Origin of the sequence: Actinomyces oris (assembly GCF_001553935.1) — a bacterium.
Lineage (GTDB): Bacteria > Actinomycetota > Actinomycetes > Actinomycetales > Actinomycetaceae > Actinomyces > Actinomyces oris_A.
Genome location: NZ_CP014232.1, coordinates 801117 through 916459 on the forward strand (window position 1 = coordinate 801117; position 115343 = coordinate 916459).

Genomic DNA, 115343 nt, shown 5'->3' on the forward strand with positions numbered 1-115343 from the left:
TGCCCGCCTTTCGCTCCTGTCATGGCGGCTGTCCCGCCGTCGATCCCGGTGTCGGACCGGCAGCCCGCCGCTACCGGGCACCTTAGCCCACGGCGCAGCGCGGGGCGGACACCGACCGCCGCGGACCGCGCGTTGCGGCGACACGAAACCTCGGGTGGTCAGGGCGCTGAGGCCCGCGCCATGATCGGGTCGTGTCCTCCCGCTACTCACCCCCCAAGGACCTGAGCCGCTACGCGTGGCTGTCCATCGGTGCCGCACTGGCCACGATCGCGCTCAAGGGGGCCTCAGCCTGGCTGACCGGCTCCGTGGGTCTGCTCTCCGACGCCGCCGAGTCCGTGGTCAACCTCATCGCCGCCGTCGTCGCCCTCATCGTGCTGAAGATCTCGGCCAAGCCGGCCGACGCCGACCACCAGTTCGGGCACTCCAAGGCCGAGTACTTCTCGGCCGTCGTCGAGGGCGTCATGATCTTCGTGGCCGCCGCCGTCATCATCATCTCCGCCGTCGGACGCCTCATCGACCCACAGATGCCCGAGCAGCTGGGAGTGGGCCTGGCGGTCTCGGTCATCGCCTCGCTCCTCAACGGCGCGGTGGCGTGGGTGCTCTACCGGGCCGGGCGCCGCGAGCGCTCCATGACCCTGGTGGCCGACGCCAAGCACCTGGCCACCGACGTCGTCACCTCCGCCGCAGTCCTGGTCGGGGTGGCGCTGGTGGCCGTCTTCGGCTCGGCCGTGCTCGACGCCGTCGTCGCCCTGGGGGCCGGGCTCAACATCATGTGGACCGGCTTCACGCTCATTCGCGACTCGGTGGGCGGTCTCATGGACATCGCCCCGTCCGCTGAGGTGCTCCAGCGCGTGGAGGAGGTTCTGGCGCACCACCGCCAGACGGGCATGATCGACTTCCACGCGGTGCGGGTGCGCGAGGCCGGCAACCGGCGCTTCATGGAGCTGCACGTGCTGGTTCCGGCGGCCTGGAGCGTCAAGAAGGGGCACGACTTCACCGAGCAGGTCATCGACGAACTCATCGAGGCCGACACCAGCCTGCGCATCTCGGCGCACCTGGAGCCCATTGAGGACCCCAAGTCCTACGAGGATGTGGAGGACATTTGAAGAACTCCCAGGTCAAGTCGGTTTCCATCATCGTGCGGACATGTCAGACTCAGCCCCATGAATGCAATGAGGCTCACCGGCTCAGCACCGTCGCTGCGCCAGCACACGATCACCGCTCCCGTCCCCTCCTGGCGTCACCCCGACCACGTCGTCCTGGAGACCTGCGTCGAGGATGTCGAGGGCGTGAGGATCTCCGCCCGAGCCGGGGCCGACCGGGCCGAGCTGGGCGCGAACCTCACCGCCACCGGCACCACCCCCTCGATCGGCACCATTGAGGCCGCCATCTTCGCCGCCGCCGAGCAGGTCGAGCAGCGCCGCGCCCAGGCCGGCGCCCACTGGGCCGACAAGCCCGAGGCCGCCGCCCCCTTCGGCCTGCGGATCCTCATCCGCCCCCGGGGCGGGTCCTTCGTCTACGACGCCGATGAGGGCCGGGCCATGATCGCCGACGTGCGGCGCATCGCCACCCTGGCCCTGGAGATGGCCGAGTTCACCCGCCCCCAGGCCACGGGCGGGGGGCGCACCACGCTGCCGCCGGCCGTGGACCTGGGCTTCGTCGTCGGTGCCCTGACCGAGGACGGCACCATTGATCGCGGCCTCGTGCGCCTGCTGGTCGATATGGCCAATGGCGCCCCGGTCACCTTCCACCGGGCCTTCGACCAGTGCCGCGACACCGTGGAGGCCTACGGGGACCTGGAGGGGCTCGGTGTGCGCTACGTCCTGACCAGCGGGGCCGCCCAGACCGCGGCCGACGGCGCCTCGGTGATCGCCGGGCTGGTGGCCAGCGGCGGGCCGACCGTGGTCGCGGCCGGGGCCGTGCGCCCCGACGGCCTGGTCGACCTGGTGGAGTCCACCGGCGTGCGTGAGGTCCACATGCGCTGCCCCCGCGAGGGCCTGACCCCCGACGAACCCCAGCGCACCGATGAGGCCCTGGTGCGCCGCGCTGTGGAGACGGTCCGGGCCGTGCCGCGTCCCGAATAGCTCCCCCCCCCGCCCCCGCCCCGCAACCGCCCGACGGCGTCTGGGGCCTGGTGGGCGCCCTGTGCGACTCGGGGCGCCCACCCCGCCTGGCGTCCCTGTCACCCTCCTTGGCCCTTGGTCCCCGGTCCGGGTTCCAACGTTGCCGGAGAATCCTCACGGTTCGTCGTTATCTACAGTCCTGGCGGCCACCAGCGGTTCCGATGCCTCCGTCACGCTCGAAGCGCAATCGGAAGAACTACCGATGCTTCCCCCATGCTCACCCCTATTTTCTGTCTTAGGTTGACCCCATGAACGACGTCCGTATCGATACCCCACGCGGGATCACCCTGGCCGGCACCCTCCAGCTGCCCGCCGGAGCCGCCCCCATCGATCTGGAGGTTTCCACGACGTCGGAGGACACCCAGCCCCCGCAGGCGCGACCCGAGGGCGTGGTCCTGCTGGCCCACGACTTCCTCACCGACCGGCACGGCCAGGGCGGGCGCCTGGACTGGATCGGCGCCCGCTACCGTGAGGCGGGTCTGGCCACGCTCAACCTGGACTTCTCGGGTCTGGGCGAGTCCGACGACGACGTCATCACGCTGGCGAGCGAGGCCGAGGACCTGCGGGCGGCCTCCAGCTGGCTGGCCGGCCTGGGCTTCACCCGGCAGATGATCCACGCCAACGGTTTCGGGGCGACGGCGGCGCTCCTGGCCAGGCCCGAGCATGTGCGCACGGCGGTGCTCGTGGGGGCCATCGTGGGGCCGCAGTCGATCCTGTGGGAGGAGATCTTCTCCCCCGAGCAGCTCGATGAGCTCGCCCAGCACGGCCTGACGCGGCTGGTGGATGACAACCCCAACTCCCGTGAGTGGAACGTGCTGTCCAAGGAGACGCTGGCGGACTTCTCCATGCAGGATCCGCAGCGCACCCTGGCGGAGCTGCCCTGGCCGGTGCTCATGGTGCACGGGGTGCTGTCCAACGAGCTGCCCGACACCGCCGAGGCCACCGCCGAGGGCTTCCCGCTGCTGCCCGACTCCAGCCAAATGGTCCATGTCCATGCCGAGACCCTGGACCAGGCCCAGGAGGAGGTCGCCCGCCTGAGCCTGGAGTGGGCCCAGCGCCGCCTGCGCTGAGCGGCTGTCCAGCTGCTGACGCCGGGTGGCGGCAGCACCGCCGTCGGCGAGCGCGAGGCGGGCCGGAGCGGATCAGGACGGGCGGAAGGCCTTGACCGCCCCGTTGTCCTCGTAGGTGATGAGGAAGTCGCCTTCAGGGATGTAGCCGTGCCAGTCCCCCAGGGGCAGCGGCTCGGGGCCCTTGCCGGTGGACATGTCGATAAGGTGCAGAACTTCCTCGTCGTCGCTCTTGTGCTCGAAGAAGACACCGATCTCCCCGTCTCCGGACTGGTGGATCACGTGCGTGGTGATGCCATAGCAACCACCGGGGAGCTTCGAGGCCTGCGAGTTGTACTCGCCGAGGTCGATTCTCTGGCCCGCCACCGTGATGGACCGGCACTCCGTGTCATCCTTGTTGATCGAGTAGGTCGACGGCGCCCAGGAGGTGTCGCCGTTCTTGAACCAGGCACGCGCCTGATCGAGGGTGAGGGTCTGAGGCGACCAGGGGTAGTCGGTGAAGTCATCGGGCACCCCCACCTCGAAGGTCTCCTTGACCGAACCATCGGGGTCGAAGAGGGTCACCGTGTCGGGCTGCTCGGAGGAGGTGGACTGAGAGTCGTAAAACAACCAACCGTCCTGCAATTCGAAGGGCAGGGAGGTCCCCGACTCCTGTTTGAGGGCCTTCGTCTTACCGGTGTTGAGGTCGATGAACAGACTCTGTCGGTCCTCCTTCCCATGATAGGTCCAGGCCATGGCGTAGTGACCGACACGGGAGGTGATGGTGACGTCCTTGGGGTCGTCAAGAGGGAGTTTCTCCTGCCATACGCGTTGGCTCGGGGAGGACCACATGGTGCAGGTCGCCCCTTCGCAGGAGATCGCGTTCTCCCCTTTGAGGGAAACTTTGGCGCCGGACTTCCATGGCGCTTTCTCATGCTTCTGGGAGCTCAGGTCGACGAGCTCGTTGTCCTCAATGAGCTTTCCCTGCCACACATCGATGTAGTAGTACTCGGTCCTGAACTCGAAGTCCTCCTCCCACAGGAGCGCAGGAGTGCCGTTCGCCAACGAGAACACCTCAGCATGAACACTGTTGCCACGGGAGACCGCCCGAACGAGTTTGTCACCAGCGTGCTCGACCGAGACACTCCCCTCACTGCCAGGTTCTTTCTTGGGGGCATCGAGAGCCCAGACCTCCTCATAGCCATTGAGCCAGGACTTGGTCCACGCCGGTCCCGACGACGTCCCCAGACTCGCGGGCTTTCCATCCCGGCCGCGCAGCCACCAGTAGGCCGCTCCCCTCCGGCGACCGCGAGGACCAGCACGACGACGACCGCCACGATGACGGCGGTGCGCCGCCCGCGCGTGGGGGCCCCGCCGTCGGGAGCGGCCGGGTAGGCCGGACCTGCCTGGTACGACGCCGGCGCCCCTGCCGGGCGGTAGGGGGCCTGGGCCGGCTGCTGCATGACCGGCTGAGTGGGGAATCCACCCGCCCCGGGGGGATTCTGCCACCCCGCCCCTGCCTGGAAGCCGCCGGGAGCCGGGAAGGCCTGAGAGGACTGCGGACCGTAGGGAGGCTGAGGACCGGCAGCACCGTGCGGGAAGGGCCCGGAGGAGTGGCCCGGCCACTGGGGAGTATCCGTCATATCGGCGAGTATTCCACGGAGCTCACCTGCGCGGCCGGCAGTTCGTCAGCCTGGCTTCTGCCACCTGCCGGAAACCAGGGGCCTGTGATCAGGATGCTCGGTAGACCGTCAGCTCACCGTCGCCTTGGTAGGAGATGAGCAGGTCACCCACTGCGATGCGATAGTTCTCATCGATCCCCTCCGGGACGGGATCGGGACTGTTCCCGTTCGACATATCAACAAGACGCAGAGAGTAGTCATCACCTGTCCGGTCCGTGAAGACTCCAATATCCCCCGACCCGAGTGCTCCAGCCCCTCAATCGGATCCCCCACGCAGCCGAAGCGCGAGTCCCCATCGATGAGCGGACTGTGTGTAGACACATGGATTTTCTTCCCACCGACGATGATATGACTGCATTCCGTATCGCTGACATCGATGGAGAAGGTATAGGGGGCCCACGAGGTGTCGCCGCTCTTGAACCAGGCCCGGGCCTGGTCCAAGGTCCAGTAGCCCGGAGACCAGGGGTAGTTCTTGAAGCCTTGAGGTATTCCTTCTTCGAAGGTCTCCTGGACAGACCCATCGGCCTTCAGCAGAGTCACTGTCGCAGGGCCCTCGAGACTCTTGTACGGGTCATAGAGCAGCCACCCATCGGCAAGGGGGCGCGGGTAGACACCCGCCGCCTCCTGCTTGATCGACTTACTCGACCCGTCCCTGAGGTCGACAATGAGGGATTGCACGGCCTGGGCCCGAAATCCGGTATGAGCACTCACATAAGGCCCGATGGGATGATCGAAGATCACGTCATCGACTTCATCGGGACGCAGGAAGGACAGGGTCTTCTTCCACACACGCTCCTTCGAGGACGACCACATCGAGCACTGCGCCTTCTCGCAGGCTATGGCGTAGCCGCCGACTACCGACACCTTCGCATCGTCATCCCACGGGGCATCCCGGCGTTTCTGGGACTCCAGGTTGACGAGCTCACCTTTCTCTATGAGCCACCCCTGCCATACATTCGCCTCATAAGAGCCGTCACCGCCCTCAAATCTGTCCTTGAAAAGCAGTGTGGGAGTCGTATTCGTCAGCGAGTAAACCTCGACGTCGACGAAGTCCTCATCGGGCGTCGCCCGGATGAGCTTGCCCTCGGCATACTTCACTGAGGCGAACCGACCTTGCATGAAACCATTCGTCGCCTTGAGAGACCAGATCTCCCGGTAGCCGTTGACCCACCTCTTGTTCCAGCTGGCATCCGCCGGCACTGCCCGGTAGACAAGACCATCGACCTTCGTGCCGCGCAGCCACCAGTAGGCCGCGCCCCCTGCGGCGACAGCGAGGACCAGCACCGTCACGACCGCCACGACAATCGCGGCACGTCGACGTCGGGGCCTTCTTCCAGCAGTACCGCCCTGATCACCGCCACCGCCCAGGACGGATGGGAACTGCCCCTGGTCGAGTGCGGTCCGCTGGGTGGAGAAGTCGGGCGGAGCATACGAGCCTGGTGTATCCGCGAGGCTCTGCGGATCGTAGGGAGGCTGAGGCTCGGCCGCACCGTGCGCCACAGGCTCTGAAGGGTGGCCCGGACGCTGGGGAGTTTCCGTCATGTCGGTGAGTATTTCACGCAGGTCCCCCCACCGGCTTGGCCTGTCGCCGGCGGTCCTGTCGCGGGGTGATCGGGCGCCGGCGCGCCCATGGGGGACAATGGGTCACCTATGGAACAGGGCGAGCACCTCACGCACAACCAGGGCGACGATCACGCCGATGGACATCACGGCCAGCAGGACGGCGATCTCGGCGCGCGCAGCACCGAGAACACTCAGGCGTCCCCTGGCGGGCCGGACGGGCACGCCGCCGATCGTGCGCGGGGCGGCGCCCCGGACCGCCAGAAGTCACGATCCCCGCGCGGTGGCGGCAGGCGTCGGGGCCGGCGCCCGGGCCGCACCGAGGGCAGGCGCCGCAACGCCTGGAAGGGCTACTCCCCCGAGCAGCTCGCCGCCCGCACCGCCGCCGTCCCGGCGATCGTCTACCCCGAGGAGCTGCCGGTCTCCGCCCGCCGTGAAGAGATCGCCGCCGCCATCGGTGAGCACCAGGTCGTCATCGTCGCCGGTGAGACCGGCAGCGGTAAGACCACCCAGCTGCCCAAGATCTGCCTGGAGCTGGGGCGGGGCGTGACCGGGATGATCGGCCACACCCAGCCGCGGCGCATTGCCGCGCGCAGCGTGGCCGAGCGCATCGCCTCCGAGCTGGGCACCCCGATCGGACGTGACGGCGTCGTCGGCTACCAGGTGCGTTTCACCGAGGAGGTAGGCGAGAACACCCTGGTCAAGCTCATGACCGACGGCATCCTGCTGGCGGAGATCCAGTCCGACCCCCAATTGCGCCGCTATGACACGATCATCGTGGACGAGGCCCACGAGCGCAGCCTCAACATCGACTTCATCCTGGGCTACCTGGCGCGCCTGTTGCCCGAGCGCCCCGACCTCAAAGTCATCATCACTTCGGCCACCATCGACTCCGAGCGCTTCGCCGAGCACTTCGGCCGCGAGCAGATCGGCGACCGCGGGCAGCCCTTCACCGTTCCCGCCCCGGTCATCGAGGTCTCCGGGCGCACCTACCCCGTTGAGGTGCGCTACCGCCCGCTGGCTCCCGACGACGCCCCTCCTGCCTCCGACGACGCCGGCAGCGAGCCGGCCAAGCCCGCCGCCGCGCCCCAGCCCGGCCCGGCGGGACCCGGAGAGCTGAGCGAGGCCGAGCTGGAGGCCCTGACCTCGCCTGACCCGGCGGTGCGCGCCGCGGCCCGGGCCCGCCGCGAGGCCATCCGCTCCGGCGCCGGCCCCGCCGCGCTCGCGCCCCGCAACCAGGGGGCTCGTGGCAAGGGCCGGGGCCGGGCCGCCTCAACGGCCGCCGAGTCCGGGGAGCCCAAGGATCAGGTGACCGGGATCCTCGACGCCGTCGACGAGCTCCTGGGCGAGCCCAGCGGCGACATCCTCATCTTCCTGGCCGGTGAGCGCGACATCCGCGACACCGAGGCGGCCCTCATCGACCATTTGGGGGCGCGCTACACGCCCGACGGCCGTTCGCGCACGCCGGGTGCCATTGAGGTGGTTCCCCTGTACTCGCGTCTGAGCGCCGCCGAGCAGCACCGGGTCTTCGAGGCCCATCAGGTGCGCCGCATCGTCCTGGCCACGAACGTGGCCGAGACCTCCCTGACGGTTCCCGGGATCCGGTACGTCATCGACCCGGGCCTGGCGCGCATCTCCCGCTACTCCAACCGCACCAAGGTTCAGCGCCTGCCGATCGAGCCGGTCAGCCGGGCCAGCGCCAACCAGCGGGCGGGCCGTTGCGGGCGCGTGGCCGACGGCATCGCCATCCGCCTGTACTCGCAGGCCGACTTCGAGGCGCGCCCGGAGTACACCGAGCCGGAGATCCTGCGCACCTCGCTGGCCAGCGTCATTCTGCAGATGGCGGCCCTGGGGCTGGGGGCGGTGGAGGACTTCCCCTTCCTGGACGCCCCCGACTCCCGCCAGGTCCGCTCCGGCCTGCAGCTGCTCACGGAGATCGGCGCCATCGAGCCGGCCGCGGCCGCCCCGACCCGATCCGACGACGCCCCCGACCGGGGCCGTCGGGGGCCGCGCCTGACGGAGATCGGGCGGCGCCTGGCGCGCCTGCCCATCGACCCGCGCCTGGGGCGCATGCTCCTGGAGGCCGGTGAGCTGGGCTGCGTCGGGGAGGTCATGGTCATTGTGGCGGCCCTGTCCATCCAGGACGTGCGCGAGCGCCCTGCGGACAAGCAGGAGGCCTCCGACGCCCTGCACCGGCGCTTCGCGGACCCGACGAGTGACTTCCTGACCTACCTGAACCTGTGGCGCTACCTGCGCACACAGAGCCGCGAGCTGTCCGGTTCGGCCTTCCGGCGCATGTGCCGGGCCGAGTTCCTGCACTACCTGCGGGTGCGCGAGTGGCAGGACGTCCACGCCCAGCTGCGTCAGCTGGCCCGACCGCTGGGCCTGGACGCGGCCCCGGTGGAGCTGCCGACGGCCCGTTCGATCCGGGCGGCCACCGAGGCCCTGGAGCCGGGCAGCCATGCCGCCCAGATCGCCAACGGGGGTGTGGCGGCCGCCGTCGTGGCCCTGGGGCGCAGTGCGGACACGCCCGACGCCGATGCGATCCACCGCTCGCTGCTGGTGGGGCTGCTGTCCAATGTGGGGAACTGGGATGAGCGTCGTCGGGAGTACGCCGGCGCGCGCGGGACCCGCTTCACGATCTGGCCGGGCTCGGGCCTGCGCCGCAAGACCTACGACTGGGTGATGACCGCCGAGCTGGTGGAGACCTCCCGGCTCTTCGCCCGCACGGTGGGCAAGGTGGACTCGCGGTGGATCGAGCAGGTGGCGGACCGGGCGGGCCTGACCCGCCACGTCTTCGGTGAGCCCTACTGGTCGACCCGCCAGGGGGCGGCCATGGTTCACGAGAAGGTGCTGCTCTACGGGATGACGCTGGTGGCGGACCGGCCGGCGACGCTGGCGAGCGTGGGGACGGACTCTGCCCGCCAGGTGGCCCGGGAGATGTTCATCCGCTCGGGTCTGGTGGAGGGCGGCTGGCACGCCCGGCACGGCTTCGTGGAGCGCAACCGGGAGCTCATCGAGGAGCTTCAGGACGTGGAGCGGCGTCGGCGCGAGCACGGGCTGCTGGCCGACGACACCGCCCTGTTCGACTTCTATGACGACCGGATCCCCGAGGAGGTGACCTCCGCAGCGGCCTTCGACGCCTGGTGGAAGGAGCAGCGGCGCACCACCCCGGACCTGCTGGACTTCACCCGGGAGCTGCTGCTGCCCGGCGGGGGCGACGCGAGCGGCTTCCCGGACACGTGGGTGCAGGGGGACCTGACCCTGGGACTGGACTACGTGTTCGAGCCGGGCCACCCCGAGGACGGGGTCAGCGTCCAGGTGCCGGTGGAGGTACTGGGGCGCCTGGCCCCGGAGGGCTTCGACTGGCTGGTGCCGGGGATGCGCCCCGAGCTGTGCGTGGCCACGATCCGGGCGCTGCCTAAGCGGGTGCGCCGCCAGCTGGTGCCGGCCCCGGACGTGGGCGCCCAGGTGTGGGCGCAGATCGCCCAGGAGTTCCCGACGCCGCCGGGTGCGAGCTGCCCCGAGGTGCCCTTCGAGGAGGCCTTCAGCCGGGTGGTGCTCCGCCTCAAGGGCGTGGAGATCACGGAGGAGGACTGGGCCGAGGCGGCCGAGCGGCTGCCGGATCACCTGGCGATGGGCTTCGCGGCCCTGGATGCGCAGGGCCGGGTCATTGGTCGTGGCCGGGACCTGGTTGCGCTCCAGCAGCGGCTGTCGGGCAAGACGGAGGCCGCCGTGCGCTCAGTGGTGCGCGGCGCGCTGGCCCAGGCGATGGCCGAGGCCCAGGAGCGCCAGGGCGCGCAGGGCGGGAAGCCCGGCCGCAAGGGCCGTAAGAAGAAGGGCGGGCGGCCGGCGGCCGCCCAGCGCCCGGGTGGCGCCGCTGGGACCGCAGGAGGCTCAGGGGCCGGAACTGGGGCCGCTGCTGGAGGCGGCGCCGGCCTGGAGGAGCGCCAGGGACTGACCGACTGGCCTCGGGGTGTGTCGGGCCTGGGCGACCCGGGTGCCTCGACGATCCCGGCCTCGGTGGAGTCCGCGGGCCGGGCCGGCCTGGTGGTGCGCGGCTACCCCGCCCTGGTGGCGAACGGGACCAGGAGCGTGGACCTGAGGATCCTGCCCGACGCCGCTGCGCAGCTGAGCGCTCATGGCGCCGGGGTGACGGCGCTGGCCCTGGCGCGCACGGCCTTGCCGACGGCCCGGGTGACGAGCCGGTGGAGTGCCCAGGAGTCGCTCATCCTGGCGGCCAGTCCCTACCGGACGACAGAGGCTCTCGTGGAGGACGTGCAGGCGGCTGCCGCACGGATCGTGGCCGGGCGCTGGGCAGCGTCGGCCTCCGGCTGCGCGCTGGCGGAGGTGCGCAGGCGGGAGGTCTTCGAGGCGCTGGTCGGTGTCATGCGCAGTGAGCTCGAGGAGGAGGTCTACCGGGTGGCCCGGTATGCGGCGGCGGCGCTCAAGGCGGCCCGGGAGGTGGAGCGCGTGGTGGGTGAGCACACCTCTCTGACGCTGCTGAACACGCTGCAGGAGGTACGCGAGCACGCGGCCTCCCTGGTTCCGGAGGGTTTCATCACCGCCACCCCGCCGGAGCACCTGGCGCATCTGGAGCGCTACCTGCGGGCCCTGGAGATGCGGGTGGAGAAGGCGGCCTCCTCGCCGTCGGCCGCCTCTCAGGACGCGGCCCTGGCCTTCCAGGTCTCCCAGGCCCGGGAGGTGGTGGACAAGGCCCGCGCCAAGGCGGCCTCGCTGCCGGCCGACCCGCAGCGTGAGGCCCTCCTGGAGGAGGCCCGCTGGATGGTGGAGGAGCTGCGGGTGAGCCTGTTCGCCCAGACGCTGGGGACGAGCCGCAAGGTGAGCCTCCAGCGCATCACCAAGCTCTGCGCCCAGATCGCCTGATTCTACGGACGGCTCGCCTCGCGCACCTCGTGAGTGCACCATGAGGCGTCATCCCTACGATGACATCTCCTCCCTTAGGAGGAGATGAGTCAGCGGCCCGTTCGCCCACCTGGACGATTACACCGATATCCGGCGCGGCTATCCTGGAGCCATAGAGAAAACGATCACTGCGGCGCCTGCTTTCTCCGTCTCTCCATCTCAGGCATCTCACGAACGCTTTCTCCGGTTCCACACAGTCGGCCCCCGCACCGCTTAAGGTGCGGGGGCCGACGACGTCCAAGCGGACAGCCCGGATCGTTCAGCGCCGAGGCCGGTCCCCCGGTTCCTCCACTACAGCACGGCGGACATGAGGCGGCAGACGTTGTCCACGTAGCGGTTGTACCAGGGCTCGGTGGCCCACAGCTCGGGGGTCAGCTCGGTGCAGGCGGCCCGGTAGGCGGCGTCGTTGTTGCGCAGCAGGTCGTCGAGGTCCCCGCCGAAGGCCAACAGCATGACCTCGTAGTTGAGGGCGAAGGAACGGAAGTCCATGTTGGACGAGCCGATGACCCCGACCTCGTCGTCGACCGTCATGTACTTCGAGTGCAGGACGATCGGCGAGGGGTAGAGGTAGATCCGCACCCCTGCCGCCAGGAGCGCCGAGTAGTAGGAGCGCTGGGCGTGACTGACGATGAACTGGTCGGACTCCTTGCCCACGAACAGCTCGACCTCCACCCCCCGGTAGGCGGCCGACGTCATCGCCGCCAGCAGCGCCTCGTCGGGAATGAAGTAGGGGCTGGTGATGGACACGTGCCGCTTGGCCCCGTGGATGAGGGCCAGGAACATCCGCAGGTTCGGCTCGGTGGGGTACCCCGGCCCGGAGGGAACGAGCTGCATGGCGTTGACGACGGCGCCTGGGCGCCCGGGTCTGGGGGCCGGCGTGCCCACCGGGATTCCCGGCAGTCCCGCCATCTCCGGCAGGGTCTCGGCCGGAGTCCCCAGCGCCAGGTCGAAGGCCTCGAGCTGCTCGCCGGCCTCGAAGAACCAGTCCATGGCGAAGATGGCCTGGGCCTCCAGAACGATCTCGCCGGTGACCTCCACGGACAGGTCCTCCCAGCGGCGCCCGGCCCGCACGTTGCGCCGGGTCCGGTAGGAGGGGTCGATGACGTTGTGGCTGCCGATGAAGCCCTTCTCGCCGTCGATGACCAGGATCTTGCGGTGGTTGCGCAGGTCCGGGCGGCGCCAGCGGCGCTTGAGCGGCAGCAGCGGCATCATGAGGCGCCAGCGGATGCCGGCGTCGGTCATGCGCTGGCAGAACTGCTTCCAGCCGGGGTACTTGCGGCTGCCCAGGTGGTCCAGGAGGAGGCGCACCGTGACTCCGCGGGCCACCGCGCGCTCCAGGGCGGCGAAGAAGACGTCGGTGACCTCGTCCCAGCTCATGATGTAGAACTCGACGTGGACGTGGTCGGTGGCGGAGTCAATGGCTCGGGCCATGGCTTCGTAGGTGCTGCGGGGGTCGGCGTGGACGGCCACCACTTCGCCGCTGACGCAGGGCAGGCCAGTGAGTTGGCGGTTCATGCGCAGCGCTCCGGCCAGGTAGGTCGAGGGCCGGGCCCCCTTGGGCAGGTCTGGCATGGCGCGGGTGTAGTCGAGGGTGATCTCGTTGACGGTGTGCTGCTGGCGGCGGCGCGTGCCGTGGACCCACGGGCTGCCGATGAGCAGGTAGAGCGGGAGTCCCACGAGGGGCAGCAGGAAGATGAGCAGCAGCCAGGCGGTCGACGACGACGGGCGGCGGTTCTCCGGAACCGTGCCCAGCGCGGCGATCTTGATGAGGTACTCGATGACGACCCAGGTGGTCGCCAGTACCGGCGGCAGCGTCATGCTCGCATCATGTCATGCTCACTGAACGGGTCCCCGCAAAAAAGCCTGGGCGCGGACCGGATGGTCCTGCGCCCAGGCACTGCGAAGGCCCGCCCCGGTTGAACCACCGGGTCGGGCCCTTCGCAACGAGGTCGCATACCGGTTCCCATTCGGCAGCGGGTCCTCCTTCACCGAAACGCCCGAGCACATTCCCTTGGCTGTGGCCCGGACTCAGTGGAGGCCGGTCAGTGGTACTCCCCAGTACCTCACGGTCGCCACCGTTCAGCGGTGACTATGACTCTGCCGATGCTGTCTGAGAGAAGGCTGGAAATCACGCATCTAAATGGTGACGCTTGATGACGATATGGTCACGACCTTCCGAGCATGTCGACTCCCTCCCTCAGATCCCTTGAAATACTGCGGAATCCACACCTCCGCCGACCACACTTAATCTGACGTCGGACTTCCGAAGAGCGTCTTGAAGTAGCCGTAGAAGTTCCAGTTGCCCCACGAGGTGCACTGGTCCCCACCATGTGCGGCGGCCTCATTGGGCTGGAAGGGCGTGTAGTTGTACAGGCCGGCGGTCGCCTGATTGGCCACCGTCACCTCACCGCTGCCGCACAGCACATCGGGCGAGTAGGCGATGCGCCTGGGCTGCTGCGCCACGACGTCGTAGCCACCCGGATCAAGACGGTAGCGATGGAACTGGGAGGCCGCCCCGTAGAGCTGGGAGGGGAAGCCTGCCCACTGGGGGTCGCAGGCCCCGTAGTCAGGGCAGGCGTACCCGGCTGCGGCCTCGTAGTCGCGAGCACTCAGGTTCTCGCCGGAGGCGGTGAGCAGTCCCTGCTCCTTGTGAATGAGCACGAGGAGCACCTGGGGATTGATGTCGCAGGCCTGGGAGACCTCCCAGATGACGTCGGCCGCACTGACGCCGGAGGCGGCCTTGATGTCACCGGGGCAGAAGGTGCTGGCCTGGCGGGCCTGCACGGAGAAGGTGGCGGCGGCCAGGCACTGGGTGCCATCACTGCCCGACTGGCAGCCGGCATTGACCTTGGTGACGAAAGCGGCGATCTCCTCGCGCGTCATGGCCTGGGAGTCGTAGAAGACCTCGTCATCGATGATGCGGGCGGCGTTGAAGCCGCTGGCGTCGGGCACCAGGGGTGCCGGAGCGGAACGCGTCCCGGCATCAGTGTCCCGCCCCCACCCCAGTGCGAGGCCGCCGAGGGAGGAACCGGTGCTACGCAGCACGAGGAGTCCCACCAGGAGCGTGACCAGGAAGGCGGCCAGGACAACGCCGATCGGGCTTCTCAGGAAGGACCGAACGGAACCGCCCCTGCGCCCCCGCCGCCGTCTGACACCGGCACGCAGGAGCCCGAGGCGCCCACGGCCTCCTCGACTCCCCTTCCCCCGCCCGGGACGGTGACTCGTATCCTCCCGCCGGGCACGGTCAGTACCGCGCTGCGCGGTCGGACGGCCGCTGCGCGGCGCACGTGCGGGCTGGGGCGATCCGGATCCTGCAGTGCTTCGTTGGGGCCGCGGACGCCGGCCGGAGGGATGGTGGGACATCGGCGCCATCGTGTCACATCACAGGGCCCATGCACGGCCCGAAGACCCCAGCGTCCCGCAGCCACTGCCCGATCAGGAGCCGACGGGAGGCGATACGCCCCACAGCACCGCCGTCGTCCGGGAAGACCGCCGTCGCATACCGTGGGCCCGTGAATCTTCCCGACGTCCTGAGCCTGGCGCATTCCCTCATGGAGGAGGCCGACGTCGGCGACTGGGACCTGGCCTTCGACCGGGCGCGTCGGCGGGCCGGCCAGACGGATCATGCTCGACGTCGGATCACGCTCAGCCGCCACCTCATGAGCCTGTACGACGAGACCCAGGTCCGCGAGACGATCCTGCACGAGATCGCCCACGCCCGCGTCGGCCCCAGCCACGGGCACGACGCCGTCTGGGCCGCCGAGGCGACCCGGTTGGGGGCGACGGGCCGGCGGCTCATTGACGCCCAGGCCCCGCGACTGCGGGGACGCTGGGTGGGCAGGTGCCCGGCGGGCCACGAGGTGGACCGCATGCGCCGCCCGGCCTCACCCGTCTCCTGCTCGCGCTGCGCCCCTCGATTCAGCCTGGAGCACCTCCTGACGTGGAGCCTCGACGGAGAACCCGTCCCCCATGCGCGGATTAGCGAGCGCTACAGCCGCCTGCTGCATCTGGCCAGGCAGGCCGCCACCAGGTCACAAGAAGATTTCACCACCCTGTAGGGTGCTTGCACCAACCATCACCCCACAAGAACGGAGTCGCCATCATGCTCGTGACCACCACCCCCACCGTCGAGGGATACCCCGTGACCCAGTACCTGCGAGTCGTCTGCGGTGAGACCATCGCCGGAGTCAACGCCCTCAAGGACATGGCGGCCGGGTTCCGCAACCTTGTGGGCGGTCGTTCCCAGACCTATGAGGCCGAGCTCGTCCAGGCCCGTGAGAGCGCCCTGGCGGAAATGGTGCAGCGCGCCCAGGAGCTCGGCGCTGAAGGCATCGTCGGCGTCGACATCGACTACGAGACGCTGGGCTCGGACAACGGCATGCTCATGGTGACCGCCTCGGGCACCGCAGTGCGGTTCTCCCCGGTCTCCTGAGCGAAACTGAGCCCCATTCCCCTTCCGGGGAAGGCTTGAGTCACCGAAACAACCCACCCGCGAATTTCCCAGATTTTTCCCAGGGATCTGCCCCTCGTCCTCACAGGGTCAGGGCGTTACATAGTAGTCACCGCCGGACAGGGACGGTCTCGAGGGTTGGGGAGCCCGATGACAGATCGATCCTCTGAGATGGAGCCGGGTCATAGGGAGCCTGACTTCATCGTTTCGGCGAAGGAGGAACCGCCTCCTCGGGTGCATGGGACCCCGGGTTGCAGGTGGGGCCTCGCGAGGCTTGGGCCCGCGGTTCGGATTTCCGGACCGCGGGCCGAGTCCTTTCTCGGGCCCGCCGGTATGCCTCTTGTGGCTTCCCGGCCCACCCTCGCGCTCTGAGAGAACTCGTGGGGACCGCGGCCGGCCAAGCGCGTCAGGATAGGGGCATGACTGACTCCGCCGACTCAGCACAGCCCGTCTTCTCCTGTCGCTCCACCGCTCGCGTGAGCACGGACCGCCCCTCCCGATACGGCAAGCAGCTGGCCTCTCACATGGGCCGCAAGATCACCGCCGCTTGGGATGAGGCCGCCCAAACCGGCTCCCTGTCCTTTGACCGCGAGGGGGCAGTCGCCGGCGTCGTCGAGCTCTCCTGCCACGATGGCATCCTCCAGCTCGACCTGGCCGCCGACGACGCGCACCTCGAACGCCTCGAGCAGGTCACCGGAATCCACCTGGCCCGCTTCGGAGCCAAGGAGGGTCTCGTCGTGAGCTGGATCCGTCAGAATGGGGCCCCCGGCACCACCCAGGGGCCTCTGACTCCAGAGGATCTTGAACGCATGCGCGCCGAGCGCGAGGCCCGCCAGGCCTCCTCATGATGAAGCACCGCGCGTTCGTAGGGTAGCTCGCGCGGTCGCACCCTGTACCCCTCAGTGTTGTCTCATGACTTCTGAGAGTCTCGGATGTCATGACATCTCAAGACACCGGTTGGGTGCGTCTGCCAGACGGGAGAGAGATGTGAGAGCTGCTGCTTCAGCCTGTCGGAGCGGACTGACCCGGTCACTGTGGCGGCGTACGGCGTCGTCTGGATGCACTGCACGAAGGTGGGGCGCTACTGGACGAGGGTTGGGAGCACTGGGGGTAGGTGGGACCTTCGTGCAGTACGCACACCCCTTGGCCAGTAGGTCCCGACCCTCGTGGAGCAGGCCGACTCGGGCCAACTCGGGACGGGGCCAGAGTCGAGTCATAGCCTCCGTACCCCAGCGCAGGCGGCGAGCAGGGGACGGTGGGGGCGGACCTGAGACGTAGGCGCCGGGCTCTGCCGCAAGAACCCCGGACTCACTCCTGCGCGGCCCAGTGTCCACAGCGCTGACATCAACGAGCCCGGCGTCAGCGCGACCAGCGGGGATCGTTGGAATCCTGCGGTTTCTCTCAGGCGTGCAGTCCCGATTCGAGGTTAATGTCAGCGCCGTGGACACCGACACCCCGTCATGCCTCACCCCTAAGCCTCCCTCGCCTCCTGGACCACCAGCCCGCCCAAAGTTCCCACCCGAACGAGTGCCTCAGAACTCATGACACCCAAACGTCTCAGAAGTGAGGAGACAGCACATGAGACGCACCGCGCGTTCGTAGGGTAGATCGCGAGGTCGTGCCCTTAGCCCTCGACCGCGAGGCATAGGGCACGACCGCGACGGCGGTCTACGCGGCCGGCGTGGTCTACGCGGCCGACTCCTCCTCGGCGACGGGGTTGCCCACGCGCAGCATGAGGAGCAGTCCCGTGGCCAGCACCGCGACGATCCCGAGGATCCCCCAGTAGTTCGCCCCCGGCCCGACGATGCGCGTGCCCAGGTAGATGAAGATGCCGTACATCGCGGGAGCCATGAAGGACACCGCCCGCCCGGTGGTCGCGTAGAGCCCGAAGATCTCGCCCTCCTGCCCCTCGGGGATGAGGCGGGCCAGGAAGGACCGGGCGGCTGACTGGGCCGGCCCCACGCAGGCCGACAGGAGCAGACCCAGCACCCAGAAGGCCACGGTCCCGGCGGAGTGCAGGAAGAACACCAGCAGTCCAGCCACCACCAGAATGCTGAGGCTGGCCATGATGACGTTGCGCGGCCCGAAGCGGTCATCGAGCCGCCCGGCCCAGATGGTGGCGATGCCGGCCACGATGTTGGCCACGATGGCGAAGATGATGACGTCGCCCGATGAGAAGCCGAAGGTGTTCTGGGCGATGATGCCGCCGTAGGTGAAGACCCCGGCCAGCCCGTCCCTGAAGACGGCGGCGGCCAGCAGGAACCACAGCAGACGCGGCTGGAAGTGGTGCAGCTGGAGCAGGGTGCGCCACAGCAGCTTGTAGGAGGTCAGGATCGACTCCTTGCGCCTGCCCTGGTGGGAGACGGCCTCCACCGGCTCGGCCTCCATGGCGGCCCGGTCCCGTCCCGGTTCGGCAGTCGCCATCCCCTCACCGACCTCCGCGACGTGCTCGGCGCGGGAGCGCCCGAGCCTGCGGGAGCGGTTGATGAGGACGGGAAGGGCGGACAGGCCGAACCAGGCCGCCGACACGAGCATGGCGACGCGTACCCCCATCCCGCTTCCAGCCGCGAAGGAGACCAGGGGACTCGGCCCCACGAGAGCGACGTAGAGGATGAGCAGCAGGACGATGCCACCGAGGTAGCCCATCCCCCACCCCAGCCCGCTGACGGCACCGATGCGGTCCTTAGGGGCCAGGTGGTTGAGGATGGCGTTGTAGTTGACCGAGGCCAGCTCGAAGAAGATGTTGCCGACCCCCAGCAGGACGATGCCGAACCACAGGTAGCCGGGCTCGGGCCGCACCAGGAACAGGGCCGCCGAGACCGCCACCACGACCGCGGTGTAGCCCCCGAGCCAGAAGACGGTTCGCCCGCCCCGGTCCGAGCGCTGCCCGGTCACCGGCGCCAGCAGGGCGATGAACAGGCCGGCGATGGCCAGCCCGAGGGACAGCGCCGACTCGTTGTCCGCCTTGGCCCCGAAGGAGTCGCTGACCAGGTAGACGGTGAAGACGAAGGTGGTGATGACCGCGTTGAAGGCCGCCGACCCCCAGTCCCACAGGCCCCAGGCGATGACGGGCCAGGACAGGAGCCGGGTGCGGGAGCCGGCCTGCGTCGGAGCAGTCACTGTCGTGCTCATGGGAGAGACGATAGGGCCATCCGGGCCGCTGGCGGTACCGAAAAGGGAACCGACCTGATCGTCAGTTCTCCCCACCGGTCTCGGCAGGGCGCTTCCCCTGAGCGGACTGCCGCTCCAGGAGCAGCTCGGCCAGGGCCAGATCCATGGGCGTAGTCACCTTCATGGCGCGCTCGTCACCGGCGACGACGACGACGCTGCCGCCGCAGGCCTCGACCAGACCGGCGTCGTCGGAGGCGGCGAGCGTCTCATCTCCGGCCCGCTCGGCCCCAGCCCGGTGGGCGGCGACGAGCACGGGGGTCGAGAATCCCTGGGGGGTCTGGACCGCCCGGAGCCGGTCGCGTCGGGGGGTGCCGACGACGGGCTCGGGCTCCCCCGCCCGGCGGGCCTCGACCTCCTTGACGGTATCGGTCACGGGCAGCGCCGGGACCACGGCCTCGTTCCCGGCCCGCACGGCCGCGACCACCCGCTGCGTCACCTCCGGCGGCGTCAGCGCCCGCGCGGCGTCGTGAACGATGACGACGTCGGCCCGCGGTACGGCAGCCAGGGCCGCTGCGAGCCCAAGGGCCACAGAGGCCTGCCGGGAGCGGGGCGAGCCGGCAACAACCTCGATCTCACCACGTCGGCCCGCCGAGGCCCCGACCGATCCGTCCGGCAGGCCCTCGAGCTCGGCGCGGAACCGGTCGACCTCCTCAGCGGGGGCGGTGACGACGACGTGGCTGACGGCGCCCGAGGCGATGAGCCCGGCCGCCGCCCGCCGCAGGAGGCTGACACCACCCACCGGGACGAGGGCCTTGGGGACCCCGGCACCCAGGCGAGACCCGGAGCCCGCCGCGGTGAGAACAGCGACCGCCCCACCCGGAGCGGACTCGGGCGGGGCGGATGCTTGGGATGAAGGGCTGATGCTCACGGGCAGGACGCTACCGCGTCCCCGACGCCCCGAGCACAGGCACTGCGCGAACTAGGAGGCGAGGACCTCGTCCAGGCGGGACTCGGCCTCCTCCTCAGGGGTCTTCTGGGCCAGAGCCAGCTCGGAGACGAGAATCTGGCGGGCCTTGGCGAGCATGCGCTTCTCGCCGGCGGACAGGCCGCGGTCCGTGTCCCGGCGGGAGAGGTCCCGCACGACCTCGGCGACCTTGATGACGTCCCCGGAGGCGATCTTCTCCTGGTTGGCCTTGAAACGGCGAGACCAGTTCGTGGGCTCCTCGGTCAGCGGTGCCCGCAGCACCTCGAAGACCTTTTCCAAGCCGGTCTCATCAACCACGTCACGGACACCGATGAGCTCAACGCTTTCGGCGGGAACCAAGATGGTCAGGTCACCCTGGGCCACCTCGAGCTGCAGATACGTCTTCTCCTCACCGCGTACCTTGCGCTGCCGGATGTCAATGATCCGGGCGGCCCCGTGGTGCGGGTAGACGACAGTCTCACCGACTTCATAGGTCATAAGGATGACTCTCCAGACTGGATAGCGGACCTCTAGTTTATCAGGTCATTCCGCGCAAAGATCGGGGACGTATCTCACAGAGGTCACGGCGGGCCCGCCCCGGGGCCGGGGCGAGAACTGCGGCGCCATCCGCAATGGAGAATCAGTGCTACGAATCCCCGTCCAGGCGATAGCCGAGACCCCTGACCGTGGTGATGAGAACCGGTTTGGAGGCGTCGACCTCAATCCGGCCCCGGAGCCGTTTGATATGGACGTCCAGAGTTTTCGTGTCGCCCTCGTAATCGGGCCCCCACAGGCGCTCCAGGATCTGGCTGCGGGTGAGCACGCGGCCGGGGTGACGCAGAAACAGCTCGAGGAGCTCGAACTCCCGCAGCGGCATGGCGACCACCTCGCCGTCGACCCTGACCTCGTGGCGCTCGACGTCCATCCGCACCCCGCCGGCGACCAGCACCGGCTCGGGCTCCGGGGCGGCCGCGCGGCTACGACGCAGAACCGCCTTGAGGCGCGCCAGGAGCTCCCGGTAGGAGTAGGGCTTGGTGACGTAGTCGTCGGCCCCGATCTCCAGGCCGACGATCTTGTCCAGCTCGGTGTCCTTGGCGGTGAGCATGATGACCGGCACGGAGGAGGAGCGCCGGATCCGGGTGCACACCTCGGTCCCGTCCAGGCGGGGCAGCATGAGGTCCAGCAGGACCAGGTCAATGGGGCCGACGCCGCCGGGGCGCCGGGAGGCCTCGAAGATCTCGACGGCGCGCTGGCCGTCCTCGGCCTCGACCACCTCGAAGCCGTCGCGCCGCAGCCCGTAGGCGAGTGGGTCGCGGAAGTTCTCCTCGTCCTCGACCAGGAGGATCCGCGTCGGGCCGCCCACCGGCGTCATCGACGCCGCGGCCGGTGCGCTGGAGGGCGCAGACGTCCCGGCTGACCCTGCACTCGACGCTGCGGAGCGCTCTGCCGGGCTCATGACCCGCTCCCGGGGGTGTGCTCCGCCGCGGCGTCGGCGGGCTCGTCCTGGGCCGAACCGACCCCGACCGAACCAGACCCGACCGACTCACCCTCCACCGGTTCGCCCTCGCCCAGGCGCGGCAGCACGAGGGTGAAGGTAGAGCCGCGTCCCGGGGCGGACCACAGCTCGACGGTGCCGCCGTGGTCGGCGGCCACGTGCTTGACGATGCTCAGGCCCAGGCCAGTGCCCCCGGTGGCGCGCGAGCGGGCCTTGTCCACGCGGTAGAAGCGCTCGAAGACGCGCTCCTGCTCCTCCTTGGGGATGCCGATGCCCTGGTCGACCACGGCGATGCGCACGATATCGGGGTCCTCCGCATCCAGCGAGACGCCCACCGAGACCCGGGTGCGCGGCTCGGAGTAGCGGACGGCGTTGTCCAGCAGGTTGCGCACGGCGGTGGTGATGAGGGCGGCGTCGCCACGCACCCGCAGCCCCTTGGTCCCGCCGGCCACGAGGGTGATCTGGCGGCCGTCGGCCTCGACGCGCACCCGGTCCACGGCCTCGGCGACGACGTCGTCGATCTCAACGACCTCGGGCTCGGCCAGGGCGTCGCCCTCCTGGAGGCGGGTGAGCTCGATGATCTCCTGGACCAGGACGCCCAGGCGGCGGGCCTCCTTGCGCATGCGCCCGGAGTAGTCGCGCACGAAGTCGGGGTCGTCGGCGCCGGCCTCGACGGTCTCGGCCAGCAGCTGGATCGCACCGACCGGGGTCTTGAGCTCGTGGGAGACATTGGCGACGAAGTCACGGCGCATGGCCTCCACCCGGCGGGCGGCGGTGTGGTCCTCAATGAGGATGAGGACGCGCCCCTGGCCGATACCGGCCACCCGCACCTGCAGGTGGAACTGGCCCGCGCCGGGCACCCTCCCCCGGGCGACGGTGACGGCCGCGTCCTGCGCCTGGCCCGAGGCCCGCACGCGCCCCACCATCGCCACCACGGTCGGCTCGATGACGGCGTCGTCGCGCACGATGTTGAAGGTGTAGGCCGACGCCGAGGCTCGCAGGACCTCGTCGTCGTCATCGAGGACGACGACGGTCGAGCGCAGTGCCGCCAACACCGGGACGGCCGTGTCGGTCCCGGCCAGGCCGGCCAGGTCGGCGGCGCTCGTGGCCGCTCTGCGCTCGCGCCGGGACAGCGCGACACCGATCCCCACCCCCAGGCACAGGAGCCCGGCGGCGGCAAGGAGGAGAACAGTGACGGTCAGACCCACTCCTCTAGGGTAGATGAGCCCCGAGAGCCCTCACCGGCCGGCGCCGCCTGTGGGCGTGCCGCTTGCGGCGGAGTCGCGGGGCTGCTGTGCTTGGGGACAACATCCTTGGCGGCAGCCTCGGCGGGATCGTCGAGCAGCGCCGCCACGCCACCTCACCGACCGGCCCGAACCATCGGTCCTCGCCCCGAACAGGAGCAGCCTCATGCGCGCCATCTTCAACCAGGAGCTCAAGCAGCTGGGCTCCGACCTCGAGTCCATGGCCAACCAGGTCGCCACCGCGATCGAGCGGGCCGCGGAGTCCCTGCGCCAGGGGGACATCGTCATCGCCGAGCAGGTGATCGACGCCGACGAGCGCATCAACGACCTCCAGCGCGACATCGACGACCTGTGCGTCATGCTGTTGGCCCGTCAGCAGCCGGTGGCCGGGGACCTGCGCAACGTCCTGTCCGCGCTGCGCATGGCCCAGACCCTCGAGCGCCAGGGCGACCTGGCCCGCCACGTGGCGGCCATCGCCCGCGGCCGCTACCCCGAGCCGCCACTGCCCGAGCCGGTCCTGGGGCTCATCCTGGAGATGGCGGACCTGGCGGTGCGCGCCGGTAAGGACGTCGCCCGCCTCATCTCGACGCGGGACCTGGAGCTGGCCTCCGTCATTCAGACCGACGACGCCGAGCTCGATGCCCTGCACCGCCGCTCCTTCCAGATGATCCTGGACCCGGCTCACGACCTGAGCCGCCAGCAGGTCATCGACGCCGTCCTCATGGGCCGCTTCCTGGAGCGCTTCGGCGACCACTCCACGTCGGTGGCCAGCCGCGTGGCCTACCTCGTCTCGGGCGCCTCCATGCCCGAGACGCATGACGCCGAGGACGCCGACGCGCTCCACTGAGCACCTGGAAGCAATGACGCGGGCGGCGTCGGACCTCAAGGAAGGTCCGGCGCCGCCCGTGTCATGGAGGGTGCGGTAGGCCGCCGGGGCTCACTTGCCCTGGTTGGCCACCGCCGCGATCTTGGCCTCGGCCTCGGGGTCGAGGTAGCGGCCGCCCTTCTTGAGGGGCTTGAGGGTCTCCTCGTCGAGCTCATAGACCAGCGGGATCCCGGTGGGGATGTTGACGCCGGCGATGTCGTCGTCGGAGATGTCGTCGAGGTGCTTGACGATGGCGCGCAGCGAGTTGCCGTGGGCGGCGATCATGACGGTCTTGCCGGTCTTGATCTCGGGGACGATGGTGCCCTCCCAGTAGGGCAGGAGGCGCTCGAGGACGTCCTTGAGGCACTCGGTGGCGGGGATGGGCTCACCGGCGTAGCGGGGGTCGGTGTCCTGGGAGAACTCCGAACCGGCCTCAATGGCCGGCGGCGGCACGTCGTAGGAGCGGCGCCACTGCATGAACTGCTCCTCCCCGTACTCGTCACGGATCTCCTTCTTGTTCTTGCCCTGCAGGGCGCCGTAGTGGCGCTCGTTGAGGCGCCAGTCGCGCTCCACCGGGATCCAGTGACGGTCCGCGGCGTCCAGGGAGAGGTTGGCGGTCATGATGGCGCGACGCAGCATCGAGGTGAAGAGCTTCTCGGGGAGGACACCGGCCTCCTTGAGGAGCTCGCCACCGTGGACGGCCTCGGCGCGGCCCTTGTCTGACAGCGGGACATCGACCCAGCCGGTGAAGAGGTTCTTCGCGTTCCATTCGCTCTCGCCGTGGCGGAGCAGTACGAGGGTGTAAGCCATGGCCCTATCCTGCCAGGATCGCGGGCATGGCGCGAGGCCCAGGAGGCCTAGAAGGGCTGCTGCAGTGGGCGGGGTACCGGCGCATCGGAGCAAAGGAACTGCTCGCAGCGATACCGCCCACTCACGGAGCGAATTCACGTATTGAATACACAACGACTCTGGTAATGCGCCTGAGCGCACAACCAGAGTCGTGGTGCGAGGTGGCAATCAGCTCGAGAATGACTCGATGCGGGGCGCCGGCTGCCTGTGAGCCGGACACCCACGTTCCCTCAGTTGCCGGGGTTGACGTCGTAGTAGGCCTTGCGCACCTCTGCGGAGACGCGACCGCGGTCAGAAACCTCAAGGCCCTGCTCGCGGGCCCACTCGCGAATCTTCTGAGTGTCAGAAGGGCCGCTGGAACGACGACGACCGGAGCTACGGCGGCCGCCGGTGCGACGAGCCTTTCCGACCCATTCCTCAAGGGACTCACGAAGAGCAGCTGCATGCTCGTCGTTCAGGTCGATCTCGTAGGAGACGCCATCAAGGGCGAAGGTGACGGTCTGATTGGCCTCGGACCCGTCGACATCGTCGACGAGGATGACCTGAGTCTTCTGTGCCATGATTCCTCATTCTGAGCGGAGGGAGCGGGCCTGAAGGATGTATCCCGCTGCGGACAACGTTAGATTAAACAATAGTTGCCCTCAATGCAACACGGCTTTTCGTCGCCCCATTACCGGCCACTTCACCCCCAATCACACGGTGAAGCGCGACGCCATACCACCCCGGACGCCGTGATGACTGAGACGGAAACTGTGAAAGCACTGAGGCCCCCTTTGGAGATCCCCACGAGACCTGACGGAACAATCCAGGCACGACACTCCCTACCCTCCGACCGCCTCGAGGTATCCAACGATCAGTCAATCCAAGACACCCAATCTCCCAGATGACTCCCAGATAGCAGTGGGGGATTCTCTCAGCCGGAAGAGAAGACCTGCAGCACCACGACTCTCACCCTGAGGAACATCGCATCAAGTCGGGAGAATCCGCCCCGCGCGAGCCATGGCCCACCCCTGACCACAGGATGACAAAGGATTTCGGCCACGCGGTCATCCCAGAAATCCCACACCCAGACCATCCGTCACAGCCAACAAATGTGCCGAAAGGCACACCGAAGAGTCGCGGGCGAGGCGCCCGGAACCCAGAAAGCCCCGGGAGGCATCACCTCCCGGGGCTGATCGAGCCGCCTGTGGGAATCGAACCCACGACCTATTCATTACGAGTGAATCGCTCTGCCGACTGAGCTAAGGCGGCGCTGGCACAAGCAGCAGAGCCGAACATACCGGCCCTGCGGCCACCACCGCAATCCAGCGCCGCCAGGAGGACCGTGTTCCTCAACACAGTCACCCTCCCTCCTCGCCGCCCCGCATCACCCGAACCGACCGGGCCCGGTATTCTCCGCACGTCATTCAACAGGTCTCCCTCTCCGTAAGGATCCCCATGAGCGAGTCTCCGTCCAGCCACTCCCCCACCTCTCCCTCACCGCACTCGGGTGCTTCGCCTTCACCCTCCCCCGCTTCCCAGCCCGACCAGATCCGGGACCGCGGCGACGCCGGTTACAACAAGTCGCTGAAGAACCGCCACCTGCAGATGATCGCCATTGGCGGCTCCATCGGCACGGGTCTTTTCATGGGGGCCGGCGGGCGGCTCAAGGACGGCGGAGCGGGCCTGATGTTCGCCTATGCCGTCTGCGGAATCTTCGCCTTCCTCATGGTGCGCGCTCTGGGCGAGCTCGCCATCCGCCGCCCCTCCTCGGGAGCATTCGTCTCCTACGCCCGTGAGTTCCTCGGAGAGAAGGGCGCCTACATCACCGGCTGGTTCTTCTTCCTGGACTGGTCGGTCACCGTGATGGCGGACATCACGGCCGTGGCCCTCTACCTCCACTACTGGACGGCTCTGAAGGTTGTTCCACAGTGGGTCTTCGCGCTCGTGGCACTCGTCCTGGTCTTCATCCTCAACATGCTCAACGTCAAGATGTTCGGCGAGGCGGAGTTCTGGTTCGCGCTCATCAAGGTCGCCGCCATCGTGTCCTTCATGGTGGTGGCCATCGTCGCCATTGTTCTCGGGCTTCACACCGGAACGGATCCCGACGGTGGCGCGATCACCGCAGGGGCTCACAACATCCTCGAAAACGGCGGCTTCTTCCCCGAGGGATTGCCGATCGTCTTCGCCCTGACCCTCGGCGTCGTCTTCGCCTTCGGTGGCACGGAGATGGTGGGCGTGGCGGCCGGAGAGGCGAAGGACGCGGAGAAAATCCTGCCCAAGGCGATCAACTCGATGATTCTGCGCATCTTCGTCTTCTACGTCGGCTCGGTCATGCTGCTGGCTCTGGTCCTGCCCTATACCTCCTACTCGAAGGACCAGTCGCCCTTCGTCACCTTCTTCTCCGGGATCGGTGTGCCCTACGCCGGCGACATCATCCAGGTCGTGGTCCTCACCGCCGCGCTGTCCTCCCTCAACGCCGGCCTGTACGCCACCGGACGCACCCTGCGCTCCATGGCCGTGGCCGGTGAGGCCCCTCGGGTGGCGGCCGGGCTCAACAAGCACCAGGTTCCTGCCGGGGGCATCATCATCACCTCCGCCCTGGGGCTGCTCGGCGTCGTCCTCAACGCCTACCTGCCCGGCGATGCCTTCGACATCGTCATGAACCTGGCCGGCATCGGCATCGCCGGGACCTGGGGAGCCATCCTCGTCACCCACCTCGCCTTCCTGCGCCGGGTGCACGAGGGCAAGGAGGTGCGCCCGGCCTACCGGATGCCCTGGGCCCCCTGGTCCAACTACGCGGCCCTGGCCTTCTTCACCATCGTCGTCGTCTCCAACGTGACCAACCCGGCCGGACGTTGGACCCTGGTCCTGTTCGCCATCGTCGCCGTCATGATGGTGGCAGGCTGGTACACGGTGCGGGGACGCATTCGGGGCGACCTGCTCGACGAGGTCCTCGCCGACGAGGTGGACGAAGCCGCATCCGCCCCGTCGCACGAGGCCTAAGCGGCAGGAGGCTGAGCCCATGCACGTTCACATCACCTACACCGGGGGCACCATCGGGATGGTGGACTCCCCCCACGGCCTCGTTCCCGGTGCGGATCTGGAGGGGTGGCTCGACTCGGTGCTGAAGGGCACGCCCCTGGCTCGCTCGGTATCCGTGACCTCGCTGGAGCCGCTCATCGACTCCTCGAACGCCACCCCGCTGTCCTGGCAGGCGATCGTGGACGACCTGCGCGCCTACGCCGCGGCCGACCCGCAGACCGCCTTCGTCATCCTGCACGGGACCGACACGATGGCCTACACCAGTGCCGCCCTGTCCTATGCGCTGACGGATCTGAGCGTTCCGGTCGTCGTCACCGGTTCCCAGCTCCCCCTCGGAGAACTGGGAACCGACGCCGCAACGAACGTCACCGGGGCGCTCAAGGCCGCCACCTCCGGGCGCCTGAGCGGGGTGGCGCTGTTCTTCGGTCATCGGCTCCTGGCCGGGAACCGGGTGACGAAGTCCTCCTCGTGGGCCTTCACCGGTTTCGAGTCCCCCAACGCGGCCCCTCTGGCCACCACTGGCGCCCCGTGGCAGTGGGCTCCATGCACCCGGGGCGGGGCCGGTTGGAAGGATGCCGCCCCCTACGCCCGTCACGACGTCGTCGTGGTCGACCTGGTCCCGGGCATCACCGCGGCCCGCCTGGAGGCGCTGCTGACACCGCTGCCCGAGGCCGTGATCCTGCGGGCCTTCGGAGTCGGCAACGTGCCGTCCCAGGAGCCGGGGCTGACCGACGTCGTCGAGCGGGTGATCGATGCCGGGACGGCCGTCATCGTCACCTCCCAGTGCCACGAGTCCGAGGTCCTCCTGGGGCACTACGAGGCCGGTGACGCACTGGCCCGCAGTGGCGCCGTCGGCAGCCGCGACATGACCCTGGAGGCCGCCTACGCCAAGGTCCAGTTCCTGCTCTCGCAGGGACTGGAGGGAGACGACCTGGCCGGCTGGATGGGACGCTCCATCGCCGGCGAGCTGAGCCAGTGAACTGAGCCAGTGAGGCGGGCAGCGCCGACACCGGTGCGGCCCGGCTGAGGAATCGGCCCCGGACGACGCGATGTCGTCCGGGGCCGATCTCATGGCCTGCGGGAACCGGTCGGGCCGGCCTGCCCGGCGGTGGTCAGCAGGTGAGTCCCTTGTCCGGCATCGTCCCGTTGAGCAGGTAGGTGTCCACGGCCTTCTTGACGCAGTCGTTGGAGCGCCCGTAGGCGGTGTGTCCGTCGCCCTTCCAGGTCATGAGCTGACCGGACTCGAGCTGATCGGCCAGCGACTCGGACCAGGCGTAGGGCGTGGCCGGGTCACCGGTGGTGCCCACCACGAGGATCGGTGCGGCGCCGGAGGCCGTGATCTTCTCGCGCTTGCGGCTCGACGTGTGGCCCCAGCCCTGGCAGTAGGCGTCGGGGTAGAGCAGCTGGGAGCCGAAGGTGGGCGAGGCCTCGTTGACGGCCTTGGCGTTCTCCTCCCAGGAGGTGTTGTCCCCCTGGACCGGGTAGTCCAGGCAGTTGACCGCCATGAGGGCCTCGGCGCCGTTACCGGAGTAGCTGCCGTCGCTCTGGCGGGAGGAGACGGCGTCGGCGATGGCCAGCAGCGCGCTTCCGTCCGGGTTGCCCATCTTGCCCATCGCCTGAGACAGCGCCAGGGTGAGGGAGGGCCACAGCTGGGTCTGGTACATCGATCCCAGCACCCCGTAGACGGCCAGGTCGTAGGTCAGCGGCCGCTTGTCGTCGGAGGTCGGCAGCGGCGCCGCCTTCGTGGACTCCAGGAGCTCGCGGATCTGGGAGACACCTGAGTCGACGTCGCCGCTCAGGGGGCATCCCAGCTTGGAGCTCTGGCAGCTCTGCACGTAGGCCCGAAGCGACGCCTCGAAGCCCTTGGCCTGCCCCAGGGTCAGCTCCTCAGCGCTCAAGGAGGGATCGACGGCGCCGTCGAGGACCAGCCGCCCGGTGTTGGCCGGGAACAGCTCGGCGTAGGTGGCCCCCAGGTAGGTGCCGTAGGAGAAACCCAGGTAGGTCAGCGTCTGCTGGCCGTCGACCGCCCGCAGGATGTCGAGGTCCTTGGCCGCGCTGATGGTGTCGATGTGGTCCAGGAGCCCCGCGGGGCTGGTCTTCGTCGCACAGGCCTCCCCCATCTTCTGGGCCCGCTCCTGGGTGGCCGCGGCCGAGGGGGTCGCCGGGTCGTTCGCCCCGGCTCGCTCGGCGTCGAGCTCGGCGTCGGTCAGGCAGTCGACTGCCGTGGAGGCGCCCACGCCTCGCGGGTCGAAACCGACGACGTCGTAGGAGCTGGTGAGGTTCTTGGAGAAGTAGGAGCCGACGCTTTCGACCAGCTCGATGCCCGACCCTCCGGGCCCGCCCGGGTTGACGAACAGTGAGCCGACCGAGTCCCCGCTGGCGGTCCGCTTCTTCACCGCGATCTCGATCGTCTCACCGCCGGGGTTGTCGTAGTCCAGCGGCACCTTGACCTTGGCGCAGGTGAAGCCGGTGTCCTTCCCCGACTTCGCCTCCCCCATCCCCTTCTTGTCGCAGGCGTACCAGGAGACCTTCTGGGTGTAGAAGCTCTCCAGCCCGGCCGGGACCGCCGCCGAGGCCGACGCCGTTGCTGGGGTTGCCTTGATCTCGGCTTCGTCCTGGCAGGCGGTCAGACCCCCGCACGCCAGAAGCGCAGCGAGCGCCACGAACAGGGGCTTGATACGAGGCCGAGGAGAGGTCGCAGTAGTCACAAGGTGAACCCTATGCCGCTGGGCCGCCCAGGGGCCTCCTCCTGGAGATGGAGTGGGGAGAAGTTCCCATCGAGGCCCCTGGGGCGGGGACGGTCCGGCCTTACTGACCGCTTGTGCAGGTCAGGCCCTCCTTGGGCAGGGTCCCGCTGGTGAGGTAGGTGTCGACGGCCTTCTGGACGCAGGCCCCCGCGCGCCCGTAGGCGGTGTGGCCGTTGCCCTCCCAGGTCAGGAGCCGGCCGGACTCGAGCTGATCGGCCATGGCCTGGGACCAGGCGTAGGGCGTGGCCGGGTCACCGGTGGTGCCCACCACCAGGATGGGGGCCGCCCCCTTGGCGTGGATGGGAGCGGGCTTGCGGGTCCCGTTGTGCCCCCAGGCCTGGCAACGCGCATCCTGGTTGCCCAAGGAGGCGCCGAAGGTGGGCGAGCTCTGGAGGATCTGCTGGTACTCCTTCTCCCAGCTGGTCATGTCGCCCTGGACGGGGATGTCCTGGCAGTTGACGGCGTAGAAGGTCGGGGCGCTGCCTCCGGCGGTCACCTTGCCGTAGAGCACCTGGATGTAGGAGCCGTCCTTCTGGGTGATGGCCTGGTCGAGGGCATAGGTGAGGAGGGGCCAATATTCGGAGGAGTACAGGAGTCGGCGGATGGCGCTGCGGATCGTGCTGCCGTCCACGGTGACGTTCGGATCCGCGGTCTTGAGCGGTGTCTGGTCCGCCGAGGCGATGAGGGCGCGAACCTGCTGGACTCCGGCGTCGGCGTCACCGGTCAGGGGGCAGCTCTGGCCTTCCTGGACGGCCTGGCCGGACTGGCACTGCTGGACGTAGGTGCGCAGCGCGGCCTCGAAGCCCTGGGCCTGCCCGGCGGCCCGGTCCCCCAGTGACAGGGAGGGGTCGACGGCGCCGTCGAGAACCATGCGGCCGGTGTTGGCGGGGAAGAGCTCGGCGTAGTGAGCCCCCAGGTAAGTGCCGTAGGAGAAGCCCAGGTAGTTGAGCTTCTGGTCCCCGGACAGTGCCCGCAGCACGTCAAGATCCCGGGCCACCGAGACGGTGTCCACATGGTCGAGCAGCCCGGCCGGCTTGGTGTGGGCGGCGCAGCTGGCCTCCTCCTGCGTGAAGTCCTTGGTGATCTCGTCGATCAGGGTCGGGAAGCCGACGTTGGCCTCCGCTCCGCCGTCGGCAGCAGGATTCTCAGCGTCCCGGAAGGGGGTGGGGTCGTCCCCGGCGACGTCGGCGACGAGGGAGCCGGGCTGGGGGTCACTGACGCCCATGCCCCCCTGGGCGGCCTTGGCGGGCTGCTGGCCCGCTCCGTCATCGCAGGTGATGGCGGTGGAGGAGCCGACGCCGCGGGGGTCGAAGCCGATGATGTCGTAGGCCTGGTTGAGGGCGGGCGAGAACTGGATCTCGTTGTTCTCCACCATCTCCACCCCGGAGTAGCCGGGTCCGCCGGGGTTGACGAAGAGGGTGCCCTGGCGCACCGAGCCGGTGGCCTGGTGCTTCTTCATCGCGATCTCAATGGTCTGCCCATCGGGCTTGGAGTAGTCCAGCGGAACCTTGACCTTGGCGCACTGAAAACCGGTCTTGTCAGCAGACTTCTCCACCCCGGCAGTGGCCACGCAGTCGTACCACGCGACCTTCTGACCGTAGAAGGACTCCAGCCCCTTGGGCACCGCCGCCTTGGACGACGCCGCCGGAGCCGACCCCGCAGCGGGCGCCGCAGCAGCAGGAACCACACCGGCCCCCACCCCCAGGCACACACCCGCCACAGCCGCCAGCACCCCGGCAGACACCCGACGACGCCCCGGAGCGACTCGTCGCGGACCGGAGAATTCATTCACGCTATTTTTCATAAACGTTATATTACAAACAGTAAACGGAACGCGTCCGTGTCATGGGTGAGCATCTGAGAGAAGAAAAAGAACCGTGGTTGGGGCGCCTGTCTTCGGCGCCCCAACCACGGTGATGCCTGCCCGCAACGCTCCCTGACGATCCTCAGCGGACAGCCGGCGGGAGGGTGGCGTTTTCTCGCGGGCTCACTCCGTGCCGTGGCACGTCAGCCCCTTCTTGGGCATGGTGCCGCTCAGCAGGTAGGTGTCGACCGCCTTGATGACACAGGGGCCGCGCCCGGAGCTGGCGTAAGCCGTGTGCCCGTTGCCCTCCCAGGTGAGGAGTTGGCCGGAGTCCAGCTGATCGGCCAGGGACACGGCATCCTCGTACGGCGTGGCCGGGTCACCGGTCGTCCCGATCACAAGGATCGGCGCGGCTCCCTTGGCGTGGAGCTTCTTGGACGGCTGGGGGTTGGTGTGCCCCCAGGCCTGGCAGCCCAGTTCGGCACCATCGAACGTGGACGCGAAGCGAGGTGAGGCCTTCTGCACCTTCTCACTCTGCGCCTTCCAGGTGGCCATGTCACCCTCGACCTGGTAGTCCCGGCAGTTGATGGCAATGTTCGCACCGGTGTTGACTAGGGGCTGAGCTTCGAGCCGGTCCGCGATAGCCCTGAAGGCCGAGGCGTCTTTCTGGTTGACGACCTGCCCAAATGCCTCGTTCAGGACGTCCCAGGAGGATTCCGGAGAATAGAGCATGACCGACACGACCTGCTTCATGTCGTCACCCGTGACCGGACGGTTCGCGTCCGAGGAGGGCACGGGCGACTGGTCGGCCGAGTTGAAGATGTCCCCGATCTGCTTGACGCCGGCGTCGGCGTCACCGGAGAGGGGGCAGTTCTGCCCCGACTGGCACCAGGAGACATAGTTGCGCAGCGCCCGCTCGAAGCCCCGGGCCTGCCCGAGAATGTGCTCGCTGAGGCTCAGGCTGGGGTCGAGGGCGCCGTCGAGGACCATGCGGCCGGTGTTGGCGGGGAAGAGCTCGGCGTAGTGAGCCCCCAGGAAGGTGCCGTAGGAGAAGCCCGCGTAGTTGAGCTTCTGGTCCCCGGACAGCGCCCGCAGCACGTCAAGATCCCGGGCCACCGAGACGGTGTCCACGTGGTCGAGCAGCTCGGCAGGCTTGGTGCCCGCCGCGCAGCTGGCCTCGAACTGCTTGAACTGTGCGGAGATGACGGCGGCCCGCTGCTCGAATGTCGCGGCACCTTCTCCGGCATTGACCGGAGCGTCTTCCGTCTTCGCCTCCAGCTCGGTGTCGGAGGTGCAGTTCACGGCGGTGGAGGAGCCGACGCCGCGGGGGTCGAAGCCGATGATGTCGTAGGACTTCTGGACGCCGGCGAAGGTCGAGTCCACCATCGCGCCGACGTCGTCCACCCCGGATCCGCCGGGGCCGCCGGGGTTGACGAAGAGGGTGCCCTGGCGCACCGAGCCGGTGGCCTGGTGCTTCTTCATCGCGATCTCAATGGTCTGCCCATCGGGCTTGGAGTAGTCCAGCGGAACCTTGACCTTGGCGCACTGAAAACCGGTCTTGTCAGCAGACTTCTCCACCCCGGCAGTGGCCACGCAGTCGTACCACGCGACCTTCTGACCGTAGAAGGACTCCAGCCCCTTGGGCACCGCCGCCTTGGACGACGCCGCCGGAGCCGACCCCGCAGCGGGCGCCGCAGCAGCAGGAACCACACCGGCCCCCACCCCCAGGCACACACCCGCCACAGCCGCCAGCACCCCGGCAGACACCCGACGACGCCCCGGAGCGACTCGTCGCGGACCGGAGAATTCATTCACGCTATTTTTCATAAACGTTATATTACAAACAGTAAACGGAACGCGTCCGTGTCATGGGTGAGCATCTGAGAGAAGAAAAAGAACCGTGGTTGGGGCGCCTGTCTTCGGCGCCCCAACCACGGTGATGCCTGCCCGCAACGCTCCCTGACGATCCTCAGCGGACAGCCGGCGGGAGGGTGGCGTTTTCTCGCGGGCTCACTCCGTGCCGTGGCACGTCAGCCCCTTCTTGGGCATGGTGCCGCTCAGCAGGTAGGTGTCGACCGCCTTGATGACACAGGGGCCGCGCCCGGAGCTGGCGTAAGCCGTGTGCCCGTTGCCCTCCCAGGTGAGGAGTTGGCCGGAGTCCAGCTGATCGGCCAGGGACACGGCATCCTCGTACGGCGTGGCCGGGTCACCGGTCGTCCCGATCACAAGGATCGGCGCGGCTCCCTTGGCGTGGAGCTTCTTGGACGGCTGGGGGTTGGTGTGCCCCCAGGCCTGGCAGCCCAGTTCGGCACCATCGAACGTGGACGCGAAGCGAGGTGAGGCCTTCTGCACCTTCTCACTCTGCGCCTTCCAGGTGGCCATGTCACCCTCGACCTGGTAGTCCCGGCAGTTGATGGCAATGTTCGCACCGGTGTTGACTAGGGGCTGAGCTTCGAGCCGGTCCGCGATAGCCCTGAAGGCCGAGGCGTCTTTCTGGTTGACGACCTGCCCAAATGCCTCGTTCAGGACGTCCCAGGAGGATTCCGGAGAATAGAGCATGACCGACACGACCTGCTTCATGTCGTCACCCGTGACCGGACGGTTCGCGTCCGAGGAGGGCACGGGCGACTGGTCGGCCGAGTTGAAGATGTCCCCGATCTGCTTGACGCCGGCGTCGGCGTCACCGGAGAGGGGGCAGTTCTGCCCCGACTGGCACCAGGAGACATAGTTGCGCAGCGCCCGCTCGAAGCCCCGGGCCTGCCCGAGAATGTGCTCGCTGAGGCTCAGGCTGGGGTCGAGGGCGCCGTCGAGGACCATGCGGCCGGTGTTGGCGGGGAAGAGCTCGGCGTAGTGAGCCCCCAGGAAGGTGCCGTAGGAGAAGCCCGCGTAGTTGAGCTTCTGGTCCCCGGACAGCGCCCGCAGCACGTCAAGATCCCGGGCCACCGAGACGGTGTCCACGTGGTCGAGCAGCTCGGCAGGCTTGGTGCCCGCCGCGCAGCTGGCCTCGAACTGCTTGAACTGTGCGGAGATGACGGCGGCCCGCTGCTCGAATGTCGCGGCACCTTCTCCGGCATTGACCGGAGCGTCTTCCGTCTTCGCCTCCAGCTCGGTGTCGGAGGTGCAGTTCACGGCGGTGGAGGAGCCGACGCCGCGGGGGTCGAAGCCGATGATGTCGTAGGACTTCTGGACGCCGGCGAAGGTCGAGTCCACCATCGCGCCGACGTCGTCCACCCCGGATCCGCCGGGGCCGCCGGGGTTCATGAAGAGGGTGCCCTGGCGCACTGAACCGGTGGCCTGGTGCTTCTTCATCGCGATCTCAATGGTCTGCCCATCGGGCTTGGAGTAGTCCAGCGGAACCTTGACCTTGGCGCACTGAAAACCGGTCTTGTCAGCAGACTTCTCCACCCCGGCAGTGGCCACGCAGTCGTACCACGCGACCTTCTGACCGTAGAAGGACTCCAGCCCCTTGGGCACCGCCGCCTTGGACGACGCCGCCGGAGCCGACCCCGCAGCGGGCGCCGCAGCAGCAGGAACCACACCGGCCCCCACCCCCAGGCACACACCCGCCACAGCCGCCAGCACCCCGGCAGACACCCGACGACGTCGAAGGCCACCGGAGCCTCTTGCGTCGCTCACACCCGTGGACGAGGGACGATCAGGACGATTCTGGGGAGGATGCTTCATTCTCGTTTCCATGGGCACCATCATATGAACCGACCAGCAGGTGCATGCTCCCTCTCAGGGATGAGATGGGCCGCGCCCCTCTCCCCCACGAGTCCCGTTGCCCTCCGGGTCCTCAGCGGGCACCAGGTTCCAGGAGGCGGCCCAGGCCCAGATCTGGTCGAGCTCCTCCTCCATGAGGTAGCGGGCCCTGGGCTCGGTGAGTGCCCGAGCGGTCATTCCTCCCAGCGCCACCGTGCCCGCCTCGCTGTGTACTGTCGCCTGCACGCTCGGGCCTGCCTCGCGGAAGCGCAGAGCGGATCGGGGTTGCCGGGCGATGTCGAAGTCGTCCCGGGAACCGGGCCAGGCGAGGTTGTGGGAGCGCAGCAGCGTCCTGCTGTGGATGCCGCTGCGGTCGAAGACGGTCCGCGGCCGCAGGGTCAGGTAGCCCATGAGGAGGCACAGTGCCGCCGCGGCGAGGCAGGCGAGCATTCCCCGGTACTGCCCAAAGGTCATGATTGCCAGCCCGATGGCCAGCCCCAGGAGGCCGACGGCGGTCAGCCCCCAGGCGATGACTCGCTCCTGCGGGCTCGATCTACGGATGATCGGCTCGAACCGAGCGGCGTGGTCGGCGTCCTCGGCCCCGGACTGTGTCACGGTCATGTCACGACTCTTGCACACCTGTCCAAAGCCGTCCTGGTTTTGGAGGTCGCTCCGGCAGTGACCCGCGCCCGACGACGGCGACCTCATGCCCCGCCGCAGCTCGGGCGGGACAGGGTGCTCATCGTCCTTCGGCCTGGGGTCGCAGCTGGACCATGAGGGCCTCGACGGCCAGCAGCGGGGCGGCGTTGGAGCGCAGGCGGCTGCGGCACTCCTCGATGGCGGCGATACGGGCCAGGGACTGCTCGGGGCTCGTCGTACGGGCGGCCTGGTCGACGGCGTCGGACAAGTCGAGGTTGACGCGCTCGACATCGCTGCCCATCTGAGTGGTGAGCACGTCACGGTAGAAGGACAGCAGGTCAATCATGGCCCGGTCCAGCACGTCGGTGCGGGCACGCTTGGCGCGGCGTTTCTGGTCCTCCTCGAGCTGGCGGATCTGGGCGCGCAGGGCCGCCGGGATCTTCCCGTCGCTCTCCAGGCCGAGGGCGCGGGTGAGCTCGGCCTTCTCGCGGGCGTCGCGCTCGGCGGTGGCCTCCTTGGCCTCGGACTCGGCGGCCTCCACCAGGGAGGCGGCGGCCAGGACGGCGTCCCCGACACTGCGCAGGGAGACGGGGGCCAGCAGGAGGCGGCGGCGCCGGTCCCAGGCGTCGGCGTCGGTGGCCAGGTGGCGGGCGAGCCCGATATGCGACTGGCTGGCCCGGGCGGCCCGGGCGGCCAGCTCGGAGTCGGCGCCGTCGCGGCGCACGAGGAGCTCGGCGACGGCGTCGGCCGGCGGGATCCGCAGCGTCACCAGGCGGCAGCGGGAGCGGATGGTGGGCAGGACGTCGTCGGCGCTGGGGGTGCACAGCAGCCAGACGGTCTGGGGCGGGGGCTCCTCGATGGACTTGAGCAGGACGTTGGTGGTGCGCTCGGCCATGCGGTCGGCATCCTCGACGAGGATGACGCGCCAGCGCCCGGTCCAGGGGCGGCGCTGGGCCTCACCGATGAGGGTCTTGACCTCGTCCATGGTGATGATGAGCTTCTCGGTGGCCAGGCGCACGACGTCGGGGTGGGAGCCGGCCATGACGTCACGGCAGGGCTTGCACTGCCCGCAGCCGGGCACGGGGCCGGTGCACTGCAGGGCGGCGGCGAAGGCGCGGGCGGCGTTCGAGCGGCCCGATCCGGGCGGGCCGGTCACGAGCCAGGCGTGGGTCATGGCGAGCCCGGCCGCTGCTGCCGCCGCAGAGCCCGCTCCCCCGTCTCGCGCCCCCTCGGGGGCGAGACCGGCGGCGTGCGCCTCGCGCTGCTGGGCGGCTTGGCGGGCGGCCTGGGCTGCGGCGGTGAAGGCGGCCACGGCGCTCTCCTGGCCGACGACGTCCTCCCACACACTCATGAGCGCGCCTCCCCGCCTGGTCCAGCGGCGCTGCGGCGGGCGGCGGCCTCCACGAAGGCCTCCAGCCCCAGGAGCACGCCCTGGTGGGCCCCGCCGTGGGCGAGGTGCACGCCGTGGCGGCGCACGGCGGCGACAACGGCCTCGATGACGTCGTCGGCCACCTGGTCGACGGGCCGGTCGGCGTCGACGACGACGAAGCGCTCGGGCTCGGCCTGGGCCAGGGTGAGGAACTGCTCGCGCAGGGCGACGCGGAAGGCGTCCCCCTCCTGCTCGAGGCGGTCCTTGGCTCCGCGGCCGGTGGTGCGTCGCTCGGCCAGGTCGGGGTCGCCGTCGAGCAGAACGGTCAGGTCCGGCAGGAGGCCCTCGGTGGCCCACAGGGACAGGTCGCGGACCTCCTGGGGGCCGAGCGAGCGGGCCGCGCCCTGGTAGGCGACGGAGGAGTCGAGGTAGCGGTCGGCCAGGACGACGGCGCCGCGTTCGAGGGCGGGGCGCACGCGGGTGGCGATGTGGTGGGCGCGGTCGGCGGCGTACAGGAGGGCCTCGGCGCGCGGGGCGACGTGCCCGCCGTGCAGGAGGAGGCGGCGGATCTCGACGCCGAGCTCGGTGCCGCCCGGTTCACGGGTGAGGATGTGGTCCACGTCCGCTGCGGTCAGAAGGTCGGCGAGGATGCGGATCTGCGTCGTCTTGCCGACACCGTCGCCTCCCTCGAAGGAGATGAACAGACCGGGGCCGGACGGGGGCGGGACGGGGGCGCCGGAAGCAGCGGGAGGGGCAGCGGTGGTCACAGGCCCAGGGTAACGGTCCGTGGGGAAGGCCCCGGGAGCGCCGACCGGTCGCCGGCAGGCGCACTGGGTGAGGTGGCGCCCTGGAGCGTGGAACGGCGTCGTCACCGGCCACCGCCACTCATGCTCTCAGGCGATGCTCTCAGTGGTCCTGGCGGAGGTAGATACGGCAGCAGGTCCGCCAGGAGGCTCCCAGCCCCACGGCGGAGAGCACGGCGATGAGCCCGAGCCCGCCGGCCAGCACCACCTGCTGAGGCATGGACTCCAGTGCACTCAGCACCCCGAAGACCACGGGCATCTCGATGCAGAAGCCGATGGCGAGGCCCCACAGGGCGAGCACGGGCAGGGAGGTGGTCCCGCCATACGCGACAAGCAGGACAGGCTCCACCGCGGCGATCACCCCAAAGAGGAACAGAAAGGTGAGGCGCCGGCCCACGGCGTCGTTCGATAACCCACCCACGGCCAGGAGCACTGCTGTTTCCCCGACGAACAGGATCACCCAGCCGGCAGCGAGCAGGAGGTAGCGGGCAGCCAGGACATCAAGACGAGTAACGGGCAGCGCCGCGTAGAGCTGACGCATCCGGGCCTCACGGGAGGGCCGCCACAGATCCAGAACCACCATCAACGCCGCGGCCGGCAGGTAGTAGACCAGGTTCTCCGGGGAGAAGATTCCCAGCCAGCCCCTCAGCCCGGGCACGACCGCCCCCAGGGCACCGAGCGCGTACAGTCCCAGCAGCGCCGCGGTGTCCCGTCGCCTCCAGGCGATGAGCAGCTCCAGGCGCATGACGGCTCTCACCGTCTCCCACCGGCTCAGGGCACCTGGCCCCCGCACCACCGCAGGCGCACTGGGAACCTGAGTGCCGCAGGACTCGGCGGCAGTGGGCAGAGTGGCTGCGGCCCGCGCAGCGGACACGACGGACTCGGACGTGGGCACGGACTCGGGCATGGTCGATCTCCTCACTTCTTCTTGCTTCTTCCTCGGCCGGGCCTCAGTGGTCCTGGCGCCCGTACCAGCGGAGGGCCACCACCAGGGAGGCGCCCAGGAGGGCGGGGCAGGCCAGGGCCGCCAGGACGGCGGGTGCCGGCTCGCGCAGTACCTCGGCCACGGGTCCTGCCAGCAGCGGGGTGCCGCCGTAGAGGGCCCCGGCTCCCGCCCCGAGGCACAGCCCCCACACCCACAGGGCCCGCTCGGGGGCCAGGCATAGGAACAGGGGCAGCCCGAGAGCCGCGGACAGGCAGATGACGACCATGCCGGCCATGAGGCCACCCCAGTCACCGGTGAGAGCGGCCACCAGCACGCAGACCAGGCCGGAGAGGAGCGCCAGGGCGACCCCCTCGACCCAGCGGGCACCGACCAGCTCGCTACGCCGCAGCGGCAGCGCCCCGTAGAGGCGCTCCATGTGGTGAGCGGACTCAACGGCCCCCTGGGCGTACTGGGCGCACAGTCCCAGGGCGACCCCCGCCATCACCGTCGTCTGCAGACGGCCGGCCAGGACGTCCATGGCGATGAACAGCGCCAGCGCCAGGGGCAGGAGGAGCAGTGGACCACGCCGGCGCAGCACGATGAGGTCGAGCCGCAGCACCGCCCCCACCCCGGCGAGCGCCGTCTCGCCGCTGCCCTCAGGGCCGGCCGGCCCAGTCGGCGCGGTCGCTCCGCTGCCCCGGCAGCCATCCGGCGCCACCCCCGTCGTCGTCTCCATCATCGTGGCGCTCACTGGTCCTGCTTGAGGTAGAGGTAGTGGCTCAACACCCACAGGCCGATGAGGGCGCCGGCCCCCAGGGCCAGGAGCAGGCCGCCTCCCGTCGTCGTCCCCGCAGGGAGGTCCCAGATCGGCCCGACGCTGGATACCAGCAGGCCCAGAGCCCCGATGGCAAGGATCGAAGCGACAAGGATCGAAACCGCCCAGACGAGCAGACCGCGCCCAGGCCCGAAGTGCAGGAACACGGGAATTCCCAGGGCCTGCCCCGTGATGAGGACGAGGGGAAAAACGAGCAGCTTCCCCGGGTGCACGCCCAGAGGCAGGCCTATGGCCGCATAGAGGACCGAGGCGGCCAGGAGATGCAGCATCGCGAGCGCCCAGTAGGAGTTGACGACGTCGGCCCGGGAGACGGGCAGGGAGGCCAGCAGACGGTTGATGCCGGAGCGCTCGGCCATCACTCCCGAGAGGCCCCCGACCAGGGCGGTCCCCGCAAGGAATCCGCTGACCGGGGCAGTACTGCCGAAGACGATGCCGGCGGCGCCAACGATGAGGAGAAGGCCGAGGAGAGAGGGCAGAGGACCCCGCATGCTCAGGAAGTGCAACCGCACCAGCAAGAGCACCCGGCCGACCCGTCCGGGCCCGCCCGCGGCACCCCTCATCGTCGCGCCGGCCGGCACCTCGGCCACTGCGGCTGCCTCGGCGGGGCGCTCACGTCGATCCGTGGTCATGAGGTCATTCACGGCCCGCCTCCTTGGCGATGTGCACGGCGAGGTCCTCAATGGTGGGGGTCTCGACGACGACGCGGTCGGCCAGCGCCTCAGCGGCGTCGGCCGGCATCATGGCCTCCCAGCCCAGCGACGTGCTGCGCAGCCCGAGGCCGGCCTGGCGCACGGCGTCGGTCAGGTGCTCGGGGGTGCCGCGCACAAGCCGGAAGGAGCCGAGGATCTCCTCAGCGGTGCCGTTGGCCACGACCCTGCCCCGGCTGAGGATGACCAGGTAGTCGGCCAGCCGATCGAGGTCGGAGGTGATGTGGGTGGAGAACAGGATGGTGCGGCCCTCCTCCACCATGAACTGGGCGAGCATGTCCACCATCTCGCTGCGGGCCAAGGGGTCCAGACCGCCGGTGGGCTCATCGAGGATGAGCAGCTCGGGATCGTGAGCCAGGGCCACCGCCATCTGCAGGCGCATGCCCATGCCTCGGCTGAGCTCCTTGACCTTCTTGGTGGGGGCCAAGCCCGCGGCCTGGAGCTCGGCGTCGTAGCGCTCCTGGGACCAGGTGGGGAAGAAGCGCCCGATGCCGCGACCCAGGTCCTTCAGGCGCCATTCGGGGTTGTAGGGCGGGGCGTCGAAGACGACACCGATGCGCTCGTGTCCCACCGTGGTGGCCGAGCCGGAATCGGGGTGGATCATACCCAGGGCGGCCTTGATAGTGGTGGTCTTCCCCGAGCCGTTGGCCCCGACGAAGCCCGTCACGTAACCGGCGGGTACGGAGAAGGTGACGTCGTTGAGACTGAAGTCCGGGTAGTGCTTGGTCAGGTGGGAGATCTCGACGGGGTTCACTGCTTCTCCTTGGAAGTGGCGGGGGTGGCGGAGGTGGCGATGATGGTCTGCAGCATGGCGTGGAGCTCCTCGTCGCTGAGCTGGGCCAGGCGCGCGCGCTCCACGGCGCGGTCGAGGTGCTCCTCGACCTCCCGCAGCACCTGCTCGCGCACCAGCTCGGAGTCCCGAGGCAGGACGAAGTAGCCCTTGCCGGGAACATTGGCCAGGAAGCCCTCGGCGACGAGGTCGGAGTAGGCGCGGGTGGTGGTGATGACGCTGACGCGCAGGTCCCGGGCCAGCGCCCGGATCGAGGGCAGCATCTCGTCGGCCTCCACCTGGCCGGTCAGGATCGCGTCCCTGACCTGCTGGGCGATCTGCTCGTAGATGGGAACTCCTGCCGTGTTGGACAGGACGACCGAGAGCGGCATGGCAACTCCTTCTGTACATACACACTATAGACAGTATGTGCACAGGGGAGTCAAGTGCTGGTCCACCGCATACGGTGTGGGACACCGGTGACCGAGGCGCCTCGGAGCAGAGACGACCCCGGCGACCGGGCCCAGGTGCAGGCCCAGTCGCCGGGATTCAGGAACAGGTCAGGTCACTGCGCCCTTCAGACGTCGCCGCTGCGCGCCGTCGACTATCGCGATGGCAGCTGGACGGGTAAGGCGCGGCGAGGCGGGGCTCAGCCCTCGCTTCCCTGCTGGCGGGTCTCAGTGTTGTGGCCGAAGTCCTCCACCGTCGGACTGTTGCCGGCCCAGACCACCTCCGCGTTGGTTCCCTTGATGACGACGCGGTCGACGTCCTTGACGTACACGGTGACGTTGTTGCCGGAGATGGTCAGCAGACCGACGTAGTCGGCGAAGACCTTCGTGTTGTTGGCGGCGACACTAAGACTGTTCACCTCCCCCTCGATACGGACGTCGTCGCCGGACTTGTTCAGGAGCATGGTCGGGCTCGCCGAGACGGTCTGCTCCACGAACTCCAGGTCGCTCAGCCAGTCGCTGTCGGTGATGGGCGCCCGAGCTCCGGGGCGCTCACCACTCGCGGGCTGGGCGCCGGCCTCGGGGGCGCTGGAACCGACGGCGGCAGGCGAGGTCTGTTCCTGGGTACTGGGCGCAGCGGCCTGCGATCGGGGCGCTTGGGAGGCGGTCGTCGCAGTCGTTGACGGCGACGACGATGCCGGCTGCTCCGACGGCGAGCCCTCCTGACCCGCTGCTGCGGCGGTTCCCTGGTCGGTCGAGCCTCCACCCACTGAGATGGAGCAGGCGCTGATGCCGGTCAGGGACAGGGCCACGAGGATGACGGCGGCTGCGCGGCGAGGACGGAGGGGACGAGTGGTCGGGGACATGGTTCTTCTCCGGTATCCAGATGTGGTGCGGGAGGTCGGGTGGGCATCATGCAAGAGTGACCTGATGGCCGGGAGACGGCTCAGAAGGCCGGGACGAAGACCTCGACGCGGCGATTGAGGCGGCGGCCGCCGGGATTGTCGGAGCCGTCGGGGTTCTCGTTGGGAGCCACCGGCTTGGTCTCGCCGTAGCCGACGGCCTCCAGATCAGCGGTGACACCGTTGGACTTCAGGGCGCTTGAGACGGCCTGCGCCCGCTGCTCGGAGAGCTTCTGGTTGAAGGCGTCGTCGGAGACGGAGTCGGTGTGGCCCTGAACCTGAACCTTGGGGGCCTTGGAGTCCTTGAGGACGGTGGCCAGGTTGATGAGCGTGGTCGAGGCCTCACCGCGCAGGTCGGATGAGCCGAAGTCGAACAGGACGCTGTCCTCCAGGGTGATGACGGTGCCGCAGGACTGCACGGGCTTGGCGGCGTCGATGGAGGGGAAGGTGCCGACCTTGCCGGCCTTGGGGACGGGCTTGGCCGAGATCGTGGAGCCGTTGACGATGGCGCTGCCATCGCCAAGGTTGGTGATGGAGATCGTGCCGTCGCTGTAGCTGCCCGAGCCGTCACCGTTATTGGTGATGGAGACCCCGGAGCGGCTGTAGGTGCCCGAGCCCTTGCCGTCGAGGGTGATGGACTCCCCGGTGGTGGAGTTGCTGTAGGTGCCTGAGCCGTCGCCGTTGACGGTGACCGAGAGGTAGTCGTCGCTGTAGGTGCCCGAGCCGTCACCGTTGTTGGTGATGGAGACCTTCCCGTCGGAGTAGGTGCCCGAGCCGTCACCGTTGTTGGTGATGGAGACCTTCCCGTCGCTGAAGGTTCCCGAACCGTCACCGTTGTTGGTGACCGAGGTGCTCCCCGAGCTCGTGGTCATCGAGCCGTCCCCGCCCAGGACCGTGGAGCCGGAGACGAGCGATCCGCTCGCGTCGCAGCGGGCGGGCCTGACAGTGATGCCGGGCTGGGAGGTGATGGAGCGCGTGAGATCCGGGGTGAAGGCGCCCGTGGACTGGGTGAGCAGGCTGAGATCGGGCAGGGAGATCATGGGGATCGGGGGATCTGTCCGGGTTCATAGCCGGCCACGGCCTGGCCCGCGGAGCCGGAGGTTCCCGACGCCGAGGCGGAGGCGGAGCCCTGGGTGCTTCCCGCGGAGCCGGCGGAGTCCGAGCCGGCCTGACTGGCCTGGGCCTGCTGCCCCTGGGCCTGCGAGGACGAACCGCCTCCGATGGACAGGGAGCAGCCGCTCAGCGCGAGGGCGGCGATCAGGGACAGGGAGGGCAGGGAGACGAGTGCTTTTGTCATGACCTGAACGTTACTGAATCGTTGTCGCCGCTCGGTTCCCGCCCTGTCGCAGGACTGCGACAGAGGCGCGGCGGGGTGATGGAGGGTTCTTCAGCCCCGGCCGCCGGCGCGCCATGCGGTCACGGCGTCTCCGCTGGGCCCGCGACGGGCAGGCTCAGCCACACCCGGGTCCCCACGCCCTCCCGGGAGGCCATGCGCACGCTGCCGCCGTGGCGGCGCACGATCGTGGAGACCAGCGCCAGCCCCAGCCCCGAGCCCGGTAGGCCCCGGGCGTTGCCGGCCCGGGCCAGCTCGCTCCACACGGCCGGCAGGTCGGCCTGCGGCACCCCGATCCCGGTGTCGGCCACCTCGATGGTGACAGTGCCCGACTCCTCCCGACCGCGCACCTCGACGGTCCCGCCGGGCTGGGTGTACTTGGAGGCGTTGGAGATGACGTTGTAGACGGCCGAGTACAGCAGGTCGCCGTCGCCGCGCACATGCGACAACGGCCATGGCACCTGCGGCAGATCCAGACGGATCTTGGGCCCGCCGCCACGCGCCGCCCCCTCCTCGCCGACCGCCTGGGCGGCGTCGTGGACGGTCTCGGCGATGTCGACGTCCTCCAGTGAGAGCGCGGCCGTCTCCAGGTCGGCCAGCTTGCGCAGGTCCGTCACCAAGCGCCCCATGCGGCGGGCCTGAGCGTCGACGACGTCGACCCGGGCCTGCAGCTCGTGGGGCGGGGCCTGCGGCAGGTCGGCGACGGCGGCCCGCACCGCCGTCAGCGGGTTCTTCAGCTCGTGGTCCAGCCGGCGCAGGAACTGCTGGTGACGAGACCACGCCTCCTCCTGGGCCTGACGTCGCCCCCGCTGCTCGGCCAGACGCAGCCTGCGGCGGATCACGGCCACTGCCAGGGCGAGCAGCAGCAGCACGATCCCGGTCTGCGCCACCACCAGCGGCACTGCCGTGGAGATGACCACCGGGACCAGTCCGAAAGCCGCATAGGAGGCCGCCGCCGCGACGGCCACGACCGCCGCCGCCAGCACCCATCCGATCCAGCCGGCCCGCCGGGGCGTCTCCGTCGTGGGGTCTAGAGGTGCCGGGGCGGCTTCGGCGACGGCTTCGGCAACGACCCCGGCCGAGGGCTCGGCGGGGCGTGGCTCGACCGCCGGCTGCGGCGGGTTCGCCGGCTGGCCGGCCAGCGGGTGGGCGACCGGCTGTCCGGACTGCTCAGTCTGCGTCGGCTGCCCAGCCTGCTCTGTGGGCCAGGTGACCGGCATGGTGCTCGGCCCTCCCGTATCCACCGCCGGCTCCATGTAGCGGGTACGGCCGTCCTGCGCGGGCACCGGACGCGGCGGGACCGAGGGCGGCAGCTGAGGCGACATCGGCGAGCGGCTCATGCCCGGACCTCGGCCCGGAAGCGGTAGCCGACGGAGGGGACCGTCTCGATGTAGGTGGGGTGGGTGGCGTCGTCGCCCAGGGCCTGGCGGATCTCGCGGATGCGGTGGTCGACGGCGCGCGTGGAGGTGGCGAAGTCGATGCCCCACAGGGAGGCCAGCAGGGCGTCCCGGGTGTGGAGCTCGCCGGGATGGCTCATGAGGTAGTCCAGGAGCATCGTGGCCTTCGGGGTGAGCGTCACCTCGCGTCCCGACAGGGTCACTCGCCGCGAGGTCCGCTCCAGGACGAGCTGTCCGGCCGTGAGCCGGGCGGCGGAGGTCAGCGGCTGGGCCACGCCGCGGGTACGGCGCAGCACCGCGCGGATCCGGGAGGCGAGCTCGGCGGGGTCGAAAGGCTTGGACAGGTAGTCGTCGGCGCCGTCGTCGAGGGCCGAGACCCGCTCGTAGGAGGCGTCCACCTGGGTGAGCAGGATGATGGGGGTCCAGGCCCCACCGGCCCTGACCCGCCGCACCAGCTCGCGCCCATCCATCCTGGGCATGAGGACGTCGGAGACGATGATGTCTACCTGGTAGGAGGCCAGGATGTCCAGGGCCTCCATCCCGTCCGAGGCGAGCAGGACCCGGTACCCGCCGCGCTCCAGGTAAGGGCCCAGGGAGCGGCGGATGGGGGCCTCGTCGTCGACGAGCAGGACGGTGGCGGACGGAACCGGTGCGGCGGGATGGGTCACGACAGACTCACTGGGAGAGCTTCCCGGTGGTGTTGCCGGCGCCGAGGTCCTGGATCGTCGGGTCGTCGCCCAGCCAGTGGACGGTGACGTTGGAGCCCTGGATGGTCAGGTGGTCGATGTCGCGGGCGTAGACGGTGACGTTGGAGCCCTGAACGGTGAGGGTGTCGACGTCCTCCGCGGCGACCTTGACGTCAGAGCCCTGAACCGCCAGCGTGTCGAGGTCGCCGACCAGGTTGAGGGTCGTTCCGGCTCCCTGGACGGTATAGGTACCGGAGACCTCGGTGCGCTGACCGGTGCTCTGGATGTCCTTCCAGGTCGGGTCCGTGATGGGGGCGTCGTCGCCGTCCTTGTCGTCATCCGTGTCCCCGGCCTTGTTGCTGGGGGCCGTGGAGGCCTGGGCCGAGCCGCCGGAGGAGGACTGGGAGTCGGCCGTCGCGGCCCCCTTGGCATCGGCCTTGGACGCATCCTTGGAGTCGGCGCTCTGCGAGTCCTTCTGCTCGGACTGGGTGGCCGGCGTGCCGGAGTCCCCGGAGCCGGAGCCGTTGACGGACAAGGAGCAGGCGCCCAGGGTCAGGGACAGGGCCAGAGCGGCGGTACCGGCGAGAGCGATCTTGGGCAGATGCATGATGGGTTCCTCTCAGGAATCATGGGGGATGTTGTACACCAGATACAATACCGGCTAGGTGTTCCCTCCTCGTCGCGGTGCTGTCGCAGAACTGCGACACCAGCCGCGATGATGCTCACGGGTCACTGGGCTTGCGCGGACGGGGACATTCTGCGCCGTCGGGGACCTTTGCTCGCAGGCGGGGGCACTCGACGCCGTCGGGGACAGGAATCCGGTCCCCGGACGCGCGGACTGTCCCCGACCAGAGGAGAACGCACCCCGGCGCGTGGAATGTCCCCGGCCAAGGCTCGCGACGGAGGCCTGCGGCAGTGGCCGGCGACGGCGGCAGTAGTACCAGCTGCCCGCACCAACGCTGCACGTCCGCAGCAGGGCCGCAAGCCCACGCCATTGCCGCTGGCCCGCACCGACGCTGCACGTCCACCTATGTGAGCAGATGATAGGAGTCCAGGCCCGGCCACCCCTGATCCGTCACGCTCCAGGTGGGGGGCCCAGTGAGAGACGGGCAGGGGCTTCATCGTTCATGACAGGATGATGGCGGACGGAGCCGGTGCGGCACGATGGGCCATGGCAGTCTCACTGGGTGAGTTTCCCGGTGGTGTTGTTGGCGCCAGTGTCCTGGATGTCGGGGTCGTCACCCAACCAGTGGACGATGGCATTGGAGCCCATGATGCGGAGGTGCTTGATGTCGCGGGCGTAGACAGTGACGTTGGAGCCCCTAATGGTCACCGTGTCCACATCCTCGGCGGCGACCCTAACATCAGATCCTCCGACGTTCAGATCCCCGATGCTACCGACCAGGTTGTAGGTAAGTCCGTCGCCCACGACAGAAAAATTGCGTAAGACCTCCTCCCGATCCCCTTTGCTGATGATGTCCTTCCAGGTGGGGTCTGTAATGGGAGCGGCAGCGGCCTGAGCTGAGCCGCCGGAAGAGGATTGGGGGTCGGCCGCCTCCTCCCCCTGGGTATCAGTATTGGACAATTCCTTCTGTTCGGACTGGGCGGCCGGCGTGCCGGAGTCCCCGGAGCCGGAGCCGTTGACGGACAGGGAGCAGGCGCCCAGGGTCAGGGACAGAGCCAGGGCGGCGGTACCGGCGAGAACGTTCTTGGGCAGACGCATAACGGGCCCTCTCAAGGATCACGTGGGGAGCTATACGCGAAACACAATACCGGTCGAATACCCCCCCTATCGTCGCAGTACTGTCACAGAACTACGACACGGGCCACGATGATGCTCACGGGGCACTGGGCTTGCGCGGACGGGGACATTCTCCGCCGTCGGAGACCTTTGCTCGCAGGCGGGGGCACTCGACGCCGTCGGGGACAGGAATCCGGTCCCCGGACGCGCAGACTGTCCCCGACCGAAGGAGAACGCACCCCGGCGCGCAGAATGTCCCCGGCCAAGGCTCGCGACGGCGGCCAGCAGCAGTGGCCGGCGACGGCGGCAGTAGTACCAGCGGCCCGCACCGACGCTGCACGTCCACAGCAGGGCCGCAAGCCCACGCCATTGCCGCAGGCCCGCACCAACGCTGCACGTCCACCGCGCCGCCGCAGGCCCGCCCCACCGCGCCCCTCAGCCCTCCTTCGAGGCGGCCGCCTTGCTCGACGCCGTCTTAGCGGCGGTCTTCTTAGCGGCTGTCTTCTTGGCGGCGGCCTTCTTCGTCGTGGTCTTCTTGGCGGTGGTCTTGCGGGTGGTGCGCTTCTTGGCCGGGCCCTTGGCGCGCTTGTCCGCGAGCAGCTCGAAGGCCCGCTCGGCGCTGATGGTGGCCGGGTCCTCGCTGCGGGGCACGGTGACGTTGGTCTGCCCGTCAGTGATGTAGGGGCCGAAGCGACCGTCCTTGATGACCACCGGCTTCTCAGTGGCCGGGTCCTGCCCCAGCTCCCGCAGCGGCCCGCGGGCGGCCGCCTGCCCTCGACGCCGCTTGGGCTGGGCGAAGATCTCCAGGGCCTGCTCCAGGGTGACGGTGAAGATCTGCTCTTCGGTCTCCAGGGAGCGCGAGTCCGTGCCCTTCTTGAGGTAGGGCCCGTAGCGGCCGTTCTGGGCGGTGATGTCCTCCCCCGACTCCGGGTCCTGGCCGACGACGCGCGGCAGGCTCAGCAGGTCCAGGGCCTGCTCCAGGGTCACGGTGGACAGGTCCATGGAGCGCAGGAGGCTGGCGGTACGGGGCTTGGGCTTGGCTGCCTTCGCGGTCTTCTTCGCCTTCGTCGATTTGGCCGTCTTCGCAGTCTTGGTCGCCTCCGCCTCGGCCGTCTCCTCCGGCTCGGGCAGGACCTCGGTGACGTAGGGGCCGTAGCGGCCGTCCTTGGCGATGATGACGTGCCCGCTGGCCGGGTCGACGCCGAGCTCGCGGCCGTCGTCGGCGGCGCGGGTGAAGAGCTCGCGGGCCTTGTCCACGGTCAGCTCGTCGGGGGCGAGGTCGGCCGGGACGTTGGCACGCTTGCCCTCGGCGTCCTCCAGGTAGGGGCCGTAGCGCCCCACGCGCAGGGTGATGCCCTCGCCGATCTCGATGGAGTTGACGGCGCGGGCATCGATCTCACCGAGGTTGTCCACCAGGCCCTTGAGCCCCTGGGCGCGCAGCGCAGCCGCCGCGGCCTCAAGCTCGTTCGAGGCGGCCTGGACGGCCTGCTCGGTGCCGGCCCCACCCTGCCCGTTGTAGAAGCGCCGCAGCCAGGCGACCCGGTCCTCCTCGCCGGCGGCGATCCGGTCCAGGTCGCGCTCCATGGAGGCGGTGAAGTCGTAGTCGACGAGCTCGGCGAAGTTCTCCTCCAGCAGCCGAGTGACGGCGAAGGCGAGCCAGGTCGGCACCAGGGCCTGGCCTCGGTGGTCGACGTAGCCGCGGTCGGAGATGGTGGACATGGTGGCCGCATACGTCGAGGGGCGGCCGATCTCGCGCTCCTCAAGGGCTTTGACCAGGGAGGCCTCGGTGTAGCGCGGCGGCGGCGTGGTCTCGTGGCCGGAGGCCTCGGCGTCCAGGGCGGCCAGCTCCTGCCCGGCGATCATCGCGGGCAGGCGCACGTCCTTGGAGTCCTTGGCGGCGGCTCCGGCGTCGTCCTGGTAGCGCTCGGCGTCGCGCCCCTCCTCGTAGGCGGCCAGGAAGCCGCGGAAGGTGATGACGGTGCCCGACGCCGTCAGGCCGGCCGTGGAGAAGGTGGGGCCGGAGTCGCGCGACTCGCCGGCCACGGGTGTCAGCGGCACCTCGACGGTGACCGTGGCGGTCGAGCCGACGGCGTCGGCCATCTGGGAGGCCACGGTCCGCTTCCAGATGAGCTCGTAGAGGCGGAACTGGGCGCCGGTGAGCTCACCGGAGACCTGGGCCGGGGTGCGGAAGTGGTCGCCGGCGGGGCGGATCGCCTCGTGGGCCTCCTGGGCGCCCTTGGACTTGGAGGCGTAGACGCGGGGGCGCTCGGGGACGTACTCGGCCCCGTAGAGCTCGGCCACCTGCGAGCGGGCCGCGGCCACGGCCTGACCGGACAGGACCGTGGAGTCGGTACGCATGTAGGTGATGAAGCCGTTCTCGTAGAGGCCCTGCGCCACGCGCATGGTCTCGCGCGGGTTCATGCGCAGCTTGCGGGAGGCCTCCTGCTGGAGGGTGGAGGTGGTGAAGGGGGCGGCCGGGCGGCGCTTGTAGGGCTTGTCCTCCACGCCGACCACGCGCGGCTCTCCCCGGCCGATGGCCTCGGCCACGGCGGTGGCCCCCACCTGGTGGAGGTGGACGGCGGAGGCCTTGAGCGCGGCCGGGCGCAGCTGGCCGTCGTCGTTGAAGTCGCGCCCGGTGGCCACGCGCCGCCCGTCGAGGGTGACGAGCCGGGCGGTGAAGGAGGCCTCCTGGCGGGCGGTGACGTCCACGGCGGACAGGACGGTGGAGAAGGTGGCCTCCACCCCCCAGTAGGAGGCGGAGCGGAAGGCCATGCGCTCGCGCTCGCGCTCGACGACGAGTCGGGTGGCCACTGACTGCACGCGCCCGGCGGACAGGCCGGCGCGGACCTTGCGCCACAGGACCGGGCTGACCTCGTAGCCCACGAGGCGGTCCAGGATGCGTCGGGTCTCCTGGGCGTCGACGAGGTGGATGTCCAGCTCGCGGGTGTTGTCCAGGGCCCGGGTGACGGCCTCGCGGGTGATCTCAGTGAAGACCATACGGCGCACCGGCACCTTGGGCTTGAGGACCTGCTGGAGGTGCCAGGCGATGGCCTCGCCCTCGCGGTCGTCATCGGTGGCCAGGTAGAGCTCGTCGGCCTCCTTGAGGGCCTTCTTGAGCTGGGCGACCGTCTTCTTCTTGTCAGGGTTGACGACGTAGTAGGGGGTGAAGTCGTCCTCGACGTCGACCGCGAACTTCCCGTAGGGGCCCTTCTTCATGGTGGCGGGCAGCTCGGAGGGCTGCGGCAGGTCGCGAATGTGCCCCACGGAGGCCTCGACGTCGAACTCCGGACCCAGGTAGCCGGCAATGGAGCGCACCTTGTTGGGGGACTCCACGATGACGAGCTTGGTGGACACGTAAAGCCTTCCTCACGGGTGGTGCGCGGCTGGCCGCGACTGGTGGGTCTGCGGGTGGTTGTCGCCGAGCCCCGACGTTCGCCACGGGATCGTGAGGATCCGGGCGATCCGGGGCCCCGACGAGGGGGACGGTGGGGAGTCGGCGCGTGCCGGCTCCCAGCCGACTGTAACGCACCACCCACCTTTTCCAACCAGGCAGTGCCCGGAAGAACGACTTTCGTCTCAGATGAGCTCGGCCAGGGCGCTGCGCACAGCGGCCAGGCGCTGAGCGGCGATGTTCTCGTCGTAGGGCAGGTGCAGTCCGCGGCACTCGGCGGCCAGCTCGGCCAGGGAGCGGACCTCGGGGAAGCCTCGGGAGGTGAGCTGGGCGACCTCGTCGATGATCGGCGAGCCTGAGGAGCCGGCCCCGCCGCCACGCAGGTCCACCCACTGCCCCAGGCGCCGGGCCGCACGGTCCAGACTGGAGGTCACGGTGTGCAGGGCGTCGTTAAGCTGGGCGACCTGGGTGCTCACGGCCTGCAGCACGGGGCCCAGGCCGCGGATGCCGGACTCGAGCGCCTCGCACAGGTCCGTCAGGGAGTGCACGGCGTCCACCTCAGTGCCATCGAGGATGGACTGGGCGAAGCGCCCCACCATGAGGGTGATCAGGCGCATGAGGGCCACGGAGAAACGCAGCTCGGTGACCGACTGGTGCAGGACCTTGAGCCGTGAGGGCAGCCCGTGCAGCTCGGCGCCCGCGACGCCGGTGAGCTCGGCGATGCGCTCACCGAGCATGAGCACCTTGGTCTGGGCGCTGTCGCCGACGTCGTGGGAGACGAGCTGGCCGATGCGCCCCACTCGCGCCTCCACCGCCCGGGCCGAGTCGTGGGTGGCCTCCATGGTGGTGATGAGGCGCAAGTACTCGTCGAGCTCGAAGACCAGAGCGTCGGTGTCCTTCTCCATGGCGGCCACCGCGTTGAGGATCCGGGCCACGGCGCCCAGTCCCTCGGGGGCGGCCGCCGGGACGCGCACCCCGGCGGCGACCAGGGCGGCCACCTCACGCGGCAGGGTCACCAGGGTCATGTCGTGCAGGGAGGGGAAGCCCAGGGCCGCTAGCTCCGCGGCCAGCTCACGGCCGCCGAACTCACCGAGCTGGTGGCGCGAGGCACCCCGGGCCTGAAGGTCGCGCTCCTTGGTGCGCACCCGGCGGTAGGCCTCCTCGACCCGGTCCCTGGTCGCAGTGTCCATCGGCTTGATCCGCACCGACAGGAAGCCCTGGCGCAGCGGCACGATGGTGGCGAAGACCCGGTAGTCCAGGCCGTCCACGGCACGGTTGGTGATGTAGCCGCAGGCGGGGCGCCGGGTCTGCAGGTCGTCCCAGATGAGGCGGAACAGACCCGCCGGCATGTCCAGGTGACGAATGATGTTGTGCGGAGCCCCGATGAGACGCTCGCGCGAGTAGCGCGATAACGTATCGAACGTCCGGTTCGTGTTCTGAATGACGCCTTTGAGATCCGTGGTGGAAAAGAAGATGTCCTGCGGATCGAACAAACGCTCGTAACCGACCTGCGACTCCATGGTGCTTTCCTTCGGGGTGAATAATTCGCGGGAGCACCTCGCCAGAGGACTATTCCTTCAGCTCCTCACACAGTGCCGGGAAGAAGGTAACGAAACGTACGTGCCCGCGGAAGACAATTTATGACATTGTCACCAATAAGGTGGGTCTTATCTTGTAGATTATCTCCAATTACTCCCCCAGGTGACTCAGGGTCTCGCGGACGGTCGCCACCCGCTGGCGGATGACGGGTTCGTCCAAGGTCACGACGACGCCGCGGGCCTTGGCGGCCAGCTCGGCCAGCGAGGCCGTCTCCGGGAAGCCCTGCTCACCCACGGCGACGGCCTCACTCAGGGCGGCCTCGGCGTCGACGCCCTCGACGAGCGCCTGGGCCCCCTCGTCCTGAAGAGCGCGGATCCAGCGCTGGAAGGGCCGCTTGACGCGGTCGAGGTTGCTGACCACGGATCTCAGGTCGCCCTCCAGGCGCTCGGCCAGGTTGGCCGCCTCCTGGCAGGAGGGCACGAGCTCCTCCAGGTCGGAGAGCATCGCCTCGGCGAGGTCGCCGATAGCGTCGGCGGACTCCCCCTCCTGGCCGTCCAGGACGGCGGCGGCGAAGATGCCGGCCATGAGGGTGTGCAGACGCATCATCGAGCTGCGAAAGCGCACCTCGGAGGCCGCCTCGTAGAGCGCCACGAGGGAGGAGTTGAGCTGGCGCAGCACCTCGACGGCCTGAGCCCCACGCTCCTTGACGCGCTCAGAGACGTTGGGAACGGAGGACTCGGCGTCGGGGCTGGTCACCTCCCCCATGAGGGAGCCCACGCGGTCGGCCCGGTCGATGACCGAGCGCACCCCGCCGGCCCAGGAGCCCAGGCCGTTGATGAGCTCCTGGTACTCGCCGAGCTGGTAGATGAGCTCGTCGGTGTCCCGCTCGATGGCGGCGACGGCCTGGAGAACGGCGGACATGGGATTGTCCGACTCGGCACGGAGCGGCACCCGCACCCCCTCGACGACCAGCAGGGCCAGCTCCCGCGGGAGGGCGGCCCGGGCGAAGTTGTGCAGGTCGTGGTACTGAAGCTTCGCCAGCTCCTCGGTCAGCAGCGCGGCCCCGTGCTCGGCGACCTCCCGGCGCCCGTGGCCCTCCTCGGCGTAGGCGCGCTCGGCGGCCCGCACACGGGCGTAGATCTCCTTGACGGGAGTGAACATGGCGTGGTTGGTGGGGCGCACGCGCACGGACAGGTAGCCGTCGGCCAGCGGGGCGATCGTGGCGAAGACCCAGTAGTCCCGCCCGTCCTTGGCCCGGTTGAGCACGTAGACGCAGGAGGAGCGCCCCTGCTCGAGCTCGTCCCACATCAGCTTGAAGGCCCCGGCGGGCATGTCGTCGTGCCGAATAATGTTGTGCGGAGAGCCGACGAGCTCCTCGGAGCTGTGACGGGACAGCGAATCGAAGACCCGGTTGGTCCTGCGAATGACACCCTTGGTATCCGTCGTCGAGAAGAACAGGTCCTCGGCACCGAAGCGGCGCTCGTTGCCATCGACGTATTCCATGTCTCTCCTGCTGTAGCTGTATGAGGGATGTATGAGGGAAAGAAGGCCGACGCCGATTCACCGACGGCGACACGCTGGATGAGGGGACGGCCGAGATACCACTGGACCGTTTCTCTATGGGGATGACGTTACGAAGTAACGTTCCGGTGCATGCGAATGTGGAGATCAACAACCAAGACGCATACCCGCTTAAGCATGTCACAGCGTTCGAGCCGCCGCGTCTCCGTTCGGTCTCAGATCGGTAACACAGTCGAGACACAGGTTGCGCTGTGGTCGAGCACAGCGCCTTCCTGTTGAATAGATGACGTGACTAACGCCCCCACCGAGAACCTCACCCGTGCCGACGGCTCCCCCTTGCGCGTCCTGGTCGTCGACGACGAGCAGATGCTCGCCGACCTGCTCGCCTCCGCCCTGCGTTACGAGGGATGGGAGGTCACCACTGCCGGGACCGGGATCGCAGCCGTGCGCTCCGCCCAGGAGATCGACCCCGACGTCATCGTCCTGGACATCATGCTGCCCGACTTCGACGGCCTGGAGGTCATGCGCCGGGTGCGCGGCCACCGCCCGAACGTGCCGGTCCTGTTCCTGACGGCCAAGGACGCCGTCGAGGACCGGGTGGCCGGACTGACCGCCGGCGGCGACGACTACGTCACCAAGCCCTTCTCCCTGGAGGAGGTCGTGGCCCGGCTGCGTGCCCTGTTGCGGCGCTCCGGGGCCAGCGAGGAGAAGCAGGCCTCCCTGCTGGAGGTCGGGGACCTGCGCATGGACGAGGACTCCCACGAGGTCTGGCGCGGCGAGGACGAGATCCAGCTGACCGCCACCGAGTTCGAGCTGCTGCGCTACCTCATGCGCAACCCCCGCCGGGTCCTGTCCAAGCCGCAGATCCTGGACCGGGTGTGGAACTACGACTTCGGCGGGCAGGCCAATATCGTCGAGCTGTACATCTCCTACCTGCGCCGCAAGATCGACAAGGGCCGCGAGCCCATGATCCACACGATGCGCGGCGTCGGATACGTCCTCAAGCCGGCCGCCGGCACCGATGAGCGCCGCTGAGCGCCCGCCGATGTCCCAGCAGCCGGCACCGCCCCGGCGGCGGATCAGCCTGCGCTCGTGGAGACCCGGCTCGCTGCTCACGCCTCCTCGCAGTCTGCGCACCCGGCTGGTGGTCGGGGTGCTCGGGCTGGTGCTGGTCATGGCGGCGGTCATGAGCGCCTTCTCCACCGTCAGCCTGCGCCACACGCTCATGGCGCGCACGGACAGCCAGCTGATGGCGGCCGCCCAGCGCGCCGCCGACAAGCGCCATGACCTGACGCAGGAGGCCAGGAAGGCCTCCGATGAGGCGGCCCAGGAGGGCGCGGACAAGCCGGGCGATCAGCCCGACGGGGCCGGCGGGGCCGGCGGCGGCCCCGGCAAGGAGGGGGTCCCTCCGGGCCTCGACGCCGCCGGGCAGTCGACCGGCACGCTGACGCTCATCACCACGCAGACATCGTCCTCCGACACTGCGAGCAGTGAGACCGCCGCCTACATCGACAAGAACGGCCACTACGCGTCCATCTCCAAGGAGGACTGCCGGCTGCTGCTGTCCCAGGCCACGGAGGACCACCCCGTCACCGTGCACCTGCACCACCTGGGCAGCTACCGGGTGGTGGCTACCCGCGACGAGGCCTCGGGCAGCACGGTCATCACCGGGCTCTCCCTGGAGGGCGACAAGGGGCTCATCCGCACCCAGCTGCTCATCGAGCTGACGGTGGCCCTGCTGGGCGCCCTCGTGGTGGCCCTGGCCGGGCGGACCATGGTGCGCTCCTCGCTGGCGCCCCTGGAGCGGGTGGCCCGCACCGCGCAGCGCGTGGCCTCCCAGCCGCTGGAGCGCGGCGAGGTGAGCATCGAGGACCGCGTGGAGAAGGCGGACCTGGACTCCTCGGCCGAGGTCGGTCAGGTCGGCGGCGCCCTCAACACGCTACTGGGGCACGTGGAGTCCGCCCTGGGCGCGCGCCAGCGCTCGGAGACGCAGGTGCGCCAGTTCGTGGCCGACGCCTCCCACGAGCTGCGCACGCCGCTGGCTTCGATCCGCGGCTACACCGAGCTCATCCGCCGGGAGGGGGCCGACGCCGACCTGCCGGAGGAGGCCACCTACGCCCTGGAGCGCGTGCACTCCGAGTCGGTGCGGATGACGGCGCTCGTCGAGGACCTGCTGCTGCTGGCCCGTCTGGACGCCGGGCGCGAGCTGCGCCGCGAGGAGGTGGACCTGGTCGGCCTCCTGGTGGACACGGTGGCCGACGCCCGCGCGGCCGGCCCCGACCACGACTGGCAGCTGGATCTGGCCGTCCTGGAGCCGCCGGCCGACGCCACGCCGGAGGAGGCCGAGGACTTCCTGCCCGAGCCTCCGCTGGTCATCGGTGACGAGGCCCGTCTGCGTCAGGTCATCGTCAACCTCCTGGCCAACGCCCGGGTCCATACGCCGGCCGGTAGCCACGTGACCACGACGCTGGCCCGCGAGGGGGACACACTCATCGTGCGCATCCACGACGACGGCCCGGGGATCGCCCCCGACGTACGCGACCGCCTCTTCGAGCGCTTCGCCCGGGGGGACTCCTCGCGCGAGCGGCGCACCGGCTCCACGGGCCTGGGCATGTCGATCGCGCTGGCCATCGTCCAGTCCCACGGCGGGAGCATTGACGTCGCCTCTTCCACCGCGCCTGAGGACCACGGGACCACCTTCAGCGTCAGGCTCCCGGCCGCCGTCGTCGAGGAGTAAAGCCGCGCGTCAGTCGCGGGTGGCGGGGCGCTCTTCGCAGAGGGGTGTGCGTGCCACGCTGTCTCCTTACTTCTGAGACATCCGCTCGGGCGGGAACCTTGGGCAGGCCGGTGGCCCTGGGGCCGAGGACGGGACGAAGGGAAGAGGTCTGGTGGGGCGTCGGTGTCCACAGCGCTGACATTAACCCCGAATCGGGACTGCATGCCGGTGAAGAACCGCAGAATTCCAACGATCCCCGCCGGGCGCTTCGGCGGCAGGCTCGGTAATGTCAGCGCTGTGGACACCGGGCCGCGCAGGAGTGAGCCCGGGGTTCTTGCCGCAGAGCCCGACGCCCCGTCACAAGTCCTCCCCCACCGCTCCCTGCCCGCCGCCTGCGCTGGGGCCTGGAGGCTATGACTCGACGCCGGCTCCGCTTTGAGTCTCGCCTCGAGTCGGCCTACTCCACGAGGGTCGGGATCCACTGGCCAAGGGTTGTGCGTACTGCACGAAGGCCCCACCTGCCCGAAGTGCACCCGACCCTCCTCCAGTAGCACCCCACCCTCGTGGAGTGAGCGGCGAACCCCCTCAGTGGGGCTCATACCCGATGGCGCCGGGTAGGCGTCAGTCGCGGTGGCGGGCGTCGTGCTTGCGGCGGGTGCGGCCCCAGTCGGTCAGTGAGACGAGCGCGGACAGGGTCAGGCAGGTGACGCCGACGACGGCCACCGACCCGGTGGCGTAGGCGCCGAAGAGCTGCCAGCGCGTCTGCGGGCCGTCCAGGTGCCACCACACCCAGGCCCCCAGGCCAAGCGCCCCCAGGGTGCACACGATGCCGGCGGCCGCCATGAGAATGTTGGCAACGAGCTGGTGCCACAGGCGCGGACCGGCGGCCGTCACGGGAATCGTCCCCACGGTGGTCAGTCCGGGCACCTCACCGGAGCTCTCCTCCCCGGTCCCCTCGCGCAGCGACCAGGGGGCGCGCCAGGCCCCGCCGGCTACGGCGAGGGCGCCCCAGGACACGGGCACGAAGATCCCGGCCAGGACGTCGGAGGGGCGGTGCCACTGGCACACGAGGGTGGAGTAGCCCATGGCGACGGTGAACAGCCCCCCGGCCCAGGCCGACAGCGGCCGCCAGCGCCGCCCGGACAGCAGGATGAGGGCGACCGCGGCCGAGGCCGCCATGGTGGTGTGCCCCGAGGGCAGGGTGTTGGCGTTGTCCCAGCGCTCGGTGATGTTGAAGTCGGGCCGCCACAGGAACTGGTACTTGAGGATCTGGGTGGTCAGGTTGGCCCCGACCACGGCGACGACGGCCCACACCGCGCGCCGGTGGCTGCGCCGCAGCAGACCGATGACGAGGATCGTCACCACCAGGACGACCGCGGCCGGCATGGACACCACCGACAGGAGCCTACGGGCGTGGGCGCTCACGTAGTGCGAGCCGATCTCCGAACCCTCCAGGGCCATGGCGTCGAGGGTCTGGCCGGTGTGGGTGAACACGAACAGCCCCCACAGGCCGAGCGTCGCCGCCAGGCAGGACAGGGCCAGCAGGCCCCCGCGCAGACGCAGCTGTCCCAGGGAGCGGGAGGACTGCGACTGAAAGGAGGCCACCGGCCGATCGTAGGTTCTGGCACGCACCAACCAATAGGAAGTCAGCAGCGATTCCTGTGCGGGACTGCTCACGACTCGCGTGCCTCCAGGTCGCTGAACGGGTCCTCCCCCTGGCCCCCTGCGGCCGGGGTGATCGGCCCGTAGGGGGAGGCGGTCTGCGGTTCCTGCGGCTCAGTGGGCGCGGCCTTCAGGTCCGGGGAGGCGTCGCTTCCGGCGCTCTGCCCCGCGGCGGCCGATGGGCTGATGACCTCGAGCTCGCTGGTCTCGTCGGTGAACTGCGCATCCGCTCCGGCGGCCCCGACAGCCCCGGCGGAGCCGACGACGTCCTGCAGGGGGCGTCCGGGCCAGCGCTCGGGCGCGCCGTCGTCGGGTGAGTCATCACCGCGGCCTGCCTCGCGGGCGTCTGAGCCCTTGGCGGCTCGCCCGACGGCACCCCGGGAGCGGCGACGGCGCGTCCACCACAGGCGCACGAGGATTCCGACGACGACGGCCAGGATGATGACGACGGCCACGATGATGGCCTTCATCCAGGTCTGCATGGGGGCGGGCAGTGCCTTGGCCTCCTCGGCCGCGGCGGCCGTGGGGTCCATGGGGACGCGCTCACCGGTGACCAGGAGGCGGTGGGAGTTGACGCCGTAGGGCGTACAGGTGATGAGGGTGACCAGGTCGCGTCCGGGGACCTTGCGCAGGGAGTCGGTCTCCTCGGGCTTGACGACGGTGATGTCGTTGACCTCGTACTTGAGGGTCTGGCCCAGGGAGGAGACGTAGAAGACGTCGCCCTTCTTGAGCTGGTTGAGGTTGTCGAACATGGTCGCGGTGGACAGCCCGGTGTGACCGGTGAGGACCGAGTGGGTGGAGGGGCCGCCCACCGGCAGGCTCGTGCCGAACAGGTGCCCGACTCCCTCTGTCAGGGTGCGGCTGTCGGTGCCGTGATAGATGGGCAGGCTCACGTGGATGGAGGGGATGACGATCCGGGCCATGACCGGGTCGATGTCCATCTCGTGGAGGTAGGCCTGGTACTGGGGGGTGTCGGGGCGCTGCGACTCGAGCCAGGGGTCGAGGATCGGCGCGCTCTCCAGGTTGTTGTTGTAGGTCTCGGCGGAGGCGCGCTCCTTGGCGATGGTCTCCGGGCCGGCCGAGTTCACGGTGGCGGTGTACATCTTGGCCAGGCGCTGCTGCTCGTCGTTGTTGTGCTGGGTCGCCATGACCGGGTACAGGAGGACGGCGACGCCGACGAGCACCAGGACCAGCGGCAGCCAGGTCAGGAAGCGCTCACGCAGGACCTTGCGGCGGGCCGCCTTCTTCGGGTCAATCTCCGGGGAGGCGGGGCCGTCGGGGGAAACGGGGCCGGGCTGCGGGGCCGCGTCGTCGAGTTCCCCCTGGGCCTGGCTGGTGCGGGCCTGGGTGATGCGGTCACGAAGTGATGGGAGTAGCGCTGTCACGGAGAACCGTGCCTTCCTGCGTCGGGTTGTCTGCGGAGCTCGCTGCGAGAGACGGGTGGGGATTGATGGTGGCTTTAACGATTGGCAGGGAGGATCCCTGCGACGCCCGTGTGGGGGAGACGGGTTCTCCCGCCTCCCCCACAAGGAAGCAGTCAGCGTGATGACGGCCGGCTGGGGCCGGTCACCTCAGTGGCTGCCAGTGGCTGCCAGAGGCTGTCAGTGCTTGGCAACGTGACGGCGCTTGTTGGCGTAGGCGACCACCGCGCCACCGGCCACCAGCAGGGCGCCGGCGATGGTCAGGAAGATGACGCCGTTGGCACCGGTCAGCGGCAGGCGGAAGCCGGCGTTCTTCGGGATGTCGGTGACGGTCACCTCGGTCGCGGCCTTCTTCTCGGCCTTCTCAGCCAGGACCCGGAAGGGGAGCGGGTCGGCCTGGAGGTTGTAGCCCTCGGGGGCCTTGGTCTCCACGAGGCAGTAGTAGTCCTCGTCGGTCAGCTGGTCCTTCTTCGCACCGTTGACGTAGTCGTTGGCGCGCAGGTAGTTGATCTCCACGGTGCCCTGGCCGGCGGTGGTGAAGGTCTTCTCCCCACCGATGGTCAGCGGGTCGACGGTCTGGGTGCTGGGGTCGGAGTCACGCAGCGTGGCACCGCTGGCGGTCTTGGTGCACTCGTAGACCTGGAACTGGGCGCCGTTGTACTTGGTCTTGTCGGCCAGGTCGTCCGTACCGGTCTTGGTGAGAACCACCTTGCCGTACTTGGAGAGCACGGGGGTGGTGGGGATGCCGGGGATGTCCGTGGTGGTGCCGGGGTTGTTCGGGTCCCAGGTGAAGTTGGGGCTGTCGTTGGGGATGAGGCCCGCGGTGTTGGACAGGTCGCCCTCGAGGTTGACGGCGGCGTCGAACTTGGCGTTCAGGGTCACCTGGAGCTTGGTCTCGCCGTTGCCGTTGTAGCGCGCCTCGGAGGCCTTGCGGCGGCCCTCCTCGGTGAGCTGGATGGTGGCCCAGTTGTGGTCCTTACCCTCGGCAGTGATGAGGGTGTAGTCGGTGGTCTCCGCCAGGGTCACCTCGTTCTGACCGACGATCTTGACGACCGGGGTCAGGGCTTCCTTCTTGATGCGCTTGTCGAGGCGGTCAACGACCTCGTAGCGCTTGATGCGCGCACCGCCGGGGTAGTCCACCTTCGGGATGGAGGTGGTGATGGTGTAGGTGATGTCGCGCCCGGAGCCGGGGGCCGGCTTGTCGGTCACCTGCTTGTCCACACCGGAGAGGGTGTTCTTGGGGTAGACGTGGACGTTGTAGTTCCACTTGGCGGTGTCCTGCGGGTTGGTCATCGGCAGGGTGACGACGAAGTCCTCGGCCGGGATGACCTTGTCGGGGGTGCGCGTCTCGCTGACGAGGTAGGCGCCGACCTCGGTCTGGGCGTCGGTGAAGGAGGCCAGACCGTTGGCACCGGTGGTGATCTTCTGGACGGTGGTGCTCTTGAGGGCACCGGCCTTGACCACGTCACCCTTGAGGTCCGCGAGGGTCTTCCAGCCGTCGTAGGTCGTCAGGTCCACGTTCAGCTTGGTGATGGTGAACTCGACGTCGGAGACGGGCTTGCACTCGGCCTGGGGGTCCTCGTTACCGGTCCCCTCCTTGACGCCGTTGGTGTCGGTCTGCTCGCACTTGTGGACGGTCAGCGTGGTGGCCGCGTCGGGGTCGATGGTGGAGCCGTTCGGGTCAGCGGGTGCCGCCGCGCCGGTCGGGGCGACGAGCGCGCCGGCGGCGAGCGTCATCGCAGCGGCGAGGCCGAGGCCCCGGCGCGTGTTGAGGGAGTGCATTGCTGTTCTCTCCTGTGTTGTTGGGATGAATGAGGGATAGAAGGGGTGACCCGCGCGCGACGGAGCGGAGTCGTGGGTTCTTCTCGCGATCAGGCTGAGCGCCCGAACGAGGAAGTCTTTCGTTGACGCAGTGCCAGCAGGCCGGCGCCGGTGATGGCCGCGATTCCGACGGCGATGTTCATACCGATTCCGCGTCCGCCGGACAGAGGCAGGGTGCCGATCTGGAGGTCTCGGACGGTGATGGTGTCGTCGGACTTGCTGGCCCCGCTGCGCGAGACCGTCAGGGCCGAGCCGCCGGGAGTGGCGGTGATGAGCTCGATGCCCGTGTCGGTCACCTTGAAGCGGGCCGGCTTGGCCATGAGCTGGTGCCCGGCGGGAGCCTTGGTCTCCACCAGCCAGTACTCGCGGTTGATGGCCAGTCCCGTGGTGGTGAAGGTTCCGGTTCCCTTGCCGCCGGTGAAGGTCACGCCGTCGGTCAGGGGCTTGGCACCCGGGGTGGAGGGGTCCATCGGGTAGAGGTCGAAGGCCGCGTCATCCAGGGGGCCCTGGCTGCCGGTCTTGACGATCGACAGGATGCGCTTGCCGGCATTGGGCGAGACGTTGGCGCAGGCCACGTCGTGATCGGGCCGGGTGTCGGAGTCCTTGCCCGTCTGAGGCACGACCTTGTTGTAGAGGCCGTGGCCGGGAACGAGGCGCCCCTTGTCCGTGGTGCAGGCCAGCAGCTCATCGCTGTATCCGGTGACCGACGGGTCGATCTTCACTGTGAAGGTGACGGTGTAGCGGATCGTCAGGCCCGAGTAGAGGGTCTCGTTGTCGGACAGGCGGTAGGAGCCGTCGGCCTGGGCGTTGACCGTCCGGGTCGGTCCCATCTCGCGCTGCACCTTGACCAGAGTCGGGTTGAGCCCGGGGGCGAAGGAGGGCTTGTCGTTGATCGGTCCGGTGGACACCGACAGCGATCCCTCGTTGACCACGCTCACGGTGTAGACGACGTCGAAGGTCGAGCCGTTGCCCGGCTGGGTGGTGACCTCCTTGGAGAACTTCAGCTTGCCGTCGGTGGACAGGCAGCCGTGGTTGTTCCCCTCGCCGTCGGTGTCGCCTTCCATGGCGATGGTGTTGACCAGGCCGGAGGGCTTGCCGTCGGCGCGCTGGTGACCGCACTGGAAGTCGGACTCGTTGTAGCCCGGGGTGTTCTCGCGAACGGTGAAGGTCATCTGCATCGTGAAGGTACGGCTGCCACCGTCGGCCCCGGCCCGGGGAGCGGCGGCGAGGCTCTCGCCGGTACCGCCCTTGATGAGGGTGATCGAGCCGTTGAGGGTTCCGTTGGCAGGGTTGATGGCGGGCAGGGTGACGCCCTGGGCGTCGACTCCCTTCTCCAGGACCTTGATCCGGCTCAGGCGGGTGCCGGTGGGCATCTGCGGGGTGTCGGTGAGGTCGGCGGCCACCGGGCTGGCGACCAGCGAGGTGTTGGTGACCGTCACCGTGTAGCTGGAGGTGAAGGTGCCATCACTGTTGCGGACCACGTCGAGCGGGGTCTTGGAGGCCTTGAACTGGGGGTTGGCGGGCAGGGTGCCGCAGGCCGCGGCCTCCTTGGGCTGCCCGTCGCCCTTGGTGGTCACCGAGGCCTTGTTGTAGATGGCCTTGCCCTGACCGACGGCGCCCGGGGTGCAGGTTCCCTGGATGCCGGGCAGTCCGGCGTCGGGTCCGGAGACGTTGAGCACCACCGTGTAGATGTGCTTCTGGCCCGCGGGCAGGGAGATGCCGGTCTTGACGTAGGGCACGCCGGCCTGAGGCGTCTCGGTGCCGGTGATGGCGCCGCCGGAGATGCTGACCTTGTGGACGGTGACCCCGGTGGGGACCTGCCAGGCGTCATTGAGGTCGTAGGTGAGGCCCGCCTTGGCGGAGGGGTTGGTCACCGTGATGGTGTAGGTCTGGTCGAAGGTGGTGCGACCGTTGACCTTCTCGGTGCTCTTGGCGACCTTGGCGAAGGTCTTGTCGATACCGGCGTGCGGGACGACGGAGTTGACGACCTTGATCCGCACGGCGCCCTGCGAGGAGTCGGGCACGGTGAAGGTGACACCGCCGGCGTTGCCGTTGGTCGGGGCCACGGCGGTGGAGGCGAGCTCCCGCTCCTGGTTGCCCGGGTTGGTGACCACCTTGAAGGCGGCCGGGTCCTTCCAGCTGACGCTTCCGCCGGCGGAGGTTCCGGGCTGCTTGAGTCCCCTGGCGTCACGAGCATCCTCGGTGACGGTGCAGGTGGCGCCCACGCGCTGGGCGGGCAGGTTCGCGGCATTGCCCTGGGCGTCCACCGTGATCTTGCCGGTGGAGGCACCCTTGCCGTCGGGACCCGGGGTGCAGGTGTAGCTCAGGGAGTAGGAGCCGGCCGTGGCGGCGTCGGAGGCTCCCTCAACGCTCTTGACCGCACTGACGGGGGTCTGCTGGGGCTTCTGGTGCACGACGCAGGTGACGTTCTTGCCCTCGCCCAGCACGAACTTGTTGTCCGCGCTGACGGGCACGTTGCTGCCGTCGTCGTTGGTGCAGACCCAGGGGCCGTTCTGCGAGTACCCATCGGGGCCGTTGCCCGAGGACAGGCCGTAGGTGCCGCCGGCGGTGTAGACCTTGCTGACGGCGGGCGTGCCGCTGGCACCGGTGATGGTCTTCTGCCCGAAGAGCCCATCGGTGGCGGGCTTGGCGGTCAAGGTCCACTGCTCGGGCCTGGCGCTGCCGCCGTCGACGATGTTGACGAGGGTGACGCGCCCACGGCCGACGACGTACTCGTTGTGCCAGACGCACTTGACGGCGACCTCGTCCTGGCGCTCGGCCAGCTGGGTCTCATCGAGGCGGATGGTGCGCTGGTCGAGGTTCACGGAGTCGGACTTGTCCAGGCGGGTGGTTCCGTCACGGCGCAGCAGCGGGGCGGCGCCGTTACTCACCGTGCAGCTGACGTCGCGCAGGAACCAGCCGGTGGTCCAGACGTCACCAGTCGTCCGGTCGACGGCGGCCTGCGGGGTGGTGCCGGCCTCCTGCACCGTGGCGGCGTCGTTGGGGGCCAGCAGGGTGTAGCTCTTGGGGTCGACGTCCTCACCGCCCCAGGTGGGGGTCAGGGACTTGGGGGTCCCCCAGTTCTTGGCGCCGAAGGTCCCTTCCGGTGAGACATTGACGTAGTCGAAGGTGGGGATCGTCAACGATCCTTGAACCGATGAGTCCGCCTTGACGTCCTTGGCGAAGGTCACCGGGCGCTCCTGCTCGATCGAGCCGTAGAGGCAGCCGTAGGAGACGGCCCGCTCACGGGTGACGAAGCGGTCCTCCAGCTGGGAGGCCTCCTCCTTCTCCATATCGGCGCGGCACTGCTGGTTGTTTCCGTTGTTGACGAATCCCCACAGCTTGAGCTTGTACTTGATGCCGGTGTTGGGGTCCGTCCAGGCGGTGTCGGAGCGGTCGGACTTGATGTCGAGGATGTCGTCGGCGCAGCTGCGCCCGTTCTTGTCAGTGAAGTCCTGCGTCATGGAGCCGTTGAACCAGGCCAGGGAGCCGTTCTTGTACATGTAGGTGTAGGTGGACCCGTCGTAACGGCCAACCCTCCCGTTCCGGTCATAGGCGTATTGCGTCCTCACCGACTGCTGGTCAGTGCCGTAGTCGCCGATGATGAGCTTGCCGTTCGAGTCGAGCTTCCCGGTGCACGTGTTGATCGTGTCGAACTCGGTCCACGGGAAGTCGACCTGAATCGTCTGGGCGGTGTTGATATTGAAGCTGCCGTAGTAGGTGGTGCCCTTCGCCTGGGAGGGGTTGGTCACGGCGCTGTCATCGGAGTAGATCGGACTGTTGACGTGGCGCATCCGCCCCACGAGGAAGACGTTTCCGGCCTTGACACTCGTGGTGTTGGAGGGCTGGAAACCCAGCGAGGTCTGCACATCGCCCGGCTCGCCTTGGTAGTAGGTGGGGCAGGGCCCCTCGTCCACCTTGCGTCCATAACCGACCGCCGCATACTGGCCGCTGCTGCCGTGAACATAGTCAGTCCAATAGTTGTTGTAGCCCGGCGTGTAGCGAGTGCAAGCACGCGAGTAGGCCCACTCCCACGGGTAGGAGTTGTAGCCGGCTCCGTTCACCGTGTCGTACACCCGATCAACCGTGTCAACGGTGCGCACGTAGGAGATCTGCACCGAGGTGTCCCCCAGGGGAATGGTGAGGTCACTGGTGGAGGCGTCCGCGGGAGGCGCCGTCCACGGGAGCGACACCATGGTCACCAGGACGACCGCAAGAGAACCGACCACTGCAAAGAATCTGCGCAGTAGTCCTTCACGCCCGCACTGCGGGCGACGTGATGACTGGGACATGCCGATGGATTCCGATCATGAGGGATGGGTGCGCGGGGAGCGCACGACAACTGTGACTGCCGAGGAATGTAGGTCATCCGACCTCTTCCCCAACACCTCAGAATCGGCTCACGGGGCAACAATCGCGCATCATTGCACGCGGCCACCACTTTCCCTTGAAATGACGCGGAACAGCGTGGGTTTCAGTTGTATCTCATTGATGACGGAAGCGTCACGACAATAGAGGAAAGACAACAACAAACCCGCAACTATCTCAGAAAGGAATCATATCCACCGGACGTTCGCCGTCATTTGTTTCCCTCAAATCCCCATTCTGCCTGTCGTCACTTTCCTGGACGCAGGAATCCTGTGGTCAGGAGATGACGGGTCGCCTCAACCATCTCCGCGCGCAGCGCGGCCGCATCGGCTGCGTTCAGCCCACTGAGAGCGGCGACCGCCGAGGCGACCTGCCCGACGCTCAGCTCGCCGTCGGCCACCCCGGCCAGGGCGGCCACCGCCGTGGAGGCCTGCAGCGTGCGCCCCAGCCCTCCGCCCTGACGCAGCAGGATGACCGTGGGCTCGGCGGCACCCGGAATGAGGTGGCGCTCCTCGGTGACGTCGGGGGCCAGGAGCGGGCGCAGGTCGGCGACGGCCTCGTCGTCGAGGCCGGCGAGGCGCTCGCGCACCTCCAGCACCTCGGCGACATGCGGCCCCAGGACCCCTTGACCGGAGGTGGTCACCTCCTCCAGGAGGCGCCAGGGCTCGCGGGGGCTCTGGGGACGGTGGACGATGAGGTAGCCGAAGCCGACGCCCCGCACGTCGCGGGCCTCGAAGTCATCGATCCACGCCTCCAGGGCTGAGTCGAAGGCCTGGAGGTCGCGCTCGGGGGTCAGGCCGCCGTCGCGCAGCCACATGGTGGCGTACTCCACCGGGTCCTGAAGCTCGCGCTCAAGGATCCAGGCGTCGAGCCCCTCGGGGAGCCAGGCGGCCACGGCGTCGCGCCACGAGCCGGCGCCACGATGCTCCCAGTTGCCGAGCATGACGGCGGTGGCGCCGGGTTCGAGGTGCTCGCCGAGCCCGGCGACGAGCCCCGGCAGGATGGGGCCGCCGGCGTCGCGGTACTCCATGAGGGGCAGGCCGGCCTCGCGCACCGCCGGCGGAGTGAGGACGAAGGGCGGGTTGGAGGCGATGAGGTCGAAGCGGCGGCCGGCCACCGGCTCCAGGAGGGAGCCACGCAGGAGCTCCAGGTGGCCGGCGTTGGAACCGGACTCGGAGGCGGCGTCGGCCTCTGAGTCGAGGCCGGAACTGGGGGCGATGTCGGAGCCGGCGCCTGGAGCACCGGTGACGCTCACGCCGGCCAGGGCCGCGTTGAAGGCGGTGAAGGCCAGGGCGCGCGCGGAAATGTCGGTGGCCACCACGTGCTCGGCGTGACGCAGCAGGTAGAGGGTCTGGATGCCGCAGCCGCAGCCCAGGTCCAGGGCGGTGCCCACCCGTGTGCGCGGGGTCAGGCCCGCCAGGGTGAGGCCGGCGCCGCCGACGCCCAGGACGTGATCGGGGGCCAGGGCCCGGCCGGTGACGAGCTCGCCCAGGTCGGAGGCCACCCACCAGCGGACCTCACCGGCGTCGTCGATGGCCTCGTGGGGGCGCAGGTCGACCAGGGCACGGACGCACCCGGCCCCGTCGGGCTCGCCGACCAGGCCGATGGCGGTGGCGCCCGCCGCTGTCGTGCGAGGCAGGGCGGCGTCGAGAGCGGAGGCGGGGACCGGCTCACCGAGCATGAACAGGGCGGTCAGGACGGCCACGGGCGAGGGGACGGGCCCGGCGGCCAGGGCGGCACGCACGGCTCGCAGGGCGGGCAGGCGGATCTCGCGGCGCAGGGCGGCGTCGGCGACCTCCCCCAGGAGGGCGGCCACCGCCTCCACGCCCCAGCCTGAGTCGGCCAGGTCCGCCCGCAGGCTCGCCGCCTGCTCGGGCGTGGCCGCCGGAGGCGGGAAGGAGGAGGACTCAGAGGCGGACCGGGCGCTCGCAGGGCTCATGGAACCGACCGTAACGCGGGGCGCCACTCATCTCCGGAGCCCCGCCGCACGGGAGAGCGCCGGGGTGCACGGGGCTCCCCACCGGCTCACAGGAGACGGGCGGCGAGCTCGGCGTACTGGCGGGTCCTGACCTCGACGTCGTCGATGTAGCTGATGAGCATGACCTCCTCGGTGCCGTGGTTCTCGGCGAAGGAGGACAGGGCCTGGGCGACCTCGTCGTAGGTGCCCACGATGATGGCGGTGTCGCGCTCGAGGTAGCGTTCGACCTCGGCGCGGTAGGCGGCATCGAGAGTGGCCGGATCACGGAAGCGCATGGGGCGGCCGGTGCGCAGGCTGAAGCGGGCGTCGGCGGCCACGAGGGCCTGCTCACGGGCCTCCTCGCGGGTGGCGGCGGCGCTGACGCACAGGGCGGAGAGGGTCTGGCCCCCGTGGATGGAGCCGCGGCCGGACCCCTCGGGGAGGTGGGCGCGGTAGTGGTTCATGATCTCGACCTGCTGGTGGCCGGTGAAGAACTGGGCGTAGGCGTAGTTGAGGTCGTGGACGCCGGCCCAGGCGGCCGACTGCCCCGAGGAGCCCAGGAGCCAGACCTCCGGCATCTGGGCCGGGAGGGGGTGGACCTCGACGGAGGCGTAGGGGTGGGTGGCGGGAAGCTCGTCGCGCAGGAGGGCGACCGTCTCCTCGATGAGGGTGTTGATGGCGTCGGGGTCGATGACGCGGCCCTGGTTGAGGGCTGCGGCCGCGCGCATGTCCCCGCCGGGGGCGCGGCCCAGGCCCATGTCGACGCGACCGGGGTGGAGGGTGGCCAGGGTGGCGAAGCGCTCGGCCATCTGGAGCGAGCCGTAGTGCATGGCCATGACGCCGCCCGAGCCCACCCGGATACGGTTGGTGGCGTCCAGGATGTGCATCATGAGCAGGTCGGGCGCCGAGGACAGGAAGGATCCCGTGTTGTGGTGCTCAGCCAGCCAGAGGCGGTGGTAGCCGGACTCCTCCAGGCCGCGTCCCAGGTGGACGAGGTCCTCCAGGGTGCGGCGAACGTCCCCCCCTCGAAGAGAGGGACCTGCTCGAGGACGCTGATCCGGCTGAGACGAGTACTCATGGCTTCTCCTGACCTGGTTGCGCGGGCGTGCGGCGACAGTGTGACAACACCGCCGGGCGGCGATTCATTCCGACGGGGAGCACTGTCTGGTGGAGGCACTCAGCCGCCGGGCTCCGACAGCCGGGATCGGACGGCGTCACCACAGCGTCACCAGATAAGGTATACCTTCTTAAAAATAGGACACGGCTTAGTTGCACCTATGACCCTGTCCCCTTACGGTTGGACCGACGGAGCCGCCCCGCGCCGGCCCCACCCGGGCCGGCGCGGGCCAGCGCAGACCCGCACCAACTCGCACCGCGATTCGCATCTTTCAGGAGGCACCCATGGCCGTTCTCACCATCGGAGACCAGTTCCCCGCCTACGAGCTCACCGCCGTCGTTCCCGGCAACCTCAAGGAGGTTGAGGCCAGCAAGCCCGAGGACTACTTCACCACCGTCTCCTCGCAGGTCCCCGCCGGCACCTGGCGCGTCGTCTTCTTCTGGCCCAAGGACTTCACCTTCGTGTGCCCCACCGAGATCGCCGCCTTCGGCGACCTCTACCAGGACTTCAAGGACCGCGACTGCGAGGTCGTGGGCGTCTCGGTGGACAACGAGTACACCCACTACGCCTGGCGCCGCAGCCACGACAAGCTCCAGGACCTGCCCTTCCCCATGGCCAGCGACCTCAACCGCGAGCTCACCGAGGCCCTGGGCATCAAGCGCGCCACCGGTGAGGCCGACCGCGCCACCTTCATCATCGACCCCCACAACGTCATCCAGTCGGTCTCCGTGACCGCCGACTCCGTGGGCCGCAACACCGAGGAGATCCTGCGCCAGCTCGACGCCCTCCAGTCCGACGAGCTGTGCGCCTGCAACTGGCAGGCCGGCGCCGCCACCATCGACGCCCTGGGCCAGATGGGCTGACGGGCCCCGCCCCAGCCCCTGACCTCGCCATCTCCACGACGACGAAACGAGAACACATGAGCATCGACAACCTGCGCTCCGCCCTGCCCGAGTGGGCCAAGGACCTCTCCCTGAACCTGTCCACCCTGTCCCGCTCCTCCTCGCTGACCGAGCAGCAGCAGTGGGGCACCTTCGTGGCCGCGGCCGCCGCGACCCGCAACGAGTCCGTGCTGGTCCAGGTCATGGAGGACGCCCGCACCCACCTGTCCGAGGAGGCCATCAACGCCGCCCTGGGCGCCGCCTCCATCATGGCGATGAACAACGTCGCCTACCGCACGCGCCACTTCCTGGGCTCGGCCTACGAGAACGAGCGCATGGGCCTGCGCATGAACATCATCAGCACCTCCGGCGGTGTGGACAAGGTCGACTTCGAGCTGTGGAGCCTGGCCGTGTCCACCATCAACGGCTGCGAGAAGTGCGTGACCGCCCACGAGGCCACGGTGCGCGGCGAGGGCCTGAGCACCGAGCAGGTCTGGGAGGCCGTGCGCATCGCCGCCACCCTGACCGGCGTGGCCCAGGCGGTCGGCGTCGTCGAGACCCTCGACTGACCCGATCACCACGATCACGACGGCGGCCGCCGGCTCCCCTCAGGGGGACCGGCGGCCGCCGTCTTATCAGCGTATCTGCGCTGTATCTGCGCCCTGTATCGACGCCTCGGTGCCGCTCAGCTGCGGGGGTCGGCGTCGATGGCGCCCTGGGTGTCGTTGAAGATCAGGTTGGAGATCTCGACCTGGACCGTCTCGACGTGGGGGACGTCGTGCAGTAGGAGCGGGTCATCGGCGGAGGTCTGCAGGGCCAGCGTGCCGCAGCCGAAGAAACGGTCGGTGACGTCCTTGTCCATCTGGATGTCGGAGATCCGGGTCAGGGGCAGGTCGTGGCCGACACGGCTGATGATGCCGGAGCGGGTGATGATGCGCTTGGTGGTGATGGTGTAGGTGTGCATGTACCACTGCAGCCATGGCAGGAGCAGCAGGGGGACGCTCACGACGAGGATCACCACCCAGATCGCCACGATGCCCCAGGGCTGCCAGGTGGTGGGGGCCATGACCGAGGCGACGACGCCGACCACGAGCAGGAGGATCTCGACGACGAACCGCCACAGGAGGACCTTGATGTGGGTGTGCATGTGCCGCACCACGACCTCGTCGCGGCTCAGCAGCTTCTTCGACAGTGCCATGCCCCCATCGTGCCAGGCTGCCGGGGGTTCGCGCACCCAAGAGGGCAGGAGTACCCGCTTGAGCGTGCCTCGGGCGGGCGTCGTCACCCACTGAGCATGCTCATGCCGACCGAGGCGACGACTGGCGCGATCCCCAGGATGACGAAGGCTGGCAGGTGGCAGGCGCCCAGCGGCAGGACCAGGCGCACCGCGAGGCGCTCGGCGGCCTCCTCGTCGCGGGCGTGCCGCCCCGCGCGCAGGCTCGCCGCCGTCGCCGCCAGGAGGGCGGCCGGTGAGGCCCCGTCCTCCCAGCCGGGGCGCAGGCAGGACTCCAGGCGGGAGCGCCGTGCCCTCCACCGATCGTCCTCGGGAGCCTGCCAGGCATCCTCCCACGGGGCGCCCAGCAGCAGGGCCCGCCCCACGACCCCAAGCCCCTCCTCCTCCAGAGCCTCCCCTAAGGCGGTGAGTACCCCGGGCACCGAGGCTCCGGCGCTCAGGGCGGCGGAGGCCAGGTCCAGGACCAGGGCCTCATCGACGACGTCGCCCTCCGCCGTCGCGGCGCGGACGAGACGCCTGGTCACCAGGTGCCCCACCACCATGAGCCCGATCCCCAGCGCCCCCACGGCGCTGCCGAGACCGCCGTCGAGCAGGAGGGAGGCGGGGTCGGCGCCCACGAGCATCCCCAGCCCCAGGCCGACCACGGGCAGGCACGCCAGGAGCCGGGCAGTGGTGCGGGGCCCGGCCAGGGCGGCACGGCGGGAGGCCTCGGCGCGACCGGACTCGGCCACCCCACCGGCCACGGTCTGGAGGATGTCGGCCAGGGGCGCTCCCAAAGCGGTCGACAGGCGGCAGGAGGCGACGGCGCCCGGCACTCCGGCGGCGGTGGCCCGCCTCTGCCGGGCCCGCCGGCCGCGCGGGGGCGGGTGCCAGCGCAGGCGCCCCTTGCTCCATCGGGGCAGCCACGAGTCGTGCTGGAGGTCCGCGAGCGCGCGCAGCACGGGCGGGACGCCGTCCTCGTCGGGCTCGGCGCCCTCGGTGAGGCCGGCACGCCCGCAGGCGCGCGTCCAGGCCCGCTGCGGGGTCGCGCCGGCGCGCAGGAGGCTGGCGACCTCGGTGAGCAGCAGCCCGAGGTCCGGTTCTGGTGCCCCGGTGCGTCGGGAGTGCAGCGCGTCGAGCGCCGCCTGCCGCATCGTCGGGCGTGCCTGGGCCGCGGGGGTGCCCGTGGTCCAGCCGCGGGGCAGGTCGCGGCGGGCCGGCAGCAGGAGCACGGCGGCGGCCAGGGCGACCAGGACCGCCGCGATCCAGGCGCCCGGCACCGGGCCTCCCGCCGTCCCACCCACCAGCCCGGCCAGGCGGGCTGCCGGGGGTGGGATCGCGGCCGTGCCCGTCACGCAGGCCACGCCCACCCAGCTGGTCACACCCGTCATACCGATCTCCTCTCCCCCGCCCCGGGCAGTCCGTCAAGGCCGGTGCGGGCCAGGGCCTGTGGGCCGATCAGCTCCCGCAACGCTGATACGGCCGGGCCGGGTCTGAGTCGGCCGTCGCCCGTCACGTGCAGGGCCTCCTCGCAGATGAGAACCGCTCCGGCCGGGCTTACCCCGCGCCGCAGCACGCCGATGGAGGCGACGTACCGGCGTGCCCCGGTGGTGCCGGCCTGCCGGCGCAGGTGGACGACGGCGTCGAGGGCGCTGGCCGCCTGGGCGGCGACAGCCGCCTCGTCGAGTCCCGCGAGGGCCCCCAGGGCGGTCAGGCGGGCAGGGACGTCGGCGGGAGAGTTGGCGTGGAGGGTGGCCCAGCCGCCCTCGTGGCCGGTGTTGAGGGCGGTGAGGACATCGCGCACCTCGGGGCCTCGGCACTCTCCCAGGACGATCCGGTCGGGCCGCATGCGCAGGGCGGTGCGCACCAGGGAGGTCATGGCGACCGCCCCGACTCCCTGGACGTTGGCGCCGCGCTCCTGGAGGTGGACGACGTGGGGGTGGCGGGGGCGCAGCTCGCTGGCCTCCTCGATGCACACGATGCGCTCGGTGGCCGGGACGAGTGAGAGCAGGGCGGCCAGGAGAGTGGTCTTGCCGGTACCGGTGGCGCCGGTGACCAGGCAGCTGGCGCGGCCGGCCACCAGGGCGGCCAGGACCTCGTCCAGGCCGGGAGCGATCGTGCCGGCGGCGGTCAGCTCGTCCAAGGTGAAGCCGCGGCGGCGCTTGGTGCGCAGACTGATGAGAGTGCCATCGGCGCTCAGGGGCGGCAGCACCGCGTTGAGTCGGGTGCCGTCGGGCAGAGTGGCGTCGACGACGGGGCAGGCGTCGTCGAGGCGCTTATGCGCGGAGGCGGCCATGCGCACGGCCAGGGCCCGCACCTCGGGCTCATCCATGGCGGCTGCGGGGACCGGTTCGAGGCCGCGCCCCCGGTCGATCCAGGTGCGCCCGTCGCTGACGAGGACGTCGGTGACGCCCTCGGTCTCGATGAGGGGCTGGAGGATCGGCCCGGCGCCGTCGACGTCGGCGCGCACCCTCTGGCCCAGGCGCGCCATCCCCACCTGTCCGGTGGCGGGGGCGGCGGCATCGTTGAGGGCCTCCTCCAGACCCACGCCGCGAGCCAGGGCGCTGCGGACACGGGCGAGCTCGGGGCCGTCTGCCCCACCCCCGCCGGAGGCACCCGGCTGACCGGGACTCACCGGGACCATGACTGCCTCCTGGACTGATCGCCTGACTGATTCACTGACTGGCTCGTTGGCCGGCTCGCCGACTGATTCGCCAACTGGTTCGTTGTGCGGGTCTCCGACGCTGCGGCGTCGGCGAGCCGGGGCAGCAGCTCGCGGGCCAGGGCGCTCGCGGCGCGCCGGAGGGCCGAGCGGGCCCGCACCGGGTCCTCCCCGAGGGCCAGCCGCTTGGCCAGGACCCGGTCGGTGGGCACCTGCCCCAGGACCGGGCAGCCGGTGATGAGCTCGAGGTCCTCGGCGAGGACGTCCTCACCCACCTGGCGCGCCACGAGCCAGACCGGCACCCCAGCAGCGGCGTCGGCGGCCGCGGCGGCTTCAGCATCGGCGGCCACGACAGCGGCGGGCGCCGTGCCCCGCAGTCGCGAGGCGATGCTCTCGGCGGCGACGGCCGAGCGCAGGTCGAGCCCGGTGACGATAAGGACCCCGGCGCCCGGCGGCGGGGACGCCCCGCGGGGCAGGTCCACCAGCACGACGTCATGCTCGGCCCGCATGGCCTCCAGGACCGCCGCCGCGCACGGCAGGGGGCCTCCGCGCACATCCCCGGTGAGGACCGGCATGGCGTGCCACACGGGCAGGGCCCCGACGAGGTGGCCGGGCCGGAAGGCCGACTCCTCGGCCGGCAGGTCCGCCCAGCGCAGCCCGGTCAAGACGCTCTGCCCGCACAGGAGGTCCAGGCCGCCGGTGGGGTCGAGGTCCATCATCGCCACCCGTCTGCCCGCGCGGCCCAGCGCCCACGCCAGGTGCAGCAACAGGACGCTGGCCCCCAGGCCCCCGCGGGCGCCGGTGACGGCCAGGACCTGTGCGGCACGACGTCCGCGGCCACTCCCGACGGGGGCGGACGCCCACAGCGGCTCCGACGCTGGTTCCGGCGGTGACTCCGACAGTGAGCAGCCCGAGCGTGCCCATCCCTGGCTCGTCCCCCTCTCCCCCGTCTGTGTCTCACCACCGGGATGCACAGGCCGGCCGGCGGAGGGCCTCAGGGGAGGGAAGGAGACGTCCCGGCCGTCCCACACCTGCGATCCTCCCATCACCCCCGAGGCCGGGGCCTCCTCCCCAGGCTCCTGCACCGCCTCCTCCCCGAGCCCCTCCAGTGCCGGGATAGTCAGCGTCTGCTCCGACTGCTCCCACTGGCCCGGCTGTCCCCTGCGGCGCCCCGCTGGAACAGGCGCCTGCCTCACAGGCATCTCCACCGGCATCGCCCTCTCCTTTCGGTTCCCTCACTGTCTCCCCGGTCCTGCCCAAGGCCGGCCGTTGCCACGACCGTTGCCACAGCCGCCTCCCGGCTCCCCGGCCGCTACCCCGCGAGTGGTACGGCGGTACTGCGGCGCCGCCGCCGGCGGCTCTCCACCAGGGTGCGGGCCCGCCCGCGGCTGCGCTCGGCGGCGTCGTCGGCCCTGTGGAGACGGGATGCAGAATCCGACCTGTGGCCCCGCGCCCACCGCGTCCCACCGCGCCCCACCGCGGCCCGGGACCGCCCCGGACCGCCCAGCACGGCAGCCCCGGCGACGGCGCAGGCAACCGCAGGGCTCACACACCTGACACCGGAGCTCCCCTCGTGGTGAGATGGGTCCATGAGCGCGCAGGACCGCGCAAGCGACCTCTCCCGACTGCCAGCGGCGTCACCGGTGACGGCATCGTCCGCCCCACCGGCTGCGCCGGCGCGCCCCCCTGCCGGTCCGTCCCCCACCGGGCACCGAGCGGCGGCCTACTTCGACCTGGACAAGACGATCCTGGCGACGTCGTCGACCTGGGCGCTGGGCACCCCGATGCGGCGCAGCGGCCTCATCTCCTCCCGCGCCCTGGCCTACGGGCTCATCGCCCAGATCCCCTACCTCCTGGTGGGCGCCGGCACCCAGCGCTCCAGCACCCTCATGGAGCACCTGGCCCTCATGTCCGCCGGCATCAGCCGCCGGGACCTGATGGAGGTCGTCGAGGGCGCCCTGACCACGGCGATCGAGCCGGCCGTCTACGCCGAGGCCCTCGACCTCATTGAGGGCCACCGTCGGGCCGGGCACGACGTCGTGGTGGTCTCGGCCTCCATCTCCGAGATGGTCGCCCCCATCGCCCGCCTCGTCGGGGCCGACCGGGCGGTGGCCACCCACATGGAGGTCGGTGAGGACGGCCTGTTCACCGGGCGCATCTCCCGCTCCATGCTGCACTCGGAGAAGGTGGTGGCGCTGCACGAGGACGCCGCCGCCCACGGCATCGACCCGGCCCGGTGCTGGGCCTACTCCGACTCCATTTCCGATGAGCCGATGCTCAGCGCCGTCGGCCATCCGGTCGCCGTCAACCCCGATAGGGACCTGCGGCGCCTGGCGCAGGAGCGGGACTGGCCGGTGCGCGACTTCGCCCGCCCGGTACGGCTGCGGCCGCGCTGGGAGCCCCCGAGCCTGTCGACCCGGGCCTCGGTCATCGCCCACGTCGCCGGCGTGCTGGCCGTCGGGGGCACCGCCGCCTGCCTTGTTGCCCAACGTAGCCCGCGCGGCAGCTGAGTCCTCCGGCCGGGCCCCGAGCTGAGCTCAAGCAGGGTTCGCCCCGGGGCTCATCCGGCCCGCCAGGTGCCGGCCTGCACCGCCCGGCACAGGCGCTGGGCCTCCTGTACCCCCGCGAGCACCGCCTCGGCCTGCCACACCACCCAGGCCACCACCCCGTCCATGGTGCCCGAGGCGTAGGCCCCGGCGGCCTCGGCGTAGGCCGCCGGCACCCGCCCGGGGTAGAGGTCGGTGACCGCCGTACCGGTCGGCTCGAGCCCGTCACGCACCAGGAGGTGACGCACGAGCAGGCGCCCCACGGCGGCGTTCCCGGCGGTGAAGGGGCGGGCGGTCAGCATCTCGGCGTGCACGATGGCCGCCCGCACCAGCGCCGGCGCCTGCGGCGTCTCGATGAGATCGACCAGTCCCGCCAGCCTCGCCACCAGTTCCTCGCCCTGCGGCGCGGCCCCAGGACCGCCCTCGCGGGCATGCACCTGCCGGGCCCGCGGCACTCCGACCTCCCCCAGGCCCAACCGGCCGCCCGCCGCCAGGGGACCGACGACGTCGCGGTGCAGCGCCGCCAGCAGCGAGCGCGCCGAGGGCGCCACCGGCCGACCTCGCCCCACCAGGTCCGGCATCCAGCTCACCAGGCGGGTCCCGGCGCGCCACAGCCCGGCCACGGCGTCCAGGCCCGGGTCCCCTGTGGCGGCCTGGGTGAGGGAGCCGGCGGCCACCTGCTCGCGCAGCACCTCGGCGGAGACCACGGCGCCCTCGACGCCGCCCGAGGCGATGGCGCCCCGGATCGCGGCCTCGGCGCGGGCCTCACGCCATCGGCGCCGCAGGGCCTCGTTCCAGCGCAGCTCGGAGCAGGCCTCACGCACTGCGTCCTCAGCGGCGCGCACCCGCTCGTCGGCGGCCACGGCCCTGAGCGCCTCCAGCGCCGGATCCCCGGGCGTGGGGGCGCCGTCGGTGGCCGCCCCGGCCCGCGCACCTGCGCCGACCCCACCAATATTCAACCCCTCGGTCAACACGCCGGTCCGGCTCTCCGCGCCCCACGCTGCGGGCCTCTTCGGCCCACCGGGCTCCGAGGGCCCGATCCCCACAGACATTCGCACCACACCCCCACTGTGACACACCGCGGTCACTGCCGACCACAGGCGCCCTCAGGCACCCCTGGCCCCGTATCCCGAGGAAACCAGCACAAGGCGAGCGCACCCCCTAGACTCGATCAGGTGACTGACTCCCCCTCCCACTACGCCCCGGGCTCCGGCCCGCCACCCGCGACCCCTGGCGCATCGGGGCGGCCACCGCGCAGTCGCCGCCCCGACTACGTGCTCACCGCCGCCGTCGGAGTCCTCTTCGCCCTGGGTGCCTCCGCCCTCCTGGGCCTGGCCGCCGACCAGACCTCGATCCTGCGCACCGGCCTGCTGCTCGGCACCCTCCTGCTGCTGTCCTCAGCCGCCGCCGTCCTGTTCGCCAGCCGTTCCTCGCTGGGCGCGCTCGCCACCGGGCTGACCGCGTTGACCGCCCAGTCGATGGTCTTCCTGGCTCCTATTCACGCGGCCTCCTTGACTGAGCCCTGGCTTCAGCACCTCGTCAGCACCGGTTTCATGCTCGTCCTGGCGGGCCTGTGGCTGGGCGGGTCCTGGGGGATGCGCCTGGCACGCCGCGCCGGCCAGGCCCAGGGGCACGCCGCCTTCCGCCTCACCGAGGCCGACCGGACCGTGGGTACCACTCCGACGCCGCCGCCCTCACGCCGTCGCGATCACCTCCTGTCCCTGCCCTGGGTCATCGCCGGACTGGCGCTGACGGCCTATCTGTTGCCGCGCGCCTACCTGCATGCAGTCGCCCCCGGCGTCCAGACCGGGCCACTGCTGCTGGCAGCCGTCCTCATCTCCCTCCTGGCCCTGGCCGCGGCCGGCGCCTCGACGTCGCGTTCCACCCTCGGTGCGCGCGTCATCGGCCCGGTTCTTGTTCTTGCCGCGGTGCCCGCGCTCAGTAACGATATGATCCCTGGCGGCCATCTGGTCTCCAGGCTCCTGCCGAACGGCCCGAACGCCGTCGTGCTCGCCGCCATCGGCATCGAGCTCATGGCGATCGGCTGGGGAGTACATGTGGCTCGCCGGCAGGGCCGTGCCAACGCGCTGGCCAGGCTGCGCTCCGCCGCCTGAGGGCCCCATGCCCGACTCCGCGTCCCGGAGTTGACCGGTCCCTTCCGGTATCCCCGCCCCTACTACTACCGTGTGCATGCGTAAGGAGACCTCGTGAGCACCGACAACACAGACCGCACCGCACCGCAGGCACCCGTCGCCTCCGATGACGTCGCCCCGGCCTCTGAGGCGGCCCCGACGCCCACCGCACGGACAGCGGCCACGGACGCCCGCTCGGGAGAGGCGACGGTCAACCTGGTCGATGAGGGTCTCGTCTCGGCCTCCCTCGCGAGCCTCGCCAGCAAGGTCACCCAGGTCTCTCCATCCGCCTCCCCCACGCCCCGGGCGACGGCGGCCCAGGACGGCGAGGCCGGTGCGGTCAGTGCTGCCGCCGGCGCCGATGTGGACCAGACGACCGATGACGCAGCCCACGACTGGGCCAACGAGCAGGACGCGGCCGATGACGACGAGGCCGACACCCTCAACCTCCGCGAGCACGCGTCCTTCCCCGGCGCCGCCGGGAGCCGGGCCGCCGAGGCGGAGTCGGCCGTCGGGCCCGCTGCAGCCGCCGACGTGCCGCCGTCGATTCCTCCGTCGTCGGAGCCCGGCGAGGTCGAGGAGGAGCCCGCGCCGGTCACCGACACCGCCCCGGTCTCCGTGGAGACCGCAACCGAGCCGGCGGCCCCCGAGGTCGTCGACGCCTCGCAGGCCCGTGCCGAGACCGCTGAGGACGCCGCCTCCCGGGTCTCCGTACAGGCTGTGACTCCTGAGCCCGCCCGCGCCGAGGAGCCTCAGGGCGCCGGGGCCACCGCCGCAGTCGCTCCGGCAGCCACCGCAGCCACCACCAACAGCACGACCAGCAGCACGACCAGCACAGCCAGCACAGCGGCAGTCCTCAGCAGCTCCGCCGGCTCCGCCCCGGAGGCGCCCTCACCCGTTTTGGCGGACGATGGGGACGATGAGGATGAGGCCCCGGCAGTGAGCGCCGAGTCCACCCGTCAGCAGGACGGTGCACCGGACACCTGGCCAGTCAACCGGCCGACCAGCCAGCCGACCACAGCGTCCGCCGAGGCGCCCGCGACAGCAGCGGCCGCGGACAGTCACGGACGCTTGCCCGCGGCCGACACCGCCGATGCCCCCGATGCCGCCGCGGCGCCGCAGAGCCTCATCGAGGCTGAGGACTTCGAGGACTTTGAGGACTTTGACGAGCTCGAGGACTTCGAGGACTCGTCGCAGTCGGAGCAGCCGGCCGGGGCCGATGACCTCGACACCCCTGAGGCGCAGGCCGACCTCACCCCCGCGACCCCGGCGATCCCCACGCCCGCGACCGGCTCCCCTGCCGTGAGGGCCGTGCCCGTCTCGGTGGCCACCGGCGCCGCCCGCGCCGCGAACGAGACCGCGGGCGCCACCCCGCAGACCCCCTCCGCCGCGACCGGCACCGCGGATGCCGCCGTCGGCGTGGACGACACTGACGACTCCACCATCGACAGCCTCGACGACATCTCCGACGACTTCGCGGACTTCGACGGCGACATCGACGGCGAGCTCGACGCGGAAGACGTCGAGACCGGCGAGGCCGAGCGGGTGGCCGGAGCCGGCGAGGAGTCCGAGGAGTCCGAGGACGATGCTCAGAACGTGACCGAGAACGTTGCCGAGGAAGTTGCGCAGCCGGCAGCCGCCTCGACACCCACCTCAGCATCTGTCTCGACGGCCGCCGCTCAGCCCTGGACGCCGGTTCCACCGGCCTCCGGCTCCCAGACGTTTGCCAGCACGGCCGAGGCAGCCGACGTCGATGACCGTGAGGAGGGTGATGGCGATGAGGGCGCCGCTGAGACCGACGACGGCTTCGCGCCCGTTGAGGCCCCCGCCGTCTCAGCGGCCTTCGCGGCTCCCGCCGCGCCGTCGGCGACCGTGACGACACCGGCCGCCCCGTCAGCGGACTCGCCGGAGCCCGCCTCATCGAGCCGGTCCGAGTTCGAGCCGCAGGTGCCGGCGTCGGCGCCGTCAGCGACCTCGGGGCCATCGGTGGCCGCTTCGACGTCACCGGCCGAGCCGGAGGCGGCAGCGCCGGTGAACGCCGACGCGGACAACCGCCCCTCGGCCCCGTCCTGGCCGGCGACCCCCGCGGCCCAGCTGGCCCGGACGGGCTCCGCGGCCAGCGCCTCCTCGGCGCGTTCCTCCGAGTCGCCGACCTCCACCCGCCCCGCTTTCTCCGCCGGCGCCCCGGCTCCCGCCCCGTCAACGGAGGGGATGGGGGCAGCGCCCCGAACCGCCTCCTCCCCGTACATCGGGCTCTCCGACCTCCGCCCGGAGGCCCCCGCCGACGCGCCGGCCCCCGCCCCAGCGGGAACGACGCCGCAGTCCGAGTGGGCGCCGTCAACCCAGCAGACCCCGTCAACCCAGCCGGTCCCCGCCTCCGCGGACACCCGGGACTACCACCCGACACCGACAGCCTCGCCGTCGGCTCCCTCCCCGCAGCAGACGCCCGACTGGTTCGCAGCCACCCCCACCGGGCGGGGCCTGTCCGCGAGCGCCGACGCCGGGGAGAGCGACGACCCGGAGGAGCGCGGCCGCTCGCGGGCCCGGCAGGCCGCCATGGCCATGACCGGTGCCGACGAGGACGACGACTCCATCCTCCTCAAGGGCGCCAGCGTGCTGAGCGCCCCGGGCTCGCGCGTCGAGACCCACTGGGCCGGAGTGCTCGTCGCCGTCGTCCTGTTCCCCCTGGCCTGGTTCCTCGTGCACGACGGCGCCGCCACCCTGACCGGCGGCAACCCCTCGGCCTGGCCCTCGGCCGCCTCCCCCATGGGTGCGCTGGAGATCCTGGGTGGGACCGCGGCCTGCGCCGCCGCCCTGTTCATGATCTCGCGCTCCTCGCTGGGGGCCTTCGTCGTCGGCGCCCTCAGCACCGTCATCGGCCTGCCCTTCATCCTCATGCCGGGGGTCACCAAGTCGATCCTGGGGCCCACGGTCGATCGGCTCCAGGCCCACTCCGACCTGGGTAAGGCCCTGTCCACCTACGTCATGGACGACGGCCTCTCGGGCCGCTTCATCCTCATGGGCGTGCTCACGATCATGGTCGCCGTGGTCGGCCACCTGGCGCGGCGGGCCGGGCAGCGCAAGGTGGACGACGGTCGCGGCCCGCGTGACTGAGCCCAACGCAGCCCCGCCGTCTGCCGGGACGGAAGAGGCAGGAGCGCCGTCGGCTCGGCGGATGCAGACCCTCACCGATGCGGCCCGGGACGCGGTGCCCATCGTCGTGGGATACGTGACGCTGGGGCTGGCGGCCGGGATGCTGCTGGTCGCCGAGGGACTGGCCTGGTGGTGGGCGCCGGTGTGGAGCCTGGTCATCTACTCCGGGACCATGCAGATGCTGCTGGTGCCGCTGGCCGGTGGCGGCGAGCCGCTGGCGGCCATCGCCCTGTCCACCGGTTTCGTCTCGGGCCGGCACGTCTTCTACGGGCTGGGCTTCCCCCTGGAGCGGGTGCGGGGCAGGGCGCTCACGCGCCTCTACGCCGTCCACGCGATCACCGACGAGGTCTACGCGCTGCTGGCAGCGCGCGACCGGCGGGCCATGAGTGGGCGCTACCTGGTGGGCGTGGAGGCGATCAGCCACGCCTCCTGGGTGTCGGGCACGACCGTCGGGGCACTGGCCGGCACCGCGCTGGCCTCCGCGGTGGGTGAGCGCATCGAGCTGCTCGGTTTCGTGCTCACCTCCCTATTCGTGGTCCTGGCCATCGAGAACTGGCGCAATCACCCCGATATCGGGGTGCTGTGCGTAGGGCTGGTGGCCGGCGGGGTCGGCCTGGCGATCGGTGGTTCGGCGGCACTACTGACCGCTCTGGTGATCCTCGCCGTCGGCCTGGTGGGGCTGTACGCCTGGCGCGGCCGCCGCCCCGGGGCGAGCGCGCCGACGTCGAGGCGGGGGGACAGCTGATGCTCACCAACCCGCAGATCGCGGTCGCCGTCGTGGTCGTCGCCGTCATCACCTTCGTGTGCCGGATCGTGCCCTTCGCGCTGCTGCGCGGACGTCAGGACAGTGCACTGCTGGCCTTCCTGTCCCGGGCGATGCCGCTGGGGGTCATGATCGTCCTGGTGGCCTACACGCTGGGTGGGGTGAGCCTGTCGCCGTCGAGCTGGCTGCCGGCCGCCGCCGGGATCGGGGCGACGGCGGGCCTGCACCTGTGGCGGCGCTCCATCGGGCTGTCGCTCATCGGCGGCACCGGCGTGTACGTGGCCCTCAGCCTCCTGCTGGGCTGACTCGCCGCGGCCGGTGGCCGGCCATGTAGAAGACGATGAGGGCCACGTAGGTGACCACGCTCAGCCAGGCGCTGACCAGTCCCAGCAGCACGGCCAGTGAGTAGAGCCACGGTCCCATCGCGAAGCGCCGGGTCATGGAGCGCACCTCCGCCTCGGAGACCCCTGCTCGCAGGCGGCCGCGGTCCCGGATGGAGGCCCGCCACAAGGCGTTGAAGAACAACCCACCGACCACCATGACCATCCCGTAGAAGACGGCACCCGTGCGCTCGTCGTGGCCGGACTCCAGGGACCGGGTGAGGACCGAGGTGGCGAAGGGCAGGAAGGCGACGTCGAGCAGGAGGAAGAGGTTGCAGATGAGCATCCACTGGTCGACGCTGCGCACCCGCACGAAGATGGCGTGATGGTTGAGCCAGACCTGCCCCACCAGGAGGAAGCTGAGGACGAAGCCCAGGTAGCTGGGCCACAGGGAGGCCAGGGAGTGCAGGAGGCTCCCGCCGCCGTCGGGCAGCTTGATCTCCAGGCTCAGCAGGGTGATCGCGATGGCGATGACCCCGTCGCTGAAGGCCTCCAGGCGTCCGGGTGAGACGGGCGCCGACTCCTCCTCCCCTTGTGCGCCGCCGGCCCCAGCGGCCGTCCCCTCCTCGGGGGCCGGGTCAGTAGCCGGGCCTGAGACCTCGACATCCGCATGCGCACAGCCGCACGAGTCAGTGCGGATCCCCTCGGCGAGGTCGTTGGCAGGGCCGTCAGCCGAGTCATGGTGGCGCTGGGCAGTCATGCCTTCTCCTTCCCTCCGCGGACAGGGACATTCTGCGCCGTCGGGGACATTCCGGCACCCGCGGGGACACTCGACGCCGCCGGGGACCGAATTCCAGTCCCCCAACGCGCGCCCTGTCCCCGCCCGAGACAACACGCACCCAGCCGCGCAGAATGTCCCCGGCGGGCGCCCCGGGAGCGGTGCAGGACGACGTGGGCGGTGCCGGGCGGCCCCGTCGCCGGTACGGGGCGCCGACCAGTAGGCTGCGGGCGTGCCTGTTGACGTCAATCGCCCCGGCCCCTGGACCCACCGCAACCTCACCGCCCGCGGCACTCGTTTCCATGTCGCGCTGGCGGGCCCCGAGGCCCCGGCCGGAGCCGGTCCCCTCACCCTCCTGGTGCACGGCTTCCCGGAGTGCTGGTGGACCTGGCGCCACGTCATCCCCGCCCTGGCACAGGCCGGGCACCGCGTGGCGGCCCTCGACCTGCGTGGCTTCGGAGGCTCGGACCGGCCGCCGTCGGGCTACGACCTGGTGACGCTCGCCCAGGATCTGGCCGCCGTGGTCCGCTCCCTGGGGCACGAGCGGGCCGTGGTCGTCGGCGCGGGGCTCGGCGGCCAGGTCGCCTGGGCGCTGCCGAGCCTGGCCCCGGATCTGACGACGGCGATCGTCCCGGTCGGCGCCCCCCACCCGCTCGCACTGCGCTCGCTGCGGGCCCGGGCCCTGTCGGGGCCGGCGCTGCAGTACGTGAGCCTGCGGATCCCGGGCCTGGCCGAGCGCCGCCTGCGCAGCCGCAGCGCCCTGGAGGGCCTGCTGCGCTCCTGGGCCGGGCCGCACACGCGCGAAGCACTGGCCGAGGAGGCCCCCTACTACGCCGAGCTCCTGTCCCGCCCCGGCGCCGCCCACAGCGCCCTGGAGCCGCTGCGCAACCTCGTGCTGTCCCGGGCGGAGACGGCCGCCCTGGACAAGCCGGCGACGGTGCCCGTCCTGTCGATGCAGGGCGAGCTCGACCCGGTCCAACCCGCCCAGGCCTACGCGCGCGACACCCACCACGTGGCCGGCAACCTGCGCCAGGTGACGATCCACCGCTCCGGCCACTTCCCCCAGGAGGAGACCCCGGCCGGGTTCGTCCGGGCCCTGCTGCCCTTCCTGGCCGACGTCGCCCCCTCCGCCTGATACCGAGAGCCGGGCGCTTCTCGCCCAGCCCTGCCGTTCTTCCGTAGGTCTGCACAAGACGTGCCCAGCTCGGCGGGTGCGGTGCGGTGCGGTCAACCCGACGCCGCCACCCGCCACTCGGCTCGGCGGGTACGTGCGGTGTGGCGCGGCGCCGGCTCACACCGCCTCACACCGGCTGGCGCAGGTTGTCCATGAGGGAGCGGCGGTCGAGCTGGGCGGGCAGCCAGGTGGTCGCCACCGCGAGCACCAGCGAGATCCCGCTGACGAGGGCCAGCAGCCCCACCGGAATCGAGGCGACCAGGACCGCCGCCCCGCCCCCGGAGTACAGCGCGGCGTAGACGGCGCTGAAGGCGGTGGCCGCCAGCCCGAAGAGGATGCCGGTGACGGCGTAGATGACGCCCTCCAGCGCGGTGGAGGCCAGAACCGTGCGGGTGCGCGCCCCGATGACCCCCAGCAGCGCCCCCTCCTGACGCCGGGCCCGCCCCACCATGGCGATGTTGGCGATCCCGCCGACGCCGGAAATGAAGAAGGTTGGAATCCCGACAGAGAGGAACCCGCTGACCGAGCCCTGCGCGCCGGTGGCCTGCCCGGCGCCGACGGTGGCGTAGACGGTGCCGGTCAGGGCCACGGCGATGGCGAAGGGGACGATCGTCGTCATCGACAGGGAGGCGCGGTGGCGGGCGTTGGCGCGGGCGGCGAACCAGGCGGGGCTGCACCCCGGGATGAGGGCGGTCCACCAGGTCAGCAGTGGCCGCAAGGTCCAGTTGGGCACGCTCAGGGCGGCGATCGCGGCGAGGAGCCCCATGGAGGCGCCGGCCATCGCGCGCTCCCCCGGGTCGTTGAGGTTCATACCGGACGTGGCCATCTCCGCCCTGTCCGCGTCGCTCATGGGCAGGGAGCTCTCGAAGGGGGTCATGACCAGCCCCAGGAGCATGATGCCGACGACCACCCACTGCCACCACCGGGTCCGGGTCTGCGGGGCCGTGGCCTCCCGCAGCGCCTGCATCTCGGGGACCGACGCCGCCCGTCGGGCCGGCCCCATCGCGCCCAGGATGCAGAACAGCGTCGTCACGGCGATGGTCACCGGCACCCCGAAGCCCGGCATGATGATGGGCAGATTCTGAGGAAACACATCGAATTCCCGCCAGGTGAGCAGGTAGACGCGGACCAACGGCAGGCTGGCCACCGCCCCCATGGCACCTCCGAGCAGCCCGATCACCCCGACCTGCGCCAGGATGATGCGGCGGATGCGGCTGCCGGGGATGCCCAGAACCTTCCACAGAGCGTGGGAGCGCTGCTGGGCCGAGACGGTCAGGCCCAGCGTCGTGGACAGGATGACGGCGGTGGCCAGTCCCACGTAGGAGACGAGGCTGGAGCCGATGATGTGGGAGGCATTGATGAGCTCGGCCGAGCCCTGGGCCTGGGCCCAGCTCAGGGCGCTGTACCAGGTGGTGATGATGACGCCGATGATGGCGCCGCCGACGGTGGCGACGAGCAGAGACCACAGCCACTGGCGGGCGTGGTGGCGCAGGTCGTTCCAGATGAGTGTGACCATGATCTTCTCCGATCCTCTCCTGCTCCTGTTGCGGTCAGGCGGCGCGCGTGGCTCGCGCCGAGTGGACGAGCTCGGCGATCTGGCGGGCGTCACGGCAGCTGGTCCACTGCACCAGGTGTCCCTGGCTCATGACGGCGACCGCGTCTGCTCTGGCGGCGGCCTCGACGTCGTGGGTCACCATGACCACGGTGGTGCCCTGCTCGGTGAGCCGGCGCAACCAGTCCAGGACGAGGGCGGCGGAGTCCAGGTCGAGGGCACCGGTGGGCTCGTCGGCGAAGACGATCCGGGGGCGGCTGGCCATGACGCGGGCGATGGCCACGCGCTGGCGCTCCCCTCCGGAGAGCTGGTGGGGCTTGAGGCCGGCGCGGTGAGCGAGCCCGACGGCGTCGAGAGCCTCCCGGATCTGGGCGCTGCTCAGGGGGCGCCCGGCCAGGCGCGAGGGCATGGAGACGTTGTCGGCGGCGCTCAGGGAGGCGATGAGGTTGTACTCCTGGAAGACGAAGCCGACGTGGCGGGCGCGGAACCGGGCCCTCTCGGCGGCCCGCATCCCGGAGGTGAGGGCGCCGAGCATGGTCACCCGGCCGCTGGTGGGCTCATCGAGGCCGGCCATGCAGTGCAGCAACGTGGACTTGCCCGACCCGGAGGCCCCGACGACGGCGGTGAAGCTGCCCTCGGGCAGGTCGGCGTCGACGTGGTCCAGGGCGGTGACGCGGGCGTCCTGGCGTCCGGGGACCTCGTAGACGCGGGTCAGGCCGCGCAGCCGGATGGCGATGGGCGACGTCGGGCCCGGCCCAGCAGGCGGAGTGATCGATGGCAGGGATGAGGCGGGGGCGGCGGTCGGGTCGGAGGGGGCCGGGGGCGGGTGAGCAGTCATGCCTCCAGCCTGACGGCGCTGTCTCTCCCAGCCCGTCCGGCCATCTGGCGAATCGAGGGTGGGGCTAGCCCGACACCGGCCCGGACCCCTCCACGGGCTCCGCACTCAGGCGCCCCTCACACCCCCACCTGCGGGCACAGCCCGGCCTCGAGCAGCGTGCACTGACCGCAGCGGGGCGAGCGGGCCGAGCACACCTGGCGCCCGTGCTCGATGAGCCGGTGGCAGCCATCGGTCCAGCGCCACGGCTCCCACAGGGCCGCGATGTCCTTCTCCACGCGCAGCGGGTCCTTCGACGTCGTCCACCCCAGGCGGCGCGAGAGCCTGCCCACGTGGGTGTCCACGGTGATGGCGGGCTGGCCGAAGGCGTTGCCGAGCACGACGTTGGCGGTCTTGCGCCCCACGCCCGGCAAGGCCACGAGCTCCTCACGACTGCCCGGGACCCGCCCCTCGAAGCGCTCGGTGAGGGCCTGACCGATGCCGAGCAGGTGGCCGGCCTTGGCGCGCTGGAAGCCGAGCGGCCGCAGGATCGCCTCGAGGTCCTCGCGTCGGGCGGCTCCCAGGGCGGCGGCGTCGGGGTAGCGCTCGAAGAGCTCGGGGGTGACGGTGTTGACGCGCGCGTCAGTGGTCTGGGCCGACAGGACGGTGGCCACGAGCAGCTGGAAGGGGCCGTCGTGGTCCAGGGCGCAGGCGGCGTCGGGGTAGAGGGTCATGAGCTCGTCGTCGACGGCGCCCGCACGCCGGGCCGGCTCGGTCGTCATCGCCGCCTCGGCCCCAGCGGTCTCGCTACTCACTGCCCTACGCACTGTTCTCCGTCCTCTCTCCGCAACCCCACCGATGGAACCGTGTCGCACGACGCACCCGATTTTGCTCACTTCCCTTTGACCTGCAACACACGGAGACTACAATGCTCGACGGCGTGCCACAGGTCACAAGCCGTGGCAGGATAGACCCGAGGGCTCCCGCATGCGGGATGCCAGCCCCCTAACCACCAGGAGGATCTCCGTGGAAGACAGCATTATCTCCAGGATCCCGCTCTTCGAGGGCCTGAGCCCGGAGGAGCAGGAGGAACTGCGCGCCATGATGACGCAGACGACTCTGCGCCGTGGCGAGACCCTCTTCAACGAGGGCGACTCAGGCGACCGCCTCTACATTCTCCTCTCCGGGAAGGTGAAGCTCGGCCACGCCAGCGCCGACGGCCGCGAGAACCTGCTCGCGGTGCTCGGCCCCGGCGAGATCGTCGGCGAGCTGACCCTGTTCGACCCGGGCCCGCGCTCCACCACCGCCACCGCCGTGGCCCCCACCGAGCTCCTGACGCTGGACCACAACCAGCTCATGACCTTCGTGGAGTCCCACCCGCAGCTGGCCAAGGACATGCTGCGCGCCCTGGCCCAGCGCCTGCGCCGCACGAACACCGCGCTGGCGGACCTCGTCTTCTCCGACGTGCCCGGCCGCGTGGCCAAGGCCCTGCTGGACCTGGCCGACCGCTTCGGCTCACCCACCGACGACGGTGTCCACGTCCCCCACGACCTCACCCAGGAGGAGCTCGCCCAGCTGGTGGGCGCCTCGCGGGAGACGGTCAACAAGTCGCTGGCCGAGTTCGTCTCCCGCGGCTGGATCCGCCTGGAGGGCCGGGCCGTCACGCTGCTCGACGTCGACCGCCTGCGCCGTCGCGCCCGCTGAGGTCCCGTCTCGGGTCGCGAGCCCTCAGCACGGCGCACCGGAGAAGCCGCCGGGCGCTGACACCCGCATCAACCGCAGAGACGACGCCGCGCCTGCAGCCGGAAGGTACCGGACCGCAGGCGCGGCGTCGTGCGCGCCGACCTCGCCGGGCAGCCCGTCAGGACCGGGGGCGCTTGAGGTAGGCGATGAGGTTGTCCGTGCCGGAGGGACCAGGCACGACCTGGACGAGCTCCCAGCCGTCAGCACCCCACTGGTCGAGGATCTGCTTGGTGGCGTGAGTGATGAGGGGGACGGTGACGTACTCCCAGGTGGTCGGCGAGGCGGATACGGGCTCAGAAGATGCTGTCATGGGACTCAGCCTAGAGCCCGCCGCCAGGCGCCGGAAGTCGGCAACGCGAGGGCGCCCTCAGGAGGCGCAGCGCACCCGGGCCAGGATGCGAGGGGCGCGACGCGCGTGGATCTCGGCGACGAGCTCATCATCCTCGCGCTCGAGCCACCGACCCCAGTCATCGACCTCGGGGAAGCGTCGCAGCAGCGCCCGCCTCTCCCGCTCGGTCAGCCCACCCCAGACACCGAAGCTGGACTCGGAGTTGAGCGCCTCGGCCAGGCACTCCATACGAACCGGACATGCGAAGCACAGCGACCTCGCATCGCGCTGCTCAGCACCCTTGCCGAAGAGCTGGTCAGGCTCGACGGTGGCGCAGGCCGCTTGGGCCGCCCAGGTCTGGTCGTCTTGAATCATGCTCACTCCCGATCCATTCAACGGCCGACGCCGTTGTCGGTCACGTCACAGTCGTTACCGTATGGCAACCGAGCACCTCACACCAAATCCTCCCCCCGTGACCTGGGCAATCCGACCGCCGCAGAACCCCGATAACGCACCGAGGAGCAGCACACACAAGGGCGGTTCTCTGATAGCGAGCCGAATATTGGACGTCAAGACCACCGTCGGCCTTGCCTTTCCCACGGCTGGGGATGCGAGTTCTCACGGGCGGTGAACCACCTCCGAACCACCCACCTCCTCAAGGGATCGTGATGTCAACGTGACCCTCACCTGAATAATCTCTAAGAATTGCCTGAGCGTCGGAGCTGTCTCGCTATGTGGCCGAGCCACCCCGTCGCCGGCAGGCCGCTGCGTCGTCGAACCACCCCGCATTCCCGCCGAACAGAGGGCACAGAGCCGGCCTCCAAGGGTCTTCCCAGCCCGAAGAGGGTCTACGCCACTGCATCCTCCAAGCGATTCCACGTAGGCTGGCGCCATGGCGAAATCCTCTGCGCGCGGGCGCTCACTGACACCACCCCAGGTCGTCTCGATGCTCGTGGTCTTCCTGACTCTCTCGTGCGTCGGCGGCGTCCTGTCAGCGGGCTTCGCCGCCCCCTTCGTGGGCGCCACGGCAGCACTGACCAAGGCGTCGGCCGAGCTCTTCGAAGAGCTCCCCAGCGACTTCAACGTCCAGCAGCCCAGCCAGATCTCCACCCTCCTGGCGGCCGACGGCACCGAGATCACCAAGTTCTACGCGGAGAACCGCATCGTGGTGCCTCTGAACTCGATCTCGGTCAACATGCAGAACGCCATCGTCGCCGTCGAGGACCAGCGCTTCTACCAGCACCAGGGCGTCGACCCCACCGGCATGGTGCGGGCCCTGGTGTCCAACAACGCCGGCGGCTCGCGTCAGGGCGCCTCAACACTGACCCAGCAGTACGTGCGCAACACGCTCATCGAGACCGGCCTGAAGAACGATGACCACAAGATCATCAGGGACGCCACCGAGCGCACCGTGGCCCGCAAGCTGCGGGAGATGAAGTTCGCTCTCAGCCTGGAACAGAAGTACTCCAAGCAGCAGATTCTCGAGGGCTACCTCAACATCGCCGCCTTCAGCCCCTCCACCTACGGGGTCGAGGCCTCCGCCCGGCACTACTTCAGCAAGTCGGCCAAGGACCTGACGGTGGCCGAGGCCGCCCTCATGGCCGGCACCACCAACGCCCCCAGCGCCTACGACCCCGTCACCCAGCCGGAGCTGGCCAAGAACCGCATGGACTGGGTGCTCTCCAAGATGCTGGAGGAGAAGTTCATCACCAAGCAGCAGTACGACGAGGCGGTCGCCACTCCGATCGCAAGCATGCTGCACGTCTCGGAGTCCCCGGCAGGCTGCGGCGCCGCTGGAAACGCCGCCTACTTCTGCACCTACGTGGTCAACGAGATCCTCGGCTCGGAGAACTTCGGACCCGATATCGCCTCCCGCCGTCAGCTCCTGACGCGCGGAGGGTTGAAGATCACCACCACCTTGAACCTCGAGCGTCAGAGCGCCGCGGACAACGTCATCCAGTCCAACGTCCCCACCGGCGACGCCTCGGGAACCGACACGACCATCGTCTCCATCGAGCCCGGTACGGGCCGAATTCAGGCGCTGGCCCAGAACAGTAACTACGGCGACGGCGGCCCCGACAGCACCGACACCCAGCTCGTCTACGCCGCGGACGCCAAGCACGGCGGCATCGAGCTCAGTGACGGAACCGTCGGCTTCCAGCCGGGGTCGACCTTCAAGGCCCTCATCCTGGCCGAGTGGTTCAGGAACGGTAACTCCGCCAGCGCCAGGCTCAGCGCCGTCCCCAGAACCTTCCACTGGGACATCCCCTGCGCCCCGGAGAACAACGACCCGACCTGGGCCCCGAAGAACGTTGACCCCTCACTCAACCGAGCCACCAACGTCACCGAGGCCACGAAGCTGTCCATCAACGTCGCCTACGCCGAGATGCTCAGCCGCCTCAACGTCTGCGACGTCACCAGCTTCGCCGCCTCCATCGGAGTGACGAAGGCCGACGGGACCCAGCTGGACCCGCGTCCCTCCATCGTGCTGGGCTCCCAGAACGTGCCGCCGCTGAGCATGGCCAACGCCTACGCGACCTTCGCCTCCGGCGGCAAGTACTGCAAGCCCATCGCCATCGACCAGATCCTGGACGCCAGCGGCACCTCGATGGCCGTGCCCAGCGCCGACTGCACCCAGGCCATGGACCAGGGGGCCGCGGACCAGACCGCGACCACTTTGACCGCCACGTCGCAGAGAGGCGGAACAGCTCAGTTCGCCACCTTCGGTCGACCAATCGGCGGCAAGACCGGAACCACGGACGACAACAACGACGCCTGGTTCGTGGGTTTCACCCCGCAGCTGGCCACCGCCGTCTGGATCGGTCACGCCGGCAGCCCCAGGACCCTCAACTATCAGCAGATCGGTCCGCACTCCATCGGCATCATGTACGGTAGCGACGTGGCTGTGCCGATGTGGCGCGACTACATGTCCCAGGCCGTGGCGAACGATCCTGCCCTGCCCATTCCCTCCCACGGGTGAGCGGCTCTCCCCGCGAGAACGACAACTGCACAGAAGAGGACCCGACTCCCCATGACGCCCTGCTCTGCCGGCCGTGCCGCCCTGTCCGTCATCGGCACCACCGCCGCTCTGGGGGCGGCCACGCTGGCCTACAGCCTCATTGAGGCCAGGTGCCCCGTGCTGCGGCGCATCGATGTGCCGGTGCTCGCCACCGACGAGGAGCCCCTCACGGTGTTGCACCTGGCCGACCTTCACCTGACGGGCCGCACCGAGGCGCGGGTCGCTTGGGTGCGGCAGCTGGCGCAGCTGCAGCCCGACGTCGTCGTCAACACCGGCGACAACCTCTCCCTGGCATCCGGCCTGGAGCCGCTGCGACGGGCACTCGAACCGCTGACGGGCCTGCCCGGGGCCTTCGTCATGGGCGACCACGACTACCGCTCCACCGTCTTCCGCCTGCCGACGCGCTATCTGCACCGGGACCCGCGCAAGGCCTCCAGCCGCGTGCGCGACGAGGACATCGAGGCCCTGCCCTGGGAGGAGGTCCGCGACCTGCAGGCCGCCGGCGGCTGGGTGGACCTGACCAACCGACGCGGCTCGCTGACCGTGCGCGGGCGGCGCATCGAGCTGGTCGGCGTCGATGACCCGCACGCCAACCGCGACGTCCTGCCCCTCCCCGAGGCCGCCGGCTCGGCGGAGTCGGCCACCTCCCTGCCGGCGATCCGTGACCATGAGGGCCGGGCTCTGCGGCTGGGACTCACGCACGCCCCCTACCGGCGGGTCCTGGAGGCGATGTCGGCCGACGACGTCGACCTGGTCCTGGCCGGGCACACCCACGGCGGACAGCTGTGCGTGCCCGGGGTGGGGGCACTGGTGACCAACTGCGACCTGGACCGGGGGCGCGCATCAGGCCTGTCGCAGTGGCCGGGCCGGCTCGGGGACCCACGGGCCGCCGACCACATGTACCTGCACGTCTCCGCCGGGCTCGGCACAAGCCCCTACACGCCCGTGCGCCTGGCCTGCCGGCCCGAGGCCACGCTGCTGCGGCTCCTGCCGGCCTGAGGCGGCACACCTCAGCGCTCCCCCGCTAACACTTCGTCCGAGCCGCACCTCTCCCGACACTCTTCCCACGCAACACTTCGACCAAAACTTCAGAATCGACGCGGCTCCGGGTCGATTCTGAAGTTTCGGTCGAAGTGTGTGGGAGTCGCGGGGCGCGCACAGTGGGACGGGGCATGCAGAGCGCACAGGTGCGCCGGTGCCTGGGCGCGGCAGTCAGCGGCGCCAGCGGGCGAAGCCGCCCTCGGAGTTGATGACCTGCCCGGTGATCCAGCGGGCCTCGTCGGTGAGGAGCCAGGTGATGAGGCGGGCGGCGTCGTCGGGCTCGCCCCAGCGCCCCTGGGGGAACATGACGGCAGTCGCCTCGCGGTCCGCCTCGGTGACGTAGCCGGTGTCGACGGGGCCGGGGTTGACCGTGTTGACGGTGATGCCGGCGTCGATGAGCTCCTCGGAGATGGTCGGGGTGAGGCCGGCGATGGCGGCCTTGGCTGCGGCGTAGGCGATCTCCCCGGGCAGGGGAGCCAGGCCCTGGCCCGAGGTGAGGAAGACGATCGCCCCACGGCGGCGCGCGGAGCCGGACGGGGCGGGCGAGGCGAAGCCCTCCTGAGCAGCGAAGGCCTGCGCCAGGAGGATGGAGGCGCGGGCGTCGACGGCCCAGTGGGCATCCAGGACGGCCTCGGTCATCTCGCTGAGCGACCCATCGGGACTGCTCATGGCCTGGTTGCACACGAGGGCGTCGAGGTGGCCGGCGGCGGCAGCGGCCTGCTCGACGACGCGGGCCGGCTCCCCGGGGGCGGCCAGGTCGGCGGGGATGTCGATGAGCCGGGCGGGGCCGACCAGGTGGGTGCGGATGGAGGCCATGACGGCGTCGATGTCGTCGGCGCCCCAGGGCTGGGAGGTGTCGTGCGGGCGGTAGTGGTGGGCGACGATGCTCGCCCCGTAGTCGGCGGCGCGGCAGGCGATGGCGTGGCCGATGCCGATGCGGCGGCTGACTCCGGTGACCAAGACGGTGCGCCCCGCCAAGGGCAGCGGGTCGCGGCCGACGGGGCCGACAGGTCCGGTGGTGCCGGTGGGGCCGCCGGAGTCGCCCAGAGTGGTGGAGGGGCGTCCGTGATGAGCGTCGGTGGTCATGCAGACGAGTGTAGGAGGACGGTCCACGCGTCCGGGGACTTTTTCTTGCGGCCGGGGACATTCCACGCGGGCGAGTGCCGTTGCCTCCGGGCGGGGACAGTGCGCGCGTCCGGGGACAGGATTCCGGTCCCCCGCCGCGTCAGGCGTCCCTGGCCGTCCTGGGTGGTCCCCGGCCGCAATGGAACGTCCCCGACGGCGTCGTTTGTCCCCGTCAGCTCGAGGAGAGGGGGACAGAAGCCGGTGCAGAGGAGAGGGCGCAGGGAAGACCCGGACGGGTCGGCGCCTCAGTCCTCGGTGCGCGCAAGCTCTCGGGCGAAGGCCTCGTGGTTGCCTCGCGAGGACAGGACGAAGCGGATGAGCCCCAGGCGTCCGACGGCGTCGGGATCGGTGTGGGCGAGCTGCTCGACGGCGCGGGCCGCAGCCACGGCGATCTCGGCGACCCGGGCGATCTGCCATCCGTAGACGCCTGCGGAGACGGCCGGCAGGGCGATGCCGGTGCAGCCGAGCTGAATGGCGAGCTCCAGGGAGCTGTCGAAACAGGCGCGCAGCAGGGCGGGGTCGTCCTCACCGGCGTGGAGGTTGGGGCCCACGGTGTGGATGACCCAGGCGGCCGGCAGGTCGAAGCCGGGGGTGGCCACGGCGCGGCCGACCGGCAGTCCGTCGGGCAGCTCGGTGTCGCGCACCTTCTGGCAGGCGTCGAGCAGGCCGGGGCCGGCGGCGCGGTGGATGGCGCCGTCAACTCCTCCTCCGCCCAGGAGGGTGCTGTTGGCGGCGTTGACGATGGCGTCGACCTTCTCGGTGGTGATGTCGCCGACGACGGCCTCAATGCGCATGGGAGCTCCTTGTCTGCGGCGGGTGCTTGGAGGGTGATTTCAGGCTGCTCGGTCCTAGCACTTTCTCGGGCGAGAGGGGCCCGAGGGCGACGGGATCCGGGCCGACGAGAGCGCTCCGGGGCGTGGGCCAGCAGGTGGACCGGTCGTCAGCAGCCTGTCACGGTGGGCACCTCGGGCCAACCGGGTTCCCACGGGGAGCGAACACTGACGTGACGGAGGACTCAGCGGATCCGATTTCCTCCCCGCGGTGGGGGGAGGCTATGCTGACGCCTGCTGCACACGGGGTGTGGCGCAGTTTGGTAGCGCGCTTCGTTCGGGACGAAGAGGTCGTGGGTTCAAATCCCGCCACCCCGACGATGAGAAGACCCATGAGCTTGCTCATGAGGTCTTCGAAGAGGAGGGGGTCGAAAGGCCGAAGGCCTAAGCACCCCGACGACGAGACGATGAGAAGGCCTGCGAGTTCGCTCGCGGGCCTTCTGCCGTACCAGGGCCACAGAGCCCCACCCTGACCAGTTCAGCCCCGCCAGAGTCGATCAGTCCCACGGCTCAGTGTCCACAGCGCTGACATCAACGGACCCAGCGCCCCTGCACCCACCGGGGATCGTTGGAATGCCGCAGTTTCACCCGGGCATGCAGCACTGATTCGGGGTTGATGTCAGCACTATGGACACCTGCGCCCCGCAGCCCCTCGCTGCCAGCCCTTTGCCCCACCGTCAAGCCTCCCCACGTCGCGGGTGTTCGATCGCGCGACTTCTCACTTCACAGTCACACCCGACCGCCCGCACTGCACGAGGGTGGGGCACCACTGCACGAGCGTCGGGTGTACTCCATGGGGGTCGGAGGTTCGTGCAGTACGCACAACCCGCGGCCAGTACCTCCCGCCCCTCGTGCAGTGGGAGCCCTGGACGAGGCCGCCGGCCGAACGCTCTACCCTGAGGTGAGGACACCACCGGGAAGGAGGCCACACATGCCGGATCCCAGCACCGAGCTCGAGGAGCTGCGTCGCAGGGTCGAGGAGCAGTCCCAACGAATCGATGAGCTCCAGGACGCCCTCCACACACTGTCGATCGCGGTCCAGTACCGGCAGGAGGAGCCCTACCTGGCCTTCCTGGCGGAGCACGGCATCGCCGGCCGACGGCGGATCGCCCTGATGACGGCTATCGCCGGAGTGCAATCACGGGCGCAGGGCGAGGTGCTTCCCCTCGGCCCTGGTGCTCGCGACGAGCTTCTGCCGGACTACCCCGCCCTGGCCGAGGCCTACCTGCCCGAACCGATCGACGACGACGAGGCCATCCGCATCGTCGGAGAGGTCCTGGGAAGTGAACGCCTCGGCGCGCAGGCACTCGAGGCCCACCGCGCCCGCGGCCTGGGGCGCGAGGGCCACCAGGCGCTCACCGGACGTTCAGACACCCAAGGCCACCACACGTAGCCACGTTGCTCCAGGCGCCCGGGATGCTCGACGTCGACGCACTCACGCCGCCCGCCCTCCTCGCCGCCCACAGCCGGGACATACGCCGCTCACAGCCGCACCGGCTAGGCTGACTCCCGGATATTCACCCCGGGGAAAGGACGAGCGAGCGTGACCGAGCCTCCATGCGACTCCGCCATCCCCGCTGCCCCCGCCGCCGCCTCCCCTTCCCCCCGCGTTCCCCGGCGTCTGAAGTACGTCGAGGCCGTCCTGTGCATCGGCTTCACCCTGGCCTTCCTCGTGTGGACCTACTTGAGCGCCCCGGGACCGCTCGCCCCCGGCGACACACACCGCTCCCCCGCCATCGACGCCCTCCTGCCGACCCCCGACGCCCAGCTGCGGTCGGCCGCCGGCCAGCTCGCCGAGGCCTTCGCGACCCTCACCCACCCCATCCTCATCCTCGGGCTCATCGTGGCCGGGGTCGCCTACGCCTACACGGCCCGCATGCGCCGCCTGAGCGTCTCGCTGGCCATCGCCGCCGCCGGCATCCCCACGCAGTACCTCATCGCCCTGTACCTGGCCCACCCCGACCCGGGCTCCACCTTCTCCGACTCCATCGCCGCCTTCGACTACTCCTACCCCAACGCGCACATCACGGCGATGACCCTGGCCTCCTGGGTCCTGGTGACCCTCGCGCGCGCCCACCACCGCAGCACCATGGTCGCCGCCGGCACCGTCCTGGGCTACGCGGCCGTCGCCGTGACAGCCGTCAGCCAGTGGTACATGGGCCTGGCTGCGCTCAGCGACCTCGTCGGCGGCTTCCTCCTGGGTGCCGCCTTCGCGAACCTGGCCCTGCGGGTCGGCGGCATCGACGCGATCCTCACCAGCTGGGTCAATCGCCGCCTGTCGCGCTCCAGCAGCGAGAAGCGCGCCGCCGTCATCTACAACCCCACCAAGTTCGACGACCTCTCGCTCCTGCGCCGTCGGGTCGCCGCCGAGGTGCGCGCCGCCGGCTGGCTGCCCACCGTCTGGCTGGAGACCACCCCCGACGACCCCGGCCGCTCCATGGCCCACCGCGCCCTGGAGGCCGGCGTCGACCTGGTCATGGTGGCCGGCGGCGACGGCACCGTGCGCGCCGTCTCCTCCGAGCTGGCCGGCACCGAGATGCCGATGGCCCTCATCCCCGCCGGCACCGGCAACCTCCTGGCCCGCAACCTGTCCGTCCCCCTGGACACCGACGCCGCCATCCGCCTGGCCCTGCACGGCCGCCTCCAGGCCATCGACATGGTCACCTGCGCCTTCGACGACGGCCAGGAGCGCTTCGTCGTCATGGCCGGTATGGGCCTGGACGCCCAGATCATGGAGTCCACCGACCTGGGCCTGAAGAAGGTCATCCGCTCGGGCGCCTACGCGGTGGCCGCCGTCCAGAACGCGGTCCCCGACCCCTTCACCGCCACCATCACGCTCGACGACGCTCCCCCGGTGCGCCGTCGAATGGTCATGGCCCTCATGGGCAATGTCGGCACCATCACCGGCGGCATGACGCTCTTCCCGCGGGCCACCCCCTCCGACGGCCTGGTCGACCTGCTCCTGGCCAGCCCCGGCAAGGTCGTGGACTGGGCCCGCCTGGGGGCGCAGATCCTCACTGGCCAGGAGATGGAGGGCTTCACCCTCACCCGGGCCCGGAAGGTCCTCATCGAGGCCGATCGTCCCGTCCCCTTCGAGCTCGACGGCGACACGGCCGGCTCCACCCGCACCCTGCGCGCCGAGGTCGAGGACGGCGCCCTGCACGTCGTCGTCCCCCAGTGAGCCGCCCCGGCGAGCACTCCCGCCCCCCCCCGCGGCCCGCGCCGACCACGTGAGCATCGTGACGCATCCGTGACCGGCCCCGCTGCCCTAGACTGACGCCCAGTCGGTGCCCATATGGACACCGACAGCGCCCATATGGGCACCAGCGCCCCGATCGCATCGTCGGTGCGCCCCTCTTCAGCCAGCAGGAGTTCCATGCGTTCTCGTCTTACGGTCGCTCTCGGCCGCACAGCGCGCCTGGCCGCCCGCGTGCGCGGCGGCGGCAGCGGCGGCACCGCCTTCCCCGGCCTGGTCATGGAGCGCACCGACCCCGGTTTCCTGGAGCGCACCCTTGGCCGTCTGCCCCGCGGCGTTATCGTGGTCTCGGGCACCAACGGCAAGACCACGACCACCAAGATGGTCGTCCAGCTCCTGCGCGAGCAGGGCCTGAAGGTCTTCACCAACCGGACCGGCTCGAACTTCGTGCGCGGCGTGCTCGCCTCCCTGCTCACCGAGGTCGACGCCGCCGGCAACCTGGACGCCGACATCGCCGTCCTCGAGCTCGACGAGGCCCACGCCGTGCACTTCGTGGCCCGGGTCCGCCCGCGCGCCTGCCTCCTGCTCAACGTCATGCGCGACCAGCTCGACCGCTTCGGCGAGATCGACTACACCGCCTCCCTGCTGCACTCGATCGCCCAGGCCACCAGCGACGTCGTCGTGCTCAACGGTGACGACCCGCGCCTGGCCGCCCCCGCCTTCCTGGAGGGCGTCAGCGCCCGCGTCGTCTCCTTCGGCGCCGGGGAGGACCTGCGCTCCCTGTTCCTGTCCGACGACGACCTGCGCACCGGCCTGGTCAGCCCCCGTCAGGCCGGCCAGGCCCCCGGACCGCGAGTCACCCTGGAGGCCATCGACGGCCAGCGCGCCACCGTGCGCGTGGACGGGGTCTCCCACGAGGTCGACTTCGCCATCCCCGGCGTTCACAACTTGCTCAACGCCTGCGCCGCCCTCGGGGTGGTGCTGGAGGTGCTGGGCGAGGACGCCGACCTGCCCGGGCTGCTGACCACTCTGGGCACCGTGCAGGCCGCCTTCGGCCGCGGCGAGGTCCTCACCCTGGACGGCCGCCCCGTCCAGCTGTCCCTGGTCAAGAACCCGGCCGGCTTCCGCATGGGCCTGCTCTCGGCGGCCTCCCAGGCGCAGGACGGCGAGGTGGTGGTCGTGGCCATCAACGACGAGTACGCCGACGGCCGGGACATGTCCTGGCTGTGGGACGTGGACTTCTCGGCCCTGCGCGCCGGCGGGGTCGCTGTCGTCACCGGGGTGCGGGCCTGGGACATGGCCCTACGGCTGCGCTACGACGAGGTCGAGGTCGCCGAGGTCGAGCCCGACCTGCGTAAGGCCGTGGCCCTCATGCGCCGGGTGGCCGCCGACACCGACCGCCCCATGCGAGTCTTCACCACCTACACCGCGATGCTGGCCCTGCGCTCGATCCTGGGCGAGATGACGGACGTTGAGGAGGTCATGTCATGACCGCGCGCTATGAGCACACCACTGACGGCCCCGCCCGCGGGCACCTGCGCCTGCTCCAGCTCTACCCGCGGGACATGAACATCTACGGCGACTGGGGCAACACGCTCGTGCTGGCGCGGCGCGCCCAGTGGCAGGGCTACGACGTCGAGCTGCTCTCCTACGACCCGGGCGACGAGCTGCCCGGCGACATCGACATCCTCGTGGGCGGCGGCGGCCAGGACTCCGGCCAGGACCGCATCAAGGAGGATCTGGTCAAGGTCGGCCCCACCCTCAAGGCCTGGGCGGCCGACGGCGTCCCGATGCTGGCGATCTGCGGCCTCTACCAGCTCTTCGGGCACGGCTTCACCACTGCCAAGGGCCAGGAGATCCCCGGCATCAGCCTCATGGACGCCCACACGGTGGCCGGAGACACCCGCCTCATCGGCAACATCACCCTGAACACCGAGGACTTCGGCGCGGTGGTCGGCTACGAGAACCACTCCGGCCTGACCACCCTGGGGTCGGGCGCGCGCCCCTTCGGCACCGTGAAGATGGGCGACGGCAACAACGGCAAGGACTCCACCGAGGGCGGGCGCGTCCACCACGTCATCGGCACCTACCTGCACGGCTCCCTGCTGCCCAAGAACCCGACCGTGGCCGACTGGTTGCTGGCCCGCGCCGCCGAGCACGCCGGCACCACCTGGGAGCCCGAGCCGCTCGACGACACCTGGGCCGAGCGCGCCCGCGCCGTGGCCATGTCCCGGCCCCGCTGAGCTCTCCCCACTGGGGTGCGACGGCGGGCCTGCTGGAGGGGAGCAGCACCTCTTCTCTGACAGGCCCGCCGTCGCACCCCCTTATTTTCACAAGGGACATCGGGCGAAATAAGAGAGAACTGGCGAGAGATTCACGTCACTCTTATTGGACATCGAGTATTTTCCAAGGTTCGTCCCATGGAAGCGGGAGGAAACCGGCGGACAGCCTGCCCTTTCAACACATAGAAGCCTCACCTTAGACATATTCACCGCTCGATCACTCACTGTTGGACACTGATTTATTCAGGACGTAACCCCAACGTGACACCAGCACGTCAGACATTGCAGAATAACTGCCATGACAGCACAGAATTCTACTGGTTTCGATTGGCCCGCCCGTTCCGCCAACAAGATCTGGCTCGGCGTCTGCGGAGGCCTGGCCAACAAATGGAACGTCAATGCCTGGCTGGTCCGCGCCGCCTTCTTCTTCTTTGTGGTGCCGCTCGGCTACGTCTACTACCTGGGCGCCCAGAACATGCCCGATCCCGCCACCCGCTGACCCACCGCCACCTCCCCGAACTCCCTGGCCACCCTCAAGAACCCTGAGTGACGAAGAAGCAAGGAAGCAATTCCGGATTCCAGGGAGAAACATCCCGAACGACCATCCCGACATCTTATCGACCAACCACTTCCTGCTTCCGCAAGAATAACTTTCCGCGGAGGCAGGAAGTGGTCGAAGCACGTTTTATACGGGAAAGCTCAGTGACCGAGCCCCACTCAGGGTAACCTCAGTCCCCACCCCCAGGATTCACTAAGAAATCAGACCTCCTGTCCACCACCCCTCCGCGCAGATGCGTCTCAACGCAGCAGAACGCCTCTTGACCTGCTGCGAGACAGAGAAGCGTTCCCTTAGACTCCTATTGACGAAGCCCTCTTCATGTCGACCCGAGGACACCATGGATTTTGCTGTTCCACGACACCGCGCCCCCGCCAGCACCACTAACCTTCCCGAACCGGGTGCTGCCACCTTCGCACTGTCGGACCTGAGCCCCGGCACCAGCGGACGCATCACCGGCCTGGCCGACGACGGCGTCGGCGGCGTCCTGGTCAAGCGCCTGCGCAACCTGGGCTTCGTCCCCGGCCGGATCGCCACGCCGCTGCGCCGTGCCCCGATGGGGGACCCGGTGGTCTACCGCGTCTCCGACTACGAGCTGTGCCTGCGTCGCCAGGAGGCCAGGCTCATCCAGGTCACCACCGTGGAGGCCGAGAACCGCATCATCCTCCAACCCCGGCCGGCCGGACGGCATGCGGCCGACGACCCCGCAGCACCGAACACGGGAGAGACTCTGTGAGCACCCACGACACCACGAGACACGCCTCCGGGCAGTCGCAGCACTGCGAGCAGCCCTACGACGGCGCCGACTGCCACTGCGGCTCAGGAAGCTCCAAGACCCTGGTGGCCGGCGCCCCCCGTGTCGCCCTGGCCGGCGCCCCCAACGCCGGCAAGACCTCCATCTACAACGCCCTGACCGGCCTGCACGCCAAGACCGGCAACTACCCCGGCGTCACCGTCCAGCGGTCGATGGGAACCTGCAAGGTCGGCGGCAAGACCCTGACCATCGAGGACCTGCCGGGCGCCTACTCCCTGGACCCGATCAGCCCCGACGAGCAGATCGTCCACGACGTCCTCACCGGGACCTCGACCACGGTCAGCGCCCCGGACGCCCTGGTCATCGTCGTCGACGCCACGACCCTGCAGCGCGGCATGAACTTCATCGCCGAGGCCCTCGCCCTGGAGCTGCCCACCTGCCTGGTGGTCACCATGACCGACGAACTCAGCCGCCGCACGGGTCGGCTCAACGTCGCCGCTCTCGGACAGGCCCTGGGCATCCCGGCCGTGCGAGTCATCGGACACCGCGGCGTCGGCATGCCTGACCTGCGCGCCCAGCTCGCCCAGGTCGAGAACTGGCAGCGCACCCCGCTGCCGCCGCCCACCGACCCCGACGAGATCACCTCCTGGGCCGACTCGGTGCTGGCCGCGGCGGACTACCAGGCGCCCCAGAACGACCAGATCACCTCTGCCGTGGACAAGGTCCTGCTGCGCCCCATCCCCGGCACCATCGTGTTCTTCACGATCATGTTCCTCTTCTTCCAGGCGATCTTCACCTGGGCGGCCCCCTTCCAGGACGCCGTCGAAGGAGGTTTCGGGTATCTGGGGCAGCTGGTGCACGGCTGGCTCGATGAGTCCCATCCGCTCATCGCCGGGCTCCTGGGCGACGGCATCATCGGGGGTGTGGGCGCCGTGCTCACCTTCATCCCCCAGATCATCATCATGTTCCTCATCATCTCCGTCCTGGAGGGCGTGGGGTACATGTCGCGTGCCGCCTTCCTCATGGACAAGGTCATGAGTATCGCCGGCCTGGAGGGGCGGGCCTTCGTGGCCCTGCTGTCCTCGCTGGCCTGCGCGATCCCCGGGATCATGGCCACCCGCACGCTGCCCTCCACGAAGGACCGGGTGGCCACGATGCTGGCCGCCCCCCTCATGACCTGCTCGGCCCGCCTGCCCGTCTACGTCATCATGATCTCCTTGACGGTCGACGGCGACGCCAAGGTCGGCCCCTTCGGGACGCGCGGTGTGGTCATGTTCGCCCTCTACCTGCTGGGCGCGGTCTCCGCGATGGCGGCCGCCTGGGTGGTCAAGCAGCTCACCGACCGCGGCGGGGTGCTGCTGCCCTTCTACATGGAGATGCCGCCCTACCGCATGCCCCGCCTGCGCACCGTCTTCATCATGGTGTGGGACGCCTGCAAGGGCTTCCTGAAGAAGGCCGGCACGATCATCACCCTGACCACCGTCATCCTGTGGGTGCTGCTCAACGTCCCCATGCGCTCGGACGCCCAGTTCGAGGCCTTCTGCGCCTCCGACAAGCAGTGCGCCGCCATCGCGGCGGCCGTGGACAAGCCGGAGTCCTCCACCGTCAAGGGCGATGACGGTCAGGTCATCACCGACGCCGAGGAGCTCGGCAAGCTGTTGGATGCCCAGAAGACCTCCTACACGATGGACAACTCCTGGGCGGCCAAGGGGGGCAAGGTGGTCCAGCCGGTCTTCGAGCCCCTGGGCTTCGACTGGCGCATCAATGTCGCCACCCTGTCCTCGCTGGCGGCGCGCGAGACCTTCGTGGCCACCCTGGGACAGATCGCCGCCGCCGAGGACCCCGAGGACCCCGGCGCCCACCTGGCCACGATGACCTACCAGCAGGACACCCTGACCAACAAGGCCGGTGACCAGCTGTTCAACCCGGCCACCGTCATCGCGATCCTCGTGTTCTTCGTCTACGCCCTGCAGTGCATGGCCACGGCCGGTGCGATGCGCCGCGAGACCGGCACCTGGAAGTGGCCGGTCATCGCCTTCACCTACATGTTCGTCATGGCCTGGGTCATGGCGGCGCTCAGCCGCGCACTCGTGGCCGCCTTCATGTAGGTGGAGCAGAATGAAGCAGTGACCACGACGGTGCCCCCGCGACGGCGGGGGCACCCCGGACATCAGGAAAGGTGAAGCGACCGTGCCCGTCGTTCCCACGCACCCGACAACCACGCCGGACCCCGACGTGCTGCGGTGGGTCATTCCCGACGGCCTGCTGCCCTTTACCGGGGAGGTCGCCCACGCCCCGGCGCTTCTCCAACAGCTCCTGGATGATGGCACCCTGCGCTCGGTGAGAGTCGACGGCGGCGGGGTGCTCACCCTCCTGGGCACCGGCCACGACTGGCGCACGGAGGGGGCCCGAGTGCGATCCGCCCTGGTGGACGCCCTGGGCGCCCCGAAGTCGTGGAGGGGTGCCGACACCGCCCACGCCTCCGGCCCCGACGACGCCCTGGAGGCGGCCGCCCGGCAGATCGCCGACGGTTCCCTGGGGACCTTCGTTAACAGCCACGGGGGCGCGCTCGTGGTACACTCGGTGCGCGACGGCGTCGTCGAGATCGCCATGGAGGGCGCCTGCGACCACTGCCCGGCCGCGGAGATCACGATGCACGCGCGCTTCGAGCACCTGCTGCGGCGCCGGTGCCCCTGGCTGGTCGAGGTCCGCCGGATCGACGAGTAGCCCCTCCCGAGAGCAGCCCGCCGTCGAGCCGGGCATTTTTCGCAAACTCCGCCATTTTTCCGCCCGGCTACGCGAGGAGCGCCCCGCTCTTCACGTTGCGGGACGTGGACCCCACCCCCTGATCTGTGTCGGTGGCACCCCAAAAACCTGACGGTAGTTAAGCCTTACCTTAGACTGTCGTCGTCGATGTGCTGCCCCGCATCGCGACCGAGAACAGACTCAAGGATCCGAGGAACTCCGAGGTCAACATGGCGACTGCAGTCCCACACCACCGCACGACGCCGCCCGCAGGCACCGGCGGCGCCCCCTCTTCCGCCCACCCATCTCTGTCCGATCTGCGTCTGGGGACCAGCGGCCGGGTCGTCGGCCTGCAGGAGGACACGGCCGACGATCCCATCGCCAAGCGGCTGAGCAACCTGGGCTTCGTGCCCGGCCGGACCGTGACGCCCCTGCGCCGCGCCCCGCTGGGTGACCCGGTGGTCTACCGCGTCGCCGACTACGAGCTGTGCCTGCGCCGCCACGAGGCCCGCATGGTTCACGTCGAGGTCCTCACCGAGGCCGACGTCGTCGAACCCCTCACCGGGCAGCGGGCCGACACTACCGACCGTGAGGAGCAGCGCCCATGAGTGACCACTGCGCAGCCTCCGAGGTCCCCGGCGCCCCCGACTGCCACTGCGGGTCCTCCAGCTCCAAGACCCTGGTGTCCGGCGCCCTGAGGGTCGCCCTGGCCGGCGCCCCCAACGCCGGCAAGACCTCCATCTACAACGCCCTGACCGGTCTGCACGCCAAGACCGGCAACTACCCCGGCGTCACCGTGGCGCGGTCGCTGGGGACCTGCCAGATCGGCGAGACCAGCCTGACCATCGAGGACCTGCCGGGCGCCTACTCCCTGAACCCGATCAGCCCCGACGAGCAGGTGGTGCGTGACGTCCTCACCGACGCCTCACAGAGCATCACCGTGCCCGACGCCCTCGTGGTCGTCGTCGACGCCACGACGCTACGGCGCGGGCTGAACTTCGTCGCTGAGGCCCTCGCCCTGGAGCTGCCCACCTGCCTGGTGGTCACCATGACCGACGAGCTCACGCGGCGCGCCGGGCGCCTGGACGTGGCGGCCCTCGGGCAGGCCCTGGGGATCCCGGCGGTGCGGGTGGTCGGCAACCGCAGCATCGGCATCCCCGAGCTGCGCGAGCGCCTCACCGAGCTCTCCTCCTGGCAGCGCCCACCGCTGCCCGCGCCGACGGAGCCCACCGAGGTGGCCTCCTGGGCCGACTCCATCCTGGAGGCCGCCGACTACCAGGCACCCCAGCAGGACCGCATCACGACCGCCGTCGATAAGGTCCTGCTCAACCCCGTCCTGGGATCCCTGGTGTTCTTCGCCATCATGTACATCTTCTTCCAGGCGATCTTCACCTGGGCGGCACCTTTCCAGGACGCCGTCGAGGGAGGTTTCGGGTACCTGGGGAAGCTGGTGCACGGCTGGCTCGACGAGTCCCACCCGCTGCTGGCCGGGCTCCTGGGGGACGGTCTCATCGGGGGTGTGGGCTCGGTGCTCACCTTCGTGCCCCAGATCATCATCATGTTCCTCATCATCGCCTTCCTCGAAGGCGTGGGGTACATGTCGCGCGCCGCCTTCCTCATGGACCGGATCATGAGTCGGGCCGGACTGGAGGGGCGGGCCTTCGTGGCACTGCTGTCGTCCTTCGCCTGCGCGATCCCCGGGATCATGGCCACTCGCACGCTGCCCAGCGCCAAGGACCGGGTGGCCACGATGCTGGCCGCCCCCCTCATGACCTGCTCGGCACGGTTGCCCGTCTACGTCCTGCTCACCTCCATCATGGTGCCCGCCGACACGAAGATCGGGCCGCTGAACGCGCGCGGCACCGTCATGTTCGCCCTCTACCTGCTGGGGGCGGTCTCCGCGATGGTGGCCGCCTGGGTGGTCAAGCGCCTCACCGACCGCGGCGGGGTGCTGCTGCCCTTCTACATGGAGATGCCGCCCTACCGGCTGCCGCGGCCGCGCACGGTTCTCATCATGGTGTGGGACGCCTGCAAGGGCTTCGTGAAGAAGGCCGGGACCGTCATCGCCCTGACCACGCTCATCCTGTGGGTGCTGCTCAACGTACCGATGCGCTCCGATGAGCAGTTCAACGCCCACTGCTCCGCCAGCGCCGAGTGCGCGGCCGTGTCCGCGGCGGTGGAGGACCCGGCGTCGTCGACCATCAAGGGCGATGACGGGCAGGTCATCACTGATGCCGAGGAGCTCGGCAAGCTGCTGGATGCGCAGAAGACCTCCTACACGATGGACAACTCCTGGGCGGCCGCCATCGGCAAGACGGTGCAGCCAATCTTCGAGCCCCTGGGCTTCGAGTGGCGCGTCAACGTGGCGATCCTGTCCTCGCTAGCGGCCCGTGAGACCTTCGTGGCCACCATCGGCCAGATCGCCGCCGCCGAGGACCCCGAGGAGCCCAGTGCGCACCTGGCCACGATGACCTACCAGCAGGACACGCTCACCAACAAGGCCGGCGACCAGCTGTTCAACCCAGCCACGATCGCGGCGATCCTGGTGTTCTTCGTCTACGCCCTGCAGTGCATGGCCACGGCTGCGGCGATGCGCCGCGAGACCGGCACCTGGAAGTGGCCGATCATCGCCTACACCTACATGTTCGTCACGGCGTGGATCATGGCGGCCCTCACGAGGGTCATCGTCGCGATGCTCATGTAGGCGGGGTGCGGGGCGCTGGGCCCCACCCATCCCGCCACTCACCTCCTACCTCCCACACACTTCGACCGAATCTTCATAATCGACGCGGCTCCGGGTCTTTTTTGAAGATTCGGTCGAAGTGTTAGGCGAGTGCCGGCACGTGGCAGCCGCCAGCCCCCGCGGCCGCCTCCCACTCCACCCGCTCAGCGGGTGATCGTCTAGGCTCGTGGCATGGCGACTCCGGAGTTCATCGTCTCCCTGCGACAGAGGATCGGGCACGACATGCTGTGGCTGCCGGGGGTGAGCATCGTCGTCGTCGACGAGGCCGGCCGGCTCCTGCTGGGTCGGCGCGCCGACAACGGACGCTGGGCGGTGGTCTCCGGCATCCCCGAGCCCGGCGAACAGCCGGCGGTAGCGATCCGGCGCGAATGCCTGGAGGAGACCGGCGTGGACGTGGAGGTGCTGGCCATTACAAGCGTGACCGCGGGCGAACCCTTCGCCTTTCCCAACGGGGACAACTGCGTCTTCATGGACATCAACTTCGTGGGGCGGGCGAGGCCCGGCAGCGCGGATCGCGCCCACGTGGCCGACGACGAGTCCACACAGGTGGGCTGGTTCGCACCGGACGCGCTGCCCGAGCCGCTGCTGAGCTCGACCCCCGGACGTATCGAGGCGGCCCTGGCCTGGCTGGCCGACCCGACGTCGGGCGCACGCTTCCACCCGGCGTCCTGAGGCCGGCTGCCTTCGCTCGGCCGGGGACATCCGGGGACATCCGGGGACGCCGACGGGGACATTCCGCGCGTCGGGGTGCCGTCTCTTCCGGCCGGGGACAGTGTGCGCGTGCGGGGACGGGATTGCTGTCCCCGACGGCGTCGAGTGCCCCCAGCTGTGGCGATATGTCCCCGACAGCGTCGGATGTCCCCGGCGCACGAGGGCGCACAGCGGCTGCAGTCAGGCCTCGGGCGCCTCGATGCCGATGCGCCGAAGACCCTCGGCCTGCGCGCTGTTGGGGTCCAGGGGCCTGGCGGCGGTGAGGACAACGCGCACGCCCTCGGGGGTGGCGACTTCGACCTCGCGGGAGTTCCACGGCGTGATGCGCGGGCCGGTGACGCTGCCCGGTCGGCGCTGCTCGCAGGCCGCGGCGATCTCATCGATCTGGGACAGGACGCAGGAGAAGCTGACGCTCATCGAAGGGCCGTCGGCCGGGGCGGGCGCCTGCGGCGTCGGCACCAGGAGGACGTCCTGGAAGGCCCAGCGGCGCAGGTGCACCAGCTGGCCGGGAATGCTGAACAGAGTGAAGAAGCCCAGTGCCTCGGTCCAGAAGTCGACCGAGGCGTCCAGGTCCGACGTCGGGACGGTGACGAACATCGGCATGCCGTAGATGCCGTGGAAGGGCTCGGGCGGTTGGGCATCCTCGCTGGGCGCGGGCACGGGGCTCATCTCGAATGCATTGAAGGTGCTCATGCGGGGCAGCCTCATCCCTCACGCTACGTGAGGGTCAAGGTGATCCGCGTTGCTGTTGGCTCCGCTGTCGGGGACATCGACGGGGACATTCCGCGCGGCGGGGCGCGGGCTCTTCCGGACGGGGACAGCCCACGCGTGCGGGGACGAGTTTCCTGTCCCCGCACGCGTCGATGGCACCCGCCGGCGGCAAAGTGTCCCCGACGGCGTCGAATGCCCCCGGCCGCGACAGCACATCTCTGTCATCAGCAACGCCGTCAGAACGGAGCCATCGCGGAGACGACGAGGTTGCTGCGCGGCAGCGGCTCGCGGCGAGCCAGCGCCCGGCACCAGTCGTCAGTGGTGGCCACCGCCGCCCAGTTGGAGTGCAGCAGCGCCATGAGCGTGGTGTGCACCGTGCGCGCATCCGCCTTGCCGGCGCAGTTGCGCAGGTTGATGGCACCGACGGCGTCAGAGAGCACCTCTGTGGCCAGGCCGATCGTCTCTCCCCAGGCCGCTGAGGCCAGGACGCAGTTATTCACCATGAAGCCGACGAGCGTCACGGTATTGACCCCCTGCTCGTGCAGCCATGCGGCGAGGTCGGTTCCCGCGTAGATCGACCCGTGGTGCTTGACGACGCTTTTCCACTGCGGGGTCCGTCGGCGCTCAATGCTCGGGCAGAGCTCGAAGCCCTTCCCACCGGGGGCGAAGATGGTGCCGCCGGGCGGGCCGGCGTGCTGCACGCAGACCACGGGGAGTCCGGCGCTCTCGGCAGCGTCGAGCACCCGCTCGATCTGCTCCATGCAGTCGCGCAGGCGCGGGTAGCGGATGCGCAGCGGCAGACGGGCGTACTCATTCTGTACGTCGATAAGGACCAGGGCCCTGCGCGGGGCGGTTAGGTCCGGTTCATCACGATCAGTCACGGTGCCTCCAAACATGCGCGCCGTGGCGCGGCGGTTGCGTGGTGACACTCAGGATGTGCGATCGGACTGGCACCCACCAGTGGCGCATATGCTACGTAGCGATGGTTTCACGCCAGCTGTTGAGGGATACCTGTTCGGCGCAAGGCAGGACGTGCTCAGGGAGGTCTCATGCATATCGCCGTCTACGCCTTCGACGGCATCACCATGTTCCACCTGTCGATCCCCCAGATGGTCTTCGACACCGTGAGCCGGCTGGGTCTTGCTAACTGGCAGGTCTCGCTATTCACCACCACCTCCGAGTCGGTGACACCCCCACAGGAGGCCGCGGCTCCCGCGGAAGGTGCGGACCCACCGCCATCCACCGCGCCATCACACACCACCGCCATCCGCACCTCAGAGGGCTACATCCTTGGCGGTCTGGGAGGTCCGGAGCTGGCGAACGAGGCCGACGTCGTCGTAGTCCCGGCCTGGTTCTCCGACGGCCGCCCCGCCGGGGAGGAGCTGTGCTCACTCCTGAAGACCGCACATGCGCGGGGAGCCTGCATCGTCGGCCTGTGCCTGGGGGCGATCCCCTTGGCCGAGACCGGTCTCATCGGCGGGCGCCGAGCGGTGACGCACTGGCAGGCCTTCGAGCCGATGGCGCGCGAGCATCCGGAGATCGCGCTGGAGGAGTCGGTCCTCTACGTGGACCATGGCGATGTTCTGACCTCGGCGGGTGCGGCGTCGGGCCTGGACGCCTGCCTCCACCTGGTACGCACGCACCTGGGGGCACAGGCCGCCAACGAGGTCGCACGCCAGCTCGTCATCGCACCGCATCGCGAAGGCGGGCAGGCACAGTACATCAAGCGGCCGGTGCCGCCGCGCGCCGACAACGACCCGATCGGCAGCACGGTGGCCTGGGCACTGGAGCACCTGGGCGAGCCGCTACCCGTGGAACGGCTGGCGAGGACGGCACAGATGAGCACCCGTTCCTTCATCCGTGCCTTCCGGGAGTCGACCGGCATCGCGCCTGCGGCATGGGTGCGCGCGCAGCGGGTGCGCGAGGCCCAGCGCCTTCTGGAGAGCACAGACCTGGCGGTCGAGCAGGTGGCCCCGAGCTGCGGCTTCGGCAGCGCCGTCACTATGCGCCAGGCCTTCGCCCGGATACTGAGCACGACGCCGTCGGCCTACCGACGCCGGTTCCGCACTGTTTCTCCCGATCCCGCCACGATGTGAGGCCACACTGACATCCGAGGCCGCACCACCGGCGACATCGATGGGGACATCGACAGGGACATTCCGCACGGCGGGGTGCCATCTCTTCCGGGCGGGGACATCGTGCGCGTGCGGGGACGGGATTCCTGTCCCCGACGGCGTCGAATGCCCCCGGCTGCGATGATATGTCCCCGTCCGTGTGCGGGGCGGTCTACTCCGCGGGCGGCCCGACGACGAGCGGCTCCTCACCGGGGGCGCGCACCTCGGCGCGAGGCGTCAGCGCCACCCTTGGTATGATCTGGGTATGACTCAGAAGATCGCGGTGAGCCTCCCTGACGAGCAGGTCGTCTCGATCCGTCGCGCGGTCGAGCAGGGCAGGGCTCCGTCGGTGTCGGGCTTCATCAGCGCAGCGGTCGCTCGCGCACAGCGGGAGGACGACCTCGCCCAGCTGCTGGACGACCTTGATCGCGAGCTCGGTCCCGTCAACGACGCCGACCTGGCCTGGGCGGACAAGGCGCTGGGACTGGCGTGACCACCACCAGCAAGACGAGCGTCAAGGGCCTGACTCTCGACACCGGTGCGTTGCTCGCGCTTGAGCGCGGGGACTCGCGGGTCCGCGCGCTCCTTCGGCGGGCACTAGAGACGGGACTGCCTCTGAGTGTTCCCGCCGGCGTCGTGGCACAGGCCTGGCGGGGCGGTCCGCGGCAGGCCCGCGTCGCGCGACTGCTCGCGGATCCCAGCGTGCACGTGGCACCGCTGGACGACATGACGGCGCGAGCCGTCGGCCTGCTGTGCGGACGCAGCAGACACCGGGACATCGTTGACGTTCACGTCGCCCTGCTGGCGCAGGAGCAGGGGCACACCGTGGTGACCTCCGACCCTGAAGACCTGAGCGCGGTCCATCCCAGTCTCCCACTCATCACGGTCTAGACGGGCGTTGCAAACCGCGGCTGCAAACCCCTGCCGGCGACATCGCCAGGGACATTCCGCGCGGCGGGGTGCGGTCTCTTCCGGACGGGGACAACCCGCGCGTACGGGGACGAGATTCCCGTCCCCGTACGCGTCGATGGCACCCGCCGGTGGCAAAGTGTTCCCAACGGCGTCGAATGTCCCCGTCAGCGCGCGGGTCCCCCAGTCCTCGACCGCCAGGACGCCGACGCCACCGATCCCTGGCCGCGCGCGGGCCCCTCACTCCGCGGGCGGCTCGACGACGAGCGGCGCCTCACCGGGGGCGCGCACCTCGGCGCGGGGTGCCGGCTCCAGGGCCAGGCTCACGTGCAGCCGCTGGCCCTCCTCGCCGACGGCGTCGTAGGACAGTCGCGGATTGTCCAGCTCGGTGACCTCGGTACGGGCGCGCACGAGCCAGGGGTGGCGGCGTCGCAGCCCGATGAGGTCCTGGTGGAGCCGCAGCATCCAGGCTCCCTGCGGCGCGAGCCCGGACGGCGTGGCCGGCAGGGCGGGGCGGACCTCGTCGTCGCCGCCGAGAGTCTCGGTCTTCACCCCACGGAAGGCCTGCTCGTCCCCGTAGTAGACGCTGGGCACGCCGCCCACGGTCATGAGCAGGACGACGGCGAGCGCCGCCCCGCCGGCCCCGACCTTGCTGGCGATGCGGGTGACGTCGTGGTTGCCGACGAAGGTCGCCGGGACGAACCGGTCCAGCAGCTCGTTGTGGCGCTTGAGGCACCAGTCGAGCTCGTAGAAGTTGACGTCGGCCAGCGAGCTCCAGGTCGCCTTCCACAGCTCGTACTGCGTGACGGTGTCCACGGTGGAGGCCTCGACGAAGCCGGCATAGTCGCCGTGGATGACCTCACCCATGAACCAGGCGTCGGGGTGGCGCTCGCGCACGGCGGGCAGGACGCTCGCCCAGAAGGCGGGGTCGACGGCGTAGGCGGCGTCCAGGCGCCAGGCGCTCGCGCCGCGGTCGAGCCAGTGGGTGAGCACCCGCACGGCCAGATCGCGCACCTCGGCGGAGTCGTGGTTGAGGGCGGCCAGGGACTCGTGCCCCTCGAAGGTGGCGTAGCCGGGGCCGGACGGTCCGGCATCGCTCCCGCCAGTGGCGTCGTCGAAGCGGAAGAGGCCGCGCTCCTCTCCCCCGGCGCGGGCGGCCCGGAACAGGGGGTGCTCGGTGCCGACGTGCCCGAGGACGCCGTCGAGCATGAGGGACAGGCCCCGGGTGCGGCAGGCCTCGGCGAGGCGGTCGAAGGCGGAGTCGTCCCCCAGGCGGGGGTCGATGCGCAGGTGGTCGGTGGTGTCGTAGCCGTGGGTGGAGGAGGCGAAGATCGGTCCGAGCGACAGACCATTCGCACCGAGCTCGACGGCGTAGTCGAGCCAGGGCTCCAGGCGGTCCAGGCGCGCGGGGACGCCGGGCTCGGTCAGGGGCGCACCCGGTTCGGGGCGGATGGGGGCGCCGGTGGCGCCGAGGGGGTAGACCTGCCACCAGATGGCGTGGTCGATCCAGGCGGGGGTTGCGGGACGGCTTATTCCAGGTGACTCACTAACCATGCCTCCAAGGGTGCCGCCGCTCCCGTTAGCATGTCAAGGTGCCGTCTCGTACCGACAAGCGTCCCCGCCTGCGCATGGATCCCGCCGAGCGCCGCGAGCTGATCCTGTCCGCGGCGAGGCATGCCTTCGCGAGCCGCCCGTACGAGGAGGTCTCGCTGGTCGAGGTCGCTGCGGAGGCTCAGGCCTCCGAGGCGCTGGTGCACAAGTACTTCGCCGGGAAGGCCGGCCTTTACGCCGAGGTGCTCCGGCTCGCTGCCGATGACCTGACTGAGCGCACCCGGAGGGCCGACGACGCCCTGCCGGAAGGGTCGTCAGCCCGGGACCGGGTGCGGACATCGGTGCTGACCTACCTGGACTTCATCGCCGAGCGCTCCCCCGGTTGGGTGACCTACCAGGCACTGGCCGGGCACGACCCGGGTGACGAGGCCGCCCGAGTGAGGCGGCAGGCGCGCGAGGCGGCGGTGGCAGCCCTGGCCGAGGTTGTCGGCGGCAGCCGGGGCCACCGTGACGACTTCGCCCTGTGGGGCTACCTGGGATTCCTCGACGATGCCTGCCTGCGCTGGGTGCACGCCGGCTGCCCCGACGACCAGCGCCACAGCCTGATTGACGCAGCGCTGGGCTGCCTGGAAGGAGCCCTGGGCGACTGGCGGGCATGAGATCTGGGACCGCCCCCGGCGAATGACACCCCGGAGTCGGCAGTCCGGCCCGCAGACGCGAACGTGGGGCCCACCTCTCAAGGAGGTGGGCCCCACGTGATGGAGTCAGCGCGTCGGCGCGAGCCTCAGGCTCAGCGCACGGGCTTGCGGACCTCGGCGGAGAGGAACCAGGCCTGCTGCTCGAGCTTGCCGATGAGGTCCTCGACGATGCCGGAGGAGGTGGGGTCCTCGGAGTCGACGTCCTCGTCCACGCCGCGCAGGGTGGCGACGACGGCCTCGATGGCGGAGACGATGTAGGCAACACCCTCGCTGGTGAGGATCTCGCCCTCGGGGGCGGCCGGCACGGTGGTGGCGGCGGAGACGGTGGCCGGGCGGCCGTCGGGGACGGCGTTGATGGCGCGCATGCGCTCGGCGACCTCGTCGGAGCCGGCGCGAGCGATGGCGACGACCTCGTCAAGGTTGAGGTGGACGTCGCGGAAGTTCGGGCCAACGATGTTCCAGTGGATCTGCTTGCCGACCAGCTCGAGGGCGATGAGGTCGGTCAGGACGCGCTGGAGGTTGTCGCTCAGGGCGGCGGAGGCGGTGTAGGAGAGGTTGATGGACGGTGTTGTCATGGTGTCTGCGTTCATGGCCATTACTTTACTACGTCGCGAGTCCCTGTGGGTGTTACTTATGATT

91 protein-coding genes, 2 tRNA genes and 2 pseudogenes are annotated in these 115343 nt (G+C 70.1%); 39 read left to right on the plus strand and 56 right to left on the minus strand.

Annotated features, from left to right (window positions below):
• The first annotated feature begins 191 nt into the window (after positions 1–191).
• The 3 genes from AXE84_RS03450 to AXE84_RS03460 all read left to right on the plus strand — a co-directional run bounded on the left by AXE84_RS03450 (position 192) and on the right by AXE84_RS03460 (position 3193).
• Positions 192–1106, plus strand: a complete 915-nt coding sequence (locus AXE84_RS03450; protein WP_060956857.1) for a cation diffusion facilitator family transporter — start codon at positions 192–194, stop codon at positions 1104–1106.
• Between the two features lie 66 nt (positions 1107–1172).
• Entirely contained in the window at positions 1173–2084 is a 912-nt protein-coding gene (locus tag AXE84_RS03455) for a copper homeostasis protein CutC (protein ID WP_208854586.1), read from the plus strand.
• Between the two features lie 287 nt (positions 2085–2371).
• Positions 2372–3193 carry an alpha/beta fold hydrolase gene (locus AXE84_RS03460; RefSeq protein ID WP_060956858.1) on the plus strand — a complete coding sequence of 274 codons (822 nt, stop codon included), beginning with the start codon at positions 2372–2374 and terminating at the stop codon, positions 3191–3193.
• A gap of 72 nt (positions 3194–3265) precedes the next feature.
• Here AXE84_RS03460 and AXE84_RS03465 read toward each other — a convergent pair whose 3' ends face one another.
• A complete protein-coding gene (locus tag AXE84_RS03465) occupies positions 3266–4234 on the minus strand; it encodes a hypothetical protein (protein ID WP_236750123.1) in 969 nt (322 codons plus the stop codon).
• Between the two features lie 686 nt (positions 4235–4920).
• Positions 4921–6393 carry a hypothetical protein gene (locus tag AXE84_RS03470; protein WP_150116241.1) on the minus strand — a complete coding sequence of 491 codons (1473 nt, stop codon included), beginning with the start codon at positions 6391–6393 and terminating at the stop codon, positions 4921–4923.
• Positions 6394–6501: 108 nt separating this feature from the next.
• On the opposite strand from AXE84_RS03470, the gene AXE84_RS03475 reads away from it, so the two are divergent.
• Entirely contained in the window at positions 6502–11298 is a 4797-nt protein-coding gene (locus AXE84_RS03475; protein ID WP_060956860.1) for a DUF3418 domain-containing protein, read from the plus strand.
• A 330-nt stretch (positions 11299–11628) separates the two neighbouring features.
• Here AXE84_RS03475 and AXE84_RS03480 read toward each other — a convergent pair whose 3' ends face one another.
• Entirely contained in the window at positions 11629–13155 is a 1527-nt protein-coding gene (locus AXE84_RS03480; protein ID WP_060956861.1) for a phospholipase D-like domain-containing protein, read from the minus strand.
• 426 nt (positions 13156–13581) lie between these two features.
• Positions 13582–14382 (minus strand): hypothetical protein, encoded by an 801-nt coding sequence (locus AXE84_RS03485; RefSeq protein WP_060956862.1) that lies wholly within the window; start codon positions 14380–14382, stop codon positions 13582–13584.
• 467 nt (positions 14383–14849) lie between these two features.
• Here AXE84_RS03485 and AXE84_RS03490 point away from each other — a divergent pair, with 467 nt between their 5' ends.
• From AXE84_RS03490 to AXE84_RS03500, 3 genes are all read left to right on the plus strand, one after another.
• Positions 14850–15395 carry a SprT-like domain-containing protein gene (locus AXE84_RS03490; RefSeq protein WP_060956863.1) on the plus strand — a complete coding sequence of 182 codons (546 nt, stop codon included), beginning with the start codon at positions 14850–14852 and terminating at the stop codon, positions 15393–15395.
• Between the two features lie 44 nt (positions 15396–15439).
• Positions 15440–15769, plus strand: coding sequence for a heavy metal-binding domain-containing protein (locus tag AXE84_RS03495; protein WP_039774500.1), 330 nt, complete (start codon positions 15440–15442; stop codon positions 15767–15769).
• A 437-nt stretch (positions 15770–16206) separates the two neighbouring features.
• The gene (locus tag AXE84_RS03500; RefSeq protein ID WP_060956864.1) at positions 16207–16635 is read left to right on the plus strand and encodes a DUF2218 domain-containing protein; all 429 of its coding nucleotides are present in this window, start codon (positions 16207–16209) and stop codon (positions 16633–16635) included.
• Between the two features lie 838 nt (positions 16636–17473).
• On the opposite strand, the gene AXE84_RS03505 is transcribed toward AXE84_RS03500, so the two are convergent.
• The 5 genes from AXE84_RS03505 to AXE84_RS03525 all read right to left on the minus strand — a co-directional run bounded on the left by AXE84_RS03505 (position 17474) and on the right by AXE84_RS03525 (position 22565).
• Complete coding sequence (locus AXE84_RS03505; RefSeq protein ID WP_060956865.1) at positions 17474–18919, minus strand: MFS transporter; 1446 nt, start codon at positions 18917–18919, stop codon at positions 17474–17476.
• Between the two features lie 61 nt (positions 18920–18980).
• Positions 18981–19826, minus strand: coding sequence for an IspD/TarI family cytidylyltransferase (locus AXE84_RS03510; protein ID WP_060956866.1), 846 nt, complete (start codon positions 19824–19826; stop codon positions 18981–18983).
• Between the two features lie 51 nt (positions 19827–19877).
• Positions 19878–20360: a CarD family transcriptional regulator gene (locus AXE84_RS03515; protein WP_003779424.1), complete on the minus strand. Its 483-nt coding sequence runs from the start codon at positions 20358–20360 to the stop codon at positions 19878–19880.
• A gap of 148 nt (positions 20361–20508) precedes the next feature.
• Positions 20509–21234 carry a response regulator transcription factor gene (locus AXE84_RS03520; protein WP_039774512.1) on the minus strand — a complete coding sequence of 242 codons (726 nt, stop codon included), beginning with the start codon at positions 21232–21234 and terminating at the stop codon, positions 20509–20511.
• Between the two features lie 80 nt (positions 21235–21314).
• Positions 21315–22565: a sensor histidine kinase gene (locus tag AXE84_RS03525; protein WP_060956867.1), complete on the minus strand. Its 1251-nt coding sequence runs from the start codon at positions 22563–22565 to the stop codon at positions 21315–21317.
• A gap of 202 nt (positions 22566–22767) precedes the next feature.
• Here AXE84_RS03525 and phoU point away from each other — a divergent pair, with 202 nt between their 5' ends.
• Complete coding sequence (phoU, locus tag AXE84_RS03530) at positions 22768–23448, plus strand: phosphate signaling complex protein PhoU (RefSeq protein ID WP_060956868.1); 681 nt, start codon at positions 22768–22770, stop codon at positions 23446–23448.
• Positions 23449–23538: 90 nt separating this feature from the next.
• On the opposite strand, the gene AXE84_RS03535 is transcribed toward phoU, so the two are convergent.
• The 3 genes from AXE84_RS03535 to AXE84_RS03545 form a co-directional block, all read right to left on the minus strand.
• Complete coding sequence (locus AXE84_RS03535) at positions 23539–24276, minus strand: phosphoglyceromutase (RefSeq protein WP_010613073.1); 738 nt, start codon at positions 24274–24276, stop codon at positions 23539–23541.
• Positions 24277–24545: 269 nt separating this feature from the next.
• Complete coding sequence (locus AXE84_RS03540; protein WP_010613074.1) at positions 24546–24875, minus strand: histone-like nucleoid-structuring protein Lsr2; 330 nt, start codon at positions 24873–24875, stop codon at positions 24546–24548.
• 618 nt (positions 24876–25493) lie between these two features.
• Positions 25494–25566, minus strand: a tRNA-Thr gene (locus AXE84_RS03545).
• Between the two features lie 186 nt (positions 25567–25752).
• On the opposite strand from AXE84_RS03545, the gene AXE84_RS03550 reads away from it, so the two are divergent.
• Both AXE84_RS03550 and AXE84_RS03555 read left to right on the plus strand, forming a co-directional pair.
• Positions 25753–27300 carry an amino acid permease gene (locus AXE84_RS03550; RefSeq protein ID WP_060956869.1) on the plus strand — a complete coding sequence of 516 codons (1548 nt, stop codon included), beginning with the start codon at positions 25753–25755 and terminating at the stop codon, positions 27298–27300.
• Between the two features lie 19 nt (positions 27301–27319).
• Positions 27320–28318 (plus strand): asparaginase, encoded by a 999-nt coding sequence (locus AXE84_RS03555; RefSeq protein WP_060956870.1) that lies wholly within the window; start codon positions 27320–27322, stop codon positions 28316–28318.
• A gap of 133 nt (positions 28319–28451) precedes the next feature.
• Here AXE84_RS03555 and AXE84_RS03560 read toward each other — a convergent pair whose 3' ends face one another.
• The 21 genes and pseudogenes from AXE84_RS03560 to AXE84_RS03660 form a co-directional block, all read right to left on the minus strand.
• Positions 28452–30047, minus strand: coding sequence for an alpha/beta hydrolase (locus tag AXE84_RS03560; protein WP_236750124.1), 1596 nt, complete (start codon positions 30045–30047; stop codon positions 28452–28454).
• Positions 30048–30147: 100 nt separating this feature from the next.
• Positions 30148–31890: an alpha/beta hydrolase gene (locus tag AXE84_RS03565; RefSeq protein ID WP_060956871.1), complete on the minus strand. Its 1743-nt coding sequence runs from the start codon at positions 31888–31890 to the stop codon at positions 30148–30150.
• Between the two features lie 183 nt (positions 31891–32073).
• On the minus strand, positions 32074–33717 hold the full coding sequence (locus tag AXE84_RS03570; RefSeq protein ID WP_060956872.1) for an alpha/beta hydrolase: 1644 nt from the start codon (positions 33715–33717) through the stop codon (positions 32074–32076).
• A 183-nt stretch (positions 33718–33900) separates the two neighbouring features.
• A complete protein-coding gene (locus AXE84_RS03575) occupies positions 33901–35586 on the minus strand; it encodes an alpha/beta hydrolase (protein WP_060958128.1) in 1686 nt (561 codons plus the stop codon).
• A 42-nt stretch (positions 35587–35628) separates the two neighbouring features.
• Entirely contained in the window at positions 35629–36213 is a 585-nt protein-coding gene (locus tag AXE84_RS03580) for a hypothetical protein (protein WP_060956873.1), read from the minus strand.
• A gap of 118 nt (positions 36214–36331) precedes the next feature.
• Positions 36332–37582 carry a DNA polymerase III subunit delta' gene (locus AXE84_RS03585; RefSeq protein ID WP_060956874.1) on the minus strand — a complete coding sequence of 417 codons (1251 nt, stop codon included), beginning with the start codon at positions 37580–37582 and terminating at the stop codon, positions 36332–36334.
• Positions 37579–38367 carry a dTMP kinase gene (gene tmk, locus AXE84_RS03590; RefSeq protein ID WP_060956875.1) on the minus strand — a complete coding sequence of 263 codons (789 nt, stop codon included), beginning with the start codon at positions 38365–38367 and terminating at the stop codon, positions 37579–37581. The genes AXE84_RS03585 and tmk overlap by 4 nt, the downstream gene beginning before the upstream one ends.
• A gap of 139 nt (positions 38368–38506) precedes the next feature.
• Entirely contained in the window at positions 38507–39310 is an 804-nt protein-coding gene (locus AXE84_RS03595) for an ABC-2 transporter permease (protein ID WP_060956876.1), read from the minus strand.
• 43 nt (positions 39311–39353) lie between these two features.
• A complete protein-coding gene (locus AXE84_RS03600) occupies positions 39354–40079 on the minus strand; it encodes an ABC-2 transporter permease (protein ID WP_060956877.1) in 726 nt (241 codons plus the stop codon).
• Complete coding sequence (locus AXE84_RS03605) at positions 40076–40804, minus strand: ABC-2 transporter permease (protein WP_060956878.1); 729 nt, start codon at positions 40802–40804, stop codon at positions 40076–40078. The genes AXE84_RS03600 and AXE84_RS03605 overlap by 4 nt, the downstream gene beginning before the upstream one ends.
• Complete coding sequence (locus tag AXE84_RS03610) at positions 40797–41624, minus strand: ABC transporter ATP-binding protein (protein ID WP_060956879.1); 828 nt, start codon at positions 41622–41624, stop codon at positions 40797–40799. Before AXE84_RS03610 ends, AXE84_RS03605 begins: the two co-directional genes overlap by 8 nt.
• Positions 41621–42031, minus strand: coding sequence for a GntR family transcriptional regulator (locus AXE84_RS03615; RefSeq protein ID WP_060956880.1), 411 nt, complete (start codon positions 42029–42031; stop codon positions 41621–41623). Before AXE84_RS03615 ends, AXE84_RS03610 begins: the two co-directional genes overlap by 4 nt.
• A 257-nt stretch (positions 42032–42288) precedes the next feature.
• On the minus strand, positions 42289–42954 hold the full coding sequence (locus AXE84_RS03620; protein WP_060956881.1) for a DUF3060 domain-containing protein: 666 nt from the start codon (positions 42952–42954) through the stop codon (positions 42289–42291).
• Positions 42955–43034: 80 nt separating this feature from the next.
• Positions 43035–44287: pseudogene (locus tag AXE84_RS03625) on the minus strand (OmpA family protein).
• 119 nt (positions 44288–44406) lie between these two features.
• The gene (locus AXE84_RS03630; RefSeq protein WP_236750127.1) at positions 44407–45663 is read right to left on the minus strand and encodes a sensor histidine kinase; all 1257 of its coding nucleotides are present in this window, start codon (positions 45661–45663) and stop codon (positions 44407–44409) included.
• The gene (locus AXE84_RS03635; RefSeq protein ID WP_060956882.1) at positions 45660–46388 is read right to left on the minus strand and encodes a response regulator transcription factor; all 729 of its coding nucleotides are present in this window, start codon (positions 46386–46388) and stop codon (positions 45660–45662) included. The genes AXE84_RS03630 and AXE84_RS03635 overlap by 4 nt, the downstream gene beginning before the upstream one ends.
• 7 nt (positions 46389–46395) lie before the next feature.
• Entirely contained in the window at positions 46396–47013 is a 618-nt protein-coding gene (locus tag AXE84_RS03640) for a DUF3060 domain-containing protein (RefSeq protein WP_060956883.1), read from the minus strand.
• 573 nt (positions 47014–47586) lie between these two features.
• Positions 47587–48129 (minus strand): DUF3060 domain-containing protein, encoded by a 543-nt coding sequence (locus AXE84_RS03645; RefSeq protein ID WP_060956884.1) that lies wholly within the window; start codon positions 48127–48129, stop codon positions 47587–47589.
• Between the two features lie 453 nt (positions 48130–48582).
• Positions 48583–51501 carry a type I DNA topoisomerase gene (gene topA, locus AXE84_RS03650; protein WP_060956885.1) on the minus strand — a complete coding sequence of 973 codons (2919 nt, stop codon included), beginning with the start codon at positions 51499–51501 and terminating at the stop codon, positions 48583–48585.
• 222 nt (positions 51502–51723) lie between these two features.
• On the minus strand, positions 51724–53058 hold the full coding sequence (locus AXE84_RS03655) for a hypothetical protein (RefSeq protein WP_060956886.1): 1335 nt from the start codon (positions 53056–53058) through the stop codon (positions 51724–51726).
• Positions 53059–53227: 169 nt separating this feature from the next.
• On the minus strand, positions 53228–54580 hold the full coding sequence (locus AXE84_RS03660) for a PAS domain S-box protein (protein ID WP_010613097.1): 1353 nt from the start codon (positions 54578–54580) through the stop codon (positions 53228–53230).
• Positions 54581–54886: 306 nt separating this feature from the next.
• On the opposite strand from AXE84_RS03660, the gene AXE84_RS03665 reads away from it, so the two are divergent.
• Positions 54887–55633: a response regulator transcription factor gene (locus tag AXE84_RS03665; RefSeq protein WP_010613098.1), complete on the plus strand. Its 747-nt coding sequence runs from the start codon at positions 54887–54889 to the stop codon at positions 55631–55633.
• A gap of 10 nt (positions 55634–55643) precedes the next feature.
• A complete protein-coding gene (locus tag AXE84_RS03670; RefSeq protein WP_208854587.1) occupies positions 55644–57335 on the plus strand; it encodes a sensor histidine kinase in 1692 nt (563 codons plus the stop codon).
• Between the two features lie 600 nt (positions 57336–57935).
• Here AXE84_RS03670 and AXE84_RS03675 read toward each other — a convergent pair.
• The 6 genes and pseudogenes from AXE84_RS03675 to AXE84_RS03700 form a co-directional block, all read right to left on the minus strand.
• Positions 57936–58919: a phosphatase PAP2 family protein gene (locus AXE84_RS03675; RefSeq protein ID WP_060958131.1), complete on the minus strand. Its 984-nt coding sequence runs from the start codon at positions 58917–58919 to the stop codon at positions 57936–57938.
• Between the two features lie 68 nt (positions 58920–58987).
• Positions 58988–60361: a class C sortase gene (locus tag AXE84_RS03680; RefSeq protein WP_060956887.1), complete on the minus strand. Its 1374-nt coding sequence runs from the start codon at positions 60359–60361 to the stop codon at positions 58988–58990.
• A 216-nt stretch (positions 60362–60577) separates the two neighbouring features.
• Positions 60578–62179, minus strand: a complete 1602-nt coding sequence (locus tag AXE84_RS03685; RefSeq protein WP_060956888.1) for a SpaH/EbpB family LPXTG-anchored major pilin — start codon at positions 62177–62179, stop codon at positions 60578–60580.
• Between the two features lie 89 nt (positions 62180–62268).
• A complete protein-coding gene (locus AXE84_RS03690; RefSeq protein WP_236750128.1) occupies positions 62269–66447 on the minus strand; it encodes a SpaA isopeptide-forming pilin-related protein in 4179 nt (1392 codons plus the stop codon).
• 386 nt (positions 66448–66833) lie between these two features.
• A complete protein-coding gene (locus tag AXE84_RS03695) occupies positions 66834–68525 on the minus strand; it encodes a DUF7059 domain-containing protein (protein ID WP_060956890.1) in 1692 nt (563 codons plus the stop codon).
• An 86-nt stretch (positions 68526–68611) separates the two neighbouring features.
• A pseudogene (locus AXE84_RS03700) lies at positions 68612–69621 on the minus strand (MsnO8 family LLM class oxidoreductase).
• Positions 69622–69944: 323 nt separating this feature from the next.
• On the opposite strand from AXE84_RS03700, the gene AXE84_RS03705 reads away from it, so the two are divergent.
• Together AXE84_RS03705 and AXE84_RS03710 are read left to right on the plus strand one after the other, a co-directional pair.
• The gene (locus AXE84_RS03705) at positions 69945–70523 is read left to right on the plus strand and encodes a peroxiredoxin (RefSeq protein ID WP_009747315.1); all 579 of its coding nucleotides are present in this window, start codon (positions 69945–69947) and stop codon (positions 70521–70523) included.
• A gap of 56 nt (positions 70524–70579) precedes the next feature.
• Entirely contained in the window at positions 70580–71110 is a 531-nt protein-coding gene (locus tag AXE84_RS03710) for a carboxymuconolactone decarboxylase family protein (RefSeq protein ID WP_009405795.1), read from the plus strand.
• Between the two features lie 116 nt (positions 71111–71226).
• Here the strand turns inward: AXE84_RS03710 and AXE84_RS03715 are convergent, their stop codons facing one another.
• The 4 genes from AXE84_RS03715 to AXE84_RS03730 all read right to left on the minus strand — a co-directional run bounded on the left by AXE84_RS03715 (position 71227) and on the right by AXE84_RS03730 (position 75630).
• On the minus strand, positions 71227–71739 hold the full coding sequence (locus tag AXE84_RS03715; RefSeq protein ID WP_060956891.1) for a PH domain-containing protein: 513 nt from the start codon (positions 71737–71739) through the stop codon (positions 71227–71229).
• A gap of 83 nt (positions 71740–71822) precedes the next feature.
• Positions 71823–73145 (minus strand): type II secretion system F family protein, encoded by a 1323-nt coding sequence (locus tag AXE84_RS13195; protein WP_236750129.1) that lies wholly within the window; start codon positions 73143–73145, stop codon positions 71823–71825.
• Complete coding sequence (locus AXE84_RS03725) at positions 73142–74398, minus strand: TadA family conjugal transfer-associated ATPase (protein ID WP_081093050.1); 1257 nt, start codon at positions 74396–74398, stop codon at positions 73142–73144. The genes AXE84_RS13195 and AXE84_RS03725 overlap by 4 nt, the downstream gene beginning before the upstream one ends.
• Entirely contained in the window at positions 74386–75630 is a 1245-nt protein-coding gene (locus AXE84_RS03730; protein WP_060956892.1) for a cellulose synthase operon protein YhjQ/BcsQ, read from the minus strand. Before AXE84_RS03730 ends, AXE84_RS03725 begins: the two co-directional genes overlap by 13 nt.
• Before the next feature lie 375 nt (positions 75631–76005).
• Between AXE84_RS03730 and AXE84_RS03735 the strand changes: the two genes are divergently transcribed.
• On the plus strand, positions 76006–76926 hold the full coding sequence (locus AXE84_RS03735; protein ID WP_060956893.1) for an HAD family hydrolase: 921 nt from the start codon (positions 76006–76008) through the stop codon (positions 76924–76926).
• A gap of 50 nt (positions 76927–76976) precedes the next feature.
• On the opposite strand, the gene AXE84_RS03740 is transcribed toward AXE84_RS03735, so the two are convergent.
• The gene (locus AXE84_RS03740) at positions 76977–77936 is read right to left on the minus strand and encodes a Fic family protein (RefSeq protein ID WP_060956894.1); all 960 of its coding nucleotides are present in this window, start codon (positions 77934–77936) and stop codon (positions 76977–76979) included.
• A 201-nt stretch (positions 77937–78137) separates the two neighbouring features.
• On the opposite strand from AXE84_RS03740, the gene AXE84_RS03745 reads away from it, so the two are divergent.
• The 4 genes from AXE84_RS03745 (at position 78138) to AXE84_RS03760 (ending at position 83315) form a co-directional block, all read left to right on the plus strand.
• On the plus strand, positions 78138–79076 hold the full coding sequence (locus tag AXE84_RS03745) for a hypothetical protein (protein WP_236592868.1): 939 nt from the start codon (positions 78138–78140) through the stop codon (positions 79074–79076).
• Positions 79077–79169: 93 nt separating this feature from the next.
• Positions 79170–82208: a hypothetical protein gene (locus AXE84_RS13200; protein WP_236750131.1), complete on the plus strand. Its 3039-nt coding sequence runs from the start codon at positions 79170–79172 to the stop codon at positions 82206–82208.
• A 61-nt stretch (positions 82209–82269) separates the two neighbouring features.
• The gene (locus AXE84_RS03755; RefSeq protein WP_060956896.1) at positions 82270–82992 is read left to right on the plus strand and encodes an AzlC family ABC transporter permease; all 723 of its coding nucleotides are present in this window, start codon (positions 82270–82272) and stop codon (positions 82990–82992) included.
• Positions 82992–83315, plus strand: a complete 324-nt coding sequence (locus AXE84_RS03760; protein ID WP_060956897.1) for a branched-chain amino acid transporter permease — start codon at positions 82992–82994, stop codon at positions 83313–83315. Before AXE84_RS03755 ends, AXE84_RS03760 begins: the two co-directional genes overlap by 1 nt.
• Here AXE84_RS03760 and AXE84_RS03765 read toward each other — a convergent pair.
• Positions 83296–84090, minus strand: a complete 795-nt coding sequence (locus tag AXE84_RS03765; RefSeq protein WP_060956898.1) for a TMEM175 family protein — start codon at positions 84088–84090, stop codon at positions 83296–83298. The genes AXE84_RS03760 and AXE84_RS03765 overlap by 20 nt on opposite strands.
• A gap of 250 nt (positions 84091–84340) precedes the next feature.
• Between AXE84_RS03765 and AXE84_RS03770 the strand changes: the two genes are divergently transcribed.
• Positions 84341–85243, plus strand: a complete 903-nt coding sequence (locus AXE84_RS03770; RefSeq protein ID WP_060956899.1) for an alpha/beta fold hydrolase — start codon at positions 84341–84343, stop codon at positions 85241–85243.
• Between the two features lie 166 nt (positions 85244–85409).
• Here AXE84_RS03770 and AXE84_RS03775 read toward each other — a convergent pair whose 3' ends face one another.
• The 3 genes from AXE84_RS03775 to nth all read right to left on the minus strand — a co-directional run bounded on the left by AXE84_RS03775 (position 85410) and on the right by nth (position 88430).
• Entirely contained in the window at positions 85410–86798 is a 1389-nt protein-coding gene (locus AXE84_RS03775) for an ABC transporter permease (RefSeq protein ID WP_060956900.1), read from the minus strand.
• A 34-nt stretch (positions 86799–86832) separates the two neighbouring features.
• Entirely contained in the window at positions 86833–87672 is an 840-nt protein-coding gene (locus AXE84_RS03780; protein WP_150116242.1) for an ABC transporter ATP-binding protein, read from the minus strand.
• A 116-nt stretch (positions 87673–87788) separates the two neighbouring features.
• Positions 87789–88430: an endonuclease III gene (nth, locus tag AXE84_RS03785; RefSeq protein WP_167542063.1), complete on the minus strand. Its 642-nt coding sequence runs from the start codon at positions 88428–88430 to the stop codon at positions 87789–87791.
• A 244-nt stretch (positions 88431–88674) separates the two neighbouring features.
• On the opposite strand from nth, the gene AXE84_RS03790 reads away from it, so the two are divergent.
• Positions 88675–89352 (plus strand): Crp/Fnr family transcriptional regulator, encoded by a 678-nt coding sequence (locus tag AXE84_RS03790; protein WP_003787943.1) that lies wholly within the window; start codon positions 88675–88677, stop codon positions 89350–89352.
• Positions 89353–89509: 157 nt separating this feature from the next.
• Here the strand turns inward: AXE84_RS03790 and AXE84_RS03795 are convergent, their stop codons facing one another.
• Both AXE84_RS03795 and AXE84_RS03800 read right to left on the minus strand, forming a co-directional pair.
• On the minus strand, positions 89510–89701 hold the full coding sequence (locus AXE84_RS03795; protein ID WP_060956902.1) for a DUF4177 domain-containing protein: 192 nt from the start codon (positions 89699–89701) through the stop codon (positions 89510–89512).
• Between the two features lie 57 nt (positions 89702–89758).
• Entirely contained in the window at positions 89759–90094 is a 336-nt protein-coding gene (locus AXE84_RS03800; protein WP_010613239.1) for a WhiB family transcriptional regulator, read from the minus strand.
• A 517-nt stretch (positions 90095–90611) separates the two neighbouring features.
• On the opposite strand from AXE84_RS03800, the gene AXE84_RS03805 reads away from it, so the two are divergent.
• Both AXE84_RS03805 and AXE84_RS03810 read left to right on the plus strand, forming a co-directional pair.
• A complete protein-coding gene (locus AXE84_RS03805) occupies positions 90612–92699 on the plus strand; it encodes a transglycosylase domain-containing protein (protein ID WP_060956903.1) in 2088 nt (695 codons plus the stop codon).
• Positions 92700–92750: 51 nt separating this feature from the next.
• Positions 92751–93737: a metallophosphoesterase gene (locus tag AXE84_RS03810; protein ID WP_060956904.1), complete on the plus strand. Its 987-nt coding sequence runs from the start codon at positions 92751–92753 to the stop codon at positions 93735–93737.
• 213 nt (positions 93738–93950) lie between these two features.
• Here AXE84_RS03810 and AXE84_RS03815 read toward each other — a convergent pair whose 3' ends face one another.
• Together AXE84_RS03815 and AXE84_RS03820 are read right to left on the minus strand one after the other, a co-directional pair.
• The gene (locus AXE84_RS03815) at positions 93951–94865 is read right to left on the minus strand and encodes an SDR family oxidoreductase (protein WP_060956905.1); all 915 of its coding nucleotides are present in this window, start codon (positions 94863–94865) and stop codon (positions 93951–93953) included.
• Between the two features lie 284 nt (positions 94866–95149).
• Positions 95150–95698: an O-acetyl-ADP-ribose deacetylase gene (locus AXE84_RS03820; RefSeq protein WP_060956906.1), complete on the minus strand. Its 549-nt coding sequence runs from the start codon at positions 95696–95698 to the stop codon at positions 95150–95152.
• Positions 95699–95978: 280 nt separating this feature from the next.
• Here AXE84_RS03820 and AXE84_RS03825 point away from each other — a divergent pair.
• The 12 genes from AXE84_RS03825 (at position 95979) to AXE84_RS03880 (ending at position 108682) form a co-directional block, all read left to right on the plus strand.
• Positions 95979–96052 (plus strand) — tRNA-Pro (locus AXE84_RS03825).
• Positions 96053–96665: 613 nt separating this feature from the next.
• Positions 96666–97127: a hypothetical protein gene (locus AXE84_RS03830; protein ID WP_060956907.1), complete on the plus strand. Its 462-nt coding sequence runs from the start codon at positions 96666–96668 to the stop codon at positions 97125–97127.
• 150 nt (positions 97128–97277) lie between these two features.
• Positions 97278–98915, plus strand: a complete 1638-nt coding sequence (locus tag AXE84_RS03835; protein WP_236750133.1) for a diacylglycerol kinase family protein — start codon at positions 97278–97280, stop codon at positions 98913–98915.
• Positions 98916–99110: 195 nt separating this feature from the next.
• On the plus strand, positions 99111–100421 hold the full coding sequence (locus AXE84_RS03840; protein WP_060956908.1) for a Mur ligase family protein: 1311 nt from the start codon (positions 99111–99113) through the stop codon (positions 100419–100421).
• Entirely contained in the window at positions 100418–101173 is a 756-nt protein-coding gene (locus AXE84_RS03845; protein WP_060956909.1) for a type 1 glutamine amidotransferase, read from the plus strand. Before AXE84_RS03840 ends, AXE84_RS03845 begins: the two co-directional genes overlap by 4 nt.
• Positions 101174–101510: 337 nt before the next feature.
• Complete coding sequence (locus AXE84_RS03850) at positions 101511–101711, plus strand: PspC domain-containing protein (RefSeq protein WP_010613248.1); 201 nt, start codon at positions 101511–101513, stop codon at positions 101709–101711.
• Between the two features lie 397 nt (positions 101712–102108).
• Positions 102109–102504 carry a FeoA family protein gene (locus AXE84_RS03855; protein WP_010613249.1) on the plus strand — a complete coding sequence of 132 codons (396 nt, stop codon included), beginning with the start codon at positions 102109–102111 and terminating at the stop codon, positions 102502–102504.
• A complete protein-coding gene (gene feoB / locus AXE84_RS03860) occupies positions 102501–104630 on the plus strand; it encodes a ferrous iron transporter B (RefSeq protein WP_060956910.1) in 2130 nt (709 codons plus the stop codon). The genes AXE84_RS03855 and feoB (AXE84_RS03860) overlap by 4 nt, the downstream gene beginning before the upstream one ends.
• A gap of 82 nt (positions 104631–104712) precedes the next feature.
• Positions 104713–105249 (plus strand): NifU family protein, encoded by a 537-nt coding sequence (locus tag AXE84_RS03865; RefSeq protein WP_060956911.1) that lies wholly within the window; start codon positions 104713–104715, stop codon positions 105247–105249.
• A 248-nt stretch (positions 105250–105497) separates the two neighbouring features.
• Positions 105498–105875 (plus strand): FeoA family protein, encoded by a 378-nt coding sequence (locus AXE84_RS03870; RefSeq protein ID WP_060958137.1) that lies wholly within the window; start codon positions 105498–105500, stop codon positions 105873–105875.
• Positions 105872–107971 carry a ferrous iron transporter B gene (feoB, locus tag AXE84_RS03875; RefSeq protein ID WP_060956912.1) on the plus strand — a complete coding sequence of 700 codons (2100 nt, stop codon included), beginning with the start codon at positions 105872–105874 and terminating at the stop codon, positions 107969–107971. Before AXE84_RS03870 ends, feoB (AXE84_RS03875) begins: the two co-directional genes overlap by 4 nt.
• 210 nt (positions 107972–108181) lie before the next feature.
• On the plus strand, positions 108182–108682 hold the full coding sequence (locus AXE84_RS03880; protein WP_060956913.1) for an NUDIX hydrolase: 501 nt from the start codon (positions 108182–108184) through the stop codon (positions 108680–108682).
• A gap of 219 nt (positions 108683–108901) precedes the next feature.
• Here the strand turns inward: AXE84_RS03880 and AXE84_RS03885 are convergent, their stop codons facing one another.
• Positions 108902–109414, minus strand: a complete 513-nt coding sequence (locus tag AXE84_RS03885) for a VOC family protein (RefSeq protein ID WP_060956914.1) — start codon at positions 109412–109414, stop codon at positions 108902–108904.
• A 254-nt stretch (positions 109415–109668) separates the two neighbouring features.
• Positions 109669–110313 carry an isochorismatase family protein gene (locus AXE84_RS03890; RefSeq protein ID WP_081093051.1) on the minus strand — a complete coding sequence of 215 codons (645 nt, stop codon included), beginning with the start codon at positions 110311–110313 and terminating at the stop codon, positions 109669–109671.
• 168 nt (positions 110314–110481) lie between these two features.
• Here AXE84_RS03890 and AXE84_RS03895 point away from each other — a divergent pair, with 168 nt between their 5' ends.
• From AXE84_RS03895 to AXE84_RS03905, 3 genes are all read left to right on the plus strand, one after another.
• Positions 110482–111528 carry a GlxA family transcriptional regulator gene (locus tag AXE84_RS03895; RefSeq protein ID WP_060956916.1) on the plus strand — a complete coding sequence of 349 codons (1047 nt, stop codon included), beginning with the start codon at positions 110482–110484 and terminating at the stop codon, positions 111526–111528.
• A 283-nt stretch (positions 111529–111811) separates the two neighbouring features.
• The gene (locus AXE84_RS03900; RefSeq protein WP_010613257.1) at positions 111812–112039 is read left to right on the plus strand and encodes a toxin-antitoxin system antitoxin subunit; all 228 of its coding nucleotides are present in this window, start codon (positions 111812–111814) and stop codon (positions 112037–112039) included.
• Entirely contained in the window at positions 112036–112437 is a 402-nt protein-coding gene (locus AXE84_RS03905; RefSeq protein WP_010613258.1) for a PIN domain-containing protein, read from the plus strand. The genes AXE84_RS03900 and AXE84_RS03905 overlap by 4 nt, the downstream gene beginning before the upstream one ends.
• A gap of 258 nt (positions 112438–112695) precedes the next feature.
• Here the strand turns inward: AXE84_RS03905 and AXE84_RS03910 are convergent, their stop codons facing one another.
• Positions 112696–114009 (minus strand): alpha-amylase family protein, encoded by a 1314-nt coding sequence (locus AXE84_RS03910; protein ID WP_060956917.1) that lies wholly within the window; start codon positions 114007–114009, stop codon positions 112696–112698.
• 38 nt (positions 114010–114047) lie between these two features.
• Here AXE84_RS03910 and AXE84_RS03915 point away from each other — a divergent pair, with 38 nt between their 5' ends.
• Entirely contained in the window at positions 114048–114665 is a 618-nt protein-coding gene (locus AXE84_RS03915; RefSeq protein WP_060956918.1) for a TetR/AcrR family transcriptional regulator, read from the plus strand.
• A gap of 131 nt (positions 114666–114796) precedes the next feature.
• On the opposite strand, the gene AXE84_RS03920 is transcribed toward AXE84_RS03915, so the two are convergent.
• The gene (locus AXE84_RS03920; RefSeq protein WP_208854572.1) at positions 114797–115294 is read right to left on the minus strand and encodes a Dps family protein; all 498 of its coding nucleotides are present in this window, start codon (positions 115292–115294) and stop codon (positions 114797–114799) included.
• Positions 115295–115343: the final 49 nt, after the last annotated feature.

Bases quoted from the DNA above. Each gene is read 5' to 3' on its own strand.
- AXE84_RS03455 (WP_208854586.1), top strand. From the start codon at position 1,173: ATGAGGCTCACCGGCTCAGCACCGTCGCTGCGCCAGCACACGATCACC.
- AXE84_RS03460 (WP_060956858.1), top strand. From the start codon at position 2,372: ATGAACGACGTCCGTATCGATACCCCACGCGGGATCACCCTGGCCGGC.
- AXE84_RS03470 (WP_150116241.1), bottom strand. From the start codon at position 6,393: ATGACGGAAACTCCCCAGCGTCCGGGCCACCCTTCAGAGCCTGTGGCG.
- AXE84_RS03475 (WP_060956860.1), top strand. From the start codon at position 6,502: ATGGAACAGGGCGAGCACCTCACGCACAACCAGGGCGACGATCACGCC.
- AXE84_RS03480 (WP_060956861.1), bottom strand. From the start codon at position 13,155: ATGACGCTGCCGCCGGTACTGGCGACCACCTGGGTCGTCATCGAGTAC.
- AXE84_RS03495 (WP_039774500.1), top strand. From the start codon at position 15,440: ATGCTCGTGACCACCACCCCCACCGTCGAGGGATACCCCGTGACCCAG.
- AXE84_RS03500 (WP_060956864.1), top strand. From the start codon at position 16,207: ATGACTGACTCCGCCGACTCAGCACAGCCCGTCTTCTCCTGTCGCTCC.
- AXE84_RS03505 (WP_060956865.1), bottom strand. From the start codon at position 18,919: ATGAGCACGACAGTGACTGCTCCGACGCAGGCCGGCTCCCGCACCCGG.
- AXE84_RS03515 (WP_003779424.1), bottom strand. From the start codon at position 20,360: ATGACCTATGAAGTCGGTGAGACTGTCGTCTACCCGCACCACGGGGCC.
- AXE84_RS03520 (WP_039774512.1), bottom strand. From the start codon at position 21,234: ATGACGCCGGTGGGCGGCCCGACGCGGATCCTCCTGGTCGAGGACGAG.
- phoU (WP_060956868.1), top strand. From the start codon at position 22,768: ATGCGCGCCATCTTCAACCAGGAGCTCAAGCAGCTGGGCTCCGACCTC.
- AXE84_RS03535 (WP_010613073.1), bottom strand. From the start codon at position 24,276: ATGGCTTACACCCTCGTACTGCTCCGCCACGGCGAGAGCGAATGGAAC.
- AXE84_RS03540 (WP_010613074.1), bottom strand. From the start codon at position 24,875: ATGGCACAGAAGACTCAGGTCATCCTCGTCGACGATGTCGACGGGTCC.
- AXE84_RS03550 (WP_060956869.1), top strand. From the start codon at position 25,753: ATGAGCGAGTCTCCGTCCAGCCACTCCCCCACCTCTCCCTCACCGCAC.
- AXE84_RS03555 (WP_060956870.1), top strand. From the start codon at position 27,320: ATGCACGTTCACATCACCTACACCGGGGGCACCATCGGGATGGTGGAC.
- AXE84_RS03565 (WP_060956871.1), bottom strand. From the start codon at position 31,890: ATGAAAAATAGCGTGAATGAATTCTCCGGTCCGCGACGAGTCGCTCCG.
- AXE84_RS03570 (WP_060956872.1), bottom strand. From the start codon at position 33,717: ATGAAAAATAGCGTGAATGAATTCTCCGGTCCGCGACGAGTCGCTCCG.
- AXE84_RS03575 (WP_060958128.1), bottom strand. From the start codon at position 35,586: ATGGAAACGAGAATGAAGCATCCTCCCCAGAATCGTCCTGATCGTCCC.
- AXE84_RS03580 (WP_060956873.1), bottom strand. From the start codon at position 36,213: ATGACCGTGACACAGTCCGGGGCCGAGGACGCCGACCACGCCGCTCGG.
- AXE84_RS03585 (WP_060956874.1), bottom strand. From the start codon at position 37,582: ATGAGTGTGTGGGAGGACGTCGTCGGCCAGGAGAGCGCCGTGGCCGCC.
- AXE84_RS03595 (WP_060956876.1), bottom strand. From the start codon at position 39,310: ATGCCCGAGTCCGTGCCCACGTCCGAGTCCGTCGTGTCCGCTGCGCGG.
- AXE84_RS03615 (WP_060956880.1), bottom strand. From the start codon at position 42,031: ATGCCGCTCTCGGTCGTCCTGTCCAACACGGCAGGAGTTCCCATCTAC.
- AXE84_RS03620 (WP_060956881.1), bottom strand. From the start codon at position 42,954: ATGTCCCCGACCACTCGTCCCCTCCGTCCTCGCCGCGCAGCCGCCGTC.
- AXE84_RS03630 (WP_236750127.1), bottom strand. From the start codon at position 45,663: ATGAGCCGCTCGCCGATGTCGCCTCAGCTGCCGCCCTCGGTCCCGCCG.
- AXE84_RS03640 (WP_060956883.1), bottom strand. From the start codon at position 47,013: ATGCATCTGCCCAAGATCGCTCTCGCCGGTACCGCCGCTCTGGCCCTG.
- AXE84_RS03645 (WP_060956884.1), bottom strand. From the start codon at position 48,129: ATGCGTCTGCCCAAGAACGTTCTCGCCGGTACCGCCGCCCTGGCTCTG.
- AXE84_RS03655 (WP_060956886.1), bottom strand. From the start codon at position 53,058: ATGGAGTCGCAGGTCGGTTACGAGCGTTTGTTCGATCCGCAGGACATC.
- AXE84_RS03660 (WP_010613097.1), bottom strand. From the start codon at position 54,580: ATGGAATACGTCGATGGCAACGAGCGCCGCTTCGGTGCCGAGGACCTG.
- AXE84_RS03670 (WP_208854587.1), top strand. From the start codon at position 55,644: ATGTCCCAGCAGCCGGCACCGCCCCGGCGGCGGATCAGCCTGCGCTCG.
- AXE84_RS03685 (WP_060956888.1), bottom strand. From the start codon at position 62,179: ATGCACTCCCTCAACACGCGCCGGGGCCTCGGCCTCGCCGCTGCGATG.
- AXE84_RS03695 (WP_060956890.1), bottom strand. From the start codon at position 68,525: ATGAGCCCTGCGAGCGCCCGGTCCGCCTCTGAGTCCTCCTCCTTCCCG.
- AXE84_RS03705 (WP_009747315.1), top strand. From the start codon at position 69,945: ATGGCCGTTCTCACCATCGGAGACCAGTTCCCCGCCTACGAGCTCACC.
- AXE84_RS03710 (WP_009405795.1), top strand. From the start codon at position 70,580: ATGAGCATCGACAACCTGCGCTCCGCCCTGCCCGAGTGGGCCAAGGAC.
- AXE84_RS03715 (WP_060956891.1), bottom strand. From the start codon at position 71,739: ATGGCACTGTCGAAGAAGCTGCTGAGCCGCGACGAGGTCGTGGTGCGG.
- AXE84_RS13195 (WP_236750129.1), bottom strand. From the start codon at position 73,145: ATGACGGGTGTGACCAGCTGGGTGGGCGTGGCCTGCGTGACGGGCACG.
- AXE84_RS03725 (WP_081093050.1), bottom strand. From the start codon at position 74,398: ATGGTCCCGGTGAGTCCCGGTCAGCCGGGTGCCTCCGGCGGGGGTGGG.
- AXE84_RS03730 (WP_060956892.1), bottom strand. From the start codon at position 75,630: ATGCCGGTGGAGATGCCTGTGAGGCAGGCGCCTGTTCCAGCGGGGCGC.
- AXE84_RS03735 (WP_060956893.1), top strand. From the start codon at position 76,006: ATGAGCGCGCAGGACCGCGCAAGCGACCTCTCCCGACTGCCAGCGGCG.
- AXE84_RS03755 (WP_060956896.1), top strand. From the start codon at position 82,270: ATGCAGACCCTCACCGATGCGGCCCGGGACGCGGTGCCCATCGTCGTG.
- AXE84_RS03760 (WP_060956897.1), top strand. From the start codon at position 82,992: ATGCTCACCAACCCGCAGATCGCGGTCGCCGTCGTGGTCGTCGCCGTC.
- AXE84_RS03765 (WP_060956898.1), bottom strand. From the start codon at position 84,090: ATGACTGCCCAGCGCCACCATGACTCGGCTGACGGCCCTGCCAACGAC.
- AXE84_RS03775 (WP_060956900.1), bottom strand. From the start codon at position 86,798: ATGGTCACACTCATCTGGAACGACCTGCGCCACCACGCCCGCCAGTGG.
- AXE84_RS03780 (WP_150116242.1), bottom strand. From the start codon at position 87,672: ATGACTGCTCACCCGCCCCCGGCCCCCTCCGACCCGACCGCCGCCCCC.
- nth (WP_167542063.1), bottom strand. From the start codon at position 88,430: ATGACGACCGAGCCGGCCCGGCGTGCGGGCGCCGTCGACGACGAGCTC.
- AXE84_RS03795 (WP_060956902.1), bottom strand. From the start codon at position 89,701: ATGACAGCATCTTCTGAGCCCGTATCCGCCTCGCCGACCACCTGGGAG.
- AXE84_RS03800 (WP_010613239.1), bottom strand. From the start codon at position 90,094: ATGATTCAAGACGACCAGACCTGGGCGGCCCAAGCGGCCTGCGCCACC.
- AXE84_RS03805 (WP_060956903.1), top strand. From the start codon at position 90,612: ATGGCGAAATCCTCTGCGCGCGGGCGCTCACTGACACCACCCCAGGTC.
- AXE84_RS03810 (WP_060956904.1), top strand. From the start codon at position 92,751: ATGACGCCCTGCTCTGCCGGCCGTGCCGCCCTGTCCGTCATCGGCACC.
- AXE84_RS03815 (WP_060956905.1), bottom strand. From the start codon at position 94,865: ATGACCACCGACGCTCATCACGGACGCCCCTCCACCACTCTGGGCGAC.
- AXE84_RS03820 (WP_060956906.1), bottom strand. From the start codon at position 95,698: ATGCGCATTGAGGCCGTCGTCGGCGACATCACCACCGAGAAGGTCGAC.
- AXE84_RS03830 (WP_060956907.1), top strand. From the start codon at position 96,666: ATGCCGGATCCCAGCACCGAGCTCGAGGAGCTGCGTCGCAGGGTCGAG.
- AXE84_RS03840 (WP_060956908.1), top strand. From the start codon at position 99,111: ATGCGTTCTCGTCTTACGGTCGCTCTCGGCCGCACAGCGCGCCTGGCC.
- AXE84_RS03845 (WP_060956909.1), top strand. From the start codon at position 100,418: ATGACCGCGCGCTATGAGCACACCACTGACGGCCCCGCCCGCGGGCAC.
- AXE84_RS03850 (WP_010613248.1), top strand. From the start codon at position 101,511: ATGACAGCACAGAATTCTACTGGTTTCGATTGGCCCGCCCGTTCCGCC.
- AXE84_RS03855 (WP_010613249.1), top strand. From the start codon at position 102,109: ATGGATTTTGCTGTTCCACGACACCGCGCCCCCGCCAGCACCACTAAC.
- AXE84_RS03870 (WP_060958137.1), top strand. From the start codon at position 105,498: ATGGCGACTGCAGTCCCACACCACCGCACGACGCCGCCCGCAGGCACC.
- feoB (WP_060956912.1), top strand. From the start codon at position 105,872: ATGAGTGACCACTGCGCAGCCTCCGAGGTCCCCGGCGCCCCCGACTGC.
- AXE84_RS03880 (WP_060956913.1), top strand. From the start codon at position 108,182: ATGGCGACTCCGGAGTTCATCGTCTCCCTGCGACAGAGGATCGGGCAC.
- AXE84_RS03885 (WP_060956914.1), bottom strand. From the start codon at position 109,414: ATGAGCACCTTCAATGCATTCGAGATGAGCCCCGTGCCCGCGCCCAGC.
- AXE84_RS03895 (WP_060956916.1), top strand. From the start codon at position 110,482: ATGCATATCGCCGTCTACGCCTTCGACGGCATCACCATGTTCCACCTG.
- AXE84_RS03900 (WP_010613257.1), top strand. From the start codon at position 111,812: ATGACTCAGAAGATCGCGGTGAGCCTCCCTGACGAGCAGGTCGTCTCG.
- AXE84_RS03910 (WP_060956917.1), bottom strand. From the start codon at position 114,009: ATGGTTAGTGAGTCACCTGGAATAAGCCGTCCCGCAACCCCCGCCTGG.
- AXE84_RS03920 (WP_208854572.1), bottom strand. From the start codon at position 115,294: ATGAACGCAGACACCATGACAACACCGTCCATCAACCTCTCCTACACC.